Origin of the sequence: Sphingomonas floccifaciens (assembly GCF_042681125.1) — a bacterium.
In the GTDB taxonomy this organism is placed as follows: domain Bacteria; phylum Pseudomonadota; class Alphaproteobacteria; order Sphingomonadales; family Sphingomonadaceae; genus Sphingomonas; species Sphingomonas floccifaciens.
The window spans coordinates 1-111,723 of record NZ_JBHUFC010000006.1 but is presented as its reverse complement, the minus strand read 5'-3'; the positions used below and the strand labels follow the sequence as shown (position 1 = coordinate 111,723).

109 protein-coding genes, 3 tRNA genes and 1 pseudogene (1 of these 113 only partly in view) are annotated in these 111,723 nt (G+C 66.0%); 72 read left to right on the top strand and 41 right to left on the bottom strand.

Annotated elements, in window-relative coordinates; translation table 11 throughout:
• On the top strand, nt 1–927 hold the 3' portion of the coding sequence (locus ACFSC3_RS14075) for a DNA recombination protein RmuC (RefSeq protein WP_380941069.1). The gene continues 501 nt to the left of window position 1, outside the view; 927 of the gene's 1,428 nt are visible here — the last part of the coding sequence; its start codon lies off the left edge, out of view; the stop codon is at nt 925–927.
• 111 nt (nt 928–1,038) lie between these two features.
• Here the strand turns inward: ACFSC3_RS14075 and ACFSC3_RS14070 are convergent, their stop codons facing one another.
• From ACFSC3_RS14070 to ACFSC3_RS14035, 8 genes are all read right to left on the bottom strand, one after another.
• Nucleotides 1,039–1,716: an META domain-containing protein gene (locus ACFSC3_RS14070; RefSeq protein WP_380941068.1), complete on the bottom strand. Its 678-nt coding sequence runs from the start codon at nt 1,714–1,716 to the stop codon at nt 1,039–1,041.
• Nucleotides 1,717–1,780: 64 nt separating this feature from the next.
• Nucleotides 1,781–2,581: a TrmH family RNA methyltransferase gene (locus ACFSC3_RS14065; protein ID WP_380941067.1), complete on the bottom strand. Its 801-nt coding sequence runs from the start codon at nt 2,579–2,581 to the stop codon at nt 1,781–1,783.
• 149 nt (nt 2,582–2,730) lie between these two features.
• Nucleotides 2,731–3,006: an HPr family phosphocarrier protein gene (locus tag ACFSC3_RS14060; protein WP_294301984.1), complete on the bottom strand. Its 276-nt coding sequence runs from the start codon at nt 3,004–3,006 to the stop codon at nt 2,731–2,733.
• The gene (locus ACFSC3_RS14055; protein ID WP_380941066.1) at nt 3,003–3,410 is read right to left on the bottom strand and encodes a PTS sugar transporter subunit IIA; all 408 of its coding nucleotides are present in this window, start codon (nt 3,408–3,410) and stop codon (nt 3,003–3,005) included. The genes ACFSC3_RS14060 and ACFSC3_RS14055 overlap by 4 nt, the downstream gene beginning before the upstream one ends.
• 26 nt (nt 3,411–3,436) lie before the next feature.
• Nucleotides 3,437–4,354, bottom strand: a complete 918-nt coding sequence (gene rapZ / locus ACFSC3_RS14050) for an RNase adapter RapZ (RefSeq protein WP_380941065.1) — start codon at nt 4,352–4,354, stop codon at nt 3,437–3,439.
• Nucleotides 4,351–4,788 (bottom strand): HPr kinase/phosphorylase, encoded by a 438-nt coding sequence (locus ACFSC3_RS14045; protein ID WP_380941064.1) that lies wholly within the window; start codon nt 4,786–4,788, stop codon nt 4,351–4,353. The genes rapZ and ACFSC3_RS14045 overlap by 4 nt, the downstream gene beginning before the upstream one ends.
• Complete coding sequence (locus ACFSC3_RS14040) at nt 4,788–6,341, bottom strand: sensor histidine kinase (RefSeq protein WP_380941063.1); 1,554 nt, start codon at nt 6,339–6,341, stop codon at nt 4,788–4,790. Before ACFSC3_RS14040 ends, ACFSC3_RS14045 begins: the two co-directional genes overlap by 1 nt.
• A gap of 137 nt (nt 6,342–6,478) precedes the next feature.
• The gene (locus ACFSC3_RS14035) at nt 6,479–7,186 is read right to left on the bottom strand and encodes a response regulator transcription factor (protein ID WP_380941062.1); all 708 of its coding nucleotides are present in this window, start codon (nt 7,184–7,186) and stop codon (nt 6,479–6,481) included.
• A gap of 158 nt (nt 7,187–7,344) precedes the next feature.
• Between ACFSC3_RS14035 and ACFSC3_RS14030 the strand changes: the two genes are divergently transcribed.
• Entirely contained in the window at nt 7,345–8,961 is a 1,617-nt protein-coding gene (locus ACFSC3_RS14030; RefSeq protein ID WP_380941061.1) for a phosphoenolpyruvate carboxykinase, read from the top strand.
• A 273-nt stretch (nt 8,962–9,234) separates the two neighbouring features.
• Here ACFSC3_RS14030 and ACFSC3_RS14025 read toward each other — a convergent pair whose 3' ends face one another.
• The 3 genes and pseudogenes from ACFSC3_RS14025 to ACFSC3_RS14015 all read right to left on the bottom strand — a co-directional run.
• On the bottom strand, nt 9,235–9,759 hold the full coding sequence (locus ACFSC3_RS14025) for a gamma carbonic anhydrase family protein (protein ID WP_380941060.1): 525 nt from the start codon (nt 9,757–9,759) through the stop codon (nt 9,235–9,237).
• A 1-nt stretch (nt 9,760) separates the two neighbouring features.
• Complete coding sequence (locus tag ACFSC3_RS14020) at nt 9,761–10,771, bottom strand: inorganic phosphate transporter (protein WP_380941059.1); 1,011 nt, start codon at nt 10,769–10,771, stop codon at nt 9,761–9,763.
• A 15-nt stretch (nt 10,772–10,786) separates the two neighbouring features.
• A pseudogene (locus ACFSC3_RS14015) lies at nt 10,787–11,428 on the bottom strand (DUF47 domain-containing protein); the annotation flags it as partial.
• A gap of 209 nt (nt 11,429–11,637) precedes the next feature.
• Between ACFSC3_RS14015 and ACFSC3_RS14010 the strand changes: the two are divergent.
• Nucleotides 11,638–11,713, top strand: a tRNA-Lys gene (locus ACFSC3_RS14010).
• A gap of 30 nt (nt 11,714–11,743) precedes the next feature.
• Here the strand turns inward: ACFSC3_RS14010 and ACFSC3_RS14005 are convergent.
• The 6 genes from ACFSC3_RS14005 to ACFSC3_RS13980 form a co-directional block, all read right to left on the bottom strand.
• On the bottom strand, nt 11,744–12,133 hold the full coding sequence (locus tag ACFSC3_RS14005) for a hypothetical protein (protein ID WP_380941058.1): 390 nt from the start codon (nt 12,131–12,133) through the stop codon (nt 11,744–11,746).
• Nucleotides 12,134–12,135: 2 nt separating this feature from the next.
• Nucleotides 12,136–13,257 carry a rod shape-determining protein RodA gene (gene rodA, locus ACFSC3_RS14000; RefSeq protein WP_380941057.1) on the bottom strand — a complete coding sequence of 374 codons (1,122 nt, stop codon included), beginning with the start codon at nt 13,255–13,257 and terminating at the stop codon, nt 12,136–12,138.
• Nucleotides 13,254–15,281: a penicillin-binding protein 2 gene (mrdA, locus tag ACFSC3_RS13995; protein WP_380941468.1), complete on the bottom strand. Its 2,028-nt coding sequence runs from the start codon at nt 15,279–15,281 to the stop codon at nt 13,254–13,256. Before mrdA ends, rodA begins: the two co-directional genes overlap by 4 nt.
• A 65-nt stretch (nt 15,282–15,346) precedes the next feature.
• Nucleotides 15,347–15,865 (bottom strand): rod shape-determining protein MreD, encoded by a 519-nt coding sequence (locus ACFSC3_RS13990; protein ID WP_380941056.1) that lies wholly within the window; start codon nt 15,863–15,865, stop codon nt 15,347–15,349.
• Nucleotides 15,862–16,743: a rod shape-determining protein MreC gene (locus ACFSC3_RS13985; RefSeq protein WP_380941055.1), complete on the bottom strand. Its 882-nt coding sequence runs from the start codon at nt 16,741–16,743 to the stop codon at nt 15,862–15,864. The genes ACFSC3_RS13990 and ACFSC3_RS13985 overlap by 4 nt, the downstream gene beginning before the upstream one ends.
• A gap of 152 nt (nt 16,744–16,895) precedes the next feature.
• A complete protein-coding gene (locus tag ACFSC3_RS13980) occupies nt 16,896–17,939 on the bottom strand; it encodes a rod shape-determining protein (protein ID WP_380941054.1) in 1,044 nt (347 codons plus the stop codon).
• Between the two features lie 144 nt (nt 17,940–18,083).
• On the opposite strand from ACFSC3_RS13980, the gene mutL reads away from it, so the two are divergent.
• Nucleotides 18,084–19,865 (top strand): DNA mismatch repair endonuclease MutL, encoded by a 1,782-nt coding sequence (gene mutL, locus ACFSC3_RS13975; protein ID WP_380941053.1) that lies wholly within the window; start codon nt 18,084–18,086, stop codon nt 19,863–19,865.
• Nucleotides 19,866–19,903: 38 nt separating this feature from the next.
• On the opposite strand, the gene ACFSC3_RS13970 is transcribed toward mutL, so the two are convergent.
• Nucleotides 19,904–21,133 carry a TetR/AcrR family transcriptional regulator gene (locus ACFSC3_RS13970; RefSeq protein ID WP_380941052.1) on the bottom strand — a complete coding sequence of 410 codons (1,230 nt, stop codon included), beginning with the start codon at nt 21,131–21,133 and terminating at the stop codon, nt 19,904–19,906.
• A gap of 154 nt (nt 21,134–21,287) precedes the next feature.
• Here ACFSC3_RS13970 and ACFSC3_RS13965 point away from each other — a divergent pair, with 154 nt between their 5' ends.
• The 4 genes from ACFSC3_RS13965 to ACFSC3_RS13950 all read left to right on the top strand — a co-directional run bounded on the left by ACFSC3_RS13965 (nt 21,288) and on the right by ACFSC3_RS13950 (nt 25,659).
• Nucleotides 21,288–22,535 (top strand): acyl-CoA dehydrogenase family protein, encoded by a 1,248-nt coding sequence (locus ACFSC3_RS13965; protein WP_380941051.1) that lies wholly within the window; start codon nt 21,288–21,290, stop codon nt 22,533–22,535.
• On the top strand, nt 22,514–23,596 hold the full coding sequence (locus tag ACFSC3_RS13960; RefSeq protein ID WP_380941050.1) for a phosphotransferase family protein: 1,083 nt from the start codon (nt 22,514–22,516) through the stop codon (nt 23,594–23,596). Before ACFSC3_RS13965 ends, ACFSC3_RS13960 begins: the two co-directional genes overlap by 22 nt.
• A 104-nt stretch (nt 23,597–23,700) precedes the next feature.
• The gene (locus ACFSC3_RS13955; RefSeq protein WP_380941049.1) at nt 23,701–24,495 is read left to right on the top strand and encodes an SDR family NAD(P)-dependent oxidoreductase; all 795 of its coding nucleotides are present in this window, start codon (nt 23,701–23,703) and stop codon (nt 24,493–24,495) included.
• A 48-nt stretch (nt 24,496–24,543) separates the two neighbouring features.
• A complete protein-coding gene (locus ACFSC3_RS13950) occupies nt 24,544–25,659 on the top strand; it encodes an energy transducer TonB (RefSeq protein ID WP_380941048.1) in 1,116 nt (371 codons plus the stop codon).
• 31 nt (nt 25,660–25,690) lie between these two features.
• Here the strand turns inward: ACFSC3_RS13950 and ACFSC3_RS13945 are convergent, their stop codons facing one another.
• From ACFSC3_RS13945 to ACFSC3_RS13925, 5 genes are all read right to left on the bottom strand, one after another.
• Entirely contained in the window at nt 25,691–26,587 is an 897-nt protein-coding gene (locus ACFSC3_RS13945; protein ID WP_380941047.1) for an acyl-CoA thioesterase, read from the bottom strand.
• Nucleotides 26,588–26,726: 139 nt separating this feature from the next.
• A complete protein-coding gene (locus tag ACFSC3_RS13940; protein WP_380941046.1) occupies nt 26,727–27,854 on the bottom strand; it encodes an acyl-CoA dehydrogenase family protein in 1,128 nt (375 codons plus the stop codon).
• A 96-nt stretch (nt 27,855–27,950) separates the two neighbouring features.
• On the bottom strand, nt 27,951–29,132 hold the full coding sequence (locus ACFSC3_RS13935; protein WP_380941045.1) for an acyl-CoA dehydrogenase family protein: 1,182 nt from the start codon (nt 29,130–29,132) through the stop codon (nt 27,951–27,953).
• Nucleotides 29,133–29,288: 156 nt separating this feature from the next.
• On the bottom strand, nt 29,289–31,316 hold the full coding sequence (locus ACFSC3_RS13930) for a 3-hydroxyacyl-CoA dehydrogenase NAD-binding domain-containing protein (protein ID WP_380941044.1): 2,028 nt from the start codon (nt 31,314–31,316) through the stop codon (nt 29,289–29,291).
• A gap of 97 nt (nt 31,317–31,413) precedes the next feature.
• Nucleotides 31,414–32,637 carry a serine hydrolase domain-containing protein gene (locus ACFSC3_RS13925; RefSeq protein WP_380941043.1) on the bottom strand — a complete coding sequence of 408 codons (1,224 nt, stop codon included), beginning with the start codon at nt 32,635–32,637 and terminating at the stop codon, nt 31,414–31,416.
• 199 nt (nt 32,638–32,836) lie between these two features.
• On the opposite strand from ACFSC3_RS13925, the gene ACFSC3_RS13920 reads away from it, so the two are divergent.
• Complete coding sequence (locus ACFSC3_RS13920; protein ID WP_380941467.1) at nt 32,837–34,528, top strand: class I adenylate-forming enzyme family protein; 1,692 nt, start codon at nt 32,837–32,839, stop codon at nt 34,526–34,528.
• Between the two features lie 54 nt (nt 34,529–34,582).
• Here the strand turns inward: ACFSC3_RS13920 and ACFSC3_RS13915 are convergent, their stop codons facing one another.
• From ACFSC3_RS13915 to ACFSC3_RS13900, 4 genes are all read right to left on the bottom strand, one after another.
• A complete protein-coding gene (locus ACFSC3_RS13915) occupies nt 34,583–34,846 on the bottom strand; it encodes a hypothetical protein (RefSeq protein ID WP_380941042.1) in 264 nt (87 codons plus the stop codon).
• 58 nt (nt 34,847–34,904) lie between these two features.
• Entirely contained in the window at nt 34,905–35,489 is a 585-nt protein-coding gene (locus ACFSC3_RS13910) for a DUF1989 domain-containing protein (RefSeq protein WP_380941041.1), read from the bottom strand.
• Nucleotides 35,479–36,174, bottom strand: a complete 696-nt coding sequence (gene gntA / locus ACFSC3_RS13905; RefSeq protein ID WP_380941040.1) for a guanitoxin biosynthesis heme-dependent pre-guanitoxin N-hydroxylase GntA — start codon at nt 36,172–36,174, stop codon at nt 35,479–35,481. Before gntA ends, ACFSC3_RS13910 begins: the two co-directional genes overlap by 11 nt.
• A 203-nt stretch (nt 36,175–36,377) precedes the next feature.
• A complete protein-coding gene (locus ACFSC3_RS13900) occupies nt 36,378–37,841 on the bottom strand; it encodes an FGGY family carbohydrate kinase (RefSeq protein ID WP_380941039.1) in 1,464 nt (487 codons plus the stop codon).
• Nucleotides 37,842–37,911: 70 nt separating this feature from the next.
• Between ACFSC3_RS13900 and ACFSC3_RS13895 the strand changes: the two genes are divergently transcribed.
• On the top strand, nt 37,912–39,081 hold the full coding sequence (locus tag ACFSC3_RS13895; RefSeq protein ID WP_380941038.1) for an AI-2E family transporter: 1,170 nt from the start codon (nt 37,912–37,914) through the stop codon (nt 39,079–39,081).
• A gap of 76 nt (nt 39,082–39,157) precedes the next feature.
• Nucleotides 39,158–39,234: transfer RNA gene (locus ACFSC3_RS13890), tRNA-Asp, on the top strand.
• A 334-nt stretch (nt 39,235–39,568) separates the two neighbouring features.
• On the opposite strand, the gene ACFSC3_RS13885 is transcribed toward ACFSC3_RS13890, so the two are convergent.
• The 4 genes from ACFSC3_RS13885 to ACFSC3_RS13870 form a co-directional block, all read right to left on the bottom strand.
• Nucleotides 39,569–39,787 carry a DUF2842 domain-containing protein gene (locus tag ACFSC3_RS13885; protein WP_380941037.1) on the bottom strand — a complete coding sequence of 73 codons (219 nt, stop codon included), beginning with the start codon at nt 39,785–39,787 and terminating at the stop codon, nt 39,569–39,571.
• Entirely contained in the window at nt 39,784–40,326 is a 543-nt protein-coding gene (locus ACFSC3_RS13880) for a 5-formyltetrahydrofolate cyclo-ligase (protein WP_380941036.1), read from the bottom strand. The genes ACFSC3_RS13885 and ACFSC3_RS13880 overlap by 4 nt, the downstream gene beginning before the upstream one ends.
• A gap of 194 nt (nt 40,327–40,520) precedes the next feature.
• On the bottom strand, nt 40,521–40,826 hold the full coding sequence (locus tag ACFSC3_RS13875) for a cell division protein ZapA (RefSeq protein ID WP_380941035.1): 306 nt from the start codon (nt 40,824–40,826) through the stop codon (nt 40,521–40,523).
• A complete protein-coding gene (locus tag ACFSC3_RS13870) occupies nt 40,826–41,017 on the bottom strand; it encodes a hypothetical protein (protein WP_380941034.1) in 192 nt (63 codons plus the stop codon). The genes ACFSC3_RS13875 and ACFSC3_RS13870 overlap by 1 nt, the downstream gene beginning before the upstream one ends.
• Before the next feature lie 136 nt (nt 41,018–41,153).
• Here ACFSC3_RS13870 and tkt point away from each other — a divergent pair, with 136 nt between their 5' ends.
• The 31 genes from tkt (at nt 41,154) to ACFSC3_RS13715 (ending at nt 71,243) form a co-directional block, all read left to right on the top strand.
• The gene (tkt, locus tag ACFSC3_RS13865; RefSeq protein WP_380941033.1) at nt 41,154–43,139 is read left to right on the top strand and encodes a transketolase; all 1,986 of its coding nucleotides are present in this window, start codon (nt 41,154–41,156) and stop codon (nt 43,137–43,139) included.
• A gap of 107 nt (nt 43,140–43,246) precedes the next feature.
• Nucleotides 43,247–44,251 (top strand): type I glyceraldehyde-3-phosphate dehydrogenase, encoded by a 1,005-nt coding sequence (gene gap / locus ACFSC3_RS13860; RefSeq protein WP_380941032.1) that lies wholly within the window; start codon nt 43,247–43,249, stop codon nt 44,249–44,251.
• 102 nt (nt 44,252–44,353) lie between these two features.
• The gene (locus tag ACFSC3_RS13855; protein WP_380941031.1) at nt 44,354–44,806 is read left to right on the top strand and encodes an MOSC domain-containing protein; all 453 of its coding nucleotides are present in this window, start codon (nt 44,354–44,356) and stop codon (nt 44,804–44,806) included.
• Nucleotides 44,803–45,993 carry a phosphoglycerate kinase gene (locus tag ACFSC3_RS13850; protein ID WP_380941030.1) on the top strand — a complete coding sequence of 397 codons (1,191 nt, stop codon included), beginning with the start codon at nt 44,803–44,805 and terminating at the stop codon, nt 45,991–45,993. The genes ACFSC3_RS13855 and ACFSC3_RS13850 overlap by 4 nt, the downstream gene beginning before the upstream one ends.
• The gene (locus tag ACFSC3_RS13845; RefSeq protein ID WP_380941029.1) at nt 45,986–46,627 is read left to right on the top strand and encodes a 2OG-Fe(II) oxygenase family protein; all 642 of its coding nucleotides are present in this window, start codon (nt 45,986–45,988) and stop codon (nt 46,625–46,627) included. Before ACFSC3_RS13850 ends, ACFSC3_RS13845 begins: the two co-directional genes overlap by 8 nt.
• Nucleotides 46,620–47,096: a hypothetical protein gene (locus tag ACFSC3_RS13840; protein ID WP_380941028.1), complete on the top strand. Its 477-nt coding sequence runs from the start codon at nt 46,620–46,622 to the stop codon at nt 47,094–47,096. The genes ACFSC3_RS13845 and ACFSC3_RS13840 overlap by 8 nt, the downstream gene beginning before the upstream one ends.
• A gap of 35 nt (nt 47,097–47,131) precedes the next feature.
• The gene (locus ACFSC3_RS13835) at nt 47,132–48,037 is read left to right on the top strand and encodes a fructose bisphosphate aldolase (RefSeq protein WP_380941027.1); all 906 of its coding nucleotides are present in this window, start codon (nt 47,132–47,134) and stop codon (nt 48,035–48,037) included.
• A 182-nt stretch (nt 48,038–48,219) separates the two neighbouring features.
• Nucleotides 48,220–48,906, top strand: coding sequence for a thiamine phosphate synthase (gene thiE / locus ACFSC3_RS13830; protein WP_380941026.1), 687 nt, complete (start codon nt 48,220–48,222; stop codon nt 48,904–48,906).
• A 69-nt stretch (nt 48,907–48,975) separates the two neighbouring features.
• Entirely contained in the window at nt 48,976–50,037 is a 1,062-nt protein-coding gene (locus ACFSC3_RS13825; protein ID WP_380941025.1) for a L,D-transpeptidase family protein, read from the top strand.
• Nucleotides 50,034–50,687 carry a M23 family metallopeptidase gene (locus ACFSC3_RS13820; protein ID WP_380941024.1) on the top strand — a complete coding sequence of 218 codons (654 nt, stop codon included), beginning with the start codon at nt 50,034–50,036 and terminating at the stop codon, nt 50,685–50,687. The genes ACFSC3_RS13825 and ACFSC3_RS13820 overlap by 4 nt, the downstream gene beginning before the upstream one ends.
• A 144-nt stretch (nt 50,688–50,831) precedes the next feature.
• Nucleotides 50,832–51,395, top strand: coding sequence for an elongation factor P (gene efp, locus ACFSC3_RS13815; protein ID WP_380941023.1), 564 nt, complete (start codon nt 50,832–50,834; stop codon nt 51,393–51,395).
• A 128-nt stretch (nt 51,396–51,523) separates the two neighbouring features.
• The gene (locus tag ACFSC3_RS13810; protein ID WP_380941022.1) at nt 51,524–52,324 is read left to right on the top strand and encodes an inositol monophosphatase family protein; all 801 of its coding nucleotides are present in this window, start codon (nt 51,524–51,526) and stop codon (nt 52,322–52,324) included.
• A gap of 278 nt (nt 52,325–52,602) precedes the next feature.
• On the top strand, nt 52,603–52,977 hold the full coding sequence (locus ACFSC3_RS13805) for an NADH-quinone oxidoreductase subunit A (RefSeq protein ID WP_380941021.1): 375 nt from the start codon (nt 52,603–52,605) through the stop codon (nt 52,975–52,977).
• A gap of 17 nt (nt 52,978–52,994) precedes the next feature.
• Nucleotides 52,995–53,552, top strand: coding sequence for a NuoB/complex I 20 kDa subunit family protein (locus ACFSC3_RS13800; protein WP_380941466.1), 558 nt, complete (start codon nt 52,995–52,997; stop codon nt 53,550–53,552).
• Entirely contained in the window at nt 53,549–54,451 is a 903-nt protein-coding gene (locus tag ACFSC3_RS13795) for an NADH-quinone oxidoreductase subunit C (protein ID WP_380941020.1), read from the top strand. Before ACFSC3_RS13800 ends, ACFSC3_RS13795 begins: the two co-directional genes overlap by 4 nt.
• Nucleotides 54,448–55,683 carry an NADH-quinone oxidoreductase subunit D gene (locus ACFSC3_RS13790; protein WP_380941019.1) on the top strand — a complete coding sequence of 412 codons (1,236 nt, stop codon included), beginning with the start codon at nt 54,448–54,450 and terminating at the stop codon, nt 55,681–55,683. The genes ACFSC3_RS13795 and ACFSC3_RS13790 overlap by 4 nt, the downstream gene beginning before the upstream one ends.
• A gap of 198 nt (nt 55,684–55,881) precedes the next feature.
• Nucleotides 55,882–56,556, top strand: a complete 675-nt coding sequence (locus ACFSC3_RS13785) for a complex I 24 kDa subunit family protein (protein ID WP_380941018.1) — start codon at nt 55,882–55,884, stop codon at nt 56,554–56,556.
• Nucleotides 56,553–56,717 carry a hypothetical protein gene (locus ACFSC3_RS13780; protein WP_380941017.1) on the top strand — a complete coding sequence of 55 codons (165 nt, stop codon included), beginning with the start codon at nt 56,553–56,555 and terminating at the stop codon, nt 56,715–56,717. Before ACFSC3_RS13785 ends, ACFSC3_RS13780 begins: the two co-directional genes overlap by 4 nt.
• 103 nt (nt 56,718–56,820) lie before the next feature.
• A complete protein-coding gene (nuoF, locus tag ACFSC3_RS13775) occupies nt 56,821–58,125 on the top strand; it encodes an NADH-quinone oxidoreductase subunit NuoF (protein WP_380941016.1) in 1,305 nt (434 codons plus the stop codon).
• On the top strand, nt 58,125–60,131 hold the full coding sequence (gene nuoG, locus ACFSC3_RS13770) for an NADH-quinone oxidoreductase subunit NuoG (protein WP_380941015.1): 2,007 nt from the start codon (nt 58,125–58,127) through the stop codon (nt 60,129–60,131). Before nuoF ends, nuoG begins: the two co-directional genes overlap by 1 nt.
• A gap of 112 nt (nt 60,132–60,243) precedes the next feature.
• On the top strand, nt 60,244–61,296 hold the full coding sequence (nuoH, locus tag ACFSC3_RS13765; protein ID WP_380941014.1) for an NADH-quinone oxidoreductase subunit NuoH: 1,053 nt from the start codon (nt 60,244–60,246) through the stop codon (nt 61,294–61,296).
• Nucleotides 61,293–61,778 carry an NADH-quinone oxidoreductase subunit NuoI gene (gene nuoI, locus ACFSC3_RS13760; protein ID WP_380941013.1) on the top strand — a complete coding sequence of 162 codons (486 nt, stop codon included), beginning with the start codon at nt 61,293–61,295 and terminating at the stop codon, nt 61,776–61,778. The genes nuoH and nuoI overlap by 4 nt, the downstream gene beginning before the upstream one ends.
• 48 nt (nt 61,779–61,826) lie before the next feature.
• Complete coding sequence (locus ACFSC3_RS13755; protein ID WP_380941012.1) at nt 61,827–62,441, top strand: NADH-quinone oxidoreductase subunit J; 615 nt, start codon at nt 61,827–61,829, stop codon at nt 62,439–62,441.
• Nucleotides 62,438–62,743 (top strand): NADH-quinone oxidoreductase subunit NuoK, encoded by a 306-nt coding sequence (nuoK, locus tag ACFSC3_RS13750; protein ID WP_056424416.1) that lies wholly within the window; start codon nt 62,438–62,440, stop codon nt 62,741–62,743. Before ACFSC3_RS13755 ends, nuoK begins: the two co-directional genes overlap by 4 nt.
• A gap of 4 nt (nt 62,744–62,747) precedes the next feature.
• Complete coding sequence (gene nuoL / locus ACFSC3_RS13745) at nt 62,748–64,859, top strand: NADH-quinone oxidoreductase subunit L (RefSeq protein ID WP_380941011.1); 2,112 nt, start codon at nt 62,748–62,750, stop codon at nt 64,857–64,859.
• The gene (locus tag ACFSC3_RS13740; protein WP_380941010.1) at nt 64,856–64,999 is read left to right on the top strand and encodes a hypothetical protein; all 144 of its coding nucleotides are present in this window, start codon (nt 64,856–64,858) and stop codon (nt 64,997–64,999) included. Before nuoL ends, ACFSC3_RS13740 begins: the two co-directional genes overlap by 4 nt.
• Entirely contained in the window at nt 64,992–66,563 is a 1,572-nt protein-coding gene (locus ACFSC3_RS13735; protein WP_380941009.1) for an NADH-quinone oxidoreductase subunit M, read from the top strand. Before ACFSC3_RS13740 ends, ACFSC3_RS13735 begins: the two co-directional genes overlap by 8 nt.
• Nucleotides 66,563–68,008: an NADH-quinone oxidoreductase subunit NuoN gene (gene nuoN, locus ACFSC3_RS13730; RefSeq protein WP_380941008.1), complete on the top strand. Its 1,446-nt coding sequence runs from the start codon at nt 66,563–66,565 to the stop codon at nt 68,006–68,008. Before ACFSC3_RS13735 ends, nuoN begins: the two co-directional genes overlap by 1 nt.
• Complete coding sequence (locus tag ACFSC3_RS13725) at nt 68,008–68,721, top strand: biotin--[acetyl-CoA-carboxylase] ligase (RefSeq protein WP_380941465.1); 714 nt, start codon at nt 68,008–68,010, stop codon at nt 68,719–68,721. The genes nuoN and ACFSC3_RS13725 overlap by 1 nt, the downstream gene beginning before the upstream one ends.
• Nucleotides 68,722–68,731: 10 nt before the next feature.
• Entirely contained in the window at nt 68,732–69,523 is a 792-nt protein-coding gene (locus tag ACFSC3_RS13720; RefSeq protein ID WP_380941007.1) for a type III pantothenate kinase, read from the top strand.
• An 82-nt stretch (nt 69,524–69,605) separates the two neighbouring features.
• Nucleotides 69,606–71,243 (top strand): ribonuclease J, encoded by a 1,638-nt coding sequence (locus ACFSC3_RS13715; RefSeq protein WP_380941006.1) that lies wholly within the window; start codon nt 69,606–69,608, stop codon nt 71,241–71,243.
• A 95-nt stretch (nt 71,244–71,338) separates the two neighbouring features.
• On the opposite strand, the gene ACFSC3_RS13710 is transcribed toward ACFSC3_RS13715, so the two are convergent.
• Nucleotides 71,339–72,328, bottom strand: a complete 990-nt coding sequence (locus tag ACFSC3_RS13710) for an SDR family oxidoreductase (protein ID WP_380941005.1) — start codon at nt 72,326–72,328, stop codon at nt 71,339–71,341.
• 119 nt (nt 72,329–72,447) lie between these two features.
• On the opposite strand from ACFSC3_RS13710, the gene ACFSC3_RS13705 reads away from it, so the two are divergent.
• Nucleotides 72,448–72,714, top strand: coding sequence for a DUF1467 family protein (locus ACFSC3_RS13705; protein ID WP_380941004.1), 267 nt, complete (start codon nt 72,448–72,450; stop codon nt 72,712–72,714).
• Between the two features lie 10 nt (nt 72,715–72,724).
• Here the strand turns inward: ACFSC3_RS13705 and ACFSC3_RS13700 are convergent, their stop codons facing one another.
• Nucleotides 72,725–74,209, bottom strand: coding sequence for a M28 family peptidase (locus ACFSC3_RS13700; protein WP_380941003.1), 1,485 nt, complete (start codon nt 74,207–74,209; stop codon nt 72,725–72,727).
• 156 nt (nt 74,210–74,365) lie between these two features.
• Here ACFSC3_RS13700 and recA point away from each other — a divergent pair, with 156 nt between their 5' ends.
• From recA to ACFSC3_RS13685, 3 genes are all read left to right on the top strand, one after another.
• Complete coding sequence (recA, locus tag ACFSC3_RS13695; RefSeq protein ID WP_380941002.1) at nt 74,366–75,436, top strand: recombinase RecA; 1,071 nt, start codon at nt 74,366–74,368, stop codon at nt 75,434–75,436.
• Nucleotides 75,437–75,608: 172 nt separating this feature from the next.
• Nucleotides 75,609–76,532: a class I SAM-dependent methyltransferase gene (locus tag ACFSC3_RS13690; RefSeq protein ID WP_380941001.1), complete on the top strand. Its 924-nt coding sequence runs from the start codon at nt 75,609–75,611 to the stop codon at nt 76,530–76,532.
• A gap of 20 nt (nt 76,533–76,552) precedes the next feature.
• A complete protein-coding gene (locus tag ACFSC3_RS13685) occupies nt 76,553–77,179 on the top strand; it encodes a glutathione S-transferase family protein (protein WP_380941464.1) in 627 nt (208 codons plus the stop codon).
• A 129-nt stretch (nt 77,180–77,308) separates the two neighbouring features.
• On the opposite strand, the gene ACFSC3_RS13680 is transcribed toward ACFSC3_RS13685, so the two are convergent.
• A complete protein-coding gene (locus ACFSC3_RS13680) occupies nt 77,309–78,631 on the bottom strand; it encodes a dicarboxylate/amino acid:cation symporter (RefSeq protein WP_380941000.1) in 1,323 nt (440 codons plus the stop codon).
• A gap of 346 nt (nt 78,632–78,977) precedes the next feature.
• Between ACFSC3_RS13680 and ACFSC3_RS13675 the strand changes: the two genes are divergently transcribed.
• Nucleotides 78,978–80,228: a M24 family metallopeptidase gene (locus ACFSC3_RS13675; RefSeq protein WP_380940999.1), complete on the top strand. Its 1,251-nt coding sequence runs from the start codon at nt 78,978–78,980 to the stop codon at nt 80,226–80,228.
• A gap of 111 nt (nt 80,229–80,339) precedes the next feature.
• Here the strand turns inward: ACFSC3_RS13675 and ACFSC3_RS13670 are convergent, their stop codons facing one another.
• Nucleotides 80,340–81,992, bottom strand: a complete 1,653-nt coding sequence (locus tag ACFSC3_RS13670; RefSeq protein ID WP_380940998.1) for a hypothetical protein — start codon at nt 81,990–81,992, stop codon at nt 80,340–80,342.
• 79 nt (nt 81,993–82,071) lie between these two features.
• Here ACFSC3_RS13670 and alaS point away from each other — a divergent pair, with 79 nt between their 5' ends.
• A complete protein-coding gene (gene alaS, locus ACFSC3_RS13665) occupies nt 82,072–84,714 on the top strand; it encodes an alanine--tRNA ligase (RefSeq protein WP_380940997.1) in 2,643 nt (880 codons plus the stop codon).
• A 162-nt stretch (nt 84,715–84,876) separates the two neighbouring features.
• Here the strand turns inward: alaS and ACFSC3_RS13660 are convergent, their stop codons facing one another.
• From ACFSC3_RS13660 to ACFSC3_RS13645, 4 genes are all read right to left on the bottom strand, one after another.
• Nucleotides 84,877–85,425: a hypothetical protein gene (locus ACFSC3_RS13660; RefSeq protein ID WP_380940996.1), complete on the bottom strand. Its 549-nt coding sequence runs from the start codon at nt 85,423–85,425 to the stop codon at nt 84,877–84,879.
• 91 nt (nt 85,426–85,516) lie between these two features.
• Nucleotides 85,517–87,289 carry a cation:proton antiporter domain-containing protein gene (locus ACFSC3_RS13655; protein WP_380940995.1) on the bottom strand — a complete coding sequence of 591 codons (1,773 nt, stop codon included), beginning with the start codon at nt 87,287–87,289 and terminating at the stop codon, nt 85,517–85,519.
• A gap of 140 nt (nt 87,290–87,429) precedes the next feature.
• Complete coding sequence (locus ACFSC3_RS13650; RefSeq protein ID WP_380940994.1) at nt 87,430–88,653, bottom strand: NADP-dependent isocitrate dehydrogenase; 1,224 nt, start codon at nt 88,651–88,653, stop codon at nt 87,430–87,432.
• Nucleotides 88,654–88,736: 83 nt separating this feature from the next.
• Nucleotides 88,737–89,213: a histidine phosphatase family protein gene (locus tag ACFSC3_RS13645; protein WP_380941463.1), complete on the bottom strand. Its 477-nt coding sequence runs from the start codon at nt 89,211–89,213 to the stop codon at nt 88,737–88,739.
• Between the two features lie 226 nt (nt 89,214–89,439).
• Between ACFSC3_RS13645 and ACFSC3_RS13640 the strand changes: the two genes are divergently transcribed.
• Nucleotides 89,440–90,186 (top strand): phosphatidylserine decarboxylase, encoded by a 747-nt coding sequence (locus ACFSC3_RS13640; RefSeq protein ID WP_380940993.1) that lies wholly within the window; start codon nt 89,440–89,442, stop codon nt 90,184–90,186.
• Nucleotides 90,176–91,003 carry a CDP-alcohol phosphatidyltransferase family protein gene (locus tag ACFSC3_RS13635; RefSeq protein ID WP_380940992.1) on the top strand — a complete coding sequence of 276 codons (828 nt, stop codon included), beginning with the start codon at nt 90,176–90,178 and terminating at the stop codon, nt 91,001–91,003. The genes ACFSC3_RS13640 and ACFSC3_RS13635 overlap by 11 nt, the downstream gene beginning before the upstream one ends.
• On the opposite strand, the gene ACFSC3_RS13630 is transcribed toward ACFSC3_RS13635, so the two are convergent.
• On the bottom strand, nt 90,948–91,175 hold the full coding sequence (locus tag ACFSC3_RS13630; RefSeq protein ID WP_380940991.1) for a hypothetical protein: 228 nt from the start codon (nt 91,173–91,175) through the stop codon (nt 90,948–90,950). The two genes, ACFSC3_RS13635 and ACFSC3_RS13630, sit on opposite strands and share 56 nt — an antisense overlap.
• Nucleotides 91,176–91,487: 312 nt before the next feature.
• On the opposite strand from ACFSC3_RS13630, the gene rpsB reads away from it, so the two are divergent.
• The 13 genes from rpsB (at nt 91,488) to ACFSC3_RS13565 (ending at nt 103,557) form a co-directional block, all read left to right on the top strand.
• The gene (rpsB, locus tag ACFSC3_RS13625; protein ID WP_380940990.1) at nt 91,488–92,303 is read left to right on the top strand and encodes a 30S ribosomal protein S2; all 816 of its coding nucleotides are present in this window, start codon (nt 91,488–91,490) and stop codon (nt 92,301–92,303) included.
• An 86-nt stretch (nt 92,304–92,389) separates the two neighbouring features.
• Entirely contained in the window at nt 92,390–93,319 is a 930-nt protein-coding gene (gene tsf, locus ACFSC3_RS13620; protein WP_380940989.1) for a translation elongation factor Ts, read from the top strand.
• Nucleotides 93,320–93,516: 197 nt separating this feature from the next.
• Complete coding sequence (gene pyrH / locus ACFSC3_RS13615) at nt 93,517–94,236, top strand: UMP kinase (RefSeq protein WP_380940988.1); 720 nt, start codon at nt 93,517–93,519, stop codon at nt 94,234–94,236.
• Between the two features lie 10 nt (nt 94,237–94,246).
• Nucleotides 94,247–94,804 (top strand): ribosome recycling factor, encoded by a 558-nt coding sequence (gene frr / locus ACFSC3_RS13610; protein ID WP_380940987.1) that lies wholly within the window; start codon nt 94,247–94,249, stop codon nt 94,802–94,804.
• Between the two features lie 139 nt (nt 94,805–94,943).
• Complete coding sequence (locus ACFSC3_RS13605) at nt 94,944–95,642, top strand: isoprenyl transferase (RefSeq protein WP_380940986.1); 699 nt, start codon at nt 94,944–94,946, stop codon at nt 95,640–95,642.
• Nucleotides 95,642–96,418, top strand: a complete 777-nt coding sequence (locus ACFSC3_RS13600) for a phosphatidate cytidylyltransferase (protein WP_380940985.1) — start codon at nt 95,642–95,644, stop codon at nt 96,416–96,418. The genes ACFSC3_RS13605 and ACFSC3_RS13600 overlap by 1 nt, the downstream gene beginning before the upstream one ends.
• Complete coding sequence (locus ACFSC3_RS13595) at nt 96,415–97,572, top strand: 1-deoxy-D-xylulose-5-phosphate reductoisomerase (protein ID WP_380940984.1); 1,158 nt, start codon at nt 96,415–96,417, stop codon at nt 97,570–97,572. Before ACFSC3_RS13600 ends, ACFSC3_RS13595 begins: the two co-directional genes overlap by 4 nt.
• Nucleotides 97,573–97,583: 11 nt before the next feature.
• Nucleotides 97,584–98,717 (top strand): RIP metalloprotease RseP, encoded by a 1,134-nt coding sequence (rseP, locus tag ACFSC3_RS13590; RefSeq protein WP_380940983.1) that lies wholly within the window; start codon nt 97,584–97,586, stop codon nt 98,715–98,717.
• A 91-nt stretch (nt 98,718–98,808) separates the two neighbouring features.
• Entirely contained in the window at nt 98,809–101,568 is a 2,760-nt protein-coding gene (gene bamA / locus ACFSC3_RS13585; protein ID WP_380940982.1) for an outer membrane protein assembly factor BamA, read from the top strand.
• Nucleotides 101,568–102,206, top strand: a complete 639-nt coding sequence (locus ACFSC3_RS13580) for an OmpH/Skp family outer membrane protein (RefSeq protein ID WP_380940981.1) — start codon at nt 101,568–101,570, stop codon at nt 102,204–102,206. The genes bamA and ACFSC3_RS13580 overlap by 1 nt, the downstream gene beginning before the upstream one ends.
• The gene (gene fabZ / locus ACFSC3_RS13575; RefSeq protein ID WP_380940980.1) at nt 102,203–102,688 is read left to right on the top strand and encodes a 3-hydroxyacyl-ACP dehydratase FabZ; all 486 of its coding nucleotides are present in this window, start codon (nt 102,203–102,205) and stop codon (nt 102,686–102,688) included. Before ACFSC3_RS13580 ends, fabZ begins: the two co-directional genes overlap by 4 nt.
• A gap of 192 nt (nt 102,689–102,880) precedes the next feature.
• A complete protein-coding gene (gene rpmE / locus ACFSC3_RS13570) occupies nt 102,881–103,111 on the top strand; it encodes a 50S ribosomal protein L31 (RefSeq protein ID WP_380940979.1) in 231 nt (76 codons plus the stop codon).
• A gap of 65 nt (nt 103,112–103,176) precedes the next feature.
• The gene (locus ACFSC3_RS13565) at nt 103,177–103,557 is read left to right on the top strand and encodes a PilZ domain-containing protein (RefSeq protein WP_380940978.1); all 381 of its coding nucleotides are present in this window, start codon (nt 103,177–103,179) and stop codon (nt 103,555–103,557) included.
• On the opposite strand, the gene ACFSC3_RS13560 is transcribed toward ACFSC3_RS13565, so the two are convergent.
• Nucleotides 103,525–103,614, bottom strand: a tRNA-Ser gene (locus tag ACFSC3_RS13560). The two genes, ACFSC3_RS13565 and ACFSC3_RS13560, sit on opposite strands and share 33 nt — an antisense overlap.
• Nucleotides 103,615–103,726: 112 nt before the next feature.
• Between ACFSC3_RS13560 and ACFSC3_RS13555 the strand changes: the two genes are divergently transcribed.
• From ACFSC3_RS13555 to ACFSC3_RS13515, 9 genes are read left to right on the top strand one after another with little or no spacing between them, the layout of a single operon-like run.
• Entirely contained in the window at nt 103,727–104,752 is a 1,026-nt protein-coding gene (locus tag ACFSC3_RS13555) for a lytic murein transglycosylase (protein ID WP_380940977.1), read from the top strand.
• Nucleotides 104,736–105,128 (top strand): hypothetical protein, encoded by a 393-nt coding sequence (locus ACFSC3_RS13550; protein ID WP_380940976.1) that lies wholly within the window; start codon nt 104,736–104,738, stop codon nt 105,126–105,128. Before ACFSC3_RS13555 ends, ACFSC3_RS13550 begins: the two co-directional genes overlap by 17 nt.
• Before the next feature lie 32 nt (nt 105,129–105,160).
• Nucleotides 105,161–106,345, top strand: a complete 1,185-nt coding sequence (locus ACFSC3_RS13545; protein ID WP_380940975.1) for a D-alanyl-D-alanine carboxypeptidase family protein — start codon at nt 105,161–105,163, stop codon at nt 106,343–106,345.
• Nucleotides 106,342–106,968 (top strand): dTMP kinase, encoded by a 627-nt coding sequence (tmk, locus tag ACFSC3_RS13540; RefSeq protein WP_380940974.1) that lies wholly within the window; start codon nt 106,342–106,344, stop codon nt 106,966–106,968. The genes ACFSC3_RS13545 and tmk overlap by 4 nt, the downstream gene beginning before the upstream one ends.
• Nucleotides 106,965–107,918 carry a DNA polymerase III subunit delta' gene (locus ACFSC3_RS13535; RefSeq protein ID WP_380940973.1) on the top strand — a complete coding sequence of 318 codons (954 nt, stop codon included), beginning with the start codon at nt 106,965–106,967 and terminating at the stop codon, nt 107,916–107,918. The genes tmk and ACFSC3_RS13535 overlap by 4 nt, the downstream gene beginning before the upstream one ends.
• 18 nt (nt 107,919–107,936) lie before the next feature.
• Nucleotides 107,937–109,469: a methionine--tRNA ligase gene (gene metG / locus ACFSC3_RS13530; protein ID WP_380940972.1), complete on the top strand. Its 1,533-nt coding sequence runs from the start codon at nt 107,937–107,939 to the stop codon at nt 109,467–109,469.
• On the top strand, nt 109,466–110,248 hold the full coding sequence (locus ACFSC3_RS13525; RefSeq protein ID WP_380940971.1) for a TatD family hydrolase: 783 nt from the start codon (nt 109,466–109,468) through the stop codon (nt 110,246–110,248). Before metG ends, ACFSC3_RS13525 begins: the two co-directional genes overlap by 4 nt.
• Nucleotides 110,245–111,009, top strand: a complete 765-nt coding sequence (locus ACFSC3_RS13520) for an MBL fold metallo-hydrolase (protein WP_380940970.1) — start codon at nt 110,245–110,247, stop codon at nt 111,007–111,009. The genes ACFSC3_RS13525 and ACFSC3_RS13520 overlap by 4 nt, the downstream gene beginning before the upstream one ends.
• Nucleotides 111,006–111,617: a retropepsin-like aspartic protease family protein gene (locus ACFSC3_RS13515; RefSeq protein WP_380940969.1), complete on the top strand. Its 612-nt coding sequence runs from the start codon at nt 111,006–111,008 to the stop codon at nt 111,615–111,617. Before ACFSC3_RS13520 ends, ACFSC3_RS13515 begins: the two co-directional genes overlap by 4 nt.
• The last annotated feature ends 106 nt before the right edge of the window (nt 111,618–111,723 follow it).

Here is a 111,723-nt window from a genome sequence, read left to right as displayed (position 1 = left end):
GTCGACAGCTATGCGGGGCTCCGTGAGGCGGTCGAGCAGGTCCGGGCCGGCCAGGGGCAGGTTCGGGACGAGACGGCCAAGCTGGTCAATGCGCTGCGCACCAGTCCCAAGGCACGCGGGCGCTGGGGCGAGCAGTCGCTGCGCAACGTGCTGGAGCAGGCCGGCCTTTCGCCATTTGCCGATTTCCAGCAGGAAGTGGTCGTCGGCACCGACGACGGCGTGCTGCGGCCCGATGTCATCGTCCGTCTGCCGGGTGGGCGGAAGCTGGTGATCGACGCGAAATGCTCGCTGAATGCCTTCCTCGATGCGAGCGATGCGATCGACGACGAGACGCGGACGCGGGCGATGAACGCGCATGCCGCCTCGGTTCGGAATCATGCGCAGCAGCTCGGCTCCAAAAGCTATTGGGACAAGTTCGGCGACGCGGCCGACTATGTCGTGATGTACATTCCCGGCGAGCATTTCCTGTTCGCCGCGCTGGAGCAGGATCCTCGGCTGTGGGAATGGGCGATCGAGCGCCGCGTTCTGCTGGCGACCCCGACCAACCTGGTCGCCATTGCCAAGACGATCGCCAACATCTGGCGTCAGGAAAAACTGATCGACGACGCCCGCGCCGTCGACGCGCTGGGCAAGGAGCTGCACGAGCGACTGGCGACCGCGGCGACGCATCTGAAACGGGTCGGCGGCGGGCTCAATTCAGCGGTCGACAATTACAACAAGTTCGTCGCGAGCTTCGAGGGCCGGGTCCTCGTCTCCGCCCGCCGCTTCCGCGACCTGAGCGTGGGGACGGGGGCGAAGGAGATTGAGGGTGTTGATACCGTCGATTCGCTCGCGCGGCAGACGGCGGTCGATGTCGCGATGCTGCCGATCGCCGATTTGCAGCCGACGGCGGAAGTCGGGGCGACTGAGAAGGAAGCGGCGGAATAGCCGCTTTCCGTTCGTGATGAGCTTGTCGAAGCACCGTACTTCGATACGCCCGCCCATCGCTCGCGGCTCAAAGAACGGTGCTTCGACAAGCTCAGCACGAACGGTGAAGTGTCAGGGCATCCGCCGGAGCGTCACGCTCGACCGACCGTCGGACAGAACCAATGCGCCCGCGTGGCCGCTCGAGACCTTCAGCGGCTTGCGCAACGTGGCGAACAGCGCCGTCTCGACCTGTGTTCGGCCATCCATGCACGCCATCTGCGTGCCGATGATGTCCCGCGTCGTCAGCGTGCCGCGCTGGAACCGGTATGCGCCGCCGAAGCCGTTGCAGATATTCCCCGACAGGCGGTCGGCCGCGAAGGTCAGGGTTGCTGGCCGTGCAAGGCGGACGGGGCGCCCGTTCAGCGCGTCGATCCACCATGTGCCGGTCAGCGCGTTCGCTTCGCCGTCGCTGATGATCTTGCCGCCACAGCCGCTCAATTCTTGCCGTCCGATCAGTACGCGGACGGTGTCGGCGTAGGTCCGGTCGCTCATCCCGTCCGAACAGCGGGTGTGGGTGATATCGACGGTCATCCGCGACGTGCGGTAGAGTTCGCCGTTGATGCTGACGATCGGCCGCGGCTTGGTCACGCCGATCGGTCGGCCGCTGGCGGGTTCGTAGCGGATCGAGCGGCCGTCGATCGTCAGCGACCAGAACGGCTCGGTGCCGAGCGCCCGATAGGGCGCACGATCCGATTGGGCAGCGGCCGGCAGGGTCAGTAGCAGGATGGGGGCATGCAACAGCCCTTTCATGGGTGATCTCCTTTCTCGGGAGGAGACTGCCACCCGTCCTCTGAACAACAGGTGGCGCTCATATTCATCCGCGCGTCTGGGCGAGCACCTCATACGCCATAACGGCGGTCGCGACGGCGGCGTTCAGGCTGTCGGCCTTGCCGAGCATCGGGATCTTGACCAGCAGGTCGCATTCCGCCGCCATGTGGTCGGGCATGCCCTGCGCTTCGTTACCGGTCAGCAGGAACGTCGGCGCGCTGTAGGTGGCAGCGCGATAGTCGCTGTCGGTATCGAGGCTGAGCCCGACGAGCTGGCCCGGACCCGAACGCAACCACGGGAGAAATTCTTCCCAGCGCGCCTTGACGACCGGCACGGTAAACAGCGCCCCCATGCTCGCGCGCACCGCTTCGACCGAAAATGGGTCGACACAATCGTCGATGAGGATCAGCCCGCCGGCGCCGACCGCGTCCGCCGTGCGGAGGATCGTGCCGAGATTGCCCGGATCGCGAAGTCGCTCGGCAACCAGCCAAATTTCTGCCGATGTGCGGTCCATCTTCGCAAGAGGCGTCAGGAACTCGGCGTAAACACCTATGACTGAACCGGGATTGTCCTTGCCGGAAAGTTTCGCGAGGATATCGGCGGTCGTCTCGATCGCGTCGCTGCCCGCAGCCTCGACCGCATCCACCAGCGCACCGACGAGATGGTGGTCGGCAGTGGTGCGGGTGAAGAACAGCGTCTCGGGCAAATGCCCCGCCTCGCGCGCTTCGGTCAGGATGCGCAGGCCCTCGGCCAGAAACAGGCCAGCGTCGCGACGGTGCTTCTTGTCGCGCAGGCGCTGGGTCGCCTTGACGATGGGGTTGGAGAAGGCGGTAACGTGCTTGATCATCGCGCTCTCTTATCCCTCTCCCAGCGGGAGAGGGAAGGGGCCCGCCGCCGTCAGGTGGTGGAAAGGGTGAGGGCGAGGCCGTGCACGATGCTGCCCTCACCCTTCCGCCGGCTGTGCCGGCTCCCTCCCTCTCCCGATGGGAGAGGGATTTAGTCCTCTCCGAACTTCGCCTCGACCAATTCACACATCGCACTGACCGCGGCTTCGGCATGTTCGCCCTCGGCGGAGATCACGATATGGTCGCCCATCGCCGCACCGAGCATCATGAGGCCCATGATCGACGTGCCGGTGACGCTCGACCCGTCCTTGCGCACGACCAGTTCGCATGGCTGCGACGAAGCCAAGGTAACGAACTTGGCGCTCGCCCGCGCGTGGAGCCCGCGGCGGTTGGCGATCAGGACGGTGCGTTCGGCCTTTTCGCTCATGCAGCGGCTTCTCCCAGGACTTCCGAAGCGACGGAGATATATTTGCGACCGGCGTCGCGCGCGGCGCTGACCGCATCTGCGACCTTCATCGCCTTGCGCGCGCCGCCCAGGCGGATCAGCATCGGCAGGTTGATGCCCGCGATCACCTCGACCTTGCCAGGCCGCATCAGCGAGATGGCGAGGTTGGAGGGCGTGCCGCCGAACAGGTCGGTCAGGACGATGACGCCGGCGCCCAGATCGACATCGGCGATCGCGGTGGCGATGTCGGCACGGCGGCCTTCCATATCGTCTTCGGGGCCGATGCAGATCGTCGCGATCCGCTCCTGCTTGCCGACGACATGCTCCATCGCGACGACGAATTCCTCCGCCAGGCGGCCATGCGTGACGAGTACCAGGCCGATCATGGCGTCAGGCTTCGATTGTGGGGTCATCAAGAGATCAACTTCGCCTTCGGCGCACCTTCAAGCGAGTCCTGCGGCGCCGTGCCGAGGTCGCGATGGGTCACCGTGGGCGAAAATCCGGCTGCTTGCAACCGCCGCGCGATGCGATCGGCTACGTGGACCGACCGGTGTCTCCCCCCGGTACAGCCGATGGCGACGGTAACGTACGACTTTCCCTCCGCCCGGTAGCGCGGGAGCAGCAGGAGCAGCAAGCGTTCGATCGCCTCGACCGACTCGGCATAGGCCGGGTCGCCCGCGACATAGGCGGCGACGTCCGGGTCGAGCCCGGTACCAGGCCGCAGCTCCGCTACCCAATGCGGGTTGCGCAGGAATCGCATGTCGAAGACCAGATCGGCGTTGCGCGGCAGGCCGCGGGCGAAACCGAACGACATGATCGACAGAGTTGGCCGTCCAAGCTCTTCGCCGGAAAAGGTCGCGCGAATCTGCTGGGCGAGGTCGTTGGATGTGAGATCCGTCGTGTCGATGACCCGGTTTGCCCAGTCGCGTAAGGGGGCCAGAATCTCCCGCTCGCGCGCGATGCCGTCGCTCGCCGGTCGGTCCAGCGCCAGCGGATGCCGCCGCCGGGTTTCCGAATAGCGTCGTTCGAGCTCCGCCCCGGCGCAATCGAGGAGCAGCGTCCCCGTCGGCACCGAATCGGCCAATGTCTGGAGGCGATCGATGACCTGCACCGCGTCGAACCCGCGGGTGCGCGTGCCGATACAGATGGCCAGCGGACGGCTGTCTTCGCGAATGCCCGCCGGAGCGTCGGTCCTCAACAATGGAGCGAGCAGCGACAGTGGAAGATTGTCGACCGTTTCCCAGCCGATATCCTCCAGCGTGCGCAGGACCGTGCTCTTGCCCGCGCCCGACATCCCGGTGACGAGCAGGATCTGGGTCGGCTTTGTCATCCGACGACCTCCAAATTGGCCAATGCCAGTTCGACCTTGATCGAGGCGGAGGGTTCGAGCGCGGCCAGCGCGACCGCAGGCAGGTCCACCCCTGCGACCCGGCGACGCTGCCCGCGCTCCGGCATGCGCGGGGGCTGGTCGGCGATCGCGACCAGCAGGGCGACGGGAATGTCGCTTACATGCGGCAGGTCGAGGATGCCGATCCCGCGGACCTCGATCTTCCCTGCCAGAGCGTCGGGGGCGCGCGCGATCAGGGCGCCGCTTTCCTGCCGCAACGTCGTATAATCATCGCTGACCAGCGCCGCGCCGCGATCGATCAGGCGAAGCGTCAGGTCCGATTTGCCGGCACCCGATCGGCCCTCGATCAGCACGCCCCGACCATCGATCGCGACGCAACTGGCGTGGATGGTCTCGCTCGACAGCCCGGTCGGCATCAGTCGCTGCCCGCCGCCGGCAGCGTGACGACGAAGGCGGCTCCGCTCATCCCATCCTCGCGCGATTCGACCATGATCGTTCCCCCATGCCCGTCGACGATCGTCCGGGCAATCGCGAGGCCCAGGCCCGAGTGCCGGCCGAACGCCTCGCCATCGGGCCGTACCGAATGAAAGCGGCGGAAGATCGATTCGCGCTCCGCGTCGGGCACGCCGGGGCCTCCATCCTCGACCCGAACTTCCAGCGCGTCGTCGATCCGCCGCGTCGATAGAGTCACCGCGTCGGCATCGGGCGAGAAGGAAATCGCGTTGTCGATCAGGTTTTCGAACACACGCACGAGGCGTGCGGCCTCGCCATAGACGTCCGGGCTGCCGGCAGGATCGGCCGTGAAGGCGAGACGGATTCCGCGCGGGAGGCCGCGAGTGTTGCGGCCGTCGACCAGCGCGCCGAGCATCGCATCGATATCGACCGTCTCGAACTTCGCCCGGCTGAGCTGCGCATCAAGGCGTGAGGCGTCTGAAATGTCAGTGATGAGCCGGTCGAGCCGGTGGACATCGTCGCGGACGATCGCGAGCAACTGTTCCTGCAGCGCCGGGTCCTTGACCCTCGCGAGCCCATCGACCGCCGAACGCATAGAGGCGAGCGGATTCTTCAACTCGTGCGTCACGTCCGCGGCAAAGGCTTCGGTCGCGTCGATCCGAGCCCTCAGCGCGCCGCTCATGTCCGACAGCGCGCGAGCGAGCAGGCCGATCTCGTCGCGGCGGTCGGGCAGGCGGGGGACGACGACTTCGCGTGCACGCCCCAGTCGGACGCGCACCGCGGCGCGGGCGAGGCGTCGCAGCGGACGGACGATCGTTCGGGCCAGGAACAGCGACAGCAGGATCGAGAGCAGCGATACGATCGCCAGCACGACGAACAGCCGGAATCGCTCGATGCGGACCGTCGTGGTGATATCGCGCGCGTTGGCGGTTGTGAAAACGATGCCGTCGCCGTAGCTCGCCGCCGCGGTGATGACGGGCGTGCGATCGGGGGCGCGCCAGACGCTGGCCCGGGCGACGCTGGGGTCAAGCGCGGCGACCACATCGGGCCAGTCGAGCCCCTGACGGCGTTCGCGGAACAGTGGCGCGCGGGTCGCGCCGACGACCGTGTCGATCGCGCCGTCGAGAAAGCGCGCGACGTCCTGGCGCCAACCATCCTTGTCGGGATCGCGCATCATCGCATTGCGCGATCCGCGGGCGCGCGTGTCGTCGATCAGTCGACCGGTCGGCGCATAGAGCCGCAGCCGAGCGCCCGTGTCGCGGGCATAGCCCATGATCAGCGCCCCCCGCTCCTCTGCCGGCACTGCCGCCATCGCATCGGCAATCAGCCGCGCCTCCCGGCTCGCCTGAGCGATGCGGCTGTCGAGGATGCGGCTGCGAAAGCTGTCGAGATAGAAGAACCCGCCGGCCAGCATGGCCAGCGCGATGATGTTCACCGCCAGGATGCGCGGCGTGAGCGACACGCGCGCCGACCACGTCAGCGACAGGTCGCGGGGCGAGGCGAGGTCGGTGGCCACCAGCTATCCTCCCCTGGAAGGGGAGGTGGCCGGCGAAGCCGGACGGAGGGGTGTCCGGTTATCGAGGGCGCGACACCCCTCCGTCAGCGCTTTGCGCTGCCACCTCCCCTTCCAGGGGAGGACGGGAGACTTGGCCATCACTCGTCCGAAAACCGATACCCGGCCCCGTACAGCGTCTCGATCGCATCGAATTCCGGATCGGCTTCGCGAAACTTGCGGCGGACGCGTTTGATGTGACTGTCGATGGTGCGGTCGTCGACGTAGATGTCGTCCTGATAGGCCGCATCCATCAGCTGGTTGCGAGTCTTCACGATGCCGGGACGCTGAGCGAGGGTCTCGAGGATCATGAATTCGGTAACGGTCAGCGTGACCGGCTTTCCCGCCCACGTGACGCGATGGCGCGCCGGGTCCATTACCAGCCGACCGCGCTCGATCGGCAGTTGCGCCTCCTGACCTTCCGCCTCGACGCCCATCGGGGCGCCTTCGGTCCGCCGCAGGATCGCGCGGATGCGGGCGATCAGCAGCCGCTGGCTGAACGGCTTGGCGATATAGTCGTCCGCGCCCATCGCCAGGCCCAAGGCCTCGTCCAGCTCGTCGTCCTTGCTGGTCAGGAAGATGACCGGGACCATCGACTTCTCGCGCAGCCGCCGCAGCAGCTCCAGTCCGTCCATCCGCGGCATCTTCACGTCCAGCACCGCCAGGTCCGGCGGATTGTCGAGCAGCGCCTTCAACGCTGTCTCGCCGTCCGAATAGACGCGGGTCAGGAAGCCTTCGGTCTGAAGAGCGATCGACACCGAAGTCAGGATGTTCCGGTCGTCGTCCACGAGCGCGATCGTTGCGGTCATGCACCATGCCTAGTCGAATGGGACGCAACGCTCAACATCGGGACAGTCCTGACACCGGTAGCACGTTTGACCCCCTGAAGATGCGCAGATAAGCGCCGGAGACTTCGAACACATACGTATGCACCCGGCGGCAGTCCGGGGCATGGAGGAGACGAGAATTGAGTGATCGCGTTCCCGACGCCGGCCTTGAGTCGCAGGGCATCGAAACCCGCGCCGACATCCACTGGAATCTGGTAACCGCCCGTCTGGTCGACGCCGCGCTCCGCCGTAACGAAGGCAAGCTGTCCGCCGACGGCCCGCTGGTGGTCGAAACCGGTCCGCACACTGGCCGCAGCGCGCAGGACAAGTTCATCGTCCGCGACGCCGAAACCGAAGACACCGTCTGGTGGGGCAAGACCAACAAGGGCATGCTGCCCGAGCATTTTGCCGCGCTGAAGGAAGATTTTCTGGCCACGCTGAAGCGTCGCGAGGACCTTTACGTGCAGGACCTGTTCGGCGGCTCGCAGCCCGAACACCGCGTCAAGGTGCGCGTGATCAACGAACTCGCCTGGCACAATCTGTTCATCCGTACGATGCTCGTTCGTCCGGAAGAGCATGAACTCCGCGGCTTCGTGCCCGACTATACCATCATCGACCTGCCGAGCTTCCGCGCCAACCCGGCACGTCACGGCACTCGCAGCGAGACGGTAATCGCCGTCAATCTGACCGAGAAGCTGATCCTGATCGGCGGCACGCGCTATGCTGGCGAAATGAAGAAGAGCGTCTTCGGCCTGCTCAACTATCTGCTGCCCACCACGGGCGTCATGCCGATGCACTGTTCGGCGAACATGGGCACGGACGGTTCGACCGCCGTCTTCTTCGGCCTGTCCGGCACCGGCAAAACCACGCTGTCGGCCGATCCGAAGCGCACGCTGATCGGCGACGACGAACATGGCTGGTCGGACACCGCGGTCTTTAATTTCGAAGGCGGCTGCTATGCAAAGATGATCCGCCTGTCGGAGGATGCCGAGCCGGAAATCTTCGCCACCACCAAGCGCTTCGGCACGGTGCTCGAAAACGTGGTCATGGATCCGGTCACGCGTCAGCTCGACCTCGACGACGCCAGCCTCGCGGAAAATTCGCGCGGCGCCTATCCGATCGATTTCATTCCGAATTCGTCGGAAAAGAACATGGGCGGCGTTCCGAAGAACATCATCTTCCTGACTGCCGACGCTTACGGCGTGCTGCCCCCGATCGCGAAGTTGACGCCCGAACAGGCGATGTATCACTTCCTGTCGGGCTACACCGCACGTGTCGCGGGCACCGAGATCGGCGTGACCGAGCCGGACGCGACCTTCTCGACCTGCTTCGGCGCGCCATTCATGCCGCGTCACCCGAGCGTCTACGGCAACCTGCTCAAGGAGCGGATCGCGAAGGGCGGAGTCGATTGCTGGCTGGTCAACACCGGCTGGACCGGCGGCAAATATGGCGTTGGCAGCCGGATGCCGATCAAGGTCACCCGCGCGCTGCTCGACGCGGCGCTCGACGGCAGCCTGAAGGACGCGGAGTTCCGTACCGATCCCAACTTCGGCTTCCAGGTGCCGGTCGCGGTGCCGGGCGTCGACAGCCAGATCCTCGACCCACGCGCGACGTGGCCGGATGCGGCGGACTATGACGCGACGGCGGCCAAACTGGTCGGCCAGTTCACCGACAATTTCGCGCAGTTCGAAGACCATGTCGACGAAGGCGTCCGCCAAGCCGCCCCGCGCGTGACGCAGCAGGCTGCGGCCGCGTGATGGGAATGCTCCTCCCCGGGTGAAGCTCGGGGAGGGGCTCTTTTTGCCTGATCGAGTTCGACCCGGCCAAGGGCTGAATGTCCCGTGCTCCAGCGGAGGTGGGAGATTTGGGAAGTGTCAGACCGCGCCGCACCCCACCGGTGCTCCCGCGAAGGCGGGAGCCTAGGGTACGGTGATACAACGGCGTGTGGTTGCTTGGCACTGGGCTCCCGCCTTCGCGGGAGCACTGATGGGGCAAGGCCAAGGAAAGCGTGCCTTCGCGACGCCCGCGCCTCAACCGACCCGCGTCAGCCCCTCGGCATATTCGCGCGCTTTTGCGACATAGACTGCCGCCGATCCGCGCAGCATCGCCTTGGCCGCATCATCTAGCGTTCGCACAGCACGCGCCGGGCTGCCGACGACCAGGCTACCGGGCGGAAAGACCTTTCCTTCTGTCACCAGCGCGCCCGCACCGACGATGCAATCCTCGCCGATTACCGCCCGATTGAGCACGATTGCGCCCATTCCGATCAGGCTGCGCGCGCCGACCGTACAGCCGTGCAGCACCGCGTGGTGCCCGACCGTCACGTCTTCGCCGATCGTCAGCGGCGCGCCGGGGTCGCTGTGGAGGGCTGCGCCCTCCTGCACGTTGCTGCGCGCACCGATGAGGATCGGCGTATTGTCGCCGCGAACGACCGCGCCGAACCAGACACTGGCTTCGTCGCCCAAATGGACATCGCCGATCACGTCCGCACTCGGCGCGACCCAGGCACCGGCACCCAGCGTCGGTGCCTGACCCGCAATCGCATAGAGCGGCATATCAGCCGCCGAGGCCGGGGATGAAGCGCGCCAGCCAGTAGCTGATCGCCGCCATCGCGGCTGCCGCCGGGATGGTCACGAACCAGGCGAAGACGATGTTGCTCGCCACCGCCCAGCGCACTGCGGTCAGGCGCCGTGCCGCGCCCACGCCGACGATCGCGCCGGTGATGGTGTGGGTGGTCGACACAGGAACGCCCAGATGGGTCGCCGCGAACAGCGTGATTGCGCCGCCGGTCTCTGCCGCAAAGCCCTGTGCCGGGGTCAGTCGCGTGATCTTCGACCCCATCGTATGGACGATCCGCCAGCCGCCCGACATCGTGCCGAGCGCGATCGCGATGTAGCAGGACAGCGCGACCCAGAAGGGCACCGCGAACTGCCCACCGATCATGCCTTGCGAATAGAGCAGGGCGGTGATGATCCCCATCGTCTTCTGCGCGTCATTGCCGCCATGGCCGAGCGAGTAGAGCGCCGCCGAGACGAGCTGCAGCTTGCGAAAGCGCTTGTCGACGCCGAGCGGCGTCAGCTTCAGACTGGTCCAGGCAACCGCCAGCACCAGCAGCAGCGCAAGCGCCAAGCCGAGCGCGGGTGAGATGAAGATCGCCGCGACCGTGCTGATGACGCCGGGCCAGACGATCGGATCGACCCCGGCCTTGACGATAGCCGCGCCCAGCAAGCCGCCGACGAGCGCATGGCTGGACGAGGACGGAATGCCCTTCACCCAGGTGATGACGTTCCACGCAATCGCCCCACACAGCGCGCCGAAGATGACGCGCGGGTCGATCACGGCGGCATCGACGATGCCCTTGCCGACCGTCTTGGCGACTGCGGTGCCGAAGACGAAATAGGCGGTGAAATTGAAGAACGCGGCCCAGATCACCGCCACCACGGGTGACAGCACCCGCGTGGCGACGACGGTCGCGATGGAATTCGCCGCGTCGTGCAGGCCGTTCAGGAAGTCGAACAGCAGCGCAACGACGATCAGGAAGACCAGGATCGAGAAGGAGACGGTCATCGGTCGTGCCTTTCGTCAGGCGTGGTCGATGACGAGGCCCTGGATCTCGTTCGCGACATCCTCGAACCGGTCGCAGACGCGCTCCAGATGGCTGTAGATCTCGCGGCCGATGATGAAGGCCATGGGATCCGCCTTGGTCTTGCCGAACAGCGCCCGCAGCCCGGCGTCATGCATATCGTCGGCCTTGCCCTCGATCCGCACCAGACGTTCGGTCAGGTCGTGCAGGCGCGAGGCGTTGGGGGCCAGGTTGCGCAGCAGCGGAACCGCCTCTGCCGCGGTCTGCGCAGCCTCTACGATCGCCTCGCTCATCGCCACCATTTGCGGCTCGAAGCTCGTGACCTCGTACATCGCGATGGTGTTCGCGGTCTGGTTCATCTGATCGATCGCATCGTCCATCACCCCGATCAGGTCGGTGATGGCGCTGCGGTCGAACGGGGTCACGAACACGCGACGGACGTCCATCAGCACTTCGCGCGTCACATCGTCGGCCTCATGCTCGCGGCGCACGATCTCGGCGATGTGATCGCTCAGCGTCCCCTGGCCATGAAACAGGTGCGACAGCGCTTCAGCGCCGGCGACGACGATTCGCGAATGCGCTTCGAATTGATCGAAGAAGCGCCCTTGGCTGGGCATCAACTTCTGGAACCAGCCCAGCATGGGCGCTTCTCCTGGGAAGGGGAACGAGTCGCGGCGGCGGTTACACGGGTTAGGACCGCGCGACAATCGATCGTCGGTATCGGACGGCTTCCCGAAAAAATCCATCGCGTGGATGCAAAAAACGCTTGCCGAGCGCGTGAACGATGATATTGGGCGCCCTCCCGATCGGGACGCGGCGCTCCGGCGCTGCCTACCAAGCCGATCAGTGTGGACGCATAGCTCAGTTGGTAGAGCAGCTGACTCTTAATCAGCGGGTCCTTGGTTCGAGCCCAAGTGCGTCCACCACCTTCTTCCCGATACACCAACGAAGCGGTTTTAGTCGCGTGGTGCGCGCTTCGCCCGACGTTCTGCGATGGCAGCGTCGACCGCACGTTGAGCGGCGTCCGAATCGACGGGGGTGGCGCGAGGCGATTTGGTCGCGGGGACGGTCGCGGCGCTGATCGCGCCGGCTTCCAGCCGTTCGATGCGTTGCGTCAGCAGGTCGAGGTCGAGCGCCTGCGGATTCGCCTTCAACTCCCCGACTTCACGCTCCAGAGCGACGACTCGGTTCTGGAGGACGTCGATCCTCGCGCGGTCCTCGATGTTGGCGATGGCGGCGGCTTCCGCTTCGGTGGCGTTGGTGGCCGGGTCGGCCGGCTCGCGTGTCGGGCCTTGCGGCGAGCAGCCGGCCAGCGCGATCGGCAGCAGCATCAGATGTCGGCGCATTTTCACCACCCGGACACGCGGCGATTCTGGCGGTCGATCGCCATGAGAATGCCGATGCAGATCATGACGGTCATCTGCGCCGAACTGCCGAAGCTGATGAAGGGCAGGGGGATGCCGACGACCGGCGCCAGGCCCATCACCATCATCAGGTTGATCGCGACGTAGAAGAAGATGGTGGTGGCGAGCCCTGCCGCCGTCAGCCGCTCGAAGCGTCCCTCGGCCCGCACACCGACCATCACGCCCCAGCGAATCAGCAGCATGAAGGCGATGATGATCCCGAAGCCGCCGATCAGCCCCCACTCCTCCGCCATCGTCGCGAAGGCGAAGTCGGTGTGGCCTTCGGGCAGATAGTCGAGGTGACTCTGGCTGCCGTTGAGGAAGCCCTTGCCGGTCAGCCCGCCCGAACCGATCGCGATTTTCGACTGGCTGATGTGATAGCCGGTGCCGAGCGGGTCGCTCTCGGGATCGAGGAAGATCAGGATGCGGTTGCGCTGATAGTCGTGAAGAACATAGTTGATCGCCAGCGGCACCCCGGCCGCGAAGGCCAGTAGCCCGCTGACGAACAGACGCAGCGGCACGCCGGCCAGGAACATGACCGTCACCCCGCCCATCGCGATCATCAGGCCGGTGCCGAGATCGGGCTGCGCCATTACCAGCAGGAACGGGACGCCGACAAGGACGCCGGCCGGCACCAGCGGACCATAGCGCCGCACTTCGGCCGGCGGTAGCATGTCGTAGAACTTGGCCATCGCCAGCACGATCATGACCTTCATCATCTCGGACGGCTGAAGCCGGATGATGCCAAGGTCGAGCCAGCGCTGACTACCCCCCTTCACCGCGCCGAGCAGCTCGACGAGGACCAGCAGCACCAGCAGCACGACATAGCCGGGCAGCGCGAGGCTCGCCATGATGCGGGGCGACACGCGTGAGATGACGATGGCCATGCAGAGGAAGGCGCAGAACAATGTCGCCTGCTTCAACGCCCAGGGCGACAGGCTGCCGCCCGCAGCCGAGAACAGCACGACCCAGCCGAACCCGCCGATCGCGAGGACGAGGAACAGGATCCGCCACGGCAGCTGTGCAAGCGGCGCGGGGACCAGGCCGGAGACGGGGGCGCGGATCATTGTGTGTTGCCCGGCTGGAGCTGCGGACCCGGCGCGTCGTCTTCCAGGGGAAGTTCCTCGGTGCGGCCTTCGGCGATACCCGTGGTCGGCGTCGTTGCGTTCGACTGTTCGACCGCCCGCTCGACGATGGTGTTCGCTGCGGCCTCGGCATCCTCGGGCGGCGCCGCGACCGGGTTCTGCGCAGCCTCGAACGCTGCTTTCTGCGCGGCCATGCGGGTCCGGATGTCACCGCCCCAGGTGGGCTCGACCTCTTCGAGCGCCGTGACAGCGCGCTTCTTGTCGAACAGATAGGTCATGATGTCGCGACCTGTCAGCGGGGTGTCGAGGTTGCGGACGGTATGGCCGTTATGTTCGAGCACGACGGCCGCTGCATAGCGCGGATTGTCGGCGGGCGCGAAGCAGATGAAATGGGCGTGGTCGCGCAGCTTGAAGGGGAGCTGCCCGTTGGAGAGCACGCCCGAGCGCCGCTCGGCCATCGTGATGCGTCGGACCTGTGCGGTCCCGGTCTTGGCCGCCAGGGCGACGCCGGGAACATACATGCGCGATGCGCCGCCGGTGCCGCCGCCGTTGACCACCGCCCACATCGCCTCGCGCACGATGGCGAGATGTTCGGGCTTGTAGGGCAAGGCAGGCGCATTGCGGCTATCGCGCCCGGCAAGCAGATGCGGCTCGATCATCCTGCCGCTGGCCAGGCGTGCGGCCATCACCGCCATCTGCAACGGGTTGGCCAGCACATAGCCCTGTCCGATCGAGGCGTTGAGCGAATCGGCGACCGTCCAGCCGGTCTTGTACTTGCGCTCCTTCCACGCGCTGTCGGGCACGGTGCCGTAGCGCTGGCTGGGATAGGGCAGCTCGAACTTCTGCCCCAGACCGACCGCCCGTGCGACCGGCGCGATGCGGTCATATCCGAGCCGCCGAATCATCTCGTAGAAATAGATATCGCAGCTCTGCGCGATCGCTCCCCGCAGGTCGAGCGGGCCGTGACCGCGGCGCTTGTGGCAATGGAAGACGCCGTTGCCGACACGCAGCGCACCCGAGCAGAAGACGCGCTCCTGCGGGCTGACGCCGGCTTCCAACAGGGCGAGGCCGTTCATCGGCTTGACCGTGGAGCCCGGCGGATAAAGGCCCTGCAGCACCTTGTTCATCAAGGGGACGTGGTCGTCGTCCGACAGCATCTTCCATTCGTTATGGCTGATGCCGTCGGAGAAGCTGTTCGGATCATAGGCCGGCATCGACACCATCGCCAGCATCTCGCCGGTCTGGCAGTCGAACACGACGCAGCTGCCCGAATTGGTGCCGAGGCGGCGGGCTGCATATTCCTGCAAGCCCGAGTCGATATTCAGCCGGATCGTCTGGCCCGGCACGTCGGGACGCGTTGCCAGTTCACGGACGAGCTTGCCGCGCGCCGTGACCTCGATCCGCTTGGCGCCGGGCGTGCCGCGAAGGCGTTTTTCCAGGCTCTTCTCCAGCCCGTCCTTGCCCAGCTTGAAACCGGGCGTGACCATCAGTGGATCGCGCGCTTCCTTATACTGTTCCGCGGTCGCCGCGCCGACATATCCGGTCAGATGCGCAACCGCAGCGCCAAGTGGATAGTTGCGCGAAAACCCCCGCGACGGCGCGACACCGGGCAGTTCCGGCAGCCGAACGCTGACCGCGGCGAAGCGGTCCCAGTCGAGGTTTTCGGCGATCTGCACCGGCTGGAAGCCGGCGGCGCGCTTCAGACCGGCATCGATCCGCGCGCGCTCGTCGGCAGGCAGCGCCAGAATGTTCTGGAGCACGCCGAGCACCCGGTCCTTGTCCACGACACGGTCGGGGATGATGTCGACGCGGAAGTCGGTGCGGTTGTTGGCGATCGCGTGCCCGTGGCGATCGACGATCCAGCCGCGCCGAGGGGGCACCAAAGTCGTATTGACCCGGTTGCTCTCGCTGAGCAACGAATAACGCTCGTTCTCCGCGACGGCGAGCCAGGTCATCCGCGATGCCAGCAGCACGCCGACGCCGATCTGCGCGCCCGACACGAACATCGCGCGGCGCGTGAAGGTGAAGGACTGGACCGCGTCGCTGGCGATCGCGAAGGGATTGGCGATCCTCACCGGCGCTGCTGCCCCATGGCATCGACCCAGCCGCAGGTGGCCGCGGCGAGCGGGTAGAGGGCGGCGGCGATCGCGATCTGGATCATCAGCACCGTGTCCACATGCGCGACCAGCGGCGTCCCGGCAAGCCGCGCGCCGATCAGGAAGCCCGCGACGGCGCCGCCCGCGACCAGCCAGTCCTGCCAGAAATCGCGCCAGACCAGCCGGTTGTCGACCAGATCGATGCCGATCAGGATCAGCGTCCACAGCGACGTAGCGCTGCCGAGCGGATGCCCGCTCAACAGATCGTCCCACAGCCCCAGCGGCGCACCCGCCCAGACCGGCAGGATATCGGGGCTGCGCTGGCGCCAAGCGAGCAGGAACAACAGGCCGAGCGGCGGGAGATAGGGCACGACCGAGATGAGCGGGACCAGCACCGGCAGCAGCGATCCTGCCATGACGACGGCGGCGGCGATCAGCGACCGCCTGCGCGCGCTGATCGGCTCGCCGAACTTCGACGGCCGGGGCGGTCTCATTTTGCCGGGCCTGGCGATGCCGGTGGCGGGGGCGGTAGCGGCGGCAGGAAAGCGCGCTGCACCACCGCGAAGTCGAGCGCGTCGGGATCGGCGAACGGACGGGCAAGCGCCATGTCGCGCGACTCCGCATCGACCCGCGCGACCGGGATGTTGGGCGGATAGATGCCGCCCGTGCCGGACGTCACGAAGATGTCGCCGGCCCGGAACGGCGCGTTGACCGATCCGGCGGAGCGGATGTCGAGCTGTCCGTCACCCCGCCCGCTGGCGATCGCGGGCAGGCCGTCGCGGGTCCGGCGCACCGGCACGATGCTTTCGGGGTCGGTGACGAGCAGCACGCGCGCGGCGTTCAGGCCCGTCTCGAGTACGCGGCCGATCAGTCCTTCGGGTCCACGAACCGGCTGGCCGGGCTCCACGCCCTGGAATCGCCCGGCGTTAAGCGTCGCGAAGCGGCGGGTGCTCGACCCGCTCGAATTGACCAGCCGCGCGGTGACGACGGGCGAAGGATCGACGTCGCGGACGCGGAGCAGCGCGCGCAGGCGGGCATTCTCGCGATTGATCATTCGCGCGCGGAGCACGATCGCCCGTTCGGCTTCCAACTGACCGCGCAGTTCGCGCACCTTGTCCGCGCCGCCGAAATAATCGGTGATCGCGCCGGGCGCTGCCGCGACCCGGCGAATGCCGTGCAGGCCGCTGGAAATGGGTGTCGTCACTTCGGCGACTGCGGACCGCAGCGCGGCGAAGGCGGGCGGGTTGAAGAAGGACAGCAGCACGAGCACGGCACCGACCAGCACGCCGGTCGCCGCCGCGACATAGCCGATGAAGACCCCGTACTGCGCGCGCCGTGAAAATCCGGTGCGCCTGGCAATCGGCGGCGGCATCCGTCCCGCGCCCCTTCCTCTAAGCGATCAAACCGAACCTCGCCCCGGTCGCCCTGAGCTTGGCCGAAAGCCTGTCCTTCTTCCGTGGGAAAGAAAGGCAGGGCTTCGACACCGTCAGCCCGAACGGGGAGGGGCCTGTCCTCAATCCGCGATCAGACCTGGATCAGAACGCCGCGGAACTGCTCGTCTTCCAGCGCGCGACCGGTCCCGAGCGCGACGCAGGTCAGCGGGTCCTCCGCGACCGTCACCGGCAGGCCGGTCTCGTCGCGCAGCACTTCGTCGATCCCCTGCAACAGCGCGCCGCCACCGGTCAGGACGATGCCCTGGTCGACGATGTCGGCGGCAAGCTCCGGCGCGGTATTCTCGAGTGCGATACGGACGCCCTCGACGATCGTGCCGACAGGTTCCGACAGCGCCTCGGCGATCTGGCCCTGGTTGATCTGGATTTCCTTGGGCACGCCGTTGACCAGGTCGCGGCCCTTGATGTGCAGTGTCATGCCGATGCCGTCGACCGGCGGCTTGGCGATGCCGACTTCCTGCTTGATCCGCTCGGCAGTCGCTTCGCCGATCAATAGGTTATGGTTGCGGCGGACATAGCTGACGATCGCCTCGTCCATCTTGTCGCCGCCGACCCGCACCGACGTCGAATAGGCGAGGCCGCGCAGGGACAGCACCGCGACTTCGGTCGTGCCGCCGCCGATATCGACGACCATCGACCCCACGGGCTCGGTCACCGGCATGTCGGCGCCGATCGCGGCGGCCATCGGTTCCTCGATCAGGAAGACCTGGCTCGCACCGGCGTTCGATGCGGCATCGCGGATCGCGCGGCGCTCGACGCTGGTCGAGCCGGACGGCACGCAGATGACGATCTGCGGCCAGCGCAGCATCGACTTGCGGCCGCCATGAACCTTGCGGATGAAGTGCTTGATCATCTCTTCGGCGACGTCGATGTCGGCGATGACACCGTCGCGCAGCGGGCGGATCGCCTCGATCGAGCCGGGCGTCTTGCCCATCATCAGCTTCGCGTCGTCGCCGACCGCGCGCACCTTCTTGATACCGTTGATCGTTTCGATCGCTACGACCGACGGCTCGTTGAGCACGACGCCGCGGCCCCGCACGTAGACGACGGTGTTCGCCGTGCCGAGGTCGATCGCCATGTCGTGCGACATGAATTTGAAGATACGCGAAAGCATCATTGAGTCAGATTCCGTCCAGGCCGGGCATCGCCCTGCCCGGCGATTCGCACATGTGAACGTCCCTCGGCCTGCAAGCCAGGCGTCCGGCTCCGGCTGTTCGGATACGGGTCGCGGGATGCCGTCGAGTGGGCTAGAGCGACACCCATGTCAATACGTCGTCTCCCCAGTCATCTCGTCAACCGGATCGCGGCCGGAGAAGTGGTGGAACGCCCTGCCGCTGCGTTGAAAGAACTGGTCGAAAACGCGATCGACGCCGGCGCGACCCGGATCGCGGTGAGACTGGCGGGCGGCGGGACCGACATGATCGAGGTGACCGACGACGGTTGCGGCATGACGCCGTCCGATATGGCGCTGGCTTTGGAGCGTCACGCCACGTCGAAACTGCCCGACGAGGACATCGAGGCGGTGGCGACGCTCGGCTTCCGGGGCGAGGCGCTGCCCTCCATCGCCAGCGTCGCGCGGCTCACGCTGGAAAGCCGGGTGCGCGGCGCGGACGGGTGGATGCGCCTGGTCGACAACGGTACCGTGGAAGCCGAGGGACCGGCCGCTCTGCCACCGGGCACCCGCGTCCGGGTGGAGGGATTGTTCGCCCGCGTGCCCGCACGGCGCAAGTTCCTTCGCTCCGCCCGCGCCGAATATGCCGCCTGTCTGGAGATCGTCCGGCGCCTCGCGATGGCGCGGCCCGGCATCGGCTTCTCCGTCGAGCATGACGGCCGCCGTACACTGTCGGTCCAGCCCGACGAAGACCGCCCGGCACGGGTCGCCGCGCTGACCGACCGCGATCTGGCTGCGAACAGCGTCGCCATAGACTTCGCACGCGAAGGTCTGACGCTAGGCGGCGTCGCCGGCCTGCCGACCTTTCACCGCGGCATCGCCGACCACCAATATCTGTTCGTCAACGGCCGACCGGTAAAGGACCGGCTGCTGATCGGCGCGATCCGCGGCGCCTATGCCGAGATGATGCCGCGCGACCGGCACGCGGTCGTCGCGCTGTTCCTCGACGTGCCGGCCGATGTGGTGGACGTGAACGTCCATCCCGCCAAGACCGAAGTCCGCTTCCGCGACCCGGCGCTCGTGCGAGGGCTGATCGTCAGCGGACTGCGTCGAGCACTCGATGAAGCCGGGCATCGCTCGGTCCAGCGGCCGAGCGAGACGGCGCTCGGTGCGTGGCAGCAGGAACCGGTCGTCCCACCGATCGAACGAACGACATGGGCCAGCACCGACCTGCTCGATCGGACCTTCTCATCTTCCGCCAGCACGGTTCAGGACCGCCGCCCTACCTTCGCCATGCCGCCACCCATGGCGCGTGCCGAGCCGGCCTGGGCCCCGCCGCCCGAGACGGTCGCGCACCCGCTGGGCGTCGCCCGCGGCCAGGTCGCCAAGACCTATATCGTCGCCGAGGCGGAAGACGGCTTGGTCATCGTCGACCAGCACGCCGCGCACGAGCGGCTCGTCCTCGAACGCATGCGGCGCGCCATGGCCGGTGGCGGCGTCGCGTCCCAGGCGCTGCTGCTGCCGGAAGTCGTCGAGCTCGACGAACCCGCCTGCGACCGCCTGGAAGCGCGGGCGAGCGAGCTCGCGGATTTCGGCCTGGACCTCGAACGCTTCGGCCCCCGCGCGATGCTCGTTCGCGCGACGCCCGCGCTGCTCGGCAGCGGCGACGTCACCGGCCTCGTTACCGATCTGGCCGACGAACTCGCCGCCTATGACGAAGCGCTGTCGCTCCGCGAACGCCTCGACCATGTCGCCGCGACGATGGCCTGCCACGGCTCGGTCCGGGCGGGACGGGTACTATCGGTCGCGGAAATGAACGCGCTACTGCGGGAGATGGAAGTCACGCCGCACTCTGGCCAATGCAATCATGGACGGCCGACATGGGTGAAGCTGGCGCACGGCGATATCGAGAAGCTGTTCGGGCGGAAGTGATGGGTTCGAGGGCTGCAGCCTGACTGCTTTTAACGCCCTCAAGCCAGAACCCGGTCGTCGAACAGGCCGAACATCAGCGTCGACGCATACATCGCCACGGCCCGTTCGCGCGGCATGGTGCTCGCCCATTTGCGCATGTCGAACGCGGCGTTCTGGAGTGCCATCAGCGCCTGGCTGGCGACGAGTGGATCGACGGCGCGGATCGAGCCTTCGGCGATGCCGTCGGAGATCATGCCGGCGAAACGGCGGGCCAGACGGTTCGAGCGGTCGATCATGGTTTGGCGATCGCGCGGGGGGAGGCCGGACAGGGCGGTGGTGCGCAGCAGTGGCCCGCGTTCGGAGAACTGGATGTCGAGCAGCGTCGCCATGACGCTCTCCAGCCTTTGCCAATGCGTGCCGCCGGCCGCCTGCGCGCTCGCCTGCGCCGCCGCGATGCGGTCGAAGCTGCGGCGGTAGCATTCGGTCACCAGCTCGTCCTTGGCATCGAGGTGGTGGTAGAAGCTGCCCTTGGTGACGTTCAGCTCGCTGGCGATCCGCTGCACCGACGCGCCGCGATAGCCGAGTTCGTTGATGAGGCGCGTCGCCGCGGTCAGAAAGGCGGCGCGACCGGGCTCCTGATCGTCGTCGTCGACGTCCAGCAGGCGCGGCGTCCAGCTGGCGCGACCCGCCGCCAGTCCGTGACGGAACAGGTCCATCAACCGCGCCTCGACCCGGTCATATTCGTCGACATCGTAGCGGGTCAGCCAGACCGACAGCCAGAAGGTATTTTCCAACAGGACGTGCGCGCGTGCGCCATACAAATCCTTGGTCGCGCGGTCGGGCGCGTCGCCCCATAGCGCGCGGGTGTTGCGGAACACGCGCTGCCAGCCGGCGAGCAGCTTGCTCTTGATCGGTTCGTCCATCGCGCGCAGGTCGCTCAGGATCGCGAAGTCGGTGTCCTCACGCCGCGCGATGCGGCCCATCCGCTGGAAATTGATCGCCAGATAGCGGGCGACGCGCGCTTCGGGGGTGGCCTCCGCCATCGCCTCTTCCAGCATGGCGCCCAACTGGTCGATGGTGTGTTCGAAGCAGGCGGAGGCCAGATCCTCCTTGCGGCGGAAATAATAGGTGACGCTGGTGGTGTTGAGCCCGACGCGAGCGGCGACGTCGGCGAAGGTCATGCCCTTCGCGCTCTGGTCGTTGATCGCTTCCGCCGCGGCGGCCAGGATCGCGTCGCGTTTCGCCTGGAAGCGCTTGGTTCCGCCGTCTTTGCCTGCGATCGCACTCATGATGCCGCGAGAATAGCATTCCGGAAGCAAACGCCTAGAGCCTTTTTACACGGCCGGGTACGTGCGCCCGCAGGCGCGAAAAATCGCACGAGCGGGCTTTACCGAAAAACGGGTACGGCCTAACCAGGGTGAAAGAATCTGAGGAGAGGGTGTCGTGGACTTCACGCTGAGCGAACGCGAGACCTATTGGCGCGACCGGGTCCGGGCCTTCATCGACCGCGAAATCGCGCCGCGCGACGCCGACTATCACCGCCAGCAGGCCGAAGGCGAGCGCTGGAAGGTGCTGCCGGTGATTGAAGAGGTCAAGGCGCTGGCGAAGGCGGAGGGGCTGTGGAATTTCTTCATGCCGCCGCATTCGGGCCAGTCCCATGTCGACGACAGTTTCGTGTTCGAAGGCGAACAGCTCACCAACCTCGAATATGCGCTGTGCGCCGAGGAGATGGGGCGTATCGTCTGGGCGAGCGAATGCTTCAACTGCTCCGCGCCCGACACCGGCAATATGGAGGTGTTCCACCGCTACGGCACCCGCGCGCAGAAGGATCGGTGGCTGAAGCCGCTGATGGACGGCGAGATCCGATCGGTCTTCCTGATGACCGAGCCGGCGGTCGCATCGTCCGACGCGACGAACATCGAAACGTCGATCGTCCGCGACGGCGACGACTATGTCATCAACGGCCGCAAATGGTGGTCGTCGGGCGTCGGCGACCCGCGCTGCAAGGTCGCGATCCTGATGGGCAAGACGGACACGTCGGCGAAGCGCCACGCGCAGCAGTCGATGATCCTCGTCCCGATGGACGCGCCCGGCGTCCGCATCGAACGGATGCTGTCGGTCTATGGCTATGACCATGCGCCCCACGGCCATGGCGAGGTCGTGCTGGAGAATGTCCGCGTGCCGGCGGAAAATATCCTGCTGGGCGAAGGGCGTGGGTTCGAGATCGCGCAGGGGCGCCTCGGCCCGGGGCGTATCCACCATTGCATGCGCACGATCGGCGTGGCGGAGTCGGCGATCGAGGCGATGGCGAAGCGCCTGCTGTCGCGCGTGGCCTTCGGGAAGCGGATCGCAGAGCAGAGCGTCTGGGAACAGCGCATCGCCCGCGCGCGGATCGACATCGAGATGACCCGGCTTCTGTGCCTGAAGGCCGCGGACATGATGGACAAGGCGGGCAACAAGTCCGCCCAGCTCGAAATCGCGATGGTGAAGGTGCAGGCGCCGACGATGGCGCTCAAGATCCTCGACGACGCCGTTCAGGCGCATGGCGGTGCGGGGGTGTCGGGCGATTTCCACCTGGCGCACGACTGGGCGAACGTCCGGACGCTGCGCTTCGCCGATGGTCCGGACGAGGTGCATAACCGGGCGATCGCGCGGAACGAGTTCGGCAAATGGGGCGGCGCGGCGTCGTGACCCCGACCGAGGCACCCCAGACGACCGAGGTTGCCGACAAGGACCGGCTCGACGACGCGGCGCTGACCGGGTGGATGGTGGCGAATGTCGATGGGTTCGTACCGCCGCTCCGATACCGGAAGTTCGCCGGTGGCCAGTCGAACCCGACCTATCTGATCGAGGCGGGCGACGGTGCCCGCTACGTCCTGCGCCGCAAGCCCTTCGGCCCGCTGCTGCCGTCGGCCCACGCCGTCGACCGTGAGTATCGCCTGATCGCCGGCCTCCACCCGACCGGCTTTCCCGTCGCCAAGCCTTATGGCTTGTGTACCGATGCCGGCGTGATCGGTGCTGAATTCTACGTCATGGGTTTCGCCGACGGTCGCAACCTGTGGGACGGGACTTTGCCGGGCTATGCGCCGGCCGAGCGGACCGCGATCTACGAGGCGATGTGCGATACGCTCGCCGACCTGCACACCACCGATTACGTCGCGGCGGGGCTGGCGGACTATGGCAAGCCGGGCAATTATTTCGAACGGCAGGTCGCGCGTTGGACCAAGCAATATCGCGCGTCCGAGACCGAGGTCATGCCCGAGGTCGACCGGCTGATCGAATGGCTCCCCGCAACGCTGCCGCCACAGACCGCGACCAGCATCGTCCACGGCGACTATCGCATCGACAACATGATCTTAGCGCCCGATGCTCCACGCGTGATCGCGGTGCTCGACTGGGAGCTGTCGACGCTCGGCGACCCGTTGGCCGACTTCAGCTACTTTCTGATGAGCTGGGTGACGCAGCCCGAGGGGCGATCGGGCGTCATGGGCCGCACGGGTCCCGACACCGGCATCCCGCCGATCGAGGCGATGGTCGAGCGTTACTGCGCGCGTACCGGCCGCGACGGCGTGCCCGACCTCAACTGGTACTTCGCCTACAATTTGTTCCGCCTGACCGGCATCGTCCAGGGCATCAAGAAGCGCATCGTCGAGGGCACCGCGTCGAGCGCGCAGGCGGAGGCGTCGGCGGCGCAGGTGTATCGGTTGGCTGGCGCGGCGTGGGACTTCGCGAGGAAGGCCGGAGCGGAGTAGCCACCCAATCCGTTCGGGCTGAGCTTGTCGAAGCCCTTTCCTTTTCCTGGGACGACGGGTTGGAAGAAGGACAGCCTTTAGAGGCTCAGGGCGAACGGGAGTGGATGAATATGCGGTTCGAAGGCAAGTCGATCATCGTAACCGGCGCCGGCTCGGGCATCGGACGCGCGACCGCGATGCAGTTCGCGCGCGAGGGCGGCCGGGTCATCTGCGCCGACCTGACCGAGGGCGCGGACGCGACCGCGGCGATGATCGGCGACGCCGCGACGCCTTTGCGCATGGACGCTGGCCGCGAGGAAGACGTCGTCCGCGCGGTCGACCTTGCCATCGGGCGTCACGGCCGGCTCGACGTGATGTTTGCCAACGCCGGCATTTCCGGCGGGCTCGCCAACATCTTTGACACCTCGGTCGACCTCATCACCGAGGTGCTGCGCATCAACGTGATCGGTCCGTTCCTCGCGCTGAAGCACGCCGCGCCGCGGATCGTCGAGGCGGGCGGCGGCGCGATCGTGCTGACCGCCAGCGTGGCGGGCCTGCGCTCGGGGGCTGGCTCGCCGGCCTATTCGGCGTCGAAGGCGGGCGTCATCAGTCTGGCGCAGCTCGGTGCGCAGCAGCTTGCCGGCTCGAACGTGCGGGTCAACGCGGTCTGCCCCGGCCTGACCGAAACGGGCATGACGCAGATGATCTACGACGGCGCACGCGCAGCGGGAAAGGGCGATCGCCTCGGCCGGCTGAACCCCTTGCGGCGCGGTGCGGACCCGGAGGAACTGGCGGAGGTCATCACCTTCCTCGCGTCCGACGCGGCGAGCTACGTCAACGGACAGGCGATCGTCGTCGATGGCGGGCTGTCGTCGAGCCATCCGTTCAACCGCCAGGAGTTCGGCAAGACGGCGACATAATCCGGATAAGGTCTTGAGCGAGTCACGCGCCGGGCGCAGGATCTTGCCATGCCGATCCTTCCCCTGTTCGTCGCCGTTTCCACAATCGCCCAGGCGCCATCGGGCGCGCCGCCGAAAGTGCTGTTCGACTTCACACCCGGCCCGGTTACCTGCGAGGAGGGCTCACCGGTCGCCATTGCAATCGAGCGGCCGGTCCCAGCCGCGGGCGCGTTGACCGTCTCACGACCGATCGCCGACTATGTCTTCACTTTTCGCATTGACGGCGCCGGACGGGTCGGCGGCATCGCGCTACAGCCACGGGAGGTACCGAACCTGTACCTGCCGGCGACGGACCTGCAACCCGCGCTCGCCGCATCGCGTTTCGCGGCGGGAGCGCCGAAGTCGCAGTGCACCATCCGTTACCGTGTGGCCGCTTACCCGGTAGCCGAGGCACCAGTCGCGATCGCGCAGCGCTTCTTTGTGCTGCCCCATGATCGCGTCTACTTCGAACGCGACGTGACGCTGCGCGCCCGTGATCTCGGAGGCAATTGCTACGCTGGCAAAGCGCCGACGATGCTGCTCCGGGGCTTCCCCGATCTCGACTCCATCCCGCAACCGTCCGGCGCACTGTCCGCTACGGTCGCCGCGTTCGATATCGACCGGTCGGGCAAACCAATCCGCATCCGCACAATAACCAGCGATGGCAATCTTATGCTCGATGAGGCGATGCGCCGGGCGGTCGCGAAGTCACGCTACAAGCCGGGCGATCCCCGGACCGGTTGTTCCGTGCCCTATTTTCGTCGCCAACCGAATCCTTTGACGGCACCGCAGATACCGCCACGCGATACGTTCCCCGCCAGCGGCGAAGGTTGTCCGGCGGAGGACAGCAGATGGGCGTTCCTGCCTACGCTCACCTTCCCCGAGCCGTTTCGCCGCCGCGGGGTCGAGGGCTGGGCCGTCGTCCGCTATGATTACGCACCTTGGGGGCAAGTTCAGAACGTGACCGTGTTGGCCAGCGAACCTGCTGCTGCGTTCGGCGATCAGGCGCGCCAGATTATCGGCAATGCCCGTCGCACCGCGTCTCCGCGCGGTGCGACGGGCTGTATCGAGCGCGTTCGGTTCAAGATGGGCAAGCTGGGCGAGATGCCCGATCCCGCGCCCCCCGTGCCGCCGCCGCCGTTCTGAACGACAGAGACCGAGGGCAGATATTGAACGCCTAACCCCTGACTCGGATCAGCCCTTCCTGCGCGGTGCTTGCGACCAGCCGGCCGTCGCGGGCGAAGATGCGCCCGCGGTTGAAGCCTCGGCCATGACCGGACCAGGGGCTGTCGGTCGTGTAGAGCAGCCAGTCGTCGGCGCGGAACGGTTCGTGCAGCCAGACGGCGTGATCGAGGCTCGCGGTCTGCATCTTGCCGCTCAGCCAGCTCTTGCCATGCGGCAGCATCGCGGTGCCGAGCAGCGCCATGTCGGACGCATAGCTCAGGACCGCGCGATGCAGCGCGGGGTCGTCGGGCAGGGGGGCGGTTGCGCGGAACCAGGCGTGCCAGACCGGCGGCGCGGGCTCCGGGTGGATTAGGGACTTTGGCGTCACCGGGCGCATCTCGATCGGGCGGGCGCGCAGGAAGAAGGGGCGCAGCTTCTCCGGAATTTCCTCGATATGCTCCCGGCGCATCTCGGTTTCGGAGCGCAGGGCTTCGGGCGGCGGCACGTCGGGCATCGTGTCGCGGTGATGGAGCCCCTCTTCGGCACGCTGGAACGATGCCGCCATATTCAGGATCGGCTGCCCCTTCTGCATCGCGATGACGCGCCGCGTCGCGAAACTGCCGCCGTCGAAGTCGCGGACGACGCGGTAGATGATTGGAAAATTCTCGTCCCCCGGCCGCATGAAATAGGCGTGGAGCGAATGTGCGTCCTTGCCCTCCACGCTGCGCTGCGCCGCCTGAAGCGCTTGGGCGATCACCTGCCCGCCGAACACCCGGCCGACCCCGCCGGGCTGGCGATGACCCCGGTAGAGGTCGGTGTCGATCGTCTCGACATCGAGCAGCGCGATAAGCTGGGCGACGAGGGCTTCGGGCGTTTCGGCGCGGGGTGGGGGTGTCGTTTCGTCGGTCATCCAATATCCTCCCCGGGACGGGGAGGGGGACCATGCGCAGCATGGTGGAGGGGGCTATCCTCCAGCGATGCGCTTGGGGAGGCCCCCCTCCACCACGACCTCCGGTCGCGGTCCCCGTGAACGGGGAGGATCGCGATCGTCAATACCCGCCCGCCTTCGCCAGCGCATCGGCGTGGAAATTGGTGTCCCCGAACATCTCGGCCAGCACGCGCGCCCGCTTCATGTAGAAGCCGATGTCATATTCGTCGGTCATGCCGATGCCGCCGTGCATCTGGATACCTTCCTGCACGGCGAGCGTCGTGGCGAGCCCCGTCATCGCCTTGGCGACCGACACGGCATTTGCAGCGCGCTCGTCGCTGGCGTCGAGCAGTTGCTGCGCCTTCAGCGTCGCCGCGCGGGCGACCTCCATTTCGGAATAAAGGTGCGCGGCGCGGTGCTGGAGCGCCTGGAAGCTGCCGATCGTCACGCCGAACTGCTTGCGCTCCTTCAGATAGCCGACGGTCATGTCCATCGCGCCCGATCCGACGCCGATCATCTCGGCAGCGGCCCCGGTGCGGCCGGCGGCGAGCAGGCGCTTCAGGTTGGCGGCACCGCCATCGACCTCGCCGATGACGGCGTCGGCATCGACTTCGACCCCGTCGAATTCCATCCGCGCGGCGATACTGCTGTCGGCGAGGCGTTCGGGCGTCGCCGTCAGCTTCGCGGCATCGCGCGGCACGGCGAACAGGGTGACGCCGTCGTCCTCGTCCGCGCTGCCGGCGGTGCGAGCGGCGACGATCAGCAGGTCGGCGACATGGCCGTGCGTCACGAATTGCTTCTTACCGGTGAGGCGAAAGCCATTACCCGCGCGCTCCGCCGTCATGGCGACCGTCGCTCGATGCTTCGGCCCCTCGTCGATCGCCAGCGCCGCAATCGTTTCGCCCGACAGGATGCCGGGGAAGTGCCGGGCGGCGTGTGCGGTGCCCTTGAGCGCCTCGACAGCGGCGACGGCGGTGGTGAGGAAGGGGGAGGGCGACAGGTTGCGCCCAATCTCTTCCAGCACCACGCCCGCTTCGACATGGCCGAGCCCCAGGCCGCCGTCGCCTTCGGGGATCAGAATGCCGGTGAAGCCCATCTCGGCGAACTGCTTCCACAGGTCGCGGGAAAAGCCGGCCGAATCGTTCGCGTCCCGCAGCGCGCGCAGGTGGGACACAGGGGCGGCGTCGGCGACGAAGTCCTTCGCGGTGTCGCGGAGCATCGTCTGTTCGTCGTTGAGGTACAGGGGCATGATAAAGATCCTCGTGTCCCCGCGCAGGCGGGGACCCAGGGCCCCGAGCGCAGCATCTGTGGCTCTAGGTTCCCGCCTTCGCGGGAGCACCGGTGGTCAGGACGGCAATTCCAAAATCCGCTTGGCGATGATGTTCAGCTGGACCTCGCTGGTCCCGCCCTCGATCGAATTCGCCTTCGTCCGAAGCCACGCCCGCGGCTTCGCGCCCTTCGACGAAGCCTCGCTTTCCCATTCGAGCGCGTCAGACCCGCCGCTCGCCATGATCAGCTCGTAGCGCGCCTTGTTCAGCTCAGTGCCGTAATATTTCATCATGCTCGGCTGCGCGGGATGAGCCTGCCCGGCCTTCAGTTCGTCGATGAACTTCTCGCTCATCGCGCCGAACGCCTTGGCGCGCACTTCGAACATCGCCAGTTCGGCGCGCAGCAGCGGGTCGGCGAGGCGGCCTTGGTCGTCGAGGCCGATCGTCGCGATCGCGCCTTCGATCAGCGGGTTCCCGCCCGGACCCGCCAAACCCATGCCCGAGATCATCTCGCGCTCGTGGCCGAGCAGATACTTGGCGACGTCCCAGCCCTTGTTGAGCTCGCCGATCAGATTCTCCTTCGGCACCTTCACATCGTCGAAGAAGGTTTCGCAGAAGGGCGAATAGCCGCTGATCAGCAGGATCGGCTTGGTCGACACGCCTTCGCTGGCCATGTCGAACAGAACGAAGCTGATGCCGCCCTGTTTGGTCGTCTTGTCAGTGCGGACGAGGCAGAAGATCCAGTCGGCCTTGTCGGCGTAGCTGGTCCACACCTTCTGCCCGTTGACGAGGAAGTGGTCGCCCTTGTCCTCGGCGGAGGTCTGCAAGCCCGCCAAGTCGGACCCGGCGTTGGGTTCGCTATAGCCCTGGCACCAGCGGATTTCGCCGCGCGCGATCTTGGTCAGATGCTCCAGCTTCTGTTCGTGCGTGCCGTATTTTAGCAGCGCTGGGCCGAGCATCGAGATGCCGAAGCTGTTGAGCGGATTGCGGCAGCGCAGGCGCGCCATTTCCTCGCGCAGGATCTTGGTCTCGGCCGCGCTGAGACCGCCGCCGCCATATTCCTTCGGCCAGTCGGGCACGGTCCAGCCGCGCTCTGCCATGCGGTCCATCCAGAGCTTCTGGTCGGGCGTCAGCATCGACTGATCGCGGCCGCCCCAGCAGGCGTCCTTTTCGGACCGCACCGGTTCGCGCATGCTGGGCGGGCAGTTCGCCTCCAGCCAGGCGCGGGTTTCGGTGCGGAAGGTTTCGAGGTCGGTCATGGCATCCTCTCTTGCTCCTCCCCGGGACGGGGAGGGGGACCGCTCAGCTTTAGCTGAGTGGTGGAGGGGGCGGGCCGCACCCGGATCGCTTGCGGCGAGCCCCCTCCACCATGCTGCGCATGGTCTCCCTCCCCGCGAGCGGGGAGGATTTTTAGTTTAGTTGAACCGCTCGCCCTTCTCCGCCTTGTCGCGGAGCAGTTTGGCGACCGGGAAGCCGTGCTTTTCCAGCCCCGCGACGATCGTCTTCAGCCCGACCGTGTCCGCCCAGAACATCGGCCCGCCGCGATACGGGGGCCAGCCGTAGCCGTAGATCCACACGACATCGATGTCCGACGCGCGCTGCGCCTTGCCTTCCTCCAGGATGAGCGCACCTTCGTTGACCATCGTGTAGAGCGTGCGCTCGACGATCTCCTCGTCGGTGATCTCGTGTTGCGGCGTACCGGTCTTCTTGCGGAAGTCCTCGATGATCTCAGCCACGCGCGGGGAGTTCGAGGGGCGGCGGTTCTCGTCGTAATCGTAGAAGCCGGCGCTCTTCTTCTGCCCCCACCGCCCCTCTGCGGCGAGTGCGTCGCGGATGTTCTCGATGCGGGTCGGATCGCGGTGCCAGCCGATGTCGACGCCGGCCAGGTCGCTCATCTGGAACGGTCCCATCGGCATGCCGAACTCGACATGGACGCGGTCGACCTGTTCGGGCGTCGCGCCTTCGTGGAGCAGCTTCATCGCCTCGACCTGACGCGGCATCAGCATGCGGTTGCCGATGAAGCCGTAGCAGACGCCCGCCACCACAGCGACCTTGCGGATCTTCTTGGCCAGCGCCATCGCGGTCGCCAGCACGTCGTCCGCGGTCTTGTCGCCGCGCACGACTTCCAACAATTTCATGACGTTGGCGGGCGAGAAGAAGTGCAGGCCCAGCACATCCTGCGGCCGGCCGGTGACGCTGGCGATCTCGTTGATGTCGAGATAGCTGGTGTTCGACGCCAGGATCGCGCCCGGCTTGCAGATGCCGTCCAGCTTGGTGAAGATGTCGTTCTTCACCCCCATTTCCTCGTACACCGCCTCGATCACGAGATCGCAGTCGGCGAGGTCTTCCATCTTCAGCGTCGGCGTCAGCAGGCCCATCGCCTGTTCGACCTGCTCGGGCTTCATCCGGCCCTTGGCGGCGGTCGCTTCATAGTTCTTGCGGATCGTGCCGGTACCGCGGTCGAGCGCCTCCTGCTGCATCTCGACGATCGTCACCGGAATGCCGGCCGAAAGAAAATTCATGCTGATGCCGCCGCCCATCGTGCCGGCACCAATCACGCCGACGCGCTTGATCGGGCGCAACTGCACGTCCTCGGCGACGCCGTCGATCTTCGATGCCTTGCGTTCGGCGAAGAAGATGTGGCGCTGGGCGGCGGACTGGACGCCCATGATCAGCTTCATGAAGCCGTTGCGCTCGCGCTGCACGCCCTCGGCATAAGGCAGCGACGCGGTTTCCTCGATGACCGAGATGATCTCGGCCGGGGCGTCATAGCCGCGGAAGCGCTTGGCGTTGGTCTTGCGGAAGGCGTCGAATACGCCCGGCTCCACGCTCACCGGCTTCTCGCTGGCGCGGGGCAGGGGGCGGGCATCTGCGACCTCGCGCGCATAGGCGATCGCGTCGGCCGCCAGGCTGTCTTCGCCGGCCAGACGATCGACCAGCCCGGCGGCCTGCGCCTTGGCGGCGGGGACGGGATCCCCCTTGGTCGCCAGTTCCAGCGCGAACTCGACGCCAGCCACGCGCGGGAGGCGCTGGGTGCCGCCGGCGCCGGGCAGGATGCCGAGCTTCACTTCCGGCAGGCCGAGCTTCGCCGACGGGACGGCGATGCGATAGTGGCACGCCAGCGCAACCTCGCAGCCGCCGCCCAGCGCCGTCCCATGGATCGCGGCGACGATGGGCTTGTCCGATGCCTCGATGCTGTCGACCAGCGTCGGCAGGCCCGGCTCCTGCATGGGCTTGCCGAATTCGGTGATGTCGGCGCCGGCGAAGAAGGTCTTGCCCTCGCACGTGATGACCATCGCCTTCACGCTGTCGTCGGCCAGGCCTTCCTTGACCGCGCGGTCGAGGCCCTGGCGGACCGCGGCGCCCAACGCGTTCACCGGCGGGTTGTTCGAGGTGATGATCAGGACGTCGCCGTCCTTGCGGGTGGTGATCGGGTCGGTCACTTTTCTCTCCTTCGTGCTCCCGCGAAGGCGGGAGCCCAGGGCCGCGATGGCGGCGGTTTGTGGCTCTAGGCTCCCGCTTTCGCGGGAGCACTGGTGGCTAGGTCAAAGCCGAATAAATCAGCGTCTTCAGTTCCCGCCGCACCGGATAGGTGCTGCTGGGCGTCATCTGCGTCATGAAGATCATGATGATCCGCTCGACCGGATCGATGAAGAAGGCGGTCGAGAACATGCCGCCCCAATAATATTCGCCGACCGACCCCGGCACGAGCGTCGGCGCGACATTGGTCGTGACTGCAAAGCCGAGGCCGAAGCCCACGCCGGCATTGGTCGCTTCCGAAAACATCGACCGGCTCATGCTGGCAAGATCGCGACCGCCGGGCAGGTGGTTGATCGTCATTAGCTCGACCGTCTTGCGCGACAGGATGCGCGCACCGTCCAGCGTGCCCTTGCCAAGCAGCATCCGGCAGAAACGGTGGTAGTCGAGCGAAGTCGATACCAGACCGCCGCCCCCGGACACGAGCCGCGGCGCATGACTCCAGGCCGACTCTGCACCACGATCATACATTACGCGGCCCTTGCCGGGTACGAAGGCATAGCAGTCGGGCAGGCGATCGGTTTCGCTCGCCGGCACGGTAAAGCCGGTGTCGGTCATGCCGAGTGGCGTAAAGATGCGCTCGCGGAACACATCGCCGAGCGGCTTGCCCGCGATGCGCTGGACGACGAGGCCGAGCACATCGGTCGCGACCGAATAATTCCACGCCTCGCCCGGCGAGAATTCCAGCGGCAGTTCGCCGAGTGCCGCGACGAAGCCGTCGAGATCCAGATTACCGTGCCAGTTCTCGATCTTGCCGGCGCGATAGGCGGCATCAACCGGCGTGCGCTCCTGGAAACCATAGGTCAGACCCGCAGTGTGCCGCAGCAGGTCGACCATCCGCATCGGCTCGGCCGTCGGGTTCGTCGTGAACGCGGTATCCCCGCCGCCGCCGGCATAGACCCCGACACCCTTCAGCTCGGGAAGGATGTGATGCACCGAAGTCTCAAGCGCGACGCGGCCCTCCTCGACCAGTTGCATGAACGCGACCGACGTCACCGGCTTGGTCATGCTGGCGATGCGATAGATCGTGCGCTCATCGACCGGTGCCGACCCGACCTCGCGCGCGGCGCCGTTGGAGGCGAAGTGGACGATCGCGTCGTCGCGGCCGATCAGCAGCTGGGTGTTCGCGAAGCGCCCCGAATCGACATAGCGCTCGGCCAGGAACGCGTCGATCGCGCGCAGCCGGTCGGGGTCGAAGCCATGATCCTCTGCCCGCGCCAGCTCCATCGCCGTGACATACCTCTCATTCGAAACGCTTCATCGCCGGTTCGGCGTCTTGCCCCTGCTTCTATCCCTTGAGCCGCGCGCAAATCAACACTAACCTTGGCACAAACAGCATCGGGACGAGCAAACCCGATCTTCTAGTGACGAGAGGAAGCCCGTGCCCGACGAACCGCTGATCCCGCTCGATCCGTCTTGGCCGAAGATGTCGCTGGCGCAGGTCCAGGCCGCGCTCTGTGCGCCGGGCCAGAAGTTCGAGATGGAGACCGTCGACATCCGCGGCGTGCCGACGCGGGTCTGGAAGAACGCGCCGCCGAACCTCGCGCTGCTGATCCAGTTCGCGCGCAGCCACGGCGACCGGCCGTTCCTGATCTATCAGGACGAGCGCGTCAGCTTCGATGCCGCCGTCCGGGCCGTCGCCCATCTGGCGACGAAGCTGGCCGCGATGGGTGTGGGGAAGGGCGATCGTGTTGCCTTGACCATGCGCAACCTGCCCGAATGGCCGGTCGCTTTCTTCGCGATCGTTTCGCTGGGCGCGATCTGCGTGCCGCTCAACGCGTGGTGGACCGGCGGCGAACTCGAATACGGCCTGACCGATTCGGGGGCGAAGGTGCTGATTGTCGATTGCGAGCGTCATGCGCGGCTGACCGATACCTATGGAACGCTTCCCGATCTGGAGCATGTTCTGGTTGCCCGGCCACGCGATGCGCTGACCGGCAAGGCGTCGGCGCTCGACGACCTCATCGGCCCGGCGACCTCATGGGCCACGCTGGCGGACATTCCGTTCCCGCAAGTGCCGATCGAACCGGACGACGACGCGACGATCTTTTACACCAGCGGCACGACCGGGGCACCGAAGGGTGCGCTCGGCACGCACCGCAATCTCGTCACCAACATCCTGTCGTCGGGCTATGTCCAGGCACGCGTATCGTTGCGTCGCGGCGAGATGCCGGCGGAGCCGACGCCGAAGACGTGGTTGATGGTCATCCCCCTGTTCCACGTCACCGCCTGTTCGGCGTCGATGATGGGGACGTTGGTGTCGGGTTCGACGCTCGTCTTCATGCGCAAATGGGACGCGACCGAGGCGCTGGCGATCATCGAGCGCGAGCGGGTGAACGTGACGGGCGGCGTCCCGACGATCGCGTGGCAGCTGCTGGAGCATCCCGACCGCGCCAACTACGACCTCTCCAGCCTCGAACTCATCGCCTATGGCGGCGCGCCGTCCGCGCCCGAACTCGTCAAGCGCATCCATGCCGAATTCGGTGCGCTGCCCGCCAACGGCTGGGGCATGACCGAGACGATGGCGACCGTGACCCAGCATGGCGGCGAGGACTATATCAACCGCCCGGACAGCTGCGGCCCGCCCGTTGCCGTCGCCGATATCAAGATCATGAGCGTCGAGGGTGACCGTGAGCTCCCGGTCGGCGAGGTCGGCGAACTCTGGGCCAGTGGGCCGATGATCGTGAAGGGCTATTGGAACAAGCCCGAGGCCACCGCCGAAACCTTCGTCGACGGCTGGGTCCGCACCGGCGACCTCGCCCGCGTCGATGACGAAGGCTTCTGCTACATCGTCGACCGCGCCAAGGACATCGTCATCCGCGGCGGCGAGAACATCTATTCGATCGAGGTCGAGAACGTCCTCTACGCCTATCCCGGCGTCACCGACGCCGCCATCGTCGGCATCCCGCATCGCACGCTGGGCGAGGAACCAGCGGCCGTCGTGCATCTGGCCCCGGACGCGCAGGCGAGCGAGGCGGAGTTGCAGGACTTCGTCCGCCAGCGGCTGGCCGGGTTCAAGGTGCCGGTCGCGATCCGCTTCTCCGACACTGTGCTTCCGCGCAATGCGAACGGGAAGATCTTAAAGAATGAGTTGAAGGCGCTGTTCGACGTAGGTTGAATGGCGCAGGGCAGTCGTCCGGGGCGGCCGGTATAGCCCCCCCGTGTTCTCCAGTTAGCGGCGCTTTCTACCAGCATCGGAATCCCGGTCGCTCGGTTTGTCTGCCTCGACCATGACGAGATCGGGCGCAGCCATCGGGCATGCCCGCTTGCGCCGCCGCTCACACTGAGCCTGAAGCGCGGTCCAGTAAGCGACGCGAGAAACCGGCGAGATCGGCTTGCGATACGGATACTCCGGCCCGCGATGCCCGACGGTGGTCAGGGGTTTGGTGCTTGTAGGCACGAGTTGCAGTGCCAGAGCAAAAGCGATCTGAAGCATGGCAAGCCTTCGTTATGAAGGCGTAACAAGCGTCAGGAGACCTGTATGCTCGATGAACTCAATCCGTCACTTCATATTCGATCGGCTTGAAACTGCCGTTGTTCGATTGCAGCGCCGAACACGCCGTCAGCCCGATGATCAGGTCCATCCTTGCGACGAACGCGATGCGGTCGCCCGCCCGGCTCTTGGGCGGGTCGACGGTGATCGCGCCGGTTTCGCCGTCGACACCGACATTCATGAAACAGTTGAACGCTGTCGGGATGCTGTCGGCCGCGATCCCCCAGGGCTCGAGCGCCGCCGCCAGATTGCCGAAGCATCCGCGGTGCGGATCGGTGTCGCCATAGATGATGCGGAACGTGTCCTTGCTGCACGGCGTCAGCAGGAAGTCGTGGCGGCCGACCGTGTCCTCCACGATCTCCAGCATCACGTTCGACCGGTTCGAATAGAGCGGGTCGCCGGTCGTCAGGAACAGCCGGCTGGCGTAATCGAGCGTTCGTCCCGACGAGATGACCTCGCGCAGGTCGGCCTTTGCATAGGCCAGCAGATCTGCGACCTGCTCCCCGCGCGGGTCGTAGACCGTCAGCGTCTGCCCCTCGCGCAGTTCGAAGCCCGCGCCCGAACGCGGGGCGATCTCATGCCGCATCGCTGAAGTTCCTCCGTCCGGAGAAGGGGCAGCGCCAGCTCTCGTCGACCGCGCGACCGCTATACTGCCGCGCTTCCGATAGCGTGCCGTGGCGCGCGAGCATCGGGTTGACCGACCCCGCCAGCGCGACGTCCCGGTCGATGATCGACGTGCGCAGCTTCTCGTACTTGCCCTCAGCACGCAGCCGCTCGAACTGGTCGTGCAGGTTGAAGACGAGCGCCGGCCGCGGAAAGCGACGGGCGGGGCGACTGGCGTTGGGGTGGAGTCCGACGACGAAAAAGCCTTCGCCGGCGAAGCTCAGCGAGAAATGCGGATCGTCCGGGTCGTCGCTGACGCGCGGGTCCGGCTCCTGTCCCAGCCATTCGTCCTTGTCCGACAGCGATTGCAGCCGGTCCCACATCGCTGATTCGAAGCCGGTTTCGTCGAGCGCGCCATCGTCCTCGAACAGCAGGATGAACGATCGGAACAGCGTCGGGTCGGCGCGATAGTCGGCTACGAACGCGCGGATGGCGGCGTGGACGCGCAGATCGTCCCACGCCGAGGTGATGCTGCGGGCCACGAGAAAGCGCATGTTGCCGCGCGACAGCGCCGACTTCGCGCCGACGCAGGGAAAGGCGGGGTCGCGGACGGCGGTCTGAAAGTCGAGGGCGAGGGGGTGGGAGTCTTCGAAAGCGGGTGTCTGCATGGGCCGATCAATGCGACAGGGTGGGATAAGTGCCCCGGCCGATTAACCTCGGTCAGCGCGAATCCCTTGGCTACCCAAACCCGAACCCATCCTCCGTTCGTCTTGAGGTAGTCGAAGGGCCGTTCTCCGATACACCCGCTATACCTTTGCGGCACGAAGAACGGTGCTTCGACAAGCTCAGCACGAACGGGGAGGGGCGTGGTTCAGTTCATCAACGTCCGCCGCACCGCCTCCGCCCATCCCGTCAGCCGCTTACCGCGCGTCATCTCATCCATCGCCGGGTCGAAACATTCGACCGCCCCGCGCATCCCCGCCGCCTCCGCCAGCGATGCGAACATCCCGCAGCCGACCCCGGCCAGCATCGCCGCACCCAGCGCGGTCGTCTCGATGAACCCCCGCCGCTCGACGGGGATCGCGAGCACATCGGCGAGGTCCTGGGCCATCCAGTCGTTCGCGACCATGCCGCCGTCGATCCTGAGCAGGCTCCAGTCCGCCCCGTCCGCGGCGAAGGCGCGCTTCAAATCATGGGCCTGGTGCGCCATCGCCTCCAGCGCCGCCCGCACGATATGAGCCCGCGTCGCGCCGAAGCTCAGCCCGGTGAGGTTCGCGCGCGCCTCCGGCTGCCACCACGGCGCGCCGAGACCTGCGAGTGCGGGCACCAGATACACGCCGCCATTGTCGGGCACGCTCCTCGCCAGCGCCTCGCTGTCGCCAGCCGCATCGAGCAGCCCGACCGAATCGCGCAGCCATTGCATCAGGCTGCCGGCGACGAACACCGATCCTTCCAGCGCATAGGCGCGCTTGCCCGCGATCTGCCAGGCAACGGTCGCGAGCAGCCGGTTGCGTGACGCCGGCACGCGGTCGCCATATTGGGTGAGCACGAAAGCACCCGTCCCGAACGTCGCCTTGGTCGCGCCGGGTTCCAGACAGGCCTGTCCGACCGTCGCCGCCTGCTGGTCCCCCGAGAGGCCGCAGATGGGGATGGAGCCGCCGAACGCGCTGGTCCGCCCGACCTCGCCCGCGCTGTCGACGATCTCGGGAAGCACGCCGCGGGGTACGTTGAACAGGGCGAGCAGGCCATCGTCCCACTGCCCGCTGCCGAGCCCCATCAATAGCGTGCGCGAGGCGTTGGTCGCGTCCGTTACATGCGCGCCGCCCGTGAGCTTCCACACCAGCCAGCTCTCGACCGTGCCCACCGCCAGCCGATCCCCCGCCGCGCGGACCTGTGGCCAATCGCGCAACGCCCAGGCGATCTTGGTCGCCGAGAAATAAGGATCAAGCAGCAGTCCGGTCCGCGCCTGGACACCCGGTTCCTCGCCGGCGTCCTTCAGCCGGCGGCAGGTGTCGGCGGTGCGTCGATCCTGCCAGACGATCGCAGGGGCCAGTGGCTCGCCGTTCGTCCGGTCCCAGAAGACGACCGTCTCGCGCTGGTTGGTGATGCCGATTGCGGCGATGCGGTCCGCCCCGCCGGCTTGCTCGACCATCGCCGCGGTGCAGTCGCGCGTCTTCGTCCAGATCTCGGCCGCGTCATGCTCGACCCGGCCCGGGGCGGGGTAGGATTGGGTCAGGTCGGCAGCTTGCGATCCCAGGCAACGGCCGTCGCGGGCGAACAGCATCGCGCGGGTCGATGTCGTTCCGGCGTCGATGACGAGCAATATCTCTCCCATGCCGCCATCCTAATCGGGATTACAGGGGCAGGGAATGGCGCTACACCGGCGTCGTACTTGGGAGAGAGATGTGCCAGACGCGCCCCAGCCGACGACCAGCGACGATACGCATATCGAGGTGCTGCGCCGCGACCGTCTGCTCGCCGGACTGACGCTGATCGCCGGTGTCGGACTGGTCATCGCGATCCCCTTCGCCCTGCAAGCGGGGTCGAGCTTCTTCCTGCCGACCACGGCCGCGATCGTCATCGCCATCGCGATGGTGCCGATGCTGGAGTGGATGGAGCGGCACCGGATGCCGTCGGGGCTGTCGGCGCTGCTCTGCGTGCTGTTGTTCCTCGCGGTGGTCAACGCCGCGCTCGCGTCAATCGTCGTCCCTGCATGGCAGTGGGTGCGGATCCTTCCGGAGCGGATCGACCAGATCCAGCACAACCTGTCCCCGCTCATCGACCTCTATTCGAATCTGGAGCGGTTCGTGAACAAGACGCTGCGCCAGATGGCCGCGGCACCGCAGCGCCAGCAGGTCGCGCCCGTCGCCCCGCCGCGCTCGATCGTCGAACTGTTCGCGACCTCGGCGCCGTCGGCCTTCATCGAGATGTTCTACGCCGTCCTCGTCATCTACTTCTTCCTGGCCGGCTGGACGCGGACGCGGCGCGCGGCGATCACACGGCGGACCAGCTTCGGCGGCGCGATGGCGACCGCGCGGGTGATCCAGCAGGTGGTCGACGATACGTCGGCCTATCTGGGCACGATCACGATCATCAACATCTGCCTGGGTCTGGTCGTTGCCGGTGGCCTGTGGGCGATCGACATGCCGACGCCGCTGATGTGGGGCGGGCTCGTCGCGCTGCTAAACTATATTCCGTATCTCGGGCCGATCCTGGCGGCGGCGTTGCTGGCGCTAGGCGGGCTGATGACGTTCAACGACATCTGGCTGGCGCTGGTGCCCGCGGCAATCATGGTCGGTGCGCACCTGATCGAGGCGAATGCGATCACGCCGCTGATCGTCGGGCATCGGCTGACCATCAATCCGATCCTCATCCTCATCTCGCTCAGCTTCTGGGGCTGGGTCTGGGGGACGCCCGGCGCGTTGCTGGCGGTGCCGCTACTCATCATCATCCAGACGATCCTCGACGCAGCAGGGCGCCCGGACATCGCCGGCTTCCTGTTCGAGCACGGCACGCTGGTCCATGATCCGGGCGAATTGCGGATGCGAACGGAGCGGCGCGACGAAGTTTCTTAAGGGGTGGGTAAAAAAGTTGCGCGAATCTGTTGACGGGTCGGAGTCGGCACCGTAACAGCCGCCTCCTCGCTAGAGAGCGGGTGTAGCTCAGTTGGTTAGAGCGCCGGCCTGTCACGCCGGAGGTCGCGGGTTCGAGCCCCGTCACTCGCGCCATAGCGCAGTCGATGAGAGACTGCGCGACAGCGCAGTCCACATCGACAAGCTCGGCCGGCGGGGCGCTGCCCCGACCGACGATGCGGCTTTGCCGCGGCGCGATTATCCGTGTCCCGTCGCCTCAACAATCCGTTCGTGCTGAGCGAAGTCGAAGCACCGTCCTTCGTGTTTCGGGCGATGCAGGACTGGAAGAAGTACAGCCCTTCGACAAGCTCAGGGCGAACGGGTTATCGGCACGAGTGAGCCCATAGGTTCGCGTTCGCGGAACGAAGAACGGTGCTTCGACTTCGCTCAGCTCGAACGGGCCGGTGGCATGGCCATCACCGCAACACGCTCAGTCCCGCGGCACCCGCCAGCGTCCGGTTTCCATCCACAGCAGCACCGGCTTCAACGGCAGGATCCATACGATCCCCGCCACACAATAGACGATCGTCTGGATCAGGATCGGCCACGCACCAATGATCTGCGAGAAGCTCGCGATCAGCACCACCCAGAACGCGATCCACGCCAGGATGCCGAGCGCTCCCGCCGGCTTGCGCCAGCTAGGCGTCACCGCACCATCCCGCGTTCGGTGACGACGGCGTGGAGCGGTACGTCCCAGGGATCGCAATCGATCATCAGCAACTGCTGCACCGACCAGGCGATACCCAGCCGCCACGCATCCGGCAGCCGGGCAAAGGCGCGATCGTAGAATCCCGCGCCCTGGCCCAGCCGGTTAAGTGCATCGTCGAACGCGACGAGCGGGGTCAGGACGATGTCGGGGCGCAGTTCCGGCGCGTTCACGTCGGGCTGGCGGATGCCGAAGGTGCCGGGCATCAGCGGATCGCTGTCGGTCCAAGCCAGGAAGCGCATCTCGCCGTCACGACTGGCGACATGGGGCAGGGCGAGCGTAGCGCCCGCTGCCCGCGCCGCTGCGGCCAAGGCAGTTGGGTCCGCCTCGCTGCCCAGCGGCACATAGGAGGCGACGATGACGTCCGGCCCCAATCGATCGAGATAGTCCGCCGGCGGCATGACGACGGCATCGCTCGCCATCGCAAAGGCGTCGCGCTCGGCGCGCATATGGGCTCTGAGGGCGTTCTTCTCGTCGCTCACGCACCCGCACCTTTCGCGTCGGCGGTGGCGGGACCGCCGTGGCCGTTTGCCGGGATATCCTCTGACGCACGGTACGTCAGGTGGGGACCATATACTGCGGACCAGGATCCGCGCAGGGACAGCCCCCATAGGATGATGAATAGCCTCAGGGATATTTTTCGGCTCGTACCGGGCAGTGCCCGCCGAGAACGTATTTAGGCGCTTGCAGCCGCTTGCTCAAGGGTGTCGGCGACATGCTCCAGCCGATCGGCGATGCGATCGATCAAAACCGGGGAAACACCGTCGCGCGGCGGCGCATTCTCGGCCTCCTGAAGTTCGTCGGCCAGCATCAGTGCGATATAGAGCATGGTGCGCTCGCTACCCTGGCCGCCCGCCGCGCGCGCCGCGGTCGCAGCATGCGCGTCGAGCCGGCGCCCGAGGGCCTCCAGCGCCGCCTCTCCGCCGTCGCGACAGGCCACGATATGGGCACGACCGCCGATCGTCAGGCGAACCTCGGCCATCAGTCGTCATCCTCTTCGGTCGCGATCAGCGAATCGAGTGCGGCGATGGCCTCGCTCACCTGATCGCGAAGCGCGTCGTGCCGCCGTTCGAGATCGGTGCGGTCGCGGACCAGCCGCTGCGCCGCCGCCTCGATACGGGCCAACGCCCGGTCGATCCGCGCACTCGCGCTCTCCGCCCCCTGTTCGTTCATCTGTATGAATTACCACCTTTACGTCTGCGGGCAAGCGGTCAGGGGCCGGCCGCGAGGTTGACGGGAACCCGTGACGATGCGCAAAGGCTCCGCGCGACGGGCGATTCCGGCCCGGATTTTTTCAGGGAAGATGTGAATGGCTGTCTCCGACGCCCAGCTCGCCAACGCCATCCGGGCGCTGTCGATGGATGCGGTGGAGGCCGCGAACTCGGGCCACCCCGGCATGCCGATGGGCATGGCCGATGTGGCGACCGTGCTGTTCACCAAATACCTGAAGTATGATCCGACCGATCCGCATTGGCCTGACCGCGACCGCTTCGTGCTGTCGGCGGGGCATGGGTCGATGCTGATCTACAGCCTGCTGCACCTGACGGGCTATGCCCGTCCGACGATCGAGGACATCGCCAACTTCCGCCAGCTGGGCAGCCCCTGCGCCGGCCATCCCGAGAATTTCGAGCTGCCCGGCATCGAATGCACCACCGGCCCGCTGGGGCAGGGTGTGGCGATGGCGGTCGGCATGGCGATCGCCGAGCGGCATCTGAACGCCGAGTTCGGCGACGCGCTGGTCGATCACCGCACCTGGGTAATCGCGGGCGACGGTTGCCTGATGGAAGGCGTCAACCATGAGGCGATCGGTCTGGCCGGCCACCTGGGCCTCGGTCGCCTGATCGTCCTGTGGGATGACAACAAGATCACGATCGACGGATCGACCGACCTGTCGACCAGCGAGGACATCCCCGCGCGCTATCGCGCGACCGGATGGCATGTGGTCGAATGCGACGGCCACGACACCGCCGACATCGCCCGCGCGTTCGACGAGGCGCTGGCCGAGACGGGCAAGCCCACGCTCGTCCGCTGCCGCACGATCATCGGCAAGGGTGCCCCGAACAAGGGTGGCAGCCACAAGGTCCACGGCTCGCCGCTGGGTGCCGACGAAGTCGCCGCCACCCGCGCCGCGCTGGTGTGGGAGAGCGAGCCCTTCGTCCTTCCCGACGATATCCGCGCCGCCTGGGCAGAGGCCGGACGCGTCGCGGCGGTGCCGCATGCCGACTGGACGGCGCGTTTGGAAAGTGCCGGCAACGGTGCCGAATTCACCGCGCGTATGGCCGGTGACTTCGACCTCGATGCGGTCGCCAAGGTCGCGCTCGACGACATCGCCCGCGGCGGCGCCAAGGTCGCGACGCGCAAGTCGAGCGAACTGGTGCTGGAGAAGCTGACCGCCGCCTATCCGGCGCTCGTCGGCGGATCGGCCGACCTGACCCCGTCGAACAACACCCAGACCAAGTCGACCGCGACCGCGATGACGGCGTCCGACTATTCGGGCCGCTACGTCCACTACGGCATCCGCGAATTCGGCATGGCCGCGGCGATGAACGGCATGGCGCTGCACGGCGGCATCGTGCCCTATGGCGGCACCTTCCTGGTCTTTTCCGACTATGCGCGGCCCGCGATCCGTCTCGCGGCGCTCCAGCAGGCGCGCTCGATTTTCGTGATGACGCACGATTCGATCGGTCTGGGCGAGGATGGCCCGACCCATCAGCCGGTCGAGCATGTCACGTCGCTGCGCCTGATCCCCAATCTCGACGTGTGGCGGCCGTGCGATTCGGTCGAGACGGCGGAGGCCTGGGCCTGTGCGGTCGCGCGCAAGGACGGCCCGTCGCTCCTCGCGCTCACCCGGCAGAACCTGCGCCAGGTGCGCAAAGCCGGCGGGGAAAACCTGTCGGCCAAGGGCGGCTACCGCCTGCGCGCGGCGACCGCCGAGCGTCGGGTGATCCTGATCGCGACCGGCTCCGAAGTCGAGATCGCGCTGGACGTCGCCGACGCGCTGGAAGCCGACGGCATCGGTGCGGACGTCGTGTCGATGCCCTGCTGGTCGCGCTTCGACGCGCAGTCGGCCGCGTACCGCGACGACGTGCTGCCGCCGGTCGCGCCGGAGCAGGTGCTGCGCGTCTCGATCGAGGCCGGTACGACGATCGGCTGGGAACGCTATACGATGGTGCAGGGCCTGCGCTTCGGCATCGACCGCTTCGGCGCCTCGGCGTCGGCGGATAAGCTCTACGACTATTTCGGCCTGACCGCGGCCAAGATCGCGCCGCAGGTGAAGGCGGCTTTGCAAGGCTAACTCGTCATCCCCGCGAAAGCGGGGATCCAGAGCCACAGGCGGTGTCGCTTTTGACTCTGGATCCCGGATCAAGTCCGGGATGACGATAAACGAATGGAGGGAATGACATGACGAAAGTTGCAATCAACGGCTTCGGCCGCATCGGCCGTCTGGTGGCGCGCGCGATCCTTGAGCGTCCGGACTGCGGGCTGGAGCTGGTGACGATCAACGATCTGGCTGACGCCAAGTCGAACGCCTGGCTGTTCAGCCGCGACAGCGTGCACGGCAAGTATCCGGGCGAGGTTACCGCCGAGGGCACCGACCTGGTCATCGACGGCAAGCGCATCAAGGTGACCGCCGAGCGTGATCCGGCGAACCTGCCGCACGGCGAAAACGGCGTCGATCTGGTGCTGGAATGCACCGGCTTCTTCACCGACCGCGAGAGCGCGCAGAAGCACATCGATGCCGGTGCCAAGAAGGTGCTGATCTCGGCTCCGGCCAAGGGCGTCGACCTGACCGTCGTCTATGGCGTCAACCATGACAAGCTGGAGGCCGGCCACACGATCGTCTCTAACGCGTCGTGCACGACCAACTGCCTGGCCCCGGTCGCCAAGGTGCTGAACGACGCGATCGGCATCGAGCGCGGCCTGATGACCACGGTTCACGCCTATACCAACGATCAGAAGATCCTCGACCAGATCCACCCGGACCTGCGCCGCGCGCGTGCCGCCGCCATGTCGATGATCCCGACGACCACGGGCGCTGCCCGTGCGGTCGGTGAAGTGCTGCCGGAACTGAAGGGCAAGCTCGACGGATCGGCGATCCGCGTCCCCGTGCCGGACGGCAGCCTGGTCGACCTGACCTTCCAGCCGAAGCGCGACACGACCAAGGAAGAGGTCAACGCGCTGCTGAAGGCTGCCGCGGACGGCCCGATGAAGGGCGTGCTTTATTATTCGGACGAGCCGCTGGTTTCGATCGACATCGTTCACACGCCGGCATCGTCGACCGTCGACAGCCTGGAAACCGCGGTGCTCGACGGCAAGCTCGTGCGCGTCGTCAGCTGGTACGACAATGAGTGGGGCTTCTCGAACCGCATGGTCGATACGGCCGGCGCGATGGCGAAGCTGGGCTGATGCCCTCCCCATTTCCTCCGTTCGCCCTGAGCGAAGTCGAAGGGCGTGGCCTGGCCTCGTGCTTCGACTTCGCTCAGCACGAACGGGGGGATGGGTAACGGCGTGGGCACCCTCCTCGGCATCGCCCGCCACGCGCGTCCCAAGGCGCCGATGGAAGTGATCGACCACGCCCGCGTCACCCCGGAGACCGGCATCGCCGGCGACTTCCGCGGCGCGATGAAGGGCAAGCCTTACAAGCGCCAGGTGACCCTGATCGAACGCGGCGACTGGGACGCGGCGATGGCGGAGGTCGGGCATAGCATCGGCTGGCAGGAACGCCGCGCGAACCTGCTGGTCGACGGGCTCGACCTGCCGCAGACCAAGGGCGTCCGGCTGCGCATCGGCGCGGATGTGGTTCTGGAAATCACGCGCGAAACCGATCCGTGCGAACGGATGGAGGCGCTGGCCGATGGCTTGCGCGCGGCGCTGACTCCCGACTGGCGCGGCGGAGCCTGCGCGATGGTGATTACCGGCGGCGAGATCGCCGTCGGCGACGACATAAGGATCGAAGCATGACGCGTGCGTTCAAGACTCTCGACGACATCGGTGACATTGCGGGCAAGCGGGTGCTGGTCCGCGAGGATCTGAACGTGCCGATGGCCGACGGCCGCGTCACCGACGACACGCGGTTGCGCGCGACGCTGGCGACCGTGACCGAAATCGCCGACAAGGGCGCGATCGTGCTGATTCTGGCGCACTTCGGTCGGCCCAAGGGCCAGCGTAATCCGGAAATGAGCCTGTCGCTGGTCACGAGCGCGTACCAGGACGTGCTCGGCCGCTCGGTGCAGTTCGTCGACTGGGACGGCGCGCCTGAGGCCGTCGCGACGATGAATCCGGGCGATGTCGCGATCCTGGAGAACACGCGCTTCTTCCCCGGCGAGGAAAAGAACGACGCGGAGATGATCGAGCGTATCGCGGCGCTTGGTGATCTCTACGTCAACGACGCCTTCTCGGCCGCGCACCGCGCACACGCCTCGACCGAAGGCGTCGCCCGCCGCCTGCCCGCCTATGCCGGCCGCGCGATGGAGGCCGAACTCGACGCGCTCGACAAGGCGCTTGGCAACCCCGAGCATCCCGTCGCCGCGGTCGTCGGCGGCGCGAAGGTGTCGTCGAAGCTTGACGTGCTGCGCCAGATGGTGACCAAGGTCGACCATTTGATCATCGGCGGCGGCATGGCCAACACCTTCCTCGCCGCGCGCGGGGTCGATGTCGGCAAGTCGCTGTGCGAGCACGACCTGACCGGCACCGCGGAGGAGATCCTCGACGCGGCCGACGCAGCCAACTGCACCGTCCACCTGCCGTATGACGTCGTCGTGGCGAAGGAATTCAGGGCGAACCCGCCGACGCGCACGGTGAACGTCCACGAGGTCGCGGCGGACGAGATGATCCTCGACGTCGGCCCGGCCGCGACCGAGGCACTGGCCGACGTGCTGAAGAATTGCCGCACGCTCGTGTGGAACGGCCCGCTCGGCGCGTTCGAGACGCCGCCGTTCGACGCCGCGACCGTCAGCCTCGCCAAGACCGCCGCGGCGCTGACCAAGGAAGGCGGCCTCGTCTCGGTGGCCGGGGGCGGGGACACCGTTGCCGCGCTGAATCAGGCCGGCGCGGCGGACGACTTCACCTTCGTCTCGACCGCGGGTGGCGCGTTTTTGGAATGGATGGAGGGCAAGGACCTGCCGGGCGTCGCCGCGCTGCATGGCTGATCCCGCGCTGCTTCTGCGCGACACGAGCGTCCAGACCCTGTTCTGGACGCCCGTGCTCGCGGAGATGTGGCCCGGTGCCCCGCTTCACAATGCCGCGCTGAAGGCGGCGATCGCGCGGCAGGCAGCGTCGGTGGCAGGCGTCGCCAAGTCGAACATTCATGGCTGGCAGTCCGACATCTCCATGACCGCATGGGGTGGAGCGGCGGCGGATGCGCTCGTCGCCCACGCCGCTGCCCGCGCCAACGCATATACCGCGGGCGGACCGATCGATTGGGTGCCCGAGATGTGGGCCAATGTTTCGCGTCGTGGCGCGTCCAATCAAACCCATGCGCATCCCGGCAGCGTCTGGTCGGCGGTCTATTATGTCGACGACGGCTATGCCGGATCGTCCGACAAAGCAGTGGCGGGCGAGTTGAGCTTTCTCGATCCGCGATTTCCGGCGGTCCGAATGGCCGCACCGGAACTGCGTCATCGTCGCCCGGACGGGACGATCGACAACCAGGAAGTCTGGCTACGCCCCCGCACCGGGCTGTTCGTGCTGTTTCCGTCCTGGCTGCTTCATGCGGTACGACCCTATGCGGGGCAGGGCACGCGGACGTCGATCGCGATCAATCTGGTGGCGCCGCGTGGGTGAGATGACGCTTCAACGGTTGTTCGGTACGCCGCTGCTACGCGCGCGGCTGGGCCTCGATGCTTCCGCGGTCAGCGAGGAAGTCCTTCAGCAGGCCATCGCCGATCTCGCGAATAGTCACACCATCGATATCGCCGAGCGCCCCTTTGCGTGGCGAACGCGCGGCTGGTCGGTCGAAGGCGACGACCGCATTGTCGCTCCGGGCTGCTTCTGGTTGGCTGCGATCTGCGTGAGGGGGGCGGAAGGCGAGGCGCTGGTGATCGAGGACCCCCGCCACGCATTGCTGACCAGCAGCGATGAGCACCTGGCGTTCGCAGAGCTTGGGGGACGACCGCTGCCCCTGATTGAGACGGTCGCCGCGGAAACCGGGGTTGTCGCGATCGTTCCGGGCTTTATCCGGCTCAGCCTGCCGGCGTCCGCGCTGCGGCGGTCGCTCTGGCGGGCTGTCGCGCTCCACCCGCGTCCTGCATAGAATTAATAACTAGAACAATGTTTCGAGGAGACTGTATGAACACCGAAGAGATGACCGCCAAGATCGCCGACGGCCAGGGCTTCATCGCCGCGCTCGACCAGTCGGGTGGGTCCACGCCCAAGGCGCTGAAGGGCTATGGCATCGAAGAGGGGGCCTGGGGGTCGGACGAAGAGATGTTCGACCTGATCCACCAGATGCGCAGCCGCATCATCACCTCGCCCTGCTTCACCGGCGAAAAGGTGATCGGCGCGATCCTGTTCGAGCGCACGATGGACGGCCAAGTCGACGGCAAGCCCGCGCCGCAAGCGCTGATCGAGCGCGGCGTCGTGCCCTTCATTAAGATCGACAAGGGTCTGGAGGAGGAGGCGAACGGCGTGCAGCTGATGAAGCCGATGCCTGAACTCGACGCCTTGTTGTCGCGCGCGAAGTCGCTCGGCGTATTCGGCACCAAGGAGCGCTCGGTCATCAACCTTGCGAACAAGGATGGCATTGCCGCGATCGTTGCGCAGCAGTTCGCGGTCGCGGAACAGGTGATCGCGGCCGGTCTGATGCCGATGCTGGAGCCCGAGATCAACATCAAGTCGCCGGAACGCGCCCAGGCGGACCTGATCCTGCGCGACGAGCTCCTGGCGACGCTCGACGACGACGTCAGCGGCCCGCAGGTGATGCTGAAGCTGTCGATCCCGGCGGTGCCCGGCACCTTCGATCCGCTCGTCGATCACCCGCGCGTGCTGCGCGTCGTGGCGCTGTCGGGCGGATATGCCCGTCCCGAGGCGTGTGCCGAGCTCGCGAAGAACCGCGGCATGATCGCCAGCTTCAGCCGCGCCCTGCTCGAAGACCTGCGCGGACCGATGTCGGATGACGACTTCGACCGCTCGCTCGGCGGTGCGATCGACGAGATCCATGCGGCCTCGACGAAGAAGGTGTCGGCGGAGGCGTAACGCAGCCTCGCTGGTAGGGGGCGCGCTGCGAACGGTGTATGTCCGGCCCGCCCCCTCCGTCAGCACTTCGCGCTGCCACCTCCCCGTGCCGGGGAGGATTACGCTGCTCGCTGGATCGCATGCCCGAGCGAACCTTCGTACTGCGACTTGGCGAGAAACCGCTTCTCGCCTAGTCAGCCCGCATGATCGACGACATGCAGGACCCTCTCGGCCCCCTCGACCCCGGTTTCGCCCAGCGTTTCGAGCGCGACGAGCGGCGGGGGCCGTGCCAGCTTTACCTCATTTCGCCGCTCGACGTGACCGGCGGCTTTGCCGATCGCCTCGCCCGTGCGCTCGATGCCGGGCCGGTCGCGGCATTCCAGTTTCGGGTGAAGGACGTCGACCAGCATGCGGCGGCGAAGCTGGCCGAGCCGCTTCAGCGCATCTGCGCCGACCGTGACGTCGCCTTCATCGTCAACGACAGCATCAGCCTGGCCAAAAGGCTGGGAGCGGACGGCGTGCATCTGGGGCAGTCGGACGGCGATGCGCGGGAGGCGCGCGACGTGCTCGGCCCCAACGCGCAGATCGGCGTGACCTGTCACGACAGCCGCCATCTCGCGATGGAAGCGGGGGAAGCGGGGGCGGACTATGTCGCGTTCGGCGCCTTCTATCCGACCACCACCAAGACGACGCGGCATGTGCCGGAGCCTTCGATCCTGTCATGGTGGGGCGCGCTGTTCGAAATCCCCTGCGTCGCGATCGGCGGGATTACTCCGGCCAACGCCAAGCCGTTGGTCGTTGCCGGTGCCGATTTCCTGGCGGTCAGCAATGCCGTGTGGGGCGGCGACGAGGCGGCGGCGGTGCGGGCGTTTGCCAACGCCATGTCGTAACGGCTGCGGAAACATCTTACCGTCACGCGTGTTTCTCACCCAGGTAATTGCGTAACTTGGGGAAATTCGATGAAGGACCGCGTTCTCGTCGCTCTGGCCGGTCTCGGCTTGACCACCGTCGCTGTGCAGACGGCGGTGACGCCCCCGGCGGATGCTCAGGCCGCACCAGCGACCAAGGCGACGCCGCCGGCACGGTCGACGATGCCGGCGCCGAATGCGGTCGACGAAGGCGTGCTGCACGTCCAGGTCATCCTCGACAAACTGGGCTTCACCCCTGGCCTGCTCGACGGCAAGCGCAGCGAGCAATTGACTGCGGCGCTGAAGGGGTTCCAGGAAAGCCGTGACCTGCCGGAGACGGGCGAGATCGACCAGCCGACGCTCCGCGCGCTCTATCCCTATCGCCAGTGGCGCCCGATGAAGCTCGCCACATTGACGCCCGCGATGCTCGCCGGCCCGTTCCTCGGAGCCATCCCCAAGGACTACGAGCATATGTCGCAGCTGCCGACGCTCGGCTACCGCTCGCCGCTGGAAAAGCTGGCGGAGATGTTCCACACCTCGCCCGCGACGCTCGTGGCGCTGAACTCGCCGGAAACGCAGTTGCGCGCCGGTACGAAGATCGTCGTCCCCAATGCCCTGCCGACCTCGCGCGCCTATGACATCAGCGACGCGACGTGGCGGACGACGGTCGCGATGCTCAACGTCGATGCGAAGCAGGCGGCCGCCGACCATATCGTCGTCGACAAGTCGGATGGCGTGCTGCGCGTGCTCGACAAGGACGACAAGCTGGTCGCGCAGTTCAATGCGACGATGGGCTCGGCCGAATTCCCGCTGCCGCTCGGTACCTGGGAGATCAAGGGCACCGCGTTCAATCCCGACTGGAAATATGATCCGAAGCTGATCGCCGGATCGAAGCCCGGCGCCAAGGAAGCGGTCGTGCAGCCGGGGCCGAACAATCCGGTCGGCGTAGTGTGGATCGACCTGTCGAAGCCGCATTACGGCATCCACGGCACGCCCGAGCCGCAGAATATCGGCCTGACCGAGAGCAACGGTTGCATCCGCCTGACCAACTGGGACGCCGCACGCCTGGCCTTGATGGTGAAGCCGGGCATGAAGGCGGTGTTCCAGGCATGAAGGCGCCGGCGTCGGTGCCGCCCGCCGCGGCGTCGATGCGGCGGGGCAGGGCAGGGGTGCGGCGGTTCGGTCTGTTCGTGCTCGCTTTCGTCGTGATGGGGATCGTTGCCATCGCCTCGCTGGTCCGCTTCACCGGCCGGGTCGAGCGCGCAGAAGCACCGCCCGAGCGTGCGGTCGCCGATGGTTCAGCTCCCACCACCGCACCGTCGGGACTGGTCATCCCGGTTCAGGGCGTCCGACCCGACCAGATCACCGACACCTGGGGTCAATCCCGCGCGAACGGCGCGCGGGCGCATGAGGGGACCGACATCATGACGGCCGGCGGCACGCCCGTCCTCGCCGCGACGTCGGGTACGATCGAGAAGCTGTTCGACAGTGGCGATGGCGGCCACACCATCTACATCCGCTCGCGCGACGGAAAGTGGCGTTACTATTACGCCCATCTCGCCGCCTATGCCGCGGACGTCCGCGAGGGGATGAGGGTCGGTGCCGGGCAACATATCGGCTTCGTCGGCGACACCGGCAATGCAGGCGCCGGCAATTACCACCTCCATTTCGGCGTCGCGCGGATGGCGCCGGGAGAACGCTGGTATCAGGGTACGCCGGTCAATCCCTATCCGCTGCTTGCCGGACGCGGGGCCAATCGTTAGGGGGGCCGTTCAACCTAACGCCGTTCGCCCTGAGCTTGTCGAAGGGCTGCCCATTTCCTCGTGCCGCCATTTCGTGCCGCCGCGAAGAAGGACAGGGCTTCGACAAGCTCAGCCCGAATGGCGCTTTCAGCGATAGGCGTGGTAATGAAGATCAGCGGCGTCGACATCCGTCCCGGCAATATCATCGAGTACGAAGGCGGCATCTGGCGCGCGGTCAAGATCCAGCACACGCAGCCGGGCAAGGGCGGCGCGTATATGCAGGTTGAACTCAAGAACCTGCGCGACGGCCGCAAGAACAACGTCCGCTTCCGCTCCGCCGAGAGCGTCGAGCGCATCCGGCTCGACACCAAGGACTTCCAGTTCCTGTTCGCCGAGGGCGACAATCTGGTGTTCATGGACAAGGAAACCTACGACCAGACGACCCTGCCGCGCGACCTGCTTGGCGATGCGGCGGCCTTCCTGCAGGACGGCATGGACGTGGTGATGGAGCTTTACGACGAAGAAGCGATCTCGGTGCAGTTGCCCGACACGATCGAAGCGACGATCGTCGAGGCCGACGCGGTGGTGAAGGGTCAGACGGCTTCGTCCAGCTACAAGCCCGCGGTGCTCGACAACGGCGTGCGCGTGATGGTGCCCCCGCATATCGCGAGCGGCACGAAGATCGTCGTCGACGTCTACGAGCAGACCTATGTGAGGCGCGCTGACTGATCTTCTTGGCCCTCTCCCCGCCGGGGAGAGGGTTGGGAGAGGGGCCGTGCCGCAAGCGCCGGTCTCTATGAGACACCTTCCCCTCTCCCAACCCTCTTCCCAGAGGGGAGAGGGCTAGAAAGAGAATTATGGTTTCCCATTCCGGCCTCATCACCGTCATGGAACGCGCCGTCCGCAAGGCCGCGCCGCGTCTCCGCCGCGATTTCGGCGAGGTCCAGAACCTCCAGGTCAGCCGCAAGGGGCCGGCGGACTTCGTGTCGATGGCCGACAAGCAGGCCGAAGAGACGATCGTCGAGGAACTGCGCAAGGCGCGTCCCGACTGGGGCATGCTGCTGGAAGAGGGGGGCGAAATCGCCGGTGATCCCTCGAAGCCGCGCTGGATCGTCGATCCCTTGGACGGCACCAGCAACTTTCTGCACGGCATTCCGCACTTCGCCATCTCGATCGCGGTCGACGATCCGATCGGCGGAATCACCCACGGCATGGTCTATCAGCCGCTGACCGACGAGGGCTTCTGGGCCGAAAAGGGCCGCGGAGCGTGGGTTCAGGGCAATCGCCTGCGCGTGTCGTCGCGGCGTGATCTGGCCGACTCGCTGGTCGCGACCGGTATCCCGTTCCTGGGCCACGGCGACTTCGTGCAATGGAGCCGCATCTTCGGCGCGGTCGCTCCCGAAGTCGCCGGCATCCGCCGCTTCGGCTCGGCCGCGCTCGACCTCGCCTGGGTCGCGGCGGGGCGGTACGATGCTTTCTGGGAAAGCGGTCTGAAGCCCTGGGACGTCGCCGCCGGTTGGCTGCTGGTGAAGGAAGCTGGCGGCTTCGTCACCGACTTCCGCGGCACCGACCGCGCGGTGGAGAAGGGTGAAGTGCTGGCAGCGAACGACCAGCTCCACTCGCGCCTGCACAAGCTGGTCGCGAACGCGCTGCGGTAACCCTTCTGCCCTCTCCCTGTGGGAGAGGGTTGCGCAGACTTGGCAGCTTGCTGCCTAGTCGGAGCTGGGTGAGGGTGTCGTGCTCTCGGTAGCGCCAATCGGCCTCATCCAACCTCCGCTAAGCCGCTGACGCGACGAAGCTGCGGTATCCTTCTCTCTCCGGAGAAGGTTTGCCCGCCTTTTTGCGATTCATTCTCACGCCCGCAAACCCTTGCCCCCCGGGACCCCCGGGCCTAAAGCCCGCGTCATCCTTTTGTTCGCATCTGCGAGAGCGCATTTTGGTCGATCTGTCGCAATATCTGCCGATCCTGATGTTCCTCGGGATCGCGCTCGTCCTGTCGGGGGCGTTCGTCGTCCTGCCGATGATCGCCGCGCGCTTTACCGGCGCGCACAAGCCCACACCCGAAAAGCTGACCGAATATGAATGCGGCTTCCCCGCGTTCGAGGATTCGCGCAGCCAGTTCGACGTGCGCTTCTATCTCGTCGCGATCCTGTTCATCATCTTCGATCTCGAAGCTGCCTTCATCTACCCCTGGGCGGTCACGGTGTTCGATCTTGGTTGGGTCGCCTGGACGTCGATGATGATCTTCATCGGCGAACTGGCACTCGGCCTTGTTTACGCGTGGAAGAAGGGGGCGTTGGACTGGGAATGAGCCAGACACCTGACATCATGGGCCACTCGCAGCAGGGCAGTGTTCTGCTGCCACAGACGCCGGCGCCCGGTACGCTGCCCGATCAGGGCTTCTTCAACGACCTGAACGGTGAGTTGAACGACAAGGGCTTCCTGGTCACCTCGACCGAGGAGCTGTTCCAGTGGGCCCGCACCGGTTCGCTGTGGTGGATGACCTTCGGCCTGGCGTGCTGCGCGGTCGAGATGATCCACGTCAACATGCCGCGCTACGACCTCGAACGCTTCGGCGCCGCCCCGCGCGCGTCCCCGCGTCAGTCGGACGTGATGATCGTAGCGGGTACGCTCTGCAACAAGATGGCCCCGGCGCTGCGCCGCGTCTACGACCAGATGTCGGAGCCGAAGTACGTCATCTCGATGGGCAGCTGCGCCAACGGCGGCGGCTATTACCATTATTCGTACAGTGTCGTGCGCGGCTGTGACCGCATCGTGCCGGTCGACATCTACGTGCCCGGCTGTCCGCCGACTGCCGAAGCGTTGCTCTACGGCATCATGCAGCTCCAGCGGAAGATCCGCCGGGTCGGGACGGTGGAGCGGTGAGGGCGCCCGCACCCCGCTACACGCCCGGCCTGAACCCGGACGTCATCGAGCTCGCGACGTCGACGTTGGGCGGTATGCTCGTCGAGGCGACCGATTTGGTCGGCGAGGTCTCGCTGACGATTGACCGTGCGCAGATCGTGCCTGCGATGATCGCGCTGCGCGATACGCCCGGCCTTGAATATCAGCAGCTGATGGAAATCGCCGGCGTCGACTATCCGTCGCGGCCCGAGCGGTTCGACGTCGTCTATTGCCTGCTGTCGCTGACCCGCAACCACCGCATCCGCGTCCGCGTGACGACGGACGAAGTGCAGCCGGTGCCGTCGGTCACTGACATCTGGCCGGTCGCGGGCTGGCTGGAGCGCGAAGTCTACGACATGTACGGCGTGCTGTTCTCGGGCAATCCGGACCTGCGTCGCATCCTCACCGACTATGGGTTCCGCGGCCACCCGCAGCGTAAGGACTTTCCGCTGTCGGGCTTCGTCGAGCTGCGCTATTCGGAAGAAGCGAAGCGCGTCGTCTATCAGCCGGTTGCGCTCGCGCAGGACTTCCGCAATTTCGACTTCATGTCGCCGTGGGAGGGTGCGGAATACGTCCTTCCGGGCGATGAGAAGGCGCCGATGCCCGCTCCGGCTCCGACGCCGCCGACGCCTCAGACCGTGACTCCGTCGACGAACGTCGCCGCACAGCCGCAGGCCAAGGGCGCGCAGTCGCCGGTCACGGCCGATCAGCTGCAGAAGGCCGATGCCGCTGCCGCCGAGAAGCAGGTGGCCGACGTCGACAAGCCGAAGGTCAGCGAAGACACCGGCGACACGGGCGCCGGCAAGCCGCACCCCGATGACGGCCCCGCGCCTGCCAACCCCGATGTCGTGCCCAGCAAGGGCAAGGGGCAGAATCAATGAGCGAGTATATCGACGAGATCGACGGCCGCACCGACGCGGGTGATCCGACGCCGGGTGACGTCGAGATTCAGAACTACACGATCAACTTCGGTCCCCAGCATCCGGCGGCGCACGGCGTGCTGCGTCTGGTGATGGAGCTCGACGGCGAGATCATCGAACGTATCGATCCGCACGTCGGCCTGCTCCACCGCGGCACCGAGAAGCTGATCGAATACAAGACGTACCAGCAGGCGCTGCCGTATTTCGACCGGCTCGATTACTGCTCGCCGATGTGCATGGAGCACAGCTATGTGCTCGCGGTCGAGAAATTGCTCGACCTCGAAGTGCCGTTGCGTGCGCAATATCTTCGCGTGTTCTTCGCCGAGCTGACCCGCATCTGCAACCACATGCTGAACCTCGGCAGCCACGTCATGGATGTCGGCGCGATGACGCCGAACCTGTGGATGTTCGAGATCCGCGAAGACTGCATGAATTTCTTCGAGCGTGCTTCTGGCGCGCGCATGCATGCGAATTACTACCGCGTCGGCGGCGTTCACCAGGACGTGCCGCTGAAGCTGCTGACCGACATTGCCGAATGGCTCGACACGCGCCTGCCGCAGCTGTTCGAAGACGCGATCAGCCTGGTCGCCGAGAACCGCATCTTCAAGCAGCGCAACGTCGACATCGCCGTCGTCAGCCGCGATGACGCGGTGAAGTGGGGCTTCTCCGGCCCGATGATCCGCGCTGCCGGCATCCCGTGGGACCTGCGCAAGTCGCAGCCTTACGACGTCTATGATCGCATGGAGTTCGACGTCCCCGTCGGCACCCGCGGCGACTGCTACGACCGGTTCATGGTCCGCGTCGAGGAAGTCCGTCAGTCGGCGCGTATCATGAAGCAGTGCCTGGCCGAGATGCCCGAAGGCCCGATCATGACCACCGACCGCAAGGTCGGCCCGCCGAAGCGCGCCGAGATGAAGCAGTCGATGGAAGCGCTGATCCATCACTTCAAGCTCTACACCGAGGGCTATCACGTCCCCGCGGGCGAAGTGTATGTCGCGACCGAAAGCCCCAAGGGCGAATTCGGCGTGTATCTGGTCAGCGACGGCACCAACAAGCCGTACCGGTGCAAGATCCGCCCGACCGCGTTCAGCCACCTCCAGGCGATGGACTTCATGACGCGCGGGCACATGCTGGCCGACACCACTGCCATCCTCGGTGCGCTCGACATCGTGTTCGGGGAGTGCGACCGGTGAGGGCATTGGAACGCTTCTACCAAATGATGACAGCCGGGGGGCTTGTCGGAACTATCTTGTCGCTCGCGGGAGTTGATGGGCTTGGGTCTCCCCTGATGCTGATCGGCGGTGCGGGGATATTCTACGCGCTGGGTTACGGGCTCAGACATAAACGCAATCACGACGCTTGGCTTGAAGCGCGCGCGGGACGTAACGCACATGGCTGACGCACCCCAGATCCCCGACGAAGCGGAAGTCCGCGCCCGCTGGGGCGGCTTCGCTTGGACGGAAGAGAATCAGAAGAAGGCGAACGAGATCATCGGTCGCTATCCGGCCGGTCGCCAGCAGTCCGCGTCGATCCCGCTGCTCGATCTGGCCCAGCGCCAGGTGGGGGCGGAGACGCAGACGCAAGGGTGGCTGCCGATCCCGGTGATCGAATTCGTCGCGCGCCAGATCGGCGTCGCCTACATCCGCGTGCTGGAGGTCGCGACCTTCTACACGATGTTCAACCTCGCTCCCGTCGGCAAATTCCACGTTCAAGTGTGCGGCACGACGCCGTGCATGCTGCGCGGGTCGGACGACGTGATGGCGGCGTGCAAGAACATGGGGCTGAACAAGGGGCGGACGACGCCCGATGGCCTGTTCACGCTGACCGAGGTCGAGTGCATGGGCAATTGCGCCTCGGCGCCGATGGTCCAGATCAACGACGACAATTACGAAGACCTCGACTACGACCGCACCACCGCGCTACTCCAGGCGCTGGCCGCCGGCGAAACGCCGAAGACCGGCACGCAGGAGCCTGGCCGTCACACCGTCGAGCCGCTGGGCGGCCCGACCACGCTGACCGCGATGGTGTCCGAGAACCACGATTACCGCCCGGAGTGGTCGGCATGAGCAAGAACACGCTCGTCACCATTCTGGCCGTCATCGGTGCGATCGTCGTGGCAGGCTGGGTGCTGAAGCTCAGCTTCAAGCTGTTCGGTGTGCTGATCGGGGCGGCGATTGTCGTCGCGATCCTTGCCGGTGGTCAGAAGCTGCTGGGAGGCCGCAAGTGAAGCCCGCCTATCTCGCCATCTTCGCCGCGCTTCTTTCCGTGTTCATGTGCTTCATAGCGATCTACGCCGCCACGCAGGCCAAGAAGAAGAAGGGCGAAGACTGATGCTCGCCGACAAGGACCGCATCTTCACCAACCTCTACGGCTATCAGCCGTGGAACATCGACGCGGCGATGGCGCGCGGGGCGTGGGACAATACCAAGGCGCTGCTGGAGCTCCGCCAGGACACGATCATCGACCGTATCAAGGCGTCTGGCCTGCGCGGTCGCGGCGGTGCGGGCTTCCCGACCGGCATGAAATGGTCGTTCATGCCCAAGGAGCCGCGCGCCGATCGCCCGAGCTTCCTGGTCATCAACGCCGACGAATCCGAACCCGGTTCGTGTAAGGACCGCGAGATCATCCGGCATGACCCGCATCTGCTGATCGAAGGCGCGCTGGTCGCCGGCTTCGCGATGCGCGCGCGTGCGGCGTACATCTACATCCGCGGCGAATATATCCGCGAGGCGGAGACGCTGTTCGCCGCCGTTGCGGAGGCCTATGATCGCGGCTTCCTGGGCAAGAACGCGTGCAAGTCGGGCTACGACTTCGACGTGTTCGTCCACCGCGGTGCCGGTGCCTACATCTGCGGCGAAGAAACCGCGATGATCGAGAGCCTGGAGGGCAAGAAGGGCCAGCCGCGCCTGAAGCCGCCGTTCCCGGCCGGCGCGGGTCTCTATGGCTGCCCGACGACGGTCAACAATGTCGAATCGATCGCGGTCGCCCCCACCATCTTGCGCCGCGGCCCGGAATGGTTCGCGAGCTTCGGCGCCGAGAACAACAAGGGCACCAAGCTCTTCCAGATCAGCGGCCATGTCGAAAAGCCCTGCGTGGTCGAGGAAGCGATGAGCATCCCCTTCCGCGAACTGATCGAAAAGCATTGCGGCGGCATCCGCGGCGGGTGGGACAATTTGCTCGCGGTCATCCCGGGCGGTTCGTCGGTGCCGCTCGTTCCCGCGGCGCAGATCATGGACTGCCCGATGGACTTCGACGGGTTGAAGGCGCTGGGCTCAGGCCTCGGCACCGCGGCGGTCATCGTCATGGACAAGTCGACCGATATCGTCCGCGCGATCAGCCGCCTGTCGTATTTCTACAAGCACGAAAGCTGCGGCCAGTGCACGCCGTGCCGCGAAGGCACCGGCTGGATGTGGCGCGTGATGGAGCGGCTGCGCACCGGCGACGCCGACATCAGCGAAATCGACACGCTGCATCAGGTGACCAAGCAGGTCGAAGGCCACACAATCTGCGCGCTTGGCGACGCGGCGGCCTGGCCGATCCAGGGTCTGATCCGCCACTTCCGTCCGGAAATCGAACGCCGGATCATCGAACGGCAGGGCGGGGGTCTCTCGCCCATGCAAGAGGCAGCCGAATAATGCCGAAGGTTAAAGTCGACGGGATCGAAGTCGAGGTCCCTGCCGGTGCGACCGTGCTCCAGGCCTGTGAGGCTGCGGGGAAGGAAATTCCGCGCTTCTGCTATCATGAGCGTCTGAGCATCGCCGGCAACTGCCGCATGTGCCTGGTCGAGGTGAAGCCCGGACCGCCCAAGCCGCAGGCGTCGTGCGCGCTGCCGGCCGCGGACAACCAGGAAATCCGCACCGACTCGCCCATGGTGAAGGCGGCGCGTGAGGGGGTGATGGAGTTCCTGCTCATCAACCACCCGCTCGATTGCCCGATCTGCGACCAGGGCGGCGAGTGCGACCTGCAGGACCAGTCGGTCGCCTATGGCCGCGGCCATTCGCGCTACACCGAGAACAAGCGCGCGGTGACCGAGAAATATATGGGTCCGATCGTCAAGACGGTCATGACCCGCTGCATCCAGTGCACCCGCTGCGTGCGCTTCGCCGAGGAAGTCGCCGGCGTCGAGGATATCGGCGCGCTGTACCGCGGCGAGAACATGCAGATCACCTCGTATCTCGAAGGCGCCGTGCAGTCGGAGCTGTCGGGCAACGTCGTCGATCTGTGCCCGGTCGGTGCGCTGACGTCGAAGCCCTATGCGTTCGAGGCGCGTCCGTGGGAGCTGCGCAAGACGCTCAGCATCGACGTTATGGACGCGGTCGGCACCAACATCCGGCTCGACAGCCGCGGTCGCCAGGTGCTGCGCGCGCTTCCCCGCATCAACGAGGACGTCAACGAGGAATGGGCGCATGACAAGACGCGTCACCACGTCGACGGCCTGATCCGCCGCCGCCTCGACAAGCCGTACGTCCGTCGCGACGGCAAGCTGGTCGCGGCGAGCTGGGACGAAGCGTTCGACGCGATCGCTGCCGCCGCCAAGACGGCCGGGAGCAGCGTCGCCGCCGTCCACGGCGACATGCTCGATTGCGAGACGATCTTCGCGACCAAGACGCTGCTGACCGCGCTCGGTTCTAACCTGCACGAAGGTCGCCAGACGGGCGCCAAGTACGACACATCGAGCCTGGCCGCGGTCAACTTCAACTCGACGATCGCAGGGGTCGAACAGGCCGATGTGATCCTGCTGGTCGGCACCAACGTCCGTTGGGAAGCGGCGTTGGTCAACACGCGCATCCGCAAGGCGATCAAGAAGGGCGCGAAGGTCTTCGCGATCGGGCCGGAAACGGATCTGACGTACAGCGTCGAATGGCTCGGCAACGACCTGTCGCTGCTCGGCAAGCTGCCCGAGGCGGTGACGAAGGCATTCGCGGACGCCAAGTTCCCGATGGTCATCGTCGGCGGTGCGCCGCTGAACACCGCGCAGGGCGCGACGCTTGGCCTGATCAAGACGCTCGGCCTCGTGAAGGATGGGTGGAACGGCTATAACGTGCTGCACTTCTCGGCAGCGCGGATGGGCAGCCTGATGCTCGACTTCAGCCGCCCCGGCGGTGTCGCGGAGCTGATCGACGCCAGCCCGAAGCTCGTCTTCTTCATGGGCGCCGACGAAGTGAACCATGCCGCGTTCGGCGATGCCTTCAAGGTGTTCGTCGGTCACCACGGAGACAATGGCGCGCATCACGCCGATGTGATCCTGCCGGCGGCGACCTATGCCGAGAAGCCCGGCACCTACGTCAATATCGAGGGCCGCGTACAGCGTGGCGATCGCGCCGTCTTCCCGCCGGGTGATGCCCGCGAGGACTGGACGATCCTGCGCGCGCTGAGCGAGCGTCTGGGCTCGCCGCTGCCGTTCGATACGTTCGAGGAACTGCGCGCCAAGATGTACGCCGCGGTGCCGGCGCTGGCCGAAGAGGGCCTGGCTCGCTTCGATTGGTCGGTGCCGTCGCTGTCGGCCGAGGCTTCGGGTGAAGTCGCCTATCCGGTGAAGGACTTCTACCTGACCAACAGCATCTGCCGGGCGAGCCCGACAATGCAGCGGTGTTCGGCAGAAATCCTCCACGGGGAAGACTTTGCGGAGGCCGCGGAGTGAGCGTGCTTCAAACCAATCGTGCTCCCGCGAAGGCGGGAGCCCAGGGCGGCAAGCCCTGTCGCTCGTGGCTCTGGGCTCCCGCCTGCGCGGGAGCACGGGGGGGTAACTTCGAATGACCGCTTTCTTCCAGAACCTGGGCCTGCCCTACGCCGGCGCCTGGACGCTCGCCACGCTGGTCGGCATCCTCGTGATCGCGCTGCCGCTGATGCTGGCGGTCGCGATGATCATCTACGCCGATCGCAAGATCTGGGCGGCGATGGCGCTGCGTCGTGGTCCGAACGTCGTCGGGCCGTTCGGCCTGCTCCAGTCGTTCGCCGACGGTCTGAAGGTCTTCCTGCAGGAAACCATCATCCCGTCGTCGGCCAACCGCGGCCTGTTCTTGCTGGCGCCGATCATCACGTTCACGGTCGCGCTGATCGTGTGGGCGGTGGTGCCGTTCAGCCCCGGCGTCGTTGTCGCCAACATCAACGTCGGGCTGCTCTACGTGCTCGCGGCGTCGTCGATCGGCGTCTACGGCATCATTATCGCAGGCTGGGCGTCGAACTCGAAATATCCGTTCTTCTCGGCGCTTCGGGCCGCGGCACAAATGGTCAGTTACGAAGTCGCGATCGGCTTCATCCTGATCTCGGTCGTGCTGTGGGCTGGCAGCTTCAACCTATCGACGATCGTGACCGCGCAGACCGGGCATATCTTCGGTCTGCTGAACGGCTTCGGCTTCAACCCGCTGCTGTTCCCGATGGCGGTGACGTTCCTCATTTCATCGATGGCGGAGACGCAGCGCGCGCCGTTCGATCTGACCGAGGCGGAGTCGGAGCTCGTCGCGGGCTACCAGACCGAATATTCGTCGATGAGCTTCGCGCTCTTCTGGCTCGGCGAATACGCCAACGTCATCCTGATGTGCGCGCTCAACGCCATCCTGTTCTGGGGTGGCTGGCTGCCGCCGGTCGACTGGGCGCCGCTCTATTTCGTGCCGGGCATCCTTTGGCTGTTTGCCAAGATCCTGTTCTTCTTCTTCGTGTTCAGCTGGGTGAAGGCAACGGTCCCGCGCTATCGGTACGACCAGCTGATGCGCCTGGGTTGGAAGGTGTTCCTGCCGCTCAGCCTGTTCTTCGTCTTCCTCGTCTCGGGGTATCTGATGTTTGCTCGTGTGGGAGCGCCGCTGTGAGCCTCGCCCAAGTCGTCCGATCGTTCACCTTGTGGGAGTTCATCGGTGCCCACGCCAAGACGTTGAAGTATTTCTTCAAGCCCAAGGCGACGATCAACTATCCGTTCGAGAAGAACCCGATCTCGCCGCGGTTCCGGGGCGAGCATGCGTTGCGCCGTTATCCGAATGGCGAGGAACGCTGCATCGCGTGCAAGCTGTGCGAGGCGGTGTGTCCGGCGCTGGCGATCACGATCGAGGCCGAACCGCGCGACGACGGCAGCCGCCGCACGACGCGCTATGACATCGACATGACGAAGTGCATCTACTGCGGCCTGTGCCAGGAGGCTTGCCCGGTCGATGCCATCGTCGAGGGGCCGAACTTCGAATTTTCGACCGAGACGCGCGAAGAGCTGATCTACGACAAGAGCAAGCTGCTCGCGAACGGCGATCGCTGGGAACGTACGCTCGCGGCCAACCTTGCCGCCGATGCGCCGTACCGGTAAGCGCGCCATGACTTTCGATTCACCGATGGCAGGGGGCCATCCCGCGTCATGATCCAGGCCATTGCCTTCTACCTGTTCGCAGGCATCGTGCTGCTGTCGGGCGCGCTGACGATCTCGTCGCGCAACCCGGTGCATTCGGTGCTGTGGCTCATCCTGGCGTTCTTCAACGCCGCCGGCTTGATGGTGCTCGCAGGCGCCGAATTCATCGCGATGCTGCTCGTGATCGTCTATGTCGGCGCGGTCGCCGTGCTGTTCCTGTTCGTGGTCATGATGCTCGACATCGACTTCGCGGAGCTGCGCGCCGGCTTCGTCCGCTACATGCCGGTCGGCGTCGCGCTGGCGCTGGCGCTGGCCGCGGAGATCGTGATCGGGGCGGGTGCGTGGAGCGCCGGCGGCGTCGCACTGTCCGCCAAGGCCGCCCCGGTCGTCGCCGACGTACCGAATATCGAGGCGATCGGACGGCTGATCTATTCGCGCTACCTGTTCATCTTCGAGCTTGCCGGGCTTGTCCTGCTGGTCGCGATGATCGGTGCGATCGTGCTGACGCACCGCGAGCGCGGCGGTGTGCGCAAGCAGTCGATCCACAGCCAGATCAATCGCCGCTCGAAGGATGCGGTGCGCAACGTAAAGGATGTCGCCGTGGGGCAGGGGGTCGAGCTGTGATTGGTCTGACCCACTATCTGGTCGTCGCCGCGATCCTGTTCGGTCTCGGCGTGTTCGGCATCGTCGCCAACCGGAAGAACCTGATCCTGATCCTGATGGCGATCGAGCTGATCCTGCTCGCGGTGAACATCAATCTCGTCGCCTTTTCGTCCTACCTCGGCGATCTGGTGGGGCAGGTGTTCGCGATGTTCGTGCTGACCGTCGCCGCCGGCGAGGCGGCGATCGGGCTCGCCATCCTGGTCATCTATTTCCGCGGCCGTGCGACCATCTCGGTCGACGACGTCAACCGCATGAAGGGGTAAGGCGATGATCCAGCTGATCGTCTTCCTGCCGCTTCTCGCGGCCATCGTCGCAGGCCTTTCGAACCGTGCGTTCGGCATCGCCTTGCCCAAGATCGTCACCACCGGCGCCCTGTTCGTGTCGGCGGGGCTGTCGTGGCCGATCTTCACCGGCTTCCTGACGGGCACGCAGGATGCGCATGTCGCGCCGGTGTTCAACTGGGTGACGTCGGGCAGCATGGCGTTCGACTGGGCGCTGCGCGTCGACAGCCTGACCGCGGTCATGCTGGTCGTGATCACCAGCGTGTCGGCGCTCGTCCACCTCTACTCCTGGGGCTACATGGCCGAAGACCCGGATCAGCCGCGGTTCTTCGCCTATCTGTCGCTCTTCACCTTCGCGATGCTGATGCTCGTGACGGCCGACAATCTGGTCCAGATGTTCTTCGGTTGGGAGGGCGTGGGCCTCGCGTCCTATCTCCTGATCGGTTTCTGGTTCCGCAAGCCAAGTGCCAACGCGGCCGCGATCAAGGCGTTCGTCGTCAATCGCGTCGGCGACCTTGGCTTCATGCTCGGCATCTTCGGCACCTATCTGGTGTTCCAGACCGTCTCGATCCCCGAGATCCTGGTCGCGGCGCCGGGCATGGCGGGCTCGACGATCGGATTCCTCGGCCACCGCTTCGACACGATGACCGTGCTCTGCCTGCTGCTGTTCGTCGGCGCCATGGGCAAGTCGGCGCAGCTCGGCCTCCACACCTGGCTGCCGGACGCGATGGAAGGCCCGACCCCGGTGTCGGCGCTGATCCACGCGGCGACGATGGTCACCGCGGGCGTGTTCATGGTGTGCCGCCTGTCGCCGATGTTCGCGACCAGCCCGACAGCGCTCGGCTTCATTACCTTCATCGGTGCTGCGACCTGTCTGTTCGCGGCGACCGTGGGCACGGTGCAGAACGACATCAAGCGCGTCATCGCGTACTCGACCTGTTCGCAGCTCGGTTACATGTTCTTCGCCGCCGGCGTCGGCGCCTATGGCGCGGCGATGTTCCACCTGTTCACGCACGCCTTCTTCAAGGCGCTGCTGTTCCTGGGTGCCGGCTCGGTCATTCATGCGATGCACCATGAGCAGGACATGCGCTTCTACGGTGGCCTGCGGAAGCACATCCCCGTCACCTTCTGGGCGATGATGATGGGCACGCTGGCGATCACCGGCGTCGGCATCTATTGGGTGCATGCAGGTTTCGCGGGTTTCCATTCGAAGGACGCGATCCTGGAGGCGGCGTTCGCGCGCGGCGGTACGAGTCAGCTGGCCTTCTACGTCGGCGTGTTCGCGGCGCTGCTGACCAGCTTCTATTCGTGGCGCCTGATGTTCCTGACCTTCTGGGGTAAGCCGCGCTGGGCGAACAGCGAGCATATCCAGCATGCGGTGCATGATGCGCACGGCCACGGCCACGGCCATGACCATGATCACGCTCACGGCACCGATGCGGCGCATGCCCACCACGGCGAGGCGGCGGAGGAGGGCGCAGGCTCGACCCCCGACGTTCATGCCCCCGGTGCGCACGAGCTCCACGACGGCACCGCAGGCTATCACCCGCACGAAAGCCCGTGGTCGATGCGCCTGCCACTGATCATCCTGTCGGTCGGCGCGGTCCTGGCCGGCTTCGTGTTCAATCACTGGTTCATCCAGCCGGAATCGAACGAAGCCTTCTGGAACAATGCGATCCACTTCGACGGGCATCTGATGCACGCGATGCACGAGGTGCCGCTGTGGGTGAAGCTGTCGGCGACCGTGGTGATGCTGCTCGGCCTCGGTACTGCTTGGCTGACCTATATCCGCCATCCCGAGTTCCCGGCGAAGTTCGCGGACATGTTCCGCGTCCTCTACCGGTTCCTGCTCAACAAATGGTACTTCGACGAGCTGTACAATGCCGTCTTCGTCCGTCCGGCCTTCTGCTTCGGCCGCATCTTTTGGAAGAAGGGTGACGAAGGCACGATCGACCGGTTTGGCCCCAACGGGTCTGCAGCGCTGGTCAGGTTCGGCAGCGGCGTCGCGGCACGGCTTCAGACGGGATATGTCTACACCTATGCGTTCGTCATGCTGCTCGGCCTGACCGCTGTCGTCACCTGGGCGATCACGCGATGAGCCTGGCATATCTCAATACCACCGTTCGTCCTGAGCTTGTCGAAGGACCGTTCTTCGTGCCGCTGGGCGTGATGCGCGAAGAAGAAGTACGGTGCTTCGACAAGCTCAGCACGAACGGAATGGGGACAGTTCGTGGGTGATTTTCCGATCCTATCGCTGATGCTCGCGGTGCCGCTCGTCGCGGCCATCGCTTGCCTGTTCGTTAATGCGCAGACCGCGCGCTGGCTCGCGCTGGCTGCGACCCTCGTCGACTTCGTGCTCGGCGTGCTGCTGTGGGCGAACTTCGACATGAGCGGCGCTGCGTCGCAGTGGCAGTTCGTCGAGTACGCCCCGATCTTCGGACGGTTCGCCTGGGCGCTCGGCATCGACGGCTTCGCGCTGATGCTCATCATGCTCAGCGTGTTCCTGATGCCGATTTGCATCGGCGCATCGTGGGAATCGGTCACCGAGCGCGTGCCGGAATATATGGCCGCGTTCCTGTTGACCGAGATGCTGATGATCGGCACCTTTGCGGCGCAGGACCTGCTGCTGTTCTACGTGTTCTTCGAGGCCGGCCTGATCCCGATGTATCTCATCATCGGCATCTGGGGCGGCGCGAACCGGATCTACGCGTCGTACAAATTCTTCCTGTATACGCTGCTCGGTTCGATCGTGATGCTGATCGCGATGCTGTGGATGTCGACCACCGCCGGCACGACGTCGATCCCCGCGCTGATGCAGTATGATTTCCCGGTCGGGGCGCAATATTGGCTGTGGCTCGCCTTCTTCGCGTCGTTCGCGGTGAAGATGCCGATGTGGCCGGTCCATACCTGGCTGCCCGACGCGCACGTCCAGGCACCGACCGCGGGTTCGGTGATCCTGGCCGGCGTTCTGCTGAAGCTCGGCGGCTACGGCTTCCTGCGTTTCTCGCTGCCGATGTTCCCGGAAGCGTCGGCGGCGCTGGTGTGGCTGATCTTCGGCCTGTCGGCGATCGGCGTGGTCTACACCAGCCTCGTCGCGCTGGTGCAGTCGGACATGAAGAAGCTGATCGCCTATTCGTCGGTCGCGCACATGGCGATCGTGACGATCGGCCTGTTCGCGTTCAACCGCCAGGGTATCGAAGGCGCGATGATCGTGATGCTCAGCCACGGGCTGGTGTCGGGCGCGTTGTTCCTGTGCGTCGGTGTCATCTACGACCGGCTCCATACGCGCGAAATTAGCCGTTACGGCGGACTCAGCATCAACATGCCGCGCTATGCCGTGCTGTTCCTGCTGTTCACCATGGCGTCGATCGGCCTGCCGGGCACGTCCGGCTTCGTCGGCGAGTTCCTGAGCCTGGCCGGAACCTATCAGGTGTCGACTTGGATCGCGCTGGTCTGCACGACCGGCATCATCCTGGGTGCCGCCTATATGCTCTACCTCTATCGCCGTGTGGCCTATGGCGAGATCGTCCATGACGACGTGCGGGCGATGCCGGACATCAGCAAGCGTGAGATTGCGCTGCTGGCGCCGATCGCAGCCGTCGTGCTGTGGATGGGCGTCTATCCGGAGAGCTTCCTGAAACCCATGCGCGCCGATGTCGGCCTGCTGCTCGAGCGTCTCGATCGCGCGAAGCCGGCCGGGGACTCGCAGCCGACGCCGGGCAACCCGGCCGCCGCCGCTGCCGCGCATCACGCTTCGCCTGCCGCGCATGGCGAAGCCGCAACGACCGCTGGGGCGCACTGATGAGCAATGATCTTCTGATGGTGCTGCCGGAGCTGGTGCTCACGGCCGGCGCGCTCGTCCTCATGCTCGTGGCGGCGTGGGGCGGCCAGGCGTCGACCCGCCTCGTCAGCTGGGCATCGGTTGCCGTCCTGATCGGTGCGGGAATCGCGTTGTTCGGGCCGGCATCGTCGGGTGGACTGCCGTTCGGCGGACTGCTGCGCACGGACGCTTTTGCCGCCTATGCCAAGGTGTTGATCTATGCCGCGACCGCGGTGTCGATCATCATCGCGCCGAGCTTTTTCGCCCGCACCAGCGGCGACGATTTGCGCCCGGAATATCCGGTCCTGATGCTGCTCGCTGCGATCGGGTCGGGTGTGATGGTTTCGGCCGGGGACATGCTGGCGTTGTACGTCGGCCTCGAGCTCCAGAGCCTCGCCAGCTACGTTCTCGCCAGCTTCATGCGCCGCGATGCGCGTTCGGCCGAAGCGGGGCTGAAGTACTTTGTCCTTGGCGCGCTGGCATCGGGCATCCTGCTTTACGGGATCAGCCTGGTCTATGGCTTCTCGGGTTCGACCGGCTTCGACACGATCGCCGCGGCGTTCGGTGGCGCGAAGTCGACGGGGCTGGTCGTCGGCCTGGTGTTCGTCTTCGCCGGCATCGCGTTCAAGATTGCCGCGGTCCCCTTCCATATGTGGACGCCCGACGTCTACGAAGGCGCACCGACGCCGGTGACGACCTTCTTCGCCTCGGCATCGAAGGTCGCCGCGATCGGCATGGGCCTGCGCGTCGCGCTGGAGGCGATGGGCCCGGCGGCGTTCGATTGGCGCCAGATCGTGATCTTCGCCAGCCTCGCCTCGATCTACTTCGGTGCGATCGCGGCGATCGGGCAGACCAACATCAAGCGCCTGCTAGCCTATTCGTCGATCAACAACATCGGCTTTGCGCTGATGGGCCTTGCGGCGGCGACGGAGGAGGGGACCGGAGCGGTTCTCAGCTATATCACCGTCTATGTCGTGATGACGCTCGGCAGCTTCCTGGTCGTGTTGCAGATGCGCGGCAGCGACGGCCAGCCGATCGAAAGCATTGCCAGCCTGTCGGGCTTGTCGCGGACCCGTCCGGGCCTGGCAGCGGCGATGGCGATGTTCATGTTCTCGCTGGCCGGCATCCCGCCGCTGCTCGGCTTCTACCCGAAGCTGGCGGTGTTCTGGGCTGCAGCGGATGCGGGGCTGATCGCTTTCGCAACCGTGGGCGCGGTCGGGTCGGTCGTCGGCGCCTTCTATTATCTGAAGATCGTCAAGACGATGTACTTTGATGCGCCGGCAAACGAGATCGTCGGCGACGGCAATCGGTCGATGGTCGAATATGCGCTGATCGCGGTCGCCGCGCTGATCATTTCGCCGCTCGGCTATCTGCTGATCCAGCCGCTTGCGCCGGCGACGACGGCAGCCGCGAGAGCATTGTTCTGATCGATCTCGCGACCGTCGGCGCGACGGGATCGACCAACGCCGATCTGCTCGCCGCTGCCCGCGCCGGCGCGGCGGAGGGGCGGTGGCTACGTGCCGAATGCCAGACCGCCGGGCGCGGCCGACAGGGGCGGGTTTGGGACTCGCGAACGGGCAATCTCTACGCCAGTACCCTCGTTCGCCTGCGCCCCGGCGATCCGCCGGCCGCGACGCTAGCGCTGGTCGCTTCGGTCGCGCTGGACGAGGCGATCTCGCTACTCTGCCCGGCTTTGGCCGCTGGCGGTCGGCTGCGGATCAAATGGCCCAACGATCTGCTGCTCGACGGGGCCAAGCTGGTGGGCATCCTGCTCGAACGCGCCGATGATGCGGTCGTCGTTGGGTTCGGGGTCAACTGCGCGCATTATCCGGCCTTGCCTGACCGCGCGACAACCAGCCTTGCCGACGCCGGCTGTCCGGTCGAACCGGCGATCCTGGTCGAGGCGCTGGCGGACAGTTTCGCGCGCTGGGTGGCGCGGTGGCGTGGCTTGGGCATTGCCCCCGTTCGCGCGCGTTGGCTCGACCGCGCGCACCCCCGCGGCACCGCGCTGGTCGCCCGCGCCGGCGACACTGCGACCGAGGGCCTGTTCGACGGTCTGGATGCGGACGGTGCGCTCGTCCTTCGCTTGGCGGACGGCAGCCGCCGTGTCATTCACGCCGCCGACGTATTCCTGTTGTAGGACGCCTCTCATGCTGCTCGCGATCGATGCCGGGAATACCAATGTCGTCTTCGCCCTGATCGAGGGCCGTGAAGTGCGCGCGCGGTGGCGGATCGCGACCGATCCGCGGCGAACGGCGGACGAGTATGTGGTGTGGCTCAGCCAGTTGCTGGCTTTGCAAGGCCTCGACCGGTCGGCGGTGACCGGGGTCGTCATCGGCACCGTGGTACCCCGCGCGATGCACAACCTGCGCATGCTCGCGACAAAGTACTTCGGTGGCGAGCCGACCATAGCGGGCGAGGGCGGGTGGCCGTTCGCGCTCGACGTCGACGAACCCTCTAATCTGGGCGCGGACCGGGCGCTCAATGTCATTGCGGCGCACGCCGCGCATGCGGGCGACCTGATCGTCGTCGATTTCGGCACCGCGACCACGTTCGACCTCGTCGACTATTCGGGCGCGTACAAGGGCGGGATCATCGCGCCGGGTATCAACCTCAGCCTAGACGCACTCGTCACGGCCGCCGCCAAGCTGCCGCGTATCGCGATCGAGGCGCCGACGTCCCTGACCGTCGTCGGCCGCAACACCGTCGACCAGATGCACATCGGCATCTTCTGGGGCTATGTCGCGATGCTCGAAGGGCTGATCGCGCGGATGAAGGCCGAAGTCGGCCGCCCCGTGACCGTCATCGCAACCGGCGGCCTCGCGGCGCTGTTCGAAGGACACACCGGCGTGTTCGACCATGTCGAGCACGACCTGACACTCATCGGCCTCGCAATGGAGTGGGAAAGAGCCCATATCGGCGGGGAACGCGCTTCGGCTTAAAGCCGCGGCGTCCATAATTCTGCCGCGGGGACGCGGCCATTGCTCCGGTATTCGCCGGCGCACGACATCGTCTAGGAAAAGAATGACTACTCCCAACAAAGAACTGCTCTTCGTCGCGCTCGGCGGGTCGGGCGAAATCGGCATGAACGTCAACCTGTACGGGTGTGACGGCAAATGGCTGATGGTCGACTGCGGCGTGACGTTCGCAGACCCGAACTACCCGGGCATCGACATCATCCTGCCCGACCTGACCTTCATCGAGGATCGCCTCGACGACCTGCTCGGCATCGTCATCACCCACGGGCACGAGGACCATATCGGCGCTCTACCGTATCTGGCCGCGGATTTGGGCGTGCCGGTCTACGCCTCGCCGTTCACCGCTGGCCTGATCCGCGAGAAGTTCGACGAGGAAGGCATCACCAAGCAGGTGAAGCTCCGCGTGGTGCAGGAGGACCAGTCGTTCAAGCTGGGGCCGTTCGGCATCAGCTATGTGCCGCTCGCCCATTCGATCCCGGAGGGCAACGCCATCCTGATCGAGACGAAATACGGCAACATCCTGCACACCGGCGACTGGAAGATCGACGAGTCGCCGATGGGGACCGCGTCGACGGCCGAGGAACTGACCGCGGTTGGTGACAAGGGCATCTTCGCGCTCGTCTGCGATTCGACCAACGTGTTCAATCCCGAAGCCTCGGGCAGCGAGGCGGACGTCCGCGCCGGTTTGGACGAAGTGATCGGCAAGGCGAAGGGTCGCGTACTGGTCACGACCTTTGCCTCCAATGCCGCGCGCCTCGCGACGCTGGGCGAGGTCGCCAAGGATACCGGCCGCAAGCTGGTGCTGGCCGGCCGCTCGCTCGACCGGATCACGCGCGTCGCCAAGGCGACCGGCTATCTCAAGGACCTGCCGCAGACGGTCGATTGGGACGCGGCGATGAAGCTGCCGCGCAATCAGGTGCTGATCGTCGCCACGGGCGGGCAGGGCGAGGCCCGCGCCGCGCTCAACCGCGTGTCGGAGGGGACGCATCCGATCAAGCTCGACCGCGGCGACACCGTCGTCTTTTCGTCGAAGCAGATCCCCGGCAACGAAAAGGCGATCGGCGACATCCAGAATCGCCTCGCCTCGATGGGCGTCGAGATCGTGACCGATCGTCAGGCATTCGTCCACGTCAGCGGCCACCCGGGCCGCCCCGAACTCGCGCAGATGTACAAGTGGATCCGCCCGCAACTGGTGATGCCGGTCCACGGCGAGATGCGGCATCTGGCCGAACACGCCCGCTTCGCGATCGAAAGCGGTGTGCCCGGCGCGGTCATCCAGAAGGACGGCGACATCATCCGCCTCGCCCCCGGCACGCCGCAGAAGATCGGCGTCGCGCCGATCGGTCGCCTGGCGGTCGACGGCGACGTGATCCTGCCGGCGGACGGCGGGACGATCAACGAGCGGCGGAAAGTCGCTTTGTACGGCCACATGTCGGTCGCGGTGGCGATCGGCAAGGGCGGTCAGCTGATCGGCGAGCCCGAAGTGCGCTTGCAGGGCGTGCCGGTCGAAGAGGACCGCGACCCCTTCCTCGATGAAGCGATCGACGCCGCCGAGGAGGCGGTGCGCAAGGGCGGCAAGAACCGCGACAAGCTGCGCGAGGACATCCGCCTCGCCGTTCGCCGTGTCGCGACGCGCTGGACGGGCAAGAAGCCGGTCGTGGATGTGCTGCTGATCGAGGCGTAACTTCGACCGTACTTCCGCGCAGGCGGGGATCCAGGGCCACGCAACTCACGGCTTGTGACTCTGTGCTCCCGCCTTCGCGGGAGCACTACGTTTTTTTACCCCGGCTGCCCACCACCCCCGGTGGCGCCGAAGATCTGCCCCGTCGAAAAGCTGTTCGCCGGATCGACCGCCGCCACATAGAGCCCGGCGATTTCCGCCGGCTGTCCCGGTCGGCCAAGCGGGCTCGACTGGCCGAACATGCGCAGCTTCTCCGGCGTCGCACCGCCCGACACCTGAAGCGGTGTCCAGAACGGTCCCGGCGTCACCGCATTCACACGAATGCCCTTCGGCGCCAGCTGCTTGGCGAGCCCTTTGGCCAGGTTCAGCACGGCGGCGCGTGACATGGCATATTCGAGGATGTCGGGCGACGGGTCGCCGGCCTGTTCGGACGAAGTGAAGACGATCACCGCCCCCGGCCCCATCCGCGCGACCGCCGCCTTCGACAGCCAGAACGGCGCATAGACGTTGGTCTTCATCGTCGCATCGAAATCTTCCGACGAGATGCTGCCGATATCGGGCCGCGTCTGCTGGCGTGCCGCGTTGTTGACGAGGATGTCGAGCCCACCCAGCGCGCGCGTCGCATCGACGATCAGCTTGCGGCAGAACGCTTCGTCACGCAGGTCGCCGGGGATGGCGACGGCCTTGCGTCCCTCCGCCTCGATCAGCTGTACGACCTCACGCGCATCGGGCTCCTCGGCGGGCAGATAGTTGATCGCGACATCGGCGCCTTCGCGGGCATAGGCGATCGCCGCCGCCCGGCCGATGCCGCTGTCTCCACCGGTGATTAGGGCGCGCTTGCCCGTCAGCCGCCCGGAGCCCTTATAGCTCGTTTCGCCGTGATCGGGTCGCGGCGACATGCGGCTGGCAAGGCCCGGCCAGGGCTGGCGCTGGTTCGGGAACGGCGGCTTGGGATAGGCACCCGCCTGCGGCGTCGTTGGCGCCTTGGGCGTGGGCGGGGTGTCCTGCGCGAGGGCGGGAAGGGCGCTTGCCGCAGCAGCGGCCAGCCCGGCGGTGGTCACGAACGTACGTCGGGTGGTGTCGGACATGGACGCGAGACTCCGGCGATTTAAACTTGGTATCCAAACCAGCCGCGCGCCGCCTCGTTCCTGTCGAATTGCGATCATCGCCGAAAGACAAGCGCGACGGCGCCCGCTATGGCGCGGCCATGCGTTGGACTTCCGCCCTGGCCATTTACGTCCTGTTCTGGGCGTTTTCCGTCTTCCTCGTCCTGCCGTTCGGCGTACGAACGACTGACGAAGCCGGTGGCGAGCGCGTGCCCGGTCAAGCCGAGAGTGCCCCGCATGATTTCCCCGCCGGCCGCATCGCCTTGCGCGTTACCGTCGTCGCGACGATCCTGTTTGGCCTCTATTATCTGAACTACGTCTACGGCTGGGTGACGCCCGAAATGCTCGATTGGACTCGCGAGGGCTGACGCGCGGCGGTCACAAGCCCAACCGCGCCTTTCCGTCCGGCTTCCATGCCGGCGCCGCATCCTGATCGGCTACGCGTTCCACCAGCGCGTAGAAGAACCGATTGAAATCCGCTGCGGCCTTCCAGTCGATCGTCTGCTTCGGATCGTCCTTCGGCGTGTGATAGCCGGTGACGTACCACCGCCGATAGATGCGTTCGCTGTCGCTGCCGGGGCGATAGCCAAAGACGAAGCTCGTCGCCGGCACGCCTGCCTGCAGGAACGGCCAATGGTCCGACCGCCGCAGCAGGTTGCGCTCCGGCTCCGGATCGGCCTGTACCGCGATCCCCATGCTTTCGGCAACGGCGCGCGCATCGTCGCCCAGCGTTGTCGCGTCGAGAGCGTGAACCGTCATCAGTTCCAGCGGAAAGATCGGCCGCAACTGGTCCAGGTTGATGTTCGCGGCCATTCGGCTCAGCGGGATCGTCGGATGCTTCAGGAACCAGTGCGTGCCGAGCAGCCCTTTTTCCTCGCCGGTCACGATCGCGAACAGGACCGGGCGGCGGAACCCCTTGCCGCCGCGCCGCTCCGCCAAACGAACGAGCAGCGCGACATAGGCGGCGTCGTCGAGCGTTCCGTTATACAGCCCGTCGCCATCGACCGGCGTACCGCGGCCATAGCCGTCCAGATGCGCGGTCAGCACGATCGCCTGATCGGCGAGCGCCGGGTTGGTTCCGGGCAGGATACCGATCACGTTCGACGCCGACAGGCTCCGGTGCGTCATCGCAAATTGCGCGGTGAAGCGTGTGGTCAGGTCGAAGGCGGGGAGGGGGCGGCCGGCGCTCCCGGCGGCGATCAGCGCGGCGGCATCTCGCCCGCTCCCGGCGAGCACCGTCGCCAACGCGTCCGCGCGCAAGGTCATCTGCGGCAGCGATGCCGGCACCACCGGACTGCCGCGCAGCCGGACCGCGCGCGAATAGGCGAACGGCCAGCGTGGCGGCTCGACCGTGAAGCCGGGATCGGCGATGGTGATCAGACCCTCCGCCCCCGCCTTGCGAAGCGCTGCTATCCGATCCGCCGGCGACGGCATGTCGGTACGACGCGACCCGTGGCAGATGACGATCCGGCCGCGCACGTCGCCGATCTCGCCCGGTCGGCAATAGCCGCGATAGGCCAGCGGCGCGTCGATCGCCGCAGGCACCTGGCCCGGTGCGGCATAGAGGTCGTGCAGGAACCGCAGTGGCCGCCCGCCGACACCGATCGTTGCGCGTGCGATAGTCATGTCTTCCATCGGCACCGATTGGAACCAGCCGCCCGCATCGCCCTTGGGCTGGACACCGGCCTTCGCCAGGCGGGCGGCGACCAGTCTGGCCGCTCGCTCGTGACCTGCGCTGCCGACGTCGCGCCCTTCCATCGTATCGCTCGACAATATGGTCGTGGTTGCCCACCAGCTCCGCGTATCGGCATCGACCGGCGCGGCTTGAAGCAACAACGAGGCAAGCAATGCGGCAGGGGGCATGGGGCTATCTCCGAGGACATCCGAATGTGTCCGAGCGACCCTTGTCACGCAAAGAAAAATGCATGTTCCGCTCTTGTTCCATGAGAACACATATAGTACATGGGCGGAGTAAAGTTGAACAGGGCGATTGGATGCCCTAGCGATGGAGCTCCCCACATGGCAGCGAACCTGAAGGTCATCGACAGCGGCATGGCAACGAATTCGGATCGGCAAAAGGCACTGGACGCCGCACTCGCGCAGATCGACCGCGCGTTCGGCAAGGGCTCGGCGATGAAGCTGGGCCAGAAGGAAGCGATGCAGGTCGAGGCGATCTCGACCGGGTCGCTCGGTCTCGATATTGCGCTCGGCGTCGGCGGCCTGCCGCGCGGCCGCGTGATCGAGGTCTATGGCCCGGAATCGTCGGGCAAGACGACGCTGGCGCTGCACGTCATCGCAGAGGCGCAGAAGAACGGCGGCACCGCCGCGTTCGTCGATGCCGAGCACGCGCTCGACCCGGTCTATGCGAAGAAGCTGGGCGTCAACATCGACGAACTGATCGTCTCGCAGCCAGATACCGGCGAGCAGGCGCTGGAAATCACCGACACTTTGGTCCGCTCGAACGCGATCGACGTGCTGGTGGTCGATTCGGTCGCCGCGCTCGTACCGCGTGCCGAAATCGAGGGTGAGATGGGCGACAGCCACGTCGGGCTTCAGGCACGCCTGATGTCGCAATCCCTGCGCAAGCTGACCGGCTCGATCAGCCGTTCGCGCTGCATGGTCATCTTCATCAACCAGCTGCGCATGAAGATCGGCGTGATGTACGGCAATCCGGAGACGACGACGGGCGGCAACGCGCTGAAGTTCTACGCCTCGGTCCGCCTCGACATCCGTCGCACCGGGCAGATCAAGGACAAGGAAGACATCATCGGCAACGCGACCCGCGTGAAGGTGGTGAAGAACAAGGTCGCACCGCCGTTCAAGCAGGTCGAATTCGACATCATGTATGGCGAAGGCATTTCGAAGATCGGCGAGATCCTCGATCTCGGCGTGAAGGCCGGGCTGGTCGAAAAGGCGGGGGCGTGGTTCAGCTACGACAGCATCCGCATCGGCCAGGGTCGCGAGAATGCGAAGACCTTCCTGAAGGAAAATTCGGAACTGGCGGATCGGCTGGAAAAGGCGATTCGTCAGCGCACCGAGAAGGTCGCCGAGGAAATGATGACCGGCCCCGACGCCGAGGACGATCTCTGATCGGTCCCTATGCCTTACCGCACCGCCCGACCGGTCGTCGGGCGGATGCGAGCACCTGGAAGGGCCCGTCCTGCGCGACGGGCCCTTTCGCGTTTATGCGATTGTTGGGACGGCGAATGTTGAGACTAGACCGTTCACATGTCTCAACTTCGTCAACATTCGCGTGGATCGCATGACTGCATCGCACGACTGGACCGGTCGCGTCGGCGACGTCTGGGCCGCGGAATGGCAACGGACCGACCGCAGCCTCGCCGACCTGTCGCGCCATCTGGACGTTGCGATCGAGGTGGCGGCCCCTGCGGGACCATTTCGCGCGTTAGACATCGGCTGCGGCGCGGGAGTGACGAGCCTGGCGCTGGCAACGGCCAGACCGGATGCGCGGATCGTCGGGGTCGACCTGTCGGATGCATTGGTGGCCATTGCCCGCAACCGTCTCACCCCCGCCGTGCTCCCGCGCAGGCGGGAGCCCAGGGCGGCAAGCGATGAGCTCAACGACTCTGGGCTCCCGCCTTCGTGGGAGTACCGTGCGGAGGGTTATGACGGGGAAGATGCACGCGTTCGCTTCCTCACCGGCGACGCCCTCGACATGGCCAAGGCTCAGGCCCCGTTCGACCTCCTTTATTCGCGCCACGGCGTGATGTTCTTCGACGATCCCGTAGCCGCATTCGCGACACTCAGAGGTGCGGTCAGACCCGGCGCCCGCCTGGTCTTCTCCTGCTTTCGGGATTGGCGCGAGAACGGCTTCGCCGCCGCCCCGGCCGCAGCCCTTGGGTTGCCCGCGCCGACGCCCGGCCCGGGACCGTTCGCATTCGCCGACCGCGCGCAGGTCGCCGCCATCCTCTCCGCTGCTGGCTGGCGCGACGCCATCGCGAGGCCGATCGACTTCACCTACCGCGCAGGTGCAGGCGCCGATCCCGTCGGAGACGCGCTTGGCTTTCTGCAACGGATCGGACCCGCGGCATCGGCGTTGCGGATGCGGTCGGATGCGGAACGGGCCGTACTTGTCGAGCGGCTCCGCGCCGTGATCGAGAGGTATCGCAGTGGTAACACGGTCGACTTTCCCGCAGCGGCCTGGATATGGTCGGCGTCAGCCTGACCGAAGATGAGAGGATGCCGATGACCCTGACCGTCCACCACCTCGAAAACAGCCGATCGCAACGCGTGTTGTGGCTGCTCGAGGAACTGGAACTGCCTTATGCGGTGAAGCGCTATGAGCGGAACCCGGTGACGATGCTGGCGCCGGCTGAATTGCGGCAGATTCATCCGCTCGGCAAATCGCCCGTGCTGACCGACGGCGATCGCACCATCGCGGAAACCGGCGCCATCGTCGAATATCTGGTCGAACTGGCGGACGGAAAGCTCGGGCCGCCCGCGCACCGCGAAGACGCGCTGCGCTATCGCCACTTCCTTCATTATGCCGAGGGTTCGCTGATGCCGCCGCTGCTCGTCAAGCTGGTGCTCGGGCGCGTACCGTTCATCGGCAAGCGGGCACAGAAGCGTATCCAGCCGATGATCGACGTCCACCTCGACTGGATCGAGCGCGAGCTTGCGGGACGCCCCTGGTTTGCCCGCGATACGATGACAGCGGCCGATGTGATGATGAGCTTCCCGCTGGAGGCCGCTCGCTCCCGTGCCGGTCTCGACGCCGGCCGTCCGGCGACCATTGCCTGGCTAGAGAAAATCCACGCCCGTCCGGCGTACCAGCGCGCGCTGGAGGCGGGTGGGCCGTACGCCTACGCGTAAGCTCGACCACAACAACCGTTCGTGCTGAGCCTGTCGAAGCACTGCCTTTTCTTCCGACCACGTGCGTGCGGAACGAAGAACGGCAGCCCTTCGACAGGCTCAGGCCGAAAGGAGAGGGGGATGCCCCCCTCAAACCTTCCGAAAGCTGTCGACGTCCTCCGCCGGCCCATGCCCCGCCGGGGCCTTGGGCGCGTCGATGACCGAGCTTTCGATCGGATCGAGCCGGTCTCCTTCCCACTTGGCGATGACCGTCGCCGCGACGGCGTTGCCGACGACGTTCGTCGCGGACCGGCCCATGTCGAGGAAATGGTCGATCGCCAGGATCAGCAGCAGTCCGGCTTCCGGAATGTTGAAGAACGACAGCGTCCCGGCGATGACGACCAGGCTGGCGCGCGGCACGCCGGCGATGCCCTTCGACGTGACCATCAGGATCAGCAGCATGGTGATCTGATGGCCCAGCGTCATCTCGATGCCATAGGCCTGCGCGATGAACATCGTCGCAAAGGTCATGTAGATCATCGAACCGTCGAGGTTGAACGAATAGCCGAGCGGCAGCACGAAGCTGGCGATACGCGGCGGCACGCCGAACTTGTCGAGCGCCTCCAGCGTCCGCGGATAGGCGGCTTCCGACGAAGCCGTGGTGAAGGCGAGCAGCAGCGGATCGCGGATATACTTCACCAGCAGCCCGGTGCGATTGCCGACCAGCAGATAGCAGATGCCGATCAACACGCACCACAGCAGGCCGAGGGCGATGTAGAAGGTCATCATGAAATAGCCGAGCGTGCCGAGGATCTCCGGCCCGCGCTCCGCGAGCGTCGCCGTCACCGCCGCGAACACCGCGAAGGGGGCGAAGCGCATGACGTAATTGGTGACCTGCAGCATGACCTGCACCAGCGCCTCGATGCCCTTGACTAGCGGTGCTGCCTTCTCGCCGACCGCGGTGATTGCGACGCCGATGAAGACGGAGAAGATGACGATCTGGAGAATTTCGTTGGTCGCCATCGCCTCGATGCCGGAGGCGGGGACGATGTGCTCGATGAATTTCTTGAAATCGAATGCGGCCTTGTCGACACCGCTCGACGCGTCGATCGGCGGGACGGGGATGTTCAGCCCGATACCCGGCTGGAACATGTTGACGAGAATCAGTCCAAGGGTGAGGGACAACAGGCTGGCCGCGACGAACCATAGAATCGAGCGTAGACCGACCCGGCCCAGTGCCGCCGTATCACCCATGTGCGCGATGCCGACGACCAGCGTCGAGAAGACCAGCGGCGCGATGATCATCTTGATCAGCCGCAGGAAAACCGACGTAACGATCGACAGATAATAGGCGACGTTCTTCAACGTCTCCTGCCCGCCGGCGCTGCCGTCGAAGACCGCATTCAGGATCAAACCGCAAATGATGCCCGCGATCAGCGCGCCAAGAATATAGTAGGTGAGCCGCTTGGCCAAAGATTCTCTCCCCCTGGGAATGCCCTATAGGGAAGGGGATTGCGACCGCGCGGTCAAGCACCCTATCGTCTTGGAGCGTGATGACATGGTTTCGACCCATCGAGATTGCCCTGAGCCGCTCGTCGGCGAGGAGCGACGCGCAGCGCGGGCTGGTGGCCCGTGCAAGCGTTGCGACGACGTCCGGCGGACGGCTCAGGGCAACCGCAAAGCGGCGGGCCGAATTTCGCCCTTGGCGTCGTCCCTCGTCAGTCACGGGGGCAAAGCCCCGCTCCTTCCTCGCTCCTATCCACGAACAAAATTCGGCTCCGTCTCGACGGGTCAAAACCATGTCATTACGCTCTAAACCATGATCCTGACCCGTCGAACCCTCGTCGCCGGCGCTGCCGCGCTGCCGCTTCTTGCCCGTCCCGGCCTGCTGCGCGCAGCCGAGCCCGACCTGTTGCAATTGCGCGACCTGACCACCGGCGCGGTGGCGATCGACGCAGCCGAGCGGGCTGCCCGGGTGCGGCGAGCGCAGGCGCTGATGCGGGCGAACGGCATCGGTGCGGTGTTGATCGAGCCGGGATCGAGCCTCACCTATTTCACCGGTGTGCGGTGGGGGCGCAGCGAGCGACTGACCGCGGTCGTGATCCCCGTCGAAGGCGAAGCGATGGCTGTCACGCCTTTCTTCGAAGAGCCGTCGGTGCGCGAATCGCTGGGCATCCCGGCCGAGGTGCGCGTCTGGCAGGAGGACGAAGACCCGCTGAAGCTGGTCGCCGCCTTCCTGAAGGAGCGTCGACTCGATACCCGTCCGATCGGCGTCGAGGAGACCGTCCGGTATTTTGCGGTCGACGGGCTGAAGCGCGCGCTGCCGAACGCGCGGCTCGTCTCGGCCAATCCGGTCGTGCGCGGCTGTCGGATGGTGAAGACCCCGGCCGAGATCGCGCTGATGCAGCTCGCGACCGACGTGACGATCGCCGCCTATCGTTTCACCGTGCCGCGGGTCGAGGTCGGCATGACCGGCGCGGATGTCGGCGCGATGATGAGTGCGGCGACCCGCAAGCTGGGCGGCAGTCCCGAATTCTCGCTGGTGCTGGTGGACGAGGCGGCGGCCCTGCCGCACGGCACCCGCAAGCCGCAGGTCGTGAAGCCGGGCTCGGTCGTGCTCATGGACTGCGGCTGCACGGTCCAGGGCTATCAGTCGGACGTCTCGCGCACCTTCGTGAAGGGCAGCGCTTCGGCCGCGGTGCGCAAGGTCTGGCACGACGTCTCCGCCGGCCAGGCGACCGCCTTCGCCGCCGCGCGCATCGGTGCGACCGCGGGCAGCGTCGATGATGCCGTGCGCGCAAGCTACGAGGCCAAGGACTATGGCCCGCGCTATCGGCTGCCCGGTCTGTCGCATCGGACGGGGCATGGCATCGGGATGGACGGACACGAACCGGTCAACCTCGTCCATGGCGAAACGACGCGGCTCGCGCCCGGAATGTGCTTCTCGAACGAGCCGGGAATCTATCTTCCGGGCAAGTTCGGCGTGCGGCTGGAGGATTGCTTCCACATGACTGCGACAGGGCCGAAGTGGTTCAGCGAGCCGCCAGCTTCGATCGACACGCCGGTCTGAAGGCGCCTCGGAGCGTTTCGACCATTTTGTCCTGAGCGAAGTCGGGGCACCTAGTAGAGGGCTGACCTTCGACCTCGCTCAGGACGAACGGGGTAAACAATGATGGGGCGTTCAGATCATCCCTGTCCCGAACATCGCCCGCTTCCCTCGCCATCCGGCGAGTGCAGCTCTCGCATCCTGACCGGCGGCGCCGGCATTCCCCAATGCCGCCTGCGCCCGCGCCCGGATTGAAAGTGTCATCGGGTCGAGGGGGCGCCGCTTTAACGTCGCGTTCGCCTCGGCCAGCGCACCCTTCGCATCGCCCATCGCCAGCTTGGCCTCCGCCAGCGAACGGCGCGGGGGATACCACCAGACTGGCGGGTCGGAATAGCCGGAGATCGGCTTGGCCTCCTCGATCTTGGCGGCGGCGGCATAGAATTTTGCGGCTTTGCGCGGGTCGTTGTCGAGCATCGCGGCGCGGCCGCCGAGTACGAGGGTCGCGATCTTAACCAGTTTCCGTCCGGCCTGGTCGTCGAGCGCCGTCATGCTTGCTGCCATCGCATCGGCTTCGGCGCGGACGGCCGCCGCCTTGCCCTGACGCGCCAGCGCCTCGCCGCGCGCGTAATGCCAGAACGCCCTGGCATAAGGCAGCTTGGGCTCCGGCAGCGCCAGGACCTTCGCCGGATCGGCGAAGCGCCCTTCCGCGGCATAGCCCATGCCGGCGATCGCCTGTTGGAACACCGAACCCTTGTCGCGCCGCGCGGCGACGTCGACCAGCGGGTCGCTGAGCAGCAGCGCCGACGCCGCGTCGCCCGACATCATCGCGCCGCCGACACCGAAATGGACGTTGTGCGCGTGATAGGGCAGATCCCAGACGCCGTCCGGCCCCGTCATGCCCAGCCGCTTGGCATTTTCGATGCCCAGCTTCACCGCCGCGACGTTCGAATCCGCCGCATCCTGATAACGACCGATCCAGTAATAGGTGTGGCTCGGCATGTGGACGAGGTGGCTTGCCTTGGGCGCGAGCGTGCGGAGGCGATCGGCGTAGGACGTCGCGCGGTCGGGGATCTCCGCGATCTCGGTCGCATGGATGTAGAAATGGATCGCCGGCGTATAGTCGGGATCGCGGGCCAGTACGTCCTGAAGCAAGGCGGCCGACCGGTACGTCATCGGCTTATAGTCCTTCGACCGCGTGCCAGCGACGAGAAGTGCGTCGCCCGCGAGCGCGCCGATCGCGGCATTCTCTGGATGCGCTTTCGCCAGCGCCGCCATCGCCTCGGCATAAGCGATGGCGCCCGAATTCTCTGGCCCCAGCTGATAGCGCAGCACCAGCGCATCGGTCAGCGCGCGTTCGAGCGGCGTGCCGGATCTGGCCGCAAGCGCCTGCGCCTGTGTCGCACGGATCAGCAACTTGGCGGTCTCGGCCTCGTCCTTGTCGTAATTGAGCGTCGGCCCCGACGCCCAGGCATCGCCCCATGCACACATCGCGCAGGTCGGGTCCAGCCGGGCAGCCTCCTGCATCGCCGCGATCGCCGCCTTGTGCGCGAACGCCGCCCCCAGTTGCATTCCGTTGTCGAAGAAGGCCTGCGCACGGGGAACGTCGGTCGAGATCGCCCAGCCGCCCTTGCCATAGCCTTCGAGCAGCGTCGGACGCTTGGCCGCGACATCGTCGCCACCGCAGTTCGGATGGGCGACGGCGGCGGGCGCCTCCGCCTTCGGCAGGTCCTGTGCGCCCAGCGCCGGCATCAGCAGCGCCGCCAGCGCGCCCGTCACGTACAGCCGCATCGTCTCTCTCCCGGTTCGTCGCGACCGTACCACGTTCGGGCGCTTGAGTGCAGCCCGCGCCTCGCCTAAGTCGCGCCCCATGACTTCGACCAACGACATCCGCCGCTCGTTCCTCGACTATTTCGGCAAGGCCGGGCACCAGATCGTGCCGTCCGCGCCGCTCGTTCCGCAGAACGATCCGACGCTGATGTTCGTGAACGCCGGCATGGTGCCGTTCAAGAACGTGTTCACCGGCCTGGAAAGCCGCCCCTATTCGACCGCGACCTCGTCGCAGAAGTGCGTCCGCGCGGGCGGCAAGCATAACGACCTTGATAACGTCGGCTACACGGCGCGCCACCATACCTTCTTCGAAATGCTCGGCAATTTCTCGTTCGGCGATTATTTCAAGGAACAGGCGATCACCCATGCCTGGACCCTGCTGACGAAGGAATGGGGCCTGCCGGCCGACAAGCTGACGGCGACGGTCTATCACACCGACGACCAGGCGTTCGACCTGTGGAAGAAGATCGCTGGCCTGCCCGAAGAGCGGATCATCCGCATCCCGACCAAGGATAATTTCTGGGCGATGGGCTCCGACGGGCCGTGCGGGCCGTGTTCGGAAATCTTCTACGATCATGGCGATCATATCTGGGGCGGCCCTCCGGGGAGCCCGGAAGAAGACGGCGACCGCTTCGTCGAAATCTGGAACCTGGTCTTCATGCAGTTCTTGCAGGAAGCGGACGAAATCGTCGGCGACCTGCCGCGGCCGTCGATCGACACCGGCATGGGTTTAGAGCGCGTTGCCGCCGTCCTGCAGGGCGTCCATGACAATTACGATACAGACACGTTCAAGGCGCTGATCGCCGAGAGCGGCGCGCTAACCAGCACCGCCACCACCGGCGACACCCAGGCGAGCCACCGCGTCATCGCCGACCATTTGCGCTCGGCGGGCTTCCTGGTCGCCGACGGCGTGCTGCCGGCGAACGAAGGCCGCGGCTATGTCCTACGTCGCATCATGCGCCGCGCGATGCGTCACGCGCATCTGCTGGGTGCGAAGGACCCGCTGATGCACCGCCTGGTGCCGAGCCTGGTCGCCGAAATGGGTGGTGCCTATCCCGAACTCGTCCGCGCGCAGCCGCTGATCGAAGCGACGCTGTTGCAGGAGGAGACGCGCTTCCGCCGCACGCTCGCCAACGGCCTGCGTCTCCTCGACGAAGCGACCGGCGACATGGGCGAGGGCAGCACGCTGCCCGGCGAGACGGCGTTCAAGCTCTACGACACCTATGGCTTCCCTTATGACCTGACCGAGGACGCGCTGCGCCCGCAGGATATCGCGGTCGACCGTGCCGGCTTCGACGCCGCGATGGCCGAGCAAAAGGCCGCCGCGCGCGCCGCGTGGAAGGGATCCGGCGCCAAGGCCTCGGACGACGTGTGGTTCGACATCGCCGAAGAGGGCGCGACCGAATTCACCGGCTATTCGAGCGACATCGGCGAGGGGCAGGTCATCGCGATCGTTAAGGACGGCGCGCGCGTCGACAGCGCTACGGCCGGCGACACGGTTGAGGTGCTGGTCAACCAGACGCCCTTCTACGCCGAAAGCGGCGGCCAGGTCGGCGACGCAGGCACGATCACCGGCGACGGCGTGTCCGCGACCGTCACCGATACGCAGAAGCATGTCGGCAAGCTTCACGGCCATGTCGCGACGATCGATAGCGGCACACTGAAGGTCGGCGATACGGTCCGCCTGGCGATCGACCGCCAGCGCCGTGCGCAGATCCGCGCCAACCATTCGGCGACGCACCTGCTGCACGAGGCGCTGCGTCAGCGGCTGGGCACGCATGTCGCGCAGAAGGGCTCGCTGGTGTCGCCGGAGCGGCTGCGCTTCGACGTGTCGCATCCGAACAGCATGTCGCCGGCCGAGCTGTCGGACGTCGAGACGCAAGTGAACGCGCAGGTACGCGCGAACACGCCGGTCACGACGCGGCTGATGACCCCGGACGACGCGATCGCGATGGGCGCGATGGCGCTGTTCGGCGAGAAATACGGCGACGAAGTCCGCGTCGTGTCGATGGGCGCCGAGGACGGCGGCAAGACCTATTCGGTCGAGCTATGCGGCGGCACCCACGTGAATGCGCTGGGCGAGATCGGCCTGCTGAAGATCGTCGGCGAGAGCGCGGTCAGTTCGGGCGTGCGTCGCATCGAGGCGCTGACGGGCGAAGCCGCGCGCGGCTACCTCCAGTCGCGCGACGATAAGCTGAAGGAAGCGGCCGCCGCGTTGAAGGCGTCCCCGGACGAAGTGCCCGCCCGCGTCGCGACCCTGGTCGAGGAAAAGCGCCGGCTGGAACGCGAATTGGCCGAGGCGAAGAAGGCCCTGGCGCTCGGCGGCGGCGGCAAGGCCGAGGCGGCGGGGCCGGAGACGATCAACGGTGTCGCCTTCGTCGGCCAGGTGCTCGATGGCTTCGAAGCGAAGGGCCTGCGTGGCGCCGTCGACGACGCGAAGACGCGGATCGGCTCGGGCGTCGCGGCGCTGGTCGCGGTCAACGATGGCCGCGCGACGGTCGCGGTCGGGGTGACCGATGACCTCAAGGACCGGCTGAACGCGGTCGATCTGGTAAAGGCTGCGGTCGCTGCGGTCGGCGGGCAGGGCGGCGGAGGTCGGCCAGACATGGCGCAGGGCGGAGGCCCGGATGGCGCGAGTGCCGCGGCGGCGCTGGATGCGGTGCGCGCGACTTTAGAAACTTAATCCCTTTTCCCTCTCCCGCGTTCGCGGGAGAGGGAGGGGCCCGCCGCGTTAGCGGTGGGAGGGTGAGGGTCTTCTTCTTCGACCCGAGCTCTCAGTGAGACACCAAGACCCTCACCCAACCCTATCCCGCGAAAGCGGGAGAGGGCTTGCGTCTTCCAGTGTCTACTTCGCCGCTCCAGCCGTCGCGGCGGTGAACTCCGCTGCCGTCATGCCGATGACGACACCCGTTCGACCGGTCGCGAAGCCGCCCTTGGGCAGTCGCACGTCCTTGCCCGCAGTGGTGGTCACGGTCACGAATTCGGCGTCCACGGCCTTGATCGTGCCGAGCTTTGTCGAACCGTCACGCGCGAACACTTCGGTCCCCGCGGCCAGGCGCGTCTGCAATTCGGCCGCCGCCTTTGCCTGCTGCTCGGCGAAGCTCGCATCGAGCTGGGCCTTGGTCAGCGCAATTATCGGCCCGGTCGGGGTCGGAGTCATGGCGTTCAGCGGATAGCTGACCTTGTTGGTGCCGGTATTGATGACGGCCAGATCGGCATTGATCGCCTCGATCGTACCGACATCCGCGCCTGCGGTGTCCTTCACCGTCACGCCGACGGCGGGGCCTTGCGGCGCGGTCTGTGCGGCGGGTGCGGGCGTCGTCGGCGTGGTCTGAGCCAACGCGGCCGGCGCCGCGGCGGTGCCGAGCAGCAGGGCGGTCGCGATAAACTTCATGGTGTATTCTCCAGTTTTCAAGTTGGATCGCGGGGGTAACGATCCGAAACTGGATAGGGTTTCGCGGCTTAATGGCGGCTGTATCCGCCGTTCATCCCACTTCGCCGGTCCGCCGGATGCGGCGGATGCGGGGTTCGCGGTCGAGATCGGCGGCGGCCTTGATCTGCTGGCGCATCTCGTCCCGCTTTTCGTGGATCGAGGCGATGACTGGCCCCATCGCAACGCCGATATCGACCAGCACGGCTTCCGATAGCTGGAGCGAACTTTCCAGCGTCTCAGGTACCGCGTCGGTCACGCCGGCCTTGTAGAGCTCGGCGGCGTGGGCGGCGTCCCGCGCGCGGGCGATGATCGGCAGGTTGGGGACCCACGCCCGCACGCGGCGTGCAAGCGTGACGGTCAGCACCGGATCGTCCATCGTCAGGATCAGCGCATCGGCATGGCCCAGCCGCAGCCGGTCGACCATTTCCGACCGCGCGACGTCGCCGAAGATCACCGGATAGCCATCCTTCCGCGCCGCATTCACGCCGTCGATATCGGCATCGACCGCGACGAAGGGCTTGCCGTGGACGCGCAGCATGTCGGCGACGGTGCGGCCGACCCGGCCGAAGCCGATGATGACGGTCCCGGGACGATCGGCGTCCACCTCCGGGTCGGCCACGCGTTCGCTCCGGTCGATCCGTCGGGCGATGCCTTGCCCGGCCTTGGCGAGCAACGGCGTGATCGTCAGACCGATCGCGGTGACCGTCGTCCAGAACGCCGCCGTCGACGGCTGGATCAGCGCCGCCTGGGTGGCGACGCCCAGCACGATCAGCGTGGTTTCGGACGGGCTCGACATCAGCACGCCCGTCTCCGCCGCGGTGCCGGTGCGCGTTCCGGTGAATTTCAGCACGCCCGTGGTGACGATGATCTTCACCGCCATCACGCCGAGGATCGCTGCGAGCAGCGACGGCCAGTTCGCCATGATGAGCCTGAGGTCGAGCCGCATCCCGACCGTCAGCAGGAAGACACCGAGCGCAAGCCCCTTGAAGGGCTCGGTCATCACCTCGACCTCTTCGCGATACTCGGTTTCCGCGATCAGCAGGCCCGCAAGCAGCGCGCCGACGATCGGCGACAGGCCCGCAGCGGTGGTGATCAAGCTTGCGACGATAACCACCAGCAGGCTGGCGGCGAGGAACAGCTCCGGGTTCTTGGTCCGCGCCGCCTGGGCGAAGAGGCGCGGCAGGACGAAGCGCCCGGCGATATACAGCGCGGCCACCGCGATCGCCCCGCGGATCGCGACGGTACCCAAATTCGCCCAGCCATCCGCCCCCGCGGTCGGCGCCATCGCACCCAGTGCGAAGATGATCGGGACCAGCGCCAGATCCTCGAACAACAGCATCGCGAACGCCGGCCGCCCGACCTGGCTGGCCGCCCCGACGAGCGGCAGGACCAGCGCGGTCGAGGACAAGGCCAGCGCCAGGCCAAGCCCGATCGACCCGGCCCAGGCCTGCCCGAGCAGATGCAATCCGAGTGCGATGATCGCAGCGGCGACAAGCAGTTCGAACGCGCCCAAACCGAACACGAGTCTGCGCATCGTCCATAACCGCTTGAACGACAGCTCCAGTCCGATCGAGAACAGCAGCAGGATGATGCCCAGTTCGGCGAAGGGCTCGATCGATTCCGGGTCGCTGATCGTGACGTAATAGAGCCACGGCGCTTGCGGCACGAGCGTCCCGAGCCCGGCCGGTCCGACCAGGATGCCGACCAGGATGAACCCGATCACCGGGCTGATGCGAAAGCGGGCAAAGGCGGGAATGACGATGCCTGCGGCACCGAGGATGATGAGAGCGTCCGAGAATTGATGATTGCCGAGGTTGAGCGCCATGGCGCGACTTTAGGCGGCGATTGTTACGCCTGTCACCCGCATTGGTGCGCGCGCAGCGGCGATGCGACACGAATCATGCAAAAAGCCCCGGCCGCGCTGGGCGACCGGGGCTCTTTGAAGCGTCGAAGGGTTGCTCCGGCTTACTGCCAGGCCGCCATCTTGTTCTCGAGGTTCTGGCGCACCGCTTCGAAGAACTGCTCGGTGGTCATCCACGGCTGGTCCGGGCCGATCAGGATCGCAAGGTCCTTGGTCATCTGGCCGCTCTCGACCGTCTCGATGCAGACCTGCTCCAGCGTCTCGGCGAAGCGGGTGACGTCGGGCGTGTCGTCGAACTTGCCGCGGAACTTCAGGCCGCCGGTCCAGGCGAAGATCGACGCGATCGGGTTGGTCGACGTCGCCTTGCCCTGCTGATGCTGGCGATAGTGGCGCGTGACGGTGCCGTGCGCGGCTTCGGCCTCGACGGTCTTGCCGTCCGGCGAGAGCAGGACCGAAGTCATCAGGCCCAGCGAGCCGAACCCTTGCGCGACCTGATCCGACTGGACGTCGCCGTCATAGTTCTTGCACGCCCAGACGAACTCGCCGCTCCACTTCAGCGCGGAGGCGACCATGTCGTCGATGAGGCGGTGTTCGTAGACGATGCCGGCTTCCTTGAACTTCTCGGCGAAGCCCTCGGTCTCGAACACTTCCTGGAACAGATCCTTGAAACGGCCGTCATAGGCCTTGAGGATCGTGTTCTTGGTCGACAGATACACCGGCCACTTCAGGTTCAGGCCGTAGTTGAACGAAGCGCGGGCGAAGTCGCGGATCGATTCGTCGAGGTTGTACATGCCCATCGCGACGCCGGCCGCGGGGAAGTTGAACACCTCCTTCTCGATCTTCTCGCCGTTCTCGCCTTCCCAGACCATGCGCAGCTTGCCCGCACCCGGGACCTTGAAGTCGGTCGCGCGATATTGGTCGCCGAACGCATGGCGGCCGACGACGATCGGCTTGGTCCAGCCCGGGATCAGGCGCGGGACGTTGCTGATGACGATCGGCTCGCGGAAGACGACGCCGCCCAGGATGTTGCGGATCGTGCCGTTCGGCGACTTCCACATTTCCTTGAGGCCGAACTCCTCGACGCGTGCTTCGTCCGGGGTGATCGTCGCGCACTTCACGCCGACGCCGTACTGCCGAATCGCGTTCGCCGAATCGATCGTGATCTGGTCGTTGGTCTCGTCGCGCTTCTCGACCGAAAGGTCATAATATTTCAGGTCGATATCGAGATACGGCTTGATCAGGCGCTCGCGAATCCATTCCCAGATGATCCGCGTCATTTCGTCGCCGTCGATCTCCACGACGGGCGTCTTCACCTTGATCTTCGCCATGCTCTCTAGTCCATCCTTCGAAGGGTTTGAGGCGCGTCTAGGGGAGGGGCGTGCGGGGATCAACCATCCGTCGACAGCCGCGGTCAGCGCGGAGCGATGGCCCGCCAGCAATGGCGCGGCACGAGATCCGGCAGCGAGGCAGTCCAGTAATGGCCCTGGAACGGCTGGTCACCGTCCCGACTGATCGGTCGTCCAGAATACGCTGCGTGGAGTAGGGTGCCGACAGCGCCGTGCCCAACGATCGCCAGATCGCCGATCCGATGTCGTGCCGCGATCGCTGTTACAGCGCCGACGATGCGAGCCTGCGCATCGGTCGCACGTTCCCACCCCCGGATGCTTTTATCCGGGTGTGCGAAAAAGGAGTCCGCAACCTGTTCGAATTCCGCGGGTGGCAGGAAGCCCGCTACCCTGCGATCATTCTCACCAAGCTCAGCGTCGACATCGATCCCGAGACCCAGCGCACCGGCGAGGATGCCTGCGGCTTCGATGGCCTTCGTCTCGGTGCTTGCCCAGATGTGCCTGACGTTCCGTGGGACATCTCCCGCCGCAAACTGTCGCATGCGCTCGATCCCGCGAGGCGCCAGATGCCAGCGTTCAACGGGAAGGTCCGGATCAACGACGACCTCGGGATGCGAAATGAAGAGCAGCGATCCCATGACCGCAGAGAGTAGCGCCAGGGCTTGGTCCTAGCAATTCGCAAGGCCATGACCCTACACTCAAGATCGTTGAAGCCTTTGCACGCGACCGGCGTTGTCAGGACATGCCCTCACGTCTACTCAAACGGTAATGACTTCGCTTCGAAAGCCCGAAGGCCCCGGCGGCCTGCCCGTTACGACGACCGTGAAGTGGCGGTTTCCCGGGGTTCATCCTGAGGGGCGCAAGTATACGGTGATTGCCGGCGGCCTCGCGCTGCTCGCTCTTTGGCTCGGCGGCTGGTTCTGGGCGTGGCCGTTCATCGGTTTGACCATCTGGGTCGCCGCCTTTTTCCGCGATCCGGTCCGCACCACGCCGCAGGGGGAGGGGCTAATCATTTCCCCCGCCGACGGGTTGGTGTCGATGATCGAGCGCGTTCCCGTCCCGCGCGAACTGGCTGGACCGCACGGTCTGGGCGAAGCGCCGCTGGTGCGCGTGTCGGTTTTCATGTCGGTGTTCGACGTCCACATCAACCGCACGCCGATCTCGGGCACGATCCGTCAGGTCGTCTATATTTCGGGGAAGTTCCTGAATGCCGACCTCGACAAGGCGTCGGACGAGAATGAGCGTCAGCATTTCGTCGTCGAAGGAGCGGACGGGGTGAAGGTCGGTTTCACGCAGATCGCCGGGCTGGTCGCGCGGCGGATCATGAGCTTTACCAAGGTCGGCGATATCGTCGCCGTCGGTCAGCGCATCGGTCTTATCCGCTTCGGCAGCCGGGTCGACGTATATCTGCCCGATGGCTGCGAGCCCCAGGTCGCGCTCGGCCAGCGTGCAATTGCAGGTGAAACGATCCTTGGTCGGGTCGGCGGACAAAAGGTGGTCGGCGTTGCCCAGTGATCTAGAACCCGTCGCGCGGCGTCGACTGATCCGCCGTCGCGAGCGTAGCGACCGCGGCATTCCGCTTCGGGCGCTGGTCCCCAACGCTGTCACGGCGCTGGCGCTGTGTGCCGGCCTGACCGCGATCCGCTACGCGATCGGTGGTGAGTGGGAGCGGTCGGTCGTCTTCATCATGGTCGCGGCTGCGCTTGACGGAATCGACGGGCGGATCGCCCGGTTGCTGCGCGGTGAGAGCCGGTTCGGTGCCGAGCTCGACTCGCTGGCCGATGCGATCGACTTCGGTGTGACGCCGGCAATCGTCATCTACCTCTGGTCGCTTCAGGCCGAGCCGCGGATCGGATGGATTTGCGCGCTCGTCTATGCGGTGTTTGCTGCTCTGCGTCTCGCGCGGTTCAATGCGCAGATCGATGTCGCCGATCAGCCGCACAAGTCCGCCGGCTTCCTGACAGGCGTGCCGGCCCCGGCCGGTGCCGCGCTGGCGTTGTTGCCGATGTATCTGTGGTTCGTGACCGACGAGCCATGGCTTCGTTCGCCCTGGCTGATGGCACCGTGGATCGCGCTGATCGCGGTGCTGATGGTGTCGAGCCTCGCGACCTATAGCTGGTCGTCGCTCAAGCTGCGCCGTAACATCCGGTTCGAAGCGATCGTGGTGATCGTCGCGGTCGGGGCTGCGGTGATATCGGCGCCTTGGCAGACGCTGAGCGTCGTTACGATCCTCTATCTACTGACGCTGCCGTTCAGCGTCAGGTCCTATGCCAAGATCAGGCGGCAGCGCGCTGCGGCGATCGCGGCGACGCCGCCACGCCCAATACCCTGACGTTGCGCAGGTTGCTGCGTGCCGGAACCGGGGCCGGCAGCATGGGCGTCGCAACGGGACCGTTCACGAGCAAATCCTTGATCCGGGCATATTGCGGCGCAATCGTCGCCCAGATCGTCCAGCCCGACACGACGAAGGTGGCGCCGAACATCGAATAAGAGAGAATCGTCATCACCCTTTTGACTCCCGATGAGTCTCGCTTACCCGAAACTCAATGAATCCAGACGTTTGAACACATAGGTTGTTCCAAAATCGCTGGAACTACGCCCCGGTTCGCTCGATGGAGCTTATATGTTCCACTCCTGTTCCGTCCGTCAACCCCTTTTTGTTCCTTTGATGTGTCTTGCGCGAGCGTGCGATTTCGACTAAGCGCGCCGCCTCAACCCCGCATGGGAAGCACATAACCCGGTGCCCGCCGGCGCTTACAGCGCACCAAACGGCCGGTCATCGCTTCCCAGAGGCTTAACCGGAAAGGACACATCCTATGGCGGCACCTGTCGTCTCCATGCACGCATTGCTCGAATCGGGCGCGCACTTCGGTCACCAGACGCATCGCTGGAACCCGAAGATGAAGCCGTACATCTTCGGCGATCGCAACGGCGTACACATCCTCGACCTGTCGCAGACCGTTCCGCTTTTCGCGCGCGCGCTCGACTTCATCAGCTCGTCGGTCGCCTCGGGCGGCAAGGTTCTGTTCGTCGGCACCAAGCGCCAGGCGCAGGAGCCGATCGCGGAAGCCGCGCGCAAGGCCGGTCAATATTACGTCAACCATCGCTGGCTCGGCGGCATGCTGACCAACTGGACGACCATTTCGAAGTCGATCAAGCGCTTCAAGGCGCTGGACGAGCAGCTGTCGGGTGACACTGCCGGTCTGACCAAGAAGGAAGTTCTGCAGCTGACCCGCGAGCGTGACAAGCTCGAGCTGTCGCTGGGCGGCATCAAGGACATGGGCGGCGTGCCCGACATCATGTTCGTGATCGACGCGAACAAGGAAGAGCTGGCGATCAAGGAAGCCAACACGCTCGGCATCCCGGTCGTCGCGATCCTCGATTCGAACGTCAGCCCGGACGGCATCGCTTTCCCGGTCCCGGCGAACGACGACGCGAGCCGCGCGATCCGCCTGTACTGCGAAGCCGTCGCGATCGCGGCGACTCGTGGCAATCAGCAGGGCCAGGCCAACCGTGGCGTCGACATCGGCGCGATGGACACGCCGCCGGCCGAGGAAGCGCTGTCGAGCGATCCGATCGTCGAGCAGGCTCCGGCCGCTGCCGAGGGTGAGCAGCAGCCCGCCAACGCGTAAGCGTCGCTGAACTGTAACATCGGCGGGGCAGGGCGCACACACGCTCTGTTCCGCCGCGTTCGTATCTAACAGATAAGGAATTTCACATGGCCGACATCACGGCTTCGATGGTCAAGGATCTGCGCGAGAAGAGCGGCGCGGGCATGATGGACTGCAAGAAGGCGCTGGCCGAGACCGATGGCGACGTCGACGCGGCGATGGACTGGCTGCGCACCAAGGGCCTGGCTGCTGCCGCCAAGAAGTCGAGCCGCACCGCGGCCGAGGGTCTGGTCGGCGTCGCGGTTGCCGGCACCAAGGGTGCCGCTGTCGAGGTGAATTCGGAAACCGACTTCGTCGCGAAGAACGACCAGTTCCAGGACTTCGTAAAGGAAGTCGTGCAGATCGCGCTGGCGACCGGTGACGACGTCGCCGCGATCAAGGCGGCCAAGATGCCGTCGGGCACGAGCGTCGAGGACGCGCTGACCAACAATATCGCGACGATCGGCGAGAACCAGTCGATCCGCCGCGCCAAGCGCCTCGAAGTCTCGCAGGGCGCGGTCATCCCCTACGTCCACAATGCGCAGGCTCCGGGTCTGGGCAAGATCGGCGTGCTCGTCGCGCTCGAATCGGACGCGGGCGTCGATGTGCTCGAACCGCTCGGCAAGCAGATCGCAATGCACGTTGCGGCGGCCTTCCCGCTGGCGCTCGACGAAACCGGTCTGGACGCGGACGTGCTGGAGCGCGAGCGCGCCATCGCGCGTGAAAAGGCGGCCGAGAGCGGCAAGCCGGCCGACATCATCGAGAAGATGGTGGAAGGCGGCGTGAAGAAGTTCGCCAAGGAGAACGCGCTGCTCAGCCAGCTGTTCGTCATGGACGGCAAGACGCCGGTCGCCGACGTCATCGCCAAGGCGGGCAAGGACGCCGGCACGACCATCGTGCTGAAGGACTATGTCCGCTTCCAGCTCGGCGAAGGCATCGAGAAGGAAGAGAGCGACTTCGCTGCCGAGGTCGCTGCGACCGCGGGCATCACGAAGTAAGCTTTGCCGTCATTCCCGCGAAGGCGGGAATCCATTCTGGCTGGCCGAGCGGTTCCTTCTGAGACGTCAGCCAGAATTTATCCCCGCCGTCGCGGGAATGACGGTATGACGATGGCGTATTGCCATTGGCAAAGCGGCGCGGCCCTCCTAGGGTCCGCGCCGCTTCCCGTTACAGTCGTTACGAGTATTCCGAACCCATGAGCACGCCCCGCTTCAAGCGCATCCTGCTGAAACTGTCGGGCGAGGTGCTGATGGGAGAGGGGGGACTCTCGATAGACCCCGATACCGTCGCCCGTGTCGCGGCCGAGATCGCGGACGTCCGGGCGCAGGGCTATGAGCTGTGCATCGTCGTTGGCGGCGGCAACATCTTCCGCGGGATCTCGGGCGCGGCGCGCGGCATGGACCGGGCGACCGGTGATTATATGGGCATGCTCGCGACCGTCATGAATGCGCTCGCCGTTCAGAACGCGCTGGAACAGATCGGCGTCCAGACCCGTGTCCAGTCGGCAATTCCCATGGCCAGCGTGTGCGAACCGTTCATCCGCCGCCGCGCCGAGCGGCACCTGGAAAAGGGGCGGATCGTGATCTTCGCCGCCGGGGTGGGTTCGCCGTTCTTCACCACCGATTCGGGCGCCGCTTTGCGTGCCGCCGAAATGAAGTGCGACGCGCTGTTCAAGGGCACCTCGGTCGACGGCGTCTATGATGCCGATCCCAAGCAGGTGGCGACCGCGATCCGTTATCCGACCGTCAGTTACGACCGCGTCCTGTCCGACAATCTGAAGGTCATGGACGCGTCGGCCGTCGCACTGTGCCGCGACAACAACATTCCGATCGTCGTGTTCAACATCCGCGAACGTGGCAACCTGGCCCGCGTGCTCGCCGGTGACGGCACGTCGACGATCGTTCAAGCCGCTTAGGAGAGTCCTGATGCCCGCATATGACAAAGCCGACCTCGAACGCCGCATGGCGGGCGCCGTCGAGGCGCTGAAGAGCGATCTGATCGGCCTGCGCACCGGCCGCGCCTCGGTCAATATGCTCGATCCTGTTACGGTCGAGGTCTATGGCAGCCACATGCCGCTCAACCAGGTCGCGACCGTCTCCGCGCCGGAGCCGCGTCTGTTGAGCGTGCAGGTTTGGGACAAGTCGAACGTCGGTCCGGCCGACAAGGCGATCCGCTCGGCGGGCCTCGGCCTCAATCCGATCGTCGACGGCCAGACACTGCGCCTGCCGATCCCCGATCTGACCGAGGAGCGCCGCAAGGAACTCGCCAAGCTGGCCGGCAAATATGCCGAGAACGCCCGCATCGCCGCGCGCAACGTCCGCCGCGACGGCATGGATGCGCTGAAGACCGACGAGAAGAAGGGCGTTTTCGGCGAGGACGAGCGCAAGCGGCACGAAACCGAGGTCCAGAAGCTGACCGATGCGACTATCGCCGACATCGATGCGGCGGCGGCGGCGAAGGAAAAGGAAATCCTGGGCAAGTGACGCCATTTGGTGCGTCCTACCTTTTCCCCGTTCGTGCTGAGCTTGTCGAAGCACCGTACTTCGTGCCGCAAGCTATAAGCGTGCCTATCGGAGAACGGCCCTTCGACAAGCTCAGGGCGAACGGTAGTGGTATGGCCCGATGACGCCCCCCCGCCACGTCGCGATCATCATGGACGGCAACGGACGCTGGGCAAAGGCCCGGTTCCTGCCGCGCATCGCCGGCCACCGGAAGGGGGTCGAGGCGGTGCGCAAGGTTGCGCGTGCCGCGCGCGAGCAGGGCATCGAGGTGCTGACGCTCTACGCCTTTTCCAGCGAGAACTGGCGCCGCCCGGCCGAGGAGGTCGGTGACCTGATGGGTCTGCTGCGCCGCTTCATCCGTGAGGATCTGGCGGAGTTTCACCGCGAGGGCGTTCGGCTCCAGATTATCGGTGCCTATCGCGCGCTCGCGCCCGATCTGGTCGAACTGATCGACGATGCAGTCGCGCAGACGGCGGGTAACGCCGGTCCGACCGTCGTCATCGCGCTGAACTATGGCGCGCAGGCGGAGATCGCGGCTGCGGCGCGCGATCTGGCGATGGCGGCCACTGCCGGCGATCTCGATCCCGCGACGATCGACGAAGCGGTGTTCGAAAAGACGCTGCAATCGGGGGCTCTGCCGCCGGTCGACCTGCTGATCCGCACGTCGGGCGAGCAACGACTGTCGAATTTCCTGCTGTGGCAGGCGGCCTATGCCGAACTGCTGTTCGTCAACACGCTATGGCCCGACTTCGACGGTGCAGCGCTTGCCGACGCACTTGCCGCGTTCGGCCGGCGCCAGCGTCGCTTCGGAGGGTTGTGATGAACGATCTCGCCAAGCGCACAGCCTCCGGAATCATTCTGATCGCGGTCGCCGCCGCTTGTCTCCTGCTTGGCGGCTTCGCCTTCTGGCTGCTGACCGTCGTCGCCGCCTTGCTGATGATGGCCGAATGGGTGGCGCTGCACACGCCGGGCATGGCGCGGAACAAGCAGATCGCGCAATTTTCGCTGGTCGTCCCGCTGGCGATCCTCGGGCCGCTGGCCGCCGGGCCGGGCTTCTTTGCCTTGGGCTTGATCGCCGGTGCCGCGTTCTTCATCGCGATCGTCACACGCAACGGTCAACTCGGCTGGGGAGCGATCTATGTCGGCATCCCGGTGCTGGCGCTGCTGATGCTGCGGTCACAGCCGGGCGCGGCCGGGTTGTTGCTTGCGTTCTGGGCGATGGCGCTGGTCTGGGCGACGGACATCGGCGCCTATTTCGCTGGTCGCACGATCGGAGGACCGAAGATTGCGCCGTCGATCAGCCCGAGCAAGACCTGGGCGGGACTGATCGGTGGCGTCATCGCCGCGACCGCGTTCGCCTTCGCGCTGCACGTCTGGGCGGGCCTGCCATTTCGCCTGGTGATGTGGACGCCGCTATTGGCAGTGCTCGCCCAGGTGGGTGATTTTTACGAAAGCTGGCTGAAGCGGCGCGCGGGCGTGAAGGATTCTGGCAGCCTGCTCCCCGGGCACGGCGGCGTCATGGATCGGCTCGACGGGCTGGTGCCGGTAGCACCGGTCGCCGCCATCCTTGTCGAACTGCCACGGTGGCTGGGATGAAGAGCGTCACTATTCTCGGCGCGACGGGGTCGGTCGGCACGTCGACGCTCGACCTGATCGAACGCGCCCCAGACGATTTCCGAGTCGTTGCGCTGACCGCCAATTGCGATGTCGCAAAGCTCGCCGCCGCGGCACGTCGGACGCGCGCCCAGCGAGCCGTCGTGGCGGACGAGCGCTGTTTGCCCGATCTGCGCGCCGCGCTGGCCGATACCGATGTCGAGGTCGCAGGCGGCCCGGACGCGGTTGCCGAAACCGCAGCGATGGGTGCCGACTGGACGATGGCCGCGATCGTCGGCTGCGCCGGCCTGAAACCCGTGATGGCGGCGATTGAGCAGGCCGGGGCGGTCGCGCTCGCGAACAAGGAAGCGCTCGTCTCCGCCGGTGACGTGATGACGGCGGCAGTGGCGAGGCACGGCGCGACGCTGTTGCCGGTCGATTCCGAACATAATGCGATCTTCCAGTGCCTGGAGCCCGCAAACCGCGAGCGTATTCGTCGCGTGATCCTGACGGCCAGTGGCGGGCCGTTTCGCGAACGCTCGCTGTACGAGATGCGCGCTATCACGCCCGAACAGGCGGTGGCGCATCCGAACTGGTCGATGGGCGCGAAGATCTCGGTCGATTCGGCGACAATGATGAACAAGGGCCTCGAACTGATCGAGGCGAAGCACCTGTTCGCACTCGATCCCGGACAGCTCGATATCCTCGTTCATCGCCAGTCGGTAATCCACAGCCTTGTCGAATATGTCGATGGGTCCTTGCTCGCCCAGCTCGGCCCGCCCGATATGCGCGTGCCGATCGCCCATGTGCTCGCCTGGCCCGACCGGATGGCAACGCCCATGGCACCGCTAGACCTGGCAGCGATCGGTCGGCTCGACTTCGAAGCGGCCGACATGAAGCGCTTCCCGGCGCTTGCGCTCGCCCGCGCCGCGCTGGAAGCGGGTGGCGCGCGACCGGCCATCCTGAACGCGGCGAACGAGGTCGCGGTGGCCGCGTTCCTCGCGCGCAAGATCGGCTTTCTTGAAATTGCCGCAATCGTGGATGATACGCTGCAATCATACGATCCGGGCACGCCGGACAGCCTTGATGCCGTGCTGGACGTCGATGCGGGGGCGCGACGGATCGCCGGCGAGACGATTGAGGCGAAAGCCGCTTAGGATTGGCCAGTTTGACCGAAGCTCCCGGATTTCTCCTCTACGTCGGTGCCTTCCTGCTGTTGCTGGGGCCGCTCGTCTTCATACATGAATTCGGCCATTACATCGCCGGCCGCTGGTTCGGGGTGAAGGCCGAGGAATTCTCTATCGGTTTCGGGCGCGAGGTTGCCGGCTACACCGATGCCCGCGGCACGCGGTGGAAGTTCGGGTGGCTGCCGCTGGGTGGCTATGTGAAGTTCGCCGGCGACATGAACCCGGCCTCGCAGCCATCGGCGGAGTGGCTGCAACTGCCGCCGTCGGAGCGCGCCAAGACGTTCCAGGCCAAGCCGCTGTGGCAGCGCGCGGTCATCGTCGCCGCCGGTCCGTTCATCAACCTTGCGCTGGCGGTCCTGATCCTCGGCGGATTTGCGCTGGCCTATGGACAAAGCACGACGCCGCCCGTCGTCGGTGTGATCGAAAGCAACAGCGCGGCGGCGAAGGCCGGTCTGCGCATCGGTGATCGCATCACCCGGATCGGCGACAAGGGCGTCGATCGCTTCGACGACCTGCGCATGTATGCCGCGATGCGCCCCGGCGAGACGACCGCCATCGACATTGTGCGCGATGGTCGCCCGGTCTCGCTGCCGCTGACGATCAGCGTCCTGCGTGAAGGCGACCGCTTCGGTAACGAATTCAAGGTTGGGCGCATCGGCATCGGGCCGTCGGCGCCGGTCTGGTCGCCGGTGTCGCTGATCGAGGCGCCGGTCGTCGGGGTTCGGCGCACCGGTGAGATCATCGGCATGATGGTCGATACCATCGGCCAGATCGTTACCGGCCGGCGTTCGCTTCAGGAACTGGGCGGGCCGTTGAAGATCGCGCAGGTCTCGGGCGAGCAGCTGACCTTGGGCTGGCCGGAGTTTATTTCCCTGATGGCTTTGATTTCGATTAACCTGGGGTTCATCAACCTATTGCCAGTTCCGGTTCTCGACGGGGGGCATCTGATGTTCTACGCGGTCGAAGCGGTGCGCAGGCGTCCGGTGAGCCCTCAGGCAATGGAATGGGCTTTCCGCGGCGGTCTGGCGGCTATCCTGGCGTTGATGATATTGGTCACGATCAACGATCTGGGAGCTTTCGGGCTATGGCGCGGTATCGCCGGCCTTGTCGGCTAAGCCGATGGGCCGGGTTGATCGGCCGGACCGCTTGAGGCAGGGCGGCGAACACTTAATCGTCAGCAGATTTCTCCGACTGGGGTGGGACTACGTGAATTCGAACAAGCGCTCGACAGCTTCGGTGCGCGGCGCCGCCGCCTTGCTGACCGGGACCATCCTGGCCGGCGTACCGATGCTCGCCCAGGCCCAGGCCGTACCTCAGACAACTCCGCCAGCAGCGCAGCAGGCGACGCCGGAGGCGGCGACCGCGCCGGCGGCGACGCCCGCCGTCACCCGCACCATCCGCTCGCTCCGCGTCGAAGGCTCGCAGCGTGTCGAGCAGGATACGATTCTCAGCTACACCAAGCTGCGTATCGGTCAGGCGTACACACCGGAGACGGTCGATCAGGCGATCAAGGACCTCTACGCCTCCGAACTGCTCGCCGACGTGTCGGTGTCGGGCGTCGAGACGGGTGACCTCGTCGTCCGTGTCCGCGAGAATCCGATCATCAACCGCGTGGTGCTGGAGGGCAACAAGCGGCTGAAGAACGACAAGATCGAGAAGGAGCTGAAGCTCAAGCCGCGGCAGATCTTCACGCGTACCGCCGTCCGCGCGGACGTGGCGCGGATCGTAGAGCTCTATCGCCGCCAGGGCCGCTTCGCTGCGATCGTCGAGCCGAAGATGGTCAGCCTCGACCAGAACCGCGTCGATGTCATCTTCGAGATCCGCGAGGGGCCGAAGTCCAAGGTTCGCCAGATCAACATCCTCGGGAACGAGGTGTTCAGCGACGGCGAACTGCGCAAGGAGATGGTGACGAAGGAGTCGCGTCTGACGACGATCCTGTCGTCGAACACCTCCTACGACCAGGATCGCCTGGCCTATGACCAGCAGAAGCTGCGCCAGTTCTACCTGACGAACGGCTATGCCGACTTCCGCGTGATCTCGGCGGTGGCGGAGCTGACGCCGGACAAGCGTGACTTCATCATCACCTACGTCGTCGAGGAAGGGCCGCGCTACAAATTCGGCGACGTGACCGTCGACAGCGACATCCGTGACTTCGACGACAAGGCGCTTGCGGCGTCGCTGCCGATGAAGAAGGACGATTGGTACGACGCGAAGAAGGTCGAGGATTCGGTCGAATCGCTGAGCGAAGCCTCGGGTCTGTTCGGCTATGCGTTCGCGGAGGTGGAACCGGAGTTCCAGCGTAACCGCGAAAACCTGACGATGACGATCAACTTCCACATCAAGGAAGCGAATCGGACCTACATCGAAAAGATCGACATCACCGGCAACACGCAGACGCAGGATCGCGTGATCCGTCGCGAGATGCGTCTGGCCGAGGGCGACGCGTTCAACACCTTCCTGGTGAAGCGCTCGACCGACCGCATCAACTCGCTCGGCTATTTCCAGGACAAGTTCGAAGTCGAGCAGAAGCCCGGCTCTGCGCCCGACCGGATCGTGCTTGCCGCGAACGTGGAAGAGCGCGCGACGGGCGAACTGTCGCTGTCCGCCGGCTTCTCCAGCCTCGAACGCTTCATCCTCCAGGGTTCGGTTCGCCAGCGCAACTTTCGCGGCAAGGGCCAGGACCTGCGCGCATCGGTCAGCTATTCGAGCTATTCCAAGTCGGTCGAACTGGGCTTCACCGAGCCTTACCTGTTCGACAAGAACATCGCGCTGGGCGCAACGGTCTTCCGCCGCGATCTCAATGCGTTCAACCTGACGCAGAGCGGTGACCGCAATACGACCTATTCGCAGGTCTCGACCGGTTTCCAGCTGGCGACCGGTGTGCCGCTGACCGAGTTCTGGACGCTTTCGGGCCGCTATAACTTGCAGCAGGACGACGTCGGTCTGGCCGATTCGTTCTTCACCAACGGCGTCTGCAACCCCGACGTCGGCCGGTATCTGTGCGAGGCGGTCGGCAGCCGACTGACCTCGTCGATCGGCCTCGGCCTGAGCTTCGACAGCCTGAACAGCCGCCTGCGCCCGACGGCGGGTCAGCGCCTGTCGCTATCGTTCGACTTCGCCGGCCTGGGCGGTCAGGTCCGCTATCTACGCGGCGTCGCCAACGGATCGAAGTTCTGGTCGGTCGGACGGAGCGGCTTCATCTTCTCGGTGGTGGGCGAGGGTGGCTACATCCACAGCCTCCAGAAGAGCCCCGGACCGGGCATCGACCCGATCCGCATCGTCGACCGCTTCTACCTCGGCGAGCCGCAGTTCCGTGGCTTCGACATCCGCGGCGTCGGCCCGCGCGTGCAGCGTGTCGGCTATACGACTGATGCGAACGGCAATGCGATCCTGATCACCGATCGCAACCAGATCGTCGACGACGCCCTGGGTGGTCGTGCCTATTACCTCGGTCGTGCCGAGCTCGAGATCCCGCTCGGCGCCGGTGCGCGCGAAATGGGGCTTCGGCCGTCCATCTACGTCCAGGCCGGCGCGCTGTTTGGCGTTACCCGTCCGCTGCCGACCTTCTCGTTCGCCCAGGCGCGCAATGCCGACGGCTCGCTGAAGTTCAACGTCGACGGCTCGCCTTCGCTGCTTCCCTATCAGACCTATCTGACCGATGGTCAGGGTCGCCAACTCTATCAGTTCGACGCCACGACGACGACGACCTGCGCGGTCGGCTTTGCGGCGACGGCTGGCGGTCCGTGTGTCGGATCGCAGGTCAATGCCGCTATTCCGACCGGCAGCCAGGCGCCGTTCTTCGAACGCTTCCTCGGCGACTCGGCAAGCCCGCGTCTGTCGATCGGCATCGGCGTCAACTGGAACTCCCCGTTCGGACCGCTGCGCATCGACCTCGCCAAGGCGTTGCTCAAGCAGCCGGGCGACGACACCAAGCTACTCACCTTCAACGTAGGGACTCAGTTCTAATGAAGACTGTTATCGCGACTGCTCTCCTCGCCGCTGCGGCGGTGACCCCAAACCTCGCCGCCGCCCAGGCGCTGCCCGATGCCAAGATCGCGGTGGTCGATTCCGACCGCATCTTCGGCCAGTGCACGGCCTGCGTCGCCGCCAACACCCAGCTCCAGGCGCAGCGTCAGCAGCTCCAGACGCTGGCACAGCAGCTGAGCACGCCGCTCCAGACCGAAGCCCAGTCGCTCCAGACCGCGGTCAACGCTGCCAAGGGCAATCCGGACGCCGCGCTCCAGGGCCGCATCACCGCGTTCCAGACGAGGCAGCAGCAGGCGCAGCAGCAGATCGCGACGCAGGAACAGACGTTCCAGCGCAACGTCGCTTACGTCCGCCAGCAGATCGGCGAGCGTCTTGGTCCGGTCATTACGCAGGTCGCCAGCCAGCGCGGTGCGACCCTGGCGGTCGACAAGAACAACACCTTCTACAACGCCCCCGCCGTCGACATCACCGATGCCGTTCTGACCGCACTGAACGCGGCGCTGCCGTCGGTCAGCGTGACCGCACCGGCGCAGGCTGCGACCGCTCCGGCGGCTGGCGCGACCCCGGCACCGGCGGCGACGCGCCCGACCACGACCCGGCCCGCCACCGGCCGATGAGCGATGGCGCGGACACGGCAGTGACGAATCATGGTCCGCTCGACACCGCGCGGGTCATGGCGGCATTGCCGCACCGCTACCCGATGCTGCTGGTCGACCGTGTCGAGGAACTGATCCTCGACCGGTCGATCGCGGCGATCAAGGCGGTGACGATCAACGAGGGTTTCTTCCAGGGGCATTTCCCCGGTCGTCCGATCATGCCGGGCGTCCTGATCGTCGAAGCGCTGGCGCAGGCCGCCGGCGTGCTGGCGGTGGAAAGCCTGGGCCTCGCGGGGACGGGCAAGCTCGTCTATTTCATGTCGATCGACGGCGTGAAGTTCCGCAAGCCGGTCGAGCCGGGCGTCTTGCTTCGACTGGAGGTTGAGTTCGTCCAGAAGCGGTCGCGGGTCTGCAAGTTTGCGGGCAAGGCGAAGATCGATGGCGAACTGGCGGCCGAGTGCGAGTTCACGGCGATGATCGCCGATCCGCCGACAGCCGGCTGACCTCACGCCCGTTCGTGCTGAGCTTGTCGAAGCACTGCCTTTTCCTCGTGCCGCGAACCCTCAGGCCCGAAAAAGGACAGCCCTTCGACAAGCTCAGGGCAAACGGTAGCTTTTGACTTTTCCCCAGGCTCGCCCTATGCGCGCGCCTTCCTTTCAGGCTGGTCGGAACCAGCCATTTCCGGAGCAAGACCCATGAAGGCCGATACGCACCCCGACTATCACATGATCAAGGTCCAGATGACCGACGGCACCGTGTTCGAAACCCGCTCCACCTGGGGCAAGGAAGGCGACACGATGCAGCTGGACATCGACCCGCTGGCGCACCCGGCCTGGACCGGCGGCAAGGGCCAGATGCTGGATCAGGGCGGCCAGGTTGCGCGCTTCAACAAGCGCTTCGGCGGTCTCACGCTCGGTAAGAAGTAACGGCCTATCGAGGACGGGCAGGGTCAACGCGGTATTAACCGTCGTATGGCTACGGTACCGCTTTCATGCGGACACCGAACGAGCCCGTCCTCTTTAATGCCGAGTTCGAGTCCGCAAATGGGTCCGAACAACGGCGTTCGACGCGCGCGCCGGTGGCGCTTGAGGCGGACATTGGCCGCGGCGGCCTGGATCGCACCTTGTGCAAGGTCACTGACCTCTCGATGCACGGCGCACGGCTGCAAATCTATTCCCAGTTGCGCAAGGGTTCGATGATCTGGCTGACGCTGCCGATCGTCGGACCCATCGTCGCGATTGTCCGCTGGTCCGACGATTTCGAAGCAGGCTGCAAATTCGAACAGCGGATCGCGCCCAGACTGTTCAAGCGACTGGTCAAGGATCAGCCGCCGCAGATTTGGCGGACAGGGTGGGATTCGAACCCACGGTGAGCTTCCACCCACGGCGGTTTTCAAGACCGCTGCCTTAAACCACTCGGCCACCTGTCCTCGGGCGTAGCGCCTTACCGGTTGCGACCATTTGTGCAAGCGCCGGGATGTTTGGGGTTCCCCGATCGCTGCCGCCTGTGGCATCACCACGCTTGGTAAACGGGGGTTGTGTATGCGTTGGCGTGGTTGGGCAAATGGGGTGGTAGCGGCGACGCTGCTGCTGGCCACCGGCGCGAGCGCGCAGGATGAAGCCGGTTTTCAGAGCTTTCTCCAGTCGATCCGCAGCCGCGCCTTGGCCGAAGGGGTGGGCCCGGCCACCTATGACGAGGTGACCGCGACGCTGACCTTCAATCCGCGCGTCGTCGAACTCGATCGTCAGCAGCCCGAATCCGCGCCCAACGCCCCGATCCCGAATTTCGCGCCGTACAAAGCACAGCATGTCGATGCCGCACGCATCGGCCGTGGACGCGCCGTCTATCAGCGCGAACGGCCCCGCCTTGAGCGGATCGAGCGCGAAACCGGCGTGCCCGAATCGATCATGGTCGCGATCTGGGGCCATGAGACGAATTACGGCAGCTACACCGGCAATTTCGACCTGCCGCGTAGTCTCGCGAGTCTAGCCTATGAAGGGCGGCGCCGTGCGTTGTTTACCGACGAATTCATCGCGACACTGAAGATGATCGACCGCGGCGTGCCGCGCGACCGGCTGAAGGGTAGCTGGGCGGGCGCATTCGGCTATCCGCAATTCCTGCCGTCGGTCTATCTCCGCCTAGCCCGCGACGGGGATGGCGACGGGCGCGCCGACATTTGGTCGAACCCGGCGGACACGCTGGCGTCGATCGCCAATTATTTCGTCAATGCTGGCTGGCGGCCGGGACAGCCCTGGGGCCTGGCGGTGGCCGTACCGCCGGGTCTCGACCGTAGCGATATGACGAACCGCACGCTGTCGCCGCGCTGCCCGCGCGTGCACGACCGTCACAGCCGCTGGCGGACGATGGCGGAGTGGCGTCGGCTGGGTATCGTGCCACAGGATGGTGCCTGGCCCGCCGATGATGTGCTCGCCTCGCTCATCGAACCGGACGGCCCCGGCCGCACCGCCTATCTGCTGACGGGCAATTATCGCGTGATCCTCGATTATAACTGCTCGAATTTCTACGCGCTTTCGGTAGGGCTGCTCGCCGATGAAGTCGCTCGCTAGCCTCTTTCTTATCCTCGCCGCTCCCTCCGTCGCGCAGGGGCCAGTAGTTGCGCAAGGCTCGCGCGGGTCGTTGCGGATCGCTGCTGACGTCGTCGGTCGGGCCGATGTCGGCCAGATACCGGGTATGTTCGTCGTCGCTCGCGGCTTTGCGGCTGGTGGCTATGCGAAAGTGACTGCGCTGGACAGCGGCCGTACTGTGGTCGTGGCAGTCGCTGACGGCGAGGCTGCGCCCGGCATGGTCGCCATGTTGTCCGCCGACGCTGCCGCCGCCTTGGATGGCGTGACTGCCGGCTTTCGCGTGCGCCTCTCGCCCTATCGAGCTCCACCGCCGGTCACGCCCCAGCCATCGTCAAATAGCGCGGATGCGCCGGCATGACCACCGACCATCATTCTTCGATACCTACCGCAATGGACCGTCTGACCATGAAAGCTCCCGCCCTCGCTTCGATCTTCGCTCTCCTCGCGGCGACGCCCGGCATCGCCCAGGCGCCGCCGTTCCAGACGACGGCTCGCGTTGCCTATCTGGAAGACCTGTCGACCGGCGCGGTCCTGTTCGAGAAGGATGCGGACGTGCGCATGCCGCCGGCGTCGATGGCGAAGATGATGACCGCTTATGTCGCCTTCGACCTGATCAAGAAGGGCGAGTTGAAGCTCGACACGATGGCGACGGTTCGTCCGGAGACATGGCAGAAGTGGCACGGCCCCCAGGCTGGATCGACGATGTTCCTGTCGCCGGGTGAACAGGTCAGCGTCGACAATCTGTTGAAGGGCATCGTCGTCCTGTCGGGCAACGACGCCTGCGTCGTCCTGGCCGAACAGATTGCGGGGACGGAAGAAGCCTTCACCGCGCTCATGAACAAGAAGGCAGCGGAGCTGGGGCTGAAGAACAGCCACTTCGGCACGTCGAACGGCTGGCCGGACGGCGGCGTGACCTATGTCACCGCGCGGGACCTTGCGCATCTGGCCGATGCGACGATCAAGAACCATCCGCAGCTGTACAAGCGCTTCTATTCGCTGCGCCAGTTCACCTGGGGCAAAACCCTCGGCTCGGGGAGCGACATCACCCAGGCCAACCGTGATCCGCTGCTTGGCCGCGTGGCGGGCGCCGATGGCCTGAAGACGGGGCATACGGAAGAGGCGGGTTACGGCTTCACCGGCTCGGCCGAACAGAATGGCCGGCGTCTGGTCATGGTCGTCGCGGGCCTCAACAGCTTCAACGAGCGGATCAGCGAATCGGTCAAGTTCATGGACTGGGGCTTCCGCGCCTGGAAGGCGAAGCCCATCGTCGCCAAGGGCAAGCGCGTCAGCACCGCCGACGTACAGGGCGGCAGTGAGGCAGAGATCGGCCTCGTCGCGCCGAACAACCTGAAGATCACGATCCCCGCCGGCAGTGACCCGAAGATGACTGCGAAGGTCGTCTATTCCGGCCCGATCCAGGCCCCGATCAAGGCTGGTCAGCATGTCGCCGACCTGGTCGTCCAGACCGAAGGCGGCCCCACCTCGACCATGCCGCTGGTCGCCGAAGCCGATGTCGGAGAGGCCGGCTTCTTCGGACGGGCGTGGTCGGGGCTGATGTCGCTGTTCGGCGCGTGACGACGGGCCGGTTCATCTCGCTCGAAGGCGGGGAGGGGGCGGGCAAGTCGACCCAGGCCGCCGCCCTCGCCGCCGCTTTGGAGGCGCGTGGGGTGGCGGTTGTCGTGACCCGTGAGCCGGGCGGCAGCGAAGGCGCGGAGGCGATTCGTGGCCTGTTGCTCGGCGGGGATGTGTCGCGGTGGAGTTCGCACAGCGAGGCCCTGCTGTTCGCCGCCGCCCGCGCGGATCACGTCGAAAAGCGCATTCGTCCGGCGCTGGAGGCGGGACAGTGGGTGATCTGCGACCGCTTCGTCGATTCGACCCGCGCCTATCAGGGGGCGCAGGATATCGACGATGCCGCGATCCTCGCGTTGCATGCGTTCGGATCCAAGGGGCTGCTGCCGGATCGGACTTTGGTGCTGGAGATCGATCATAACCAGGGGGCCGAGCGAGCCGCTGCGCGCGATGCCGGCGCCGCCGACCGTTTCGCTCAGCGTGGGCCCGACTTCCATGCGGCGGTCGCCGCGCAGTTCCGCCGCATCGCCGAGCATGAGCCCGACCGCGTCCGGCTGGTCGATGCCACTGCAACGCCCGATGTCGTGACACAGCGGCTGATCGAGGCGCTCGCCGACCTGCTACCATGACGTCACTGGTCGGGAATGAGGCGGCGCGCGGAGCGATCGAAGCGGCCGACGCGGCTGGCAACCTCCATCACGCCTGGCTGATCACCGGTGCGGAAGGTTTGGGGAAGGCGAGTTTCGCCCGCACCGCCGCCGAACGATTGCTCGCCCGAGCCGCGAACGACATGGCCGGGCGGACGGCTGCGATGATCGCGGCGGGCGCGCATCCCGACTATCGTGTGCTCGCGCGTCTGCCGGTCGATGCCGACAAGCCGGAAAAGGGCACCGCCCGGTCGATCACCATAGGCCAGGTCCGCGGTCTCGGCCCGATGCTGGGTATCAAGCCGTCGATGTCGGACCGCCGCGTCATCGTCATCGATGCGATCGACGATCTGGAACGTCCGGCGGCGAATGCGCTGCTCAAGAGCCTGGAGGAGCCGCCTGCGGGTACGATCTTCCTGCTGGTCAGCCACGCCCCGGGACGCCTGCTGCCCACGATTCGCTCACGCTGTCGCCTCTTGCGGTTCGATGTGTTGCGAGAAGGGGAGATGCGGACCGTCCTGCGGAGCGCAGTTCCTAAGGCGACCGAGGCCGAGCTTGCCGCGCTAATCCGGGCCGGCGCCGGTTCTCCCGGCCGGGCGCTCCGCTTCGCCGGGCTTGACCTGGCAGCGATCGAAACGGCTCTGGAGGCGATCGCGCGCGGCGGGGACGGTGACACGCAGCATCGCGTGAAGCTGTCCAAGGCTCTGTCGCCCAAGGCTGCTCAGCCCCGCTATGAAGCGTTTCTGGAGCGCGTTCCCGCTTTCATCGCCGAGCAGGCCCGTGCGCTGCGAGGGGAGGGGCTGCGGGAGGCGCTCGACGCCTATGCTGCGGCCACCGACCTCGCCCGCGCGTCGCTGGCGCAGTCGCTGGACGCGGCGACGACGACTTTCGAAATGGGCGGCTATGTCGCACGGCTGGCGCGGGCGCGTTGAAGCGGATAGGGCGGCGCCATGTCCGATCCTTACTACATCACGACCGCGATCCATTATCCCAACGGCCGCCCGCACATCGGCCACGCCTATGAGATGATCGCCGCCGACGCCATCGCCCGCTTCCAGCGGCAGGCCGGGCGCGACGTGCGATTCCAGACCGGGACCGACGAGCATGGCCTGAAGATGGTCAAGACCGCTCGCGACCGCGGGGTCGAGGTGCGCGCGCTGGCCGACGAAATGTCGGGCTATTTCCATGAGATGGCGGCGAAGCTGAATATCTCGTGCGATCGTTTCATCCGTACGGTCGAGCCGGATCACTATGCCGCCAGCCAGACGATCTGGCGTGCGATGGCGGATGCCGGCGACCTGTATCTGGATCGCTATGAAGGGTGGTACTCCGTCCGCGACGAAGCCTTTTACGAGGAGAAGGAGCTGACGCTGGCGGAGCACGGCAGCAAGCTGTCGCCGCAGGGTACGCCGGTCGAATGGACCGCCGAGGAGACGTGGTTCTTCCGCCTGTCGAAGTATCAGCAGCCGCTGCTCGATCTCTATGCGTCGCAGCCGGACTTCATCCGCCCGGAAAGCCGCCGCAACGAGATCCTGCGCTTCGTCGAGGGCGGTCTGTCCGACCTCAGCGTGTCTCGGACCAGCTTCGACTGGGGTGTGCCCGTGCCCGACAGCCCCGGGCACGTCATGTATGTGTGGGTCGACGCGCTTACCAACTATATCACCGGCGCCGGTTATCCGGACGATACGGCCATGTTTTCCAAATATTGGCCGGCGAACCTCCATCTGATCGGCAAGGATATCGTTCGCTTCCACACGGTCTATTGGCCCGCGTTCCTGATGTCGGCCAAGCTGCCGTTGCCGCGGCAGGTCTTCGGCCATGGTCACGTTCTTGCCCGCGACGGGACTAAAATGTCCAAGTCGGCCGGCAATGTCGTAGAGCCGATGGCATTGGCCGAACTCTACGGCGTCGACCCGCTGCGCTACTTCCTGCTTCGAGAGGTCAGCTTCGGGAGCGATGGATCGTTCAGCGATGAAGCGATCGTGACCCGGTCGAACGCCGACCTGTCGAACAGTTTCGGCAATCTCGCCCAGCGCACGCTTGCGTTCATCGCGAAGAACCTGGGCGGTCAGCTTGAGGTTGGGCGAGGGGAGGCGGCCGACGCGACGCTGACGGCCGAAGTCGATGCAGCAACGCGCGAGTTTGTCGCGCAGTTTGAGGACCTCACGCTTAGCCAGGCGATCGAGGCGTGGATGCGCGGCGTCTTCGCCTGCAACGCGTATATCGACACCCAGGCCCCCTGGGCGCTGCGCAAGACCGATCCCGAACGGATGCACGCCGTGCTCGGAACGCTGGTCGATGCGATCCGGCGGCTGGCGATCGCGATCCTGCCGGTCATTCCGACGTCGGCCGCCGCGGTGCTCGATCAGCTGGGCGTAGAGGACCGCGATCATGCGGCGTTGCTCGCCGACTGGGACCCCACGGCGGCCCGGCTCACACCGCCGAGCCCGGTGTTTCCCCGCCTGGAGCTCGCGGCGGAATGAAGCTTGCGGACAGCCATTGCCACCTCAATTACAAGGGGTTGGCCGAAGACCAGCAGGCTGTGCTGGATCGCGCGCGTGCGTCCGGCGTCGTCGCGATGCTCAACATCGCCACGCGCGAAAGCGAGTGGGATGACGTGCTGGCCACCGCCGAACGCGAACCCGACGTGTGGTCGACGGTCGGCATCCATCCGCACGAAGCCGATCAGCATCCGCACATCGACACCGCAAAGCTCGTCGCCCGCGCCCGGCATCCTCGTGTCGTCGGCATCGGCGAAAGTGGCCTCGACTATTATTACGACAAGAGCGACCGGGAGCGACAGCAGGCCAGTTTCCGCGCGCATCTGGCCGCCTGTCGCGAAACCGGCCTGCCGATCGTCGTCCACACCCGCGATGCGGAGGCGGATACGCTCGCGATCCTGGAGGACGAGCTGGGGAAGGGGGCCTATCCGGGTGTCATCCATTGCTTCACGGCCAGCGGCGCCTTTGCTGATGCGGCCCTGGCGATGGGCTTCTACATCTCGATGTCGGGCATCGTGACGTTCAAGAACGCAAAGGATTTGCAAGAAACCGCGGCGCGGCTGCCGCTCGACCGGCTGCTCATCGAAACCGATGCGCCGTTTCTCGCGCCGGTACCGCACCGGGGCAAGACGGGTGAGCCGGCTTTCGTCGCCGACACCTGCCGGTTCCTGGCCGATCTGCGCGGTGAAGATTCGGACATGCTGGCCGACCGCACCCGCGAGAATTTCCACACCCTGTTTGCAAAGACCCAGCCTGCGTGAAGCTGCGGATCCTCGGTTGCGGAACTTCGTCGGGCGTTCCCCGGATCGGGAACGACTGGGGTGCGTGCGATCCGGCCGAGCCACGCAACCGACGTCTACGCGTGTCGATCCTGATCGAAACCGACGACACGCGCATTCTGGTCGACACCGGCCCGGACCTGCGCGAGCAGCTTCTGACGGCCGATGTCGCGACGGTCGATGCCGTCATCTGGACGCATGATCATGCCGACCATTGCCACGGCCTCGATGATCTGCGGCAGGTCTTCCACGCCCAGCGCAAACCGGTTCGCGGTCTTGCCCGGCCCGATACACTGAACAGCCTGCAATCGCGGTTCGGCTACGCCTTTCACGGCCGTGGTGGCTATCCGTCGACCATCGCTGGCGAGCTTCTACCCGATGAATTGACGATCGGCACTGTTCGCGTGCGGGTGACCGATCAACCGCACGGCTCGATACTCAGTGCGGGGCTGCGCTTTGAGCACGCCGGTTCAGCCATCGTTTATGCGACCGACTTCAATATCTTAACCGAAGATATGCGAAATCTGTATAAAGATGCCGATGTGTTGGTGATCGACGCCCTGCGCCGCGCACCGCATCCGACCCATCCGACGCTCGACCAGGCATTGGAGTGGATCTCGGAACTGCGGCCGAAGCGCGCCATTCTGACCCATATGGATCAGTCGATGGATTATCAGTCACTGTGTCGGACGCTGCCAGCGGGCGTCGAACCCGGTTACGACGGGCTGGAAGTGCGGTTGTGAGCGAGGACTCGGCGTCGCTGCTCTGGGGCGTCGGGGCGTTGGTGCTGGTCGTCAGCGCGCTCTCTGCACGACGCTTGTCGTTCGGTCAGGTGCTCCGTTCGTTGATGAGCTGGATCCTGATCTTCGGCGTCGCCATGCTGGCCTTCGCCAACCGTGATCGGATCGCGCCGATCTTCACGGATATCGGCGAACGCTTCGGGATCGGCGGCCAGACCGTTGTCGGCGACACCGTTCGCATCCAGATGAGCGAGGACGGGCATTTCTGGGCGCGGGTTTCGCTGAACGGGGTCGAGCGACGCATGCTGGTCGACAGCGGTGCGACGATCACCGCTTTGTCCGAGGGAAGCGCGAAGGCGGTCGGGATCAAGGCTGATGCCGCCGGCTTTCCCGTCATCATCAATACGGCCAATGGCGCAGTCACGGCGCGCCGCGGTCGGATCGAGCGGGTGTCGATCGGTACGCTCGAGACGAACGATCTGGGCGTCGTCATCTCGCCGGCGTTCGGCGATACCGATGTGCTCGGGATGAATTTCCTGTCGCGGCTCGGATCATGGCGGGTCGAGGGACGAACGCTGATCCTCGAACCTAAGCCCGCCGCCAAAAGCTGACGTCGTTTTACATAATGTATATTATCGAACTTGAGGGTTGTAGGCGCTAAGTAGAAATGACACTGCTCCGCTAGATAGAAGAGGCACACAGTGCCAGCGGGTCGCC

Bases quoted from the DNA above. Each gene is read 5' to 3' on its own strand.
- ACFSC3_RS13925 (WP_380941043.1), bottom strand. From the start codon at position 32,637: ATGGAGCTGGCGCGGGCAGAGGATCATGGCTTCGACCCCGACCGGCTG.
- nuoN (WP_380941008.1), top strand. From the start codon at position 66,563: ATGAGCAATGATCTTCTGATGGTGCTGCCGGAGCTGGTGCTCACGGCC.
- ACFSC3_RS13945 (WP_380941047.1), bottom strand. From the start codon at position 26,587: ATGACCGACGAAACGACACCCCCACCCCGCGCCGAAACGCCCGAAGCC.
- ACFSC3_RS13950 (WP_380941048.1), top strand. From the start codon at position 24,544: ATGCCGATCCTTCCCCTGTTCGTCGCCGTTTCCACAATCGCCCAGGCG.
- ACFSC3_RS13780 (WP_380941017.1), top strand. From the start codon at position 56,553: ATGAGCAAGAACACGCTCGTCACCATTCTGGCCGTCATCGGTGCGATC.
- ACFSC3_RS13670 (WP_380940998.1), bottom strand. From the start codon at position 81,992: ATGCGGCTGTACGTGACGGGCGCGCTGGCGGCGCTGCTGATGCCGGCG.
- ACFSC3_RS13690 (WP_380941001.1), top strand. From the start codon at position 75,609: ATGACTGCATCGCACGACTGGACCGGTCGCGTCGGCGACGTCTGGGCC.
- ACFSC3_RS13990 (WP_380941056.1), bottom strand. From the start codon at position 15,865: ATGAGACCGCCCCGGCCGTCGAAGTTCGGCGAGCCGATCAGCGCGCGC.
- ACFSC3_RS13535 (WP_380940973.1), top strand. From the start codon at position 106,965: ATGACGTCACTGGTCGGGAATGAGGCGGCGCGCGGAGCGATCGAAGCG.
- gap (WP_380941032.1), top strand. From the start codon at position 43,247: ATGACGAAAGTTGCAATCAACGGCTTCGGCCGCATCGGCCGTCTGGTG.
- ACFSC3_RS13640 (WP_380940993.1), top strand. From the start codon at position 89,440: ATGACTTCGCTTCGAAAGCCCGAAGGCCCCGGCGGCCTGCCCGTTACG.
- ACFSC3_RS13800 (WP_380941466.1), top strand. From the start codon at position 52,995: ATGGGCCACTCGCAGCAGGGCAGTGTTCTGCTGCCACAGACGCCGGCG.
- ACFSC3_RS13555 (WP_380940977.1), top strand. From the start codon at position 103,727: ATGCGTTGGCGTGGTTGGGCAAATGGGGTGGTAGCGGCGACGCTGCTG.
- alaS (WP_380940997.1), top strand. From the start codon at position 82,072: ATGACTTCGACCAACGACATCCGCCGCTCGTTCCTCGACTATTTCGGC.
- ACFSC3_RS13720 (WP_380941007.1), top strand. From the start codon at position 68,732: ATGCTGCTCGCGATCGATGCCGGGAATACCAATGTCGTCTTCGCCCTG.
- ACFSC3_RS13870 (WP_380941034.1), bottom strand. From the start codon at position 41,017: ATGAACGAACAGGGGGCGGAGAGCGCGAGTGCGCGGATCGACCGGGCG.
- ACFSC3_RS13920 (WP_380941467.1), top strand. From the start codon at position 32,837: ATGTCGCTGGCGCAGGTCCAGGCCGCGCTCTGTGCGCCGGGCCAGAAG.
- nuoG (WP_380941015.1), top strand. From the start codon at position 58,125: ATGCCGAAGGTTAAAGTCGACGGGATCGAAGTCGAGGTCCCTGCCGGT.
- rpmE (WP_380940979.1), top strand. From the start codon at position 102,881: ATGAAGGCCGATACGCACCCCGACTATCACATGATCAAGGTCCAGATG.
- ACFSC3_RS13700 (WP_380941003.1), bottom strand. From the start codon at position 74,209: ATGCCCCCTGCCGCATTGCTTGCCTCGTTGTTGCTTCAAGCCGCGCCG.
- ACFSC3_RS13565 (WP_380940978.1), top strand. From the start codon at position 103,177: ATGCGGACACCGAACGAGCCCGTCCTCTTTAATGCCGAGTTCGAGTCC.
- tkt (WP_380941033.1), top strand. From the start codon at position 41,154: ATGGCTGTCTCCGACGCCCAGCTCGCCAACGCCATCCGGGCGCTGTCG.
- fabZ (WP_380940980.1), top strand. From the start codon at position 102,203: ATGAGCGATGGCGCGGACACGGCAGTGACGAATCATGGTCCGCTCGAC.
- rapZ (WP_380941065.1), bottom strand. From the start codon at position 4,354: ATGACAAAGCCGACCCAGATCCTGCTCGTCACCGGGATGTCGGGCGCG.
- ACFSC3_RS14035 (WP_380941062.1), bottom strand. From the start codon at position 7,186: ATGACCGCAACGATCGCGCTCGTGGACGACGACCGGAACATCCTGACT.
- ACFSC3_RS13740 (WP_380941010.1), top strand. From the start codon at position 64,856: ATGAGCCTGGCATATCTCAATACCACCGTTCGTCCTGAGCTTGTCGAA.
- ACFSC3_RS13935 (WP_380941045.1), bottom strand. From the start codon at position 29,132: ATGACCGACCTCGAAACCTTCCGCACCGAAACCCGCGCCTGGCTGGAG.
- ACFSC3_RS13835 (WP_380941027.1), top strand. From the start codon at position 47,132: ATGAACACCGAAGAGATGACCGCCAAGATCGCCGACGGCCAGGGCTTC.
- frr (WP_380940987.1), top strand. From the start codon at position 94,247: ATGCCCGCATATGACAAAGCCGACCTCGAACGCCGCATGGCGGGCGCC.
- ACFSC3_RS13810 (WP_380941022.1), top strand. From the start codon at position 51,524: ATGGTTTCCCATTCCGGCCTCATCACCGTCATGGAACGCGCCGTCCGC.
- ACFSC3_RS14055 (WP_380941066.1), bottom strand. From the start codon at position 3,410: ATGATCGGCCTGGTACTCGTCACGCATGGCCGCCTGGCGGAGGAATTC.
- ACFSC3_RS13660 (WP_380940996.1), bottom strand. From the start codon at position 85,425: ATGAAGTTTATCGCGACCGCCCTGCTGCTCGGCACCGCCGCGGCGCCG.
- ACFSC3_RS13980 (WP_380941054.1), bottom strand. From the start codon at position 17,939: ATGATGCTTTCGCGTATCTTCAAATTCATGTCGCACGACATGGCGATC.
- ACFSC3_RS13525 (WP_380940971.1), top strand. From the start codon at position 109,466: ATGAAGCTTGCGGACAGCCATTGCCACCTCAATTACAAGGGGTTGGCC.
- mrdA (WP_380941468.1), bottom strand. From the start codon at position 15,281: ATGTTCGTGTCGGGCGCGCAGATCGGCGTCGGCGTGCTGCTGGCATCG.
- ACFSC3_RS13850 (WP_380941030.1), top strand. From the start codon at position 44,803: ATGACGCGTGCGTTCAAGACTCTCGACGACATCGGTGACATTGCGGGC.
- ACFSC3_RS13605 (WP_380940986.1), top strand. From the start codon at position 94,944: ATGACGCCCCCCCGCCACGTCGCGATCATCATGGACGGCAACGGACGC.
- ACFSC3_RS13785 (WP_380941018.1), top strand. From the start codon at position 55,882: ATGGCTGACGCACCCCAGATCCCCGACGAAGCGGAAGTCCGCGCCCGC.
- ACFSC3_RS13825 (WP_380941025.1), top strand. From the start codon at position 48,976: ATGAAGGACCGCGTTCTCGTCGCTCTGGCCGGTCTCGGCTTGACCACC.
- ACFSC3_RS13940 (WP_380941046.1), bottom strand. From the start codon at position 27,854: ATGCCCCTGTACCTCAACGACGAACAGACGATGCTCCGCGACACCGCG.
- rodA (WP_380941057.1), bottom strand. From the start codon at position 13,257: ATGATCCGCGCCCCCGTCTCCGGCCTGGTCCCCGCGCCGCTTGCACAG.
- ACFSC3_RS13600 (WP_380940985.1), top strand. From the start codon at position 95,642: ATGAACGATCTCGCCAAGCGCACAGCCTCCGGAATCATTCTGATCGCG.
- ACFSC3_RS14025 (WP_380941060.1), bottom strand. From the start codon at position 9,759: ATGCCGCTCTATGCGATTGCGGGTCAGGCACCGACGCTGGGTGCCGGT.
- ACFSC3_RS13710 (WP_380941005.1), bottom strand. From the start codon at position 72,328: ATGTCCGACACCACCCGACGTACGTTCGTGACCACCGCCGGGCTGGCC.
- ACFSC3_RS14060 (WP_294301984.1), bottom strand. From the start codon at position 3,006: ATGAGCGAAAAGGCCGAACGCACCGTCCTGATCGCCAACCGCCGCGGG.
- ACFSC3_RS13755 (WP_380941012.1), top strand. From the start codon at position 61,827: ATGATCCAGGCCATTGCCTTCTACCTGTTCGCAGGCATCGTGCTGCTG.
- ACFSC3_RS13910 (WP_380941041.1), bottom strand. From the start codon at position 35,489: ATGCGGCATGAGATCGCCCCGCGTTCGGGCGCGGGCTTCGAACTGCGC.
- ACFSC3_RS13915 (WP_380941042.1), bottom strand. From the start codon at position 34,846: ATGCTTCAGATCGCTTTTGCTCTGGCACTGCAACTCGTGCCTACAAGC.
- nuoF (WP_380941016.1), top strand. From the start codon at position 56,821: ATGCTCGCCGACAAGGACCGCATCTTCACCAACCTCTACGGCTATCAG.
- ACFSC3_RS13655 (WP_380940995.1), bottom strand. From the start codon at position 87,289: ATGGCGCTCAACCTCGGCAATCATCAATTCTCGGACGCTCTCATCATC.
- ACFSC3_RS14020 (WP_380941059.1), bottom strand. From the start codon at position 10,771: ATGACCGTCTCCTTCTCGATCCTGGTCTTCCTGATCGTCGTTGCGCTG.
- ACFSC3_RS13685 (WP_380941464.1), top strand. From the start codon at position 76,553: ATGACCCTGACCGTCCACCACCTCGAAAACAGCCGATCGCAACGCGTG.
- ACFSC3_RS13820 (WP_380941024.1), top strand. From the start codon at position 50,034: ATGAAGGCGCCGGCGTCGGTGCCGCCCGCCGCGGCGTCGATGCGGCGG.
- ACFSC3_RS13580 (WP_380940981.1), top strand. From the start codon at position 101,568: ATGAAGACTGTTATCGCGACTGCTCTCCTCGCCGCTGCGGCGGTGACC.
- ACFSC3_RS13630 (WP_380940991.1), bottom strand. From the start codon at position 91,175: ATGACGATTCTCTCTTATTCGATGTTCGGCGCCACCTTCGTCGTGTCG.
- ACFSC3_RS13790 (WP_380941019.1), top strand. From the start codon at position 54,448: ATGAGCGAGTATATCGACGAGATCGACGGCCGCACCGACGCGGGTGAT.
- ACFSC3_RS13970 (WP_380941052.1), bottom strand. From the start codon at position 21,133: ATGAGTGCGATCGCAGGCAAAGACGGCGGAACCAAGCGCTTCCAGGCG.
- ACFSC3_RS13650 (WP_380940994.1), bottom strand. From the start codon at position 88,653: ATGGCGAAGATCAAGGTGAAGACGCCCGTCGTGGAGATCGACGGCGAC.
- ACFSC3_RS13875 (WP_380941035.1), bottom strand. From the start codon at position 40,826: ATGGCCGAGGTTCGCCTGACGATCGGCGGTCGTGCCCATATCGTGGCC.
- rpsB (WP_380940990.1), top strand. From the start codon at position 91,488: ATGGCGGCACCTGTCGTCTCCATGCACGCATTGCTCGAATCGGGCGCG.
- ACFSC3_RS13985 (WP_380941055.1), bottom strand. From the start codon at position 16,743: ATGCCGCCGCCGATTGCCAGGCGCACCGGATTTTCACGGCGCGCGCAG.
- ACFSC3_RS14065 (WP_380941067.1), bottom strand. From the start codon at position 2,581: ATGATCAAGCACGTTACCGCCTTCTCCAACCCCATCGTCAAGGCGACC.
- ACFSC3_RS13955 (WP_380941049.1), top strand. From the start codon at position 23,701: ATGAATATGCGGTTCGAAGGCAAGTCGATCATCGTAACCGGCGCCGGC.
- metG (WP_380940972.1), top strand. From the start codon at position 107,937: ATGTCCGATCCTTACTACATCACGACCGCGATCCATTATCCCAACGGC.
- ACFSC3_RS13595 (WP_380940984.1), top strand. From the start codon at position 96,415: ATGAAGAGCGTCACTATTCTCGGCGCGACGGGGTCGGTCGGCACGTCG.
- ACFSC3_RS13715 (WP_380941006.1), top strand. From the start codon at position 69,606: ATGACTACTCCCAACAAAGAACTGCTCTTCGTCGCGCTCGGCGGGTCG.
- pyrH (WP_380940988.1), top strand. From the start codon at position 93,517: ATGAGCACGCCCCGCTTCAAGCGCATCCTGCTGAAACTGTCGGGCGAG.
- gntA (WP_380941040.1), bottom strand. From the start codon at position 36,174: ATGCAGACACCCGCTTTCGAAGACTCCCACCCCCTCGCCCTCGACTTT.
- ACFSC3_RS13705 (WP_380941004.1), top strand. From the start codon at position 72,448: ATGCGTTGGACTTCCGCCCTGGCCATTTACGTCCTGTTCTGGGCGTTT.
- ACFSC3_RS13675 (WP_380940999.1), top strand. From the start codon at position 78,978: ATGATCCTGACCCGTCGAACCCTCGTCGCCGGCGCTGCCGCGCTGCCG.
- ACFSC3_RS13845 (WP_380941029.1), top strand. From the start codon at position 45,986: ATGGCTGATCCCGCGCTGCTTCTGCGCGACACGAGCGTCCAGACCCTG.
- ACFSC3_RS13645 (WP_380941463.1), bottom strand. From the start codon at position 89,213: ATGCGACAGTTTGCGGCGGGAGATGTCCCACGGAACGTCAGGCACATC.
- ACFSC3_RS13960 (WP_380941050.1), top strand. From the start codon at position 22,514: ATGGGGCGGCGCGGCGTCGTGACCCCGACCGAGGCACCCCAGACGACC.
- ACFSC3_RS13550 (WP_380940976.1), top strand. From the start codon at position 104,736: ATGAAGTCGCTCGCTAGCCTCTTTCTTATCCTCGCCGCTCCCTCCGTC.
- ACFSC3_RS14005 (WP_380941058.1), bottom strand. From the start codon at position 12,133: ATGCGCCGACATCTGATGCTGCTGCCGATCGCGCTGGCCGGCTGCTCG.
- ACFSC3_RS14045 (WP_380941064.1), bottom strand. From the start codon at position 4,788: ATGCCGACCGGGCTGTCGAGCGAGACCATCCACGCCAGTTGCGTCGCG.
- mutL (WP_380941053.1), top strand. From the start codon at position 18,084: ATGTCAATACGTCGTCTCCCCAGTCATCTCGTCAACCGGATCGCGGCC.
- efp (WP_380941023.1), top strand. From the start codon at position 50,832: ATGAAGATCAGCGGCGTCGACATCCGTCCCGGCAATATCATCGAGTAC.
- ACFSC3_RS13545 (WP_380940975.1), top strand. From the start codon at position 105,161: ATGGACCGTCTGACCATGAAAGCTCCCGCCCTCGCTTCGATCTTCGCT.
- ACFSC3_RS14070 (WP_380941068.1), bottom strand. From the start codon at position 1,716: ATGAAAGGGCTGTTGCATGCCCCCATCCTGCTACTGACCCTGCCGGCC.
- nuoL (WP_380941011.1), top strand. From the start codon at position 62,748: ATGATCCAGCTGATCGTCTTCCTGCCGCTTCTCGCGGCCATCGTCGCA.
- ACFSC3_RS13900 (WP_380941039.1), bottom strand. From the start codon at position 37,841: ATGGGAGAGATATTGCTCGTCATCGACGCCGGAACGACATCGACCCGC.
- thiE (WP_380941026.1), top strand. From the start codon at position 48,220: ATGATCGACGACATGCAGGACCCTCTCGGCCCCCTCGACCCCGGTTTC.
- tsf (WP_380940989.1), top strand. From the start codon at position 92,390: ATGGCCGACATCACGGCTTCGATGGTCAAGGATCTGCGCGAGAAGAGC.
- recA (WP_380941002.1), top strand. From the start codon at position 74,366: ATGGCAGCGAACCTGAAGGTCATCGACAGCGGCATGGCAACGAATTCG.
- nuoH (WP_380941014.1), top strand. From the start codon at position 60,244: ATGACCGCTTTCTTCCAGAACCTGGGCCTGCCCTACGCCGGCGCCTGG.